Annotated in this window: 101 protein-coding genes, 1 tRNA gene and 2 pseudogenes (1 of these 104 cut by a window edge); 60 read left to right on the forward strand and 44 right to left on the reverse strand. The window is 46.3% G+C overall.

Annotated features, from left to right (window positions below):
- Both BUB37_RS10410 and BUB37_RS10415 read left to right on the forward strand, forming a co-directional pair.
- A protein-coding gene (locus BUB37_RS10410) for a SusC/RagA family TonB-linked outer membrane protein (protein WP_072993971.1) crosses the window boundary here: on the forward strand, window positions 1-2,195 show its 3' portion. 817 nt of this gene lie to the left of the window's left edge; the window shows 2,195 of its 3,012 coding nt (coding positions 818-3,012); its start codon lies off the left edge, out of view; the stop codon is at window positions 2,193-2,195.
- A gap of 10 nt (window positions 2,196-2,205) precedes the next feature.
- Window positions 2,206-3,789, forward strand: a complete 1,584-nt coding sequence (locus tag BUB37_RS10415; RefSeq protein WP_072993141.1) for a RagB/SusD family nutrient uptake outer membrane protein — start codon at window positions 2,206-2,208, stop codon at window positions 3,787-3,789.
- Between the two features lie 74 nt (window positions 3,790-3,863).
- Here the strand turns inward: BUB37_RS10415 and BUB37_RS21890 are convergent, their stop codons facing one another.
- Entirely contained in the window at window positions 3,864-4,124 is a 261-nt protein-coding gene (locus tag BUB37_RS21890; protein WP_244526810.1) for a potassium transporter TrkG, read from the reverse strand.
- Window positions 4,125-5,523: 1,399 nt separating this feature from the next.
- Here BUB37_RS21890 and BUB37_RS10425 point away from each other — a divergent pair.
- From BUB37_RS10425 to BUB37_RS10455, 7 genes are all read left to right on the forward strand, one after another.
- The gene (locus tag BUB37_RS10425) at window positions 5,524-8,610 is read left to right on the forward strand and encodes a SusC/RagA family TonB-linked outer membrane protein (protein ID WP_094766680.1); all 3,087 of its coding nucleotides are present in this window, start codon (window positions 5,524-5,526) and stop codon (window positions 8,608-8,610) included.
- Window positions 8,611-8,620: 10 nt separating this feature from the next.
- Entirely contained in the window at window positions 8,621-10,207 is a 1,587-nt protein-coding gene (locus tag BUB37_RS10430; RefSeq protein ID WP_072993146.1) for a RagB/SusD family nutrient uptake outer membrane protein, read from the forward strand.
- A gap of 16 nt (window positions 10,208-10,223) precedes the next feature.
- Window positions 10,224-10,955, forward strand: coding sequence for a hypothetical protein (locus BUB37_RS10435; protein ID WP_072993149.1), 732 nt, complete (start codon window positions 10,224-10,226; stop codon window positions 10,953-10,955).
- 202 nt (window positions 10,956-11,157) lie between these two features.
- Window positions 11,158-14,700 (forward strand): sulfatase-like hydrolase/transferase, encoded by a 3,543-nt coding sequence (locus BUB37_RS10440; RefSeq protein WP_094766681.1) that lies wholly within the window; start codon window positions 11,158-11,160, stop codon window positions 14,698-14,700.
- 12 nt (window positions 14,701-14,712) lie between these two features.
- Window positions 14,713-16,266 carry a hypothetical protein gene (locus BUB37_RS21785; RefSeq protein WP_212635284.1) on the forward strand — a complete coding sequence of 518 codons (1,554 nt, stop codon included), beginning with the start codon at window positions 14,713-14,715 and terminating at the stop codon, window positions 16,264-16,266.
- 76 nt (window positions 16,267-16,342) lie between these two features.
- Window positions 16,343-17,725 (forward strand): 3-keto-disaccharide hydrolase, encoded by a 1,383-nt coding sequence (locus tag BUB37_RS10450; RefSeq protein WP_072993980.1) that lies wholly within the window; start codon window positions 16,343-16,345, stop codon window positions 17,723-17,725.
- Entirely contained in the window at window positions 17,725-19,062 is a 1,338-nt protein-coding gene (locus BUB37_RS10455) for a Gfo/Idh/MocA family protein (RefSeq protein ID WP_072993152.1), read from the forward strand. Before BUB37_RS10450 ends, BUB37_RS10455 begins: the two co-directional genes overlap by 1 nt.
- 102 nt (window positions 19,063-19,164) lie before the next feature.
- On the opposite strand, the gene BUB37_RS10460 is transcribed toward BUB37_RS10455, so the two are convergent.
- The 3 genes and pseudogenes from BUB37_RS10460 to BUB37_RS22005 all read right to left on the reverse strand — a co-directional run bounded on the left by BUB37_RS10460 (window position 19,165) and on the right by BUB37_RS22005 (window position 23,766).
- The gene (locus tag BUB37_RS10460; RefSeq protein ID WP_072993156.1) at window positions 19,165-20,688 is read right to left on the reverse strand and encodes a sulfatase; all 1,524 of its coding nucleotides are present in this window, start codon (window positions 20,686-20,688) and stop codon (window positions 19,165-19,167) included.
- 23 nt (window positions 20,689-20,711) lie between these two features.
- Window positions 20,712-22,628, reverse strand: a complete 1,917-nt coding sequence (locus tag BUB37_RS10465) for an ulvan lysase-like protein (RefSeq protein WP_072993159.1) — start codon at window positions 22,626-22,628, stop codon at window positions 20,712-20,714.
- A gap of 26 nt (window positions 22,629-22,654) precedes the next feature.
- Window positions 22,655-23,766, reverse strand: a pseudogene (locus BUB37_RS22005) (glycoside hydrolase family 88/105 protein).
- 527 nt (window positions 23,767-24,293) lie between these two features.
- On the opposite strand from BUB37_RS22005, the pseudogene BUB37_RS22010 reads away from it, so the two are divergent.
- Both BUB37_RS22010 and BUB37_RS10485 read left to right on the forward strand, forming a co-directional pair.
- Window positions 24,294-24,551 (forward strand): annotated as a pseudogene (locus BUB37_RS22010) (CoA transferase); the annotation flags it as partial.
- Between the two features lie 90 nt (window positions 24,552-24,641).
- Entirely contained in the window at window positions 24,642-25,109 is a 468-nt protein-coding gene (locus BUB37_RS10485) for a mannonate dehydratase (RefSeq protein ID WP_244526811.1), read from the forward strand.
- Between the two features lie 323 nt (window positions 25,110-25,432).
- Here the strand turns inward: BUB37_RS10485 and BUB37_RS10490 are convergent.
- The 3 genes from BUB37_RS10490 to BUB37_RS10500 form a co-directional block, all read right to left on the reverse strand.
- Window positions 25,433-25,506 (reverse strand) — tRNA-Arg (locus BUB37_RS10490).
- The gene (locus tag BUB37_RS10495) at window positions 25,484-25,741 is read right to left on the reverse strand and encodes a GIY-YIG nuclease family protein (protein ID WP_072993167.1); all 258 of its coding nucleotides are present in this window, start codon (window positions 25,739-25,741) and stop codon (window positions 25,484-25,486) included. Before BUB37_RS10495 ends, BUB37_RS10490 begins: the two co-directional genes overlap by 23 nt.
- 5 nt (window positions 25,742-25,746) lie before the next feature.
- Window positions 25,747-26,007 carry a GIY-YIG nuclease family protein gene (locus tag BUB37_RS10500; RefSeq protein WP_072993170.1) on the reverse strand — a complete coding sequence of 87 codons (261 nt, stop codon included), beginning with the start codon at window positions 26,005-26,007 and terminating at the stop codon, window positions 25,747-25,749.
- Between the two features lie 135 nt (window positions 26,008-26,142).
- On the opposite strand from BUB37_RS10500, the gene BUB37_RS10505 reads away from it, so the two are divergent.
- Window positions 26,143-26,655 carry an adenine phosphoribosyltransferase gene (locus tag BUB37_RS10505; RefSeq protein ID WP_072993987.1) on the forward strand — a complete coding sequence of 171 codons (513 nt, stop codon included), beginning with the start codon at window positions 26,143-26,145 and terminating at the stop codon, window positions 26,653-26,655.
- Between the two features lie 22 nt (window positions 26,656-26,677).
- Here the strand turns inward: BUB37_RS10505 and BUB37_RS10510 are convergent, their stop codons facing one another.
- Window positions 26,678-26,833: an SsrA-binding protein gene (locus tag BUB37_RS10510; RefSeq protein ID WP_072993990.1), complete on the reverse strand. Its 156-nt coding sequence runs from the start codon at window positions 26,831-26,833 to the stop codon at window positions 26,678-26,680.
- A gap of 577 nt (window positions 26,834-27,410) precedes the next feature.
- Here BUB37_RS10510 and BUB37_RS10515 point away from each other — a divergent pair.
- A complete protein-coding gene (locus BUB37_RS10515) occupies window positions 27,411-28,349 on the forward strand; it encodes a calcium/sodium antiporter (RefSeq protein WP_072993173.1) in 939 nt (312 codons plus the stop codon).
- A 103-nt stretch (window positions 28,350-28,452) separates the two neighbouring features.
- Here the strand turns inward: BUB37_RS10515 and BUB37_RS10520 are convergent, their stop codons facing one another.
- A complete protein-coding gene (locus BUB37_RS10520; RefSeq protein WP_072993176.1) occupies window positions 28,453-29,469 on the reverse strand; it encodes a glutamine synthetase beta-grasp domain-containing protein in 1,017 nt (338 codons plus the stop codon).
- Between the two features lie 214 nt (window positions 29,470-29,683).
- On the opposite strand from BUB37_RS10520, the gene BUB37_RS10525 reads away from it, so the two are divergent.
- The 7 genes from BUB37_RS10525 to pyrF all read left to right on the forward strand — a co-directional run bounded on the left by BUB37_RS10525 (window position 29,684) and on the right by pyrF (window position 37,200).
- On the forward strand, window positions 29,684-31,870 hold the full coding sequence (locus tag BUB37_RS10525) for a glutamine synthetase III family protein (RefSeq protein ID WP_072993180.1): 2,187 nt from the start codon (window positions 29,684-29,686) through the stop codon (window positions 31,868-31,870).
- Window positions 31,871-31,979: 109 nt separating this feature from the next.
- On the forward strand, window positions 31,980-33,161 hold the full coding sequence (locus tag BUB37_RS10530) for an AIR synthase related protein (protein WP_072993183.1): 1,182 nt from the start codon (window positions 31,980-31,982) through the stop codon (window positions 33,159-33,161).
- Window positions 33,162-33,215: 54 nt separating this feature from the next.
- Complete coding sequence (locus BUB37_RS10535; protein WP_072993186.1) at window positions 33,216-33,662, forward strand: QcrA and Rieske domain-containing protein; 447 nt, start codon at window positions 33,216-33,218, stop codon at window positions 33,660-33,662.
- A 28-nt stretch (window positions 33,663-33,690) separates the two neighbouring features.
- On the forward strand, window positions 33,691-34,125 hold the full coding sequence (locus BUB37_RS10540) for a thioredoxin family protein (RefSeq protein WP_072993188.1): 435 nt from the start codon (window positions 33,691-33,693) through the stop codon (window positions 34,123-34,125).
- Window positions 34,122-35,120: an FAD:protein FMN transferase gene (locus BUB37_RS10545; RefSeq protein WP_072993190.1), complete on the forward strand. Its 999-nt coding sequence runs from the start codon at window positions 34,122-34,124 to the stop codon at window positions 35,118-35,120. The genes BUB37_RS10540 and BUB37_RS10545 overlap by 4 nt, the downstream gene beginning before the upstream one ends.
- Window positions 35,121-35,238: 118 nt before the next feature.
- On the forward strand, window positions 35,239-36,315 hold the full coding sequence (prfA, locus tag BUB37_RS10550; protein ID WP_072993193.1) for a peptide chain release factor 1: 1,077 nt from the start codon (window positions 35,239-35,241) through the stop codon (window positions 36,313-36,315).
- Window positions 36,316-36,381: 66 nt separating this feature from the next.
- Entirely contained in the window at window positions 36,382-37,200 is an 819-nt protein-coding gene (gene pyrF, locus BUB37_RS10555) for an orotidine-5'-phosphate decarboxylase (RefSeq protein WP_072993196.1), read from the forward strand.
- Between the two features lie 2 nt (window positions 37,201-37,202).
- On the opposite strand, the gene BUB37_RS10560 is transcribed toward pyrF, so the two are convergent.
- Window positions 37,203-37,400, reverse strand: coding sequence for a hypothetical protein (locus BUB37_RS10560; protein WP_072993199.1), 198 nt, complete (start codon window positions 37,398-37,400; stop codon window positions 37,203-37,205).
- 357 nt (window positions 37,401-37,757) lie between these two features.
- Here BUB37_RS10560 and BUB37_RS10565 point away from each other — a divergent pair, with 357 nt between their 5' ends.
- Window positions 37,758-38,543: an alpha/beta fold hydrolase gene (locus BUB37_RS10565; RefSeq protein WP_072993202.1), complete on the forward strand. Its 786-nt coding sequence runs from the start codon at window positions 37,758-37,760 to the stop codon at window positions 38,541-38,543.
- Between the two features lie 328 nt (window positions 38,544-38,871).
- Here BUB37_RS10565 and BUB37_RS10570 read toward each other — a convergent pair whose 3' ends face one another.
- The 8 genes from BUB37_RS10570 to BUB37_RS10605 form a co-directional block, all read right to left on the reverse strand.
- The gene (locus BUB37_RS10570) at window positions 38,872-39,360 is read right to left on the reverse strand and encodes a lipid-binding protein (RefSeq protein WP_072993205.1); all 489 of its coding nucleotides are present in this window, start codon (window positions 39,358-39,360) and stop codon (window positions 38,872-38,874) included.
- A 16-nt stretch (window positions 39,361-39,376) separates the two neighbouring features.
- Window positions 39,377-40,009, reverse strand: a complete 633-nt coding sequence (locus BUB37_RS10575) for a DUF5011 domain-containing protein (protein ID WP_170863151.1) — start codon at window positions 40,007-40,009, stop codon at window positions 39,377-39,379.
- Window positions 40,010-40,029: 20 nt separating this feature from the next.
- Window positions 40,030-41,559 (reverse strand): SusD/RagB family nutrient-binding outer membrane lipoprotein, encoded by a 1,530-nt coding sequence (locus tag BUB37_RS10580; RefSeq protein WP_072993211.1) that lies wholly within the window; start codon window positions 41,557-41,559, stop codon window positions 40,030-40,032.
- A 19-nt stretch (window positions 41,560-41,578) separates the two neighbouring features.
- Window positions 41,579-44,764: a SusC/RagA family TonB-linked outer membrane protein gene (locus BUB37_RS10585; RefSeq protein WP_072993214.1), complete on the reverse strand. Its 3,186-nt coding sequence runs from the start codon at window positions 44,762-44,764 to the stop codon at window positions 41,579-41,581.
- 538 nt (window positions 44,765-45,302) lie between these two features.
- Entirely contained in the window at window positions 45,303-46,823 is a 1,521-nt protein-coding gene (locus BUB37_RS10590) for a helix-turn-helix domain-containing protein (protein ID WP_072993216.1), read from the reverse strand.
- A 648-nt stretch (window positions 46,824-47,471) separates the two neighbouring features.
- Window positions 47,472-48,179 carry a DUF4197 domain-containing protein gene (locus tag BUB37_RS10595; protein ID WP_072993219.1) on the reverse strand — a complete coding sequence of 236 codons (708 nt, stop codon included), beginning with the start codon at window positions 48,177-48,179 and terminating at the stop codon, window positions 47,472-47,474.
- Window positions 48,180-48,282: 103 nt separating this feature from the next.
- On the reverse strand, window positions 48,283-49,134 hold the full coding sequence (gene purU, locus BUB37_RS10600; protein WP_072993993.1) for a formyltetrahydrofolate deformylase: 852 nt from the start codon (window positions 49,132-49,134) through the stop codon (window positions 48,283-48,285).
- A gap of 104 nt (window positions 49,135-49,238) precedes the next feature.
- Window positions 49,239-49,637 carry a hypothetical protein gene (locus BUB37_RS10605; RefSeq protein WP_072993221.1) on the reverse strand — a complete coding sequence of 133 codons (399 nt, stop codon included), beginning with the start codon at window positions 49,635-49,637 and terminating at the stop codon, window positions 49,239-49,241.
- A gap of 120 nt (window positions 49,638-49,757) precedes the next feature.
- Between BUB37_RS10605 and BUB37_RS10610 the strand changes: the two genes are divergently transcribed.
- From BUB37_RS10610 to BUB37_RS10620, 3 genes are all read left to right on the forward strand, one after another.
- The gene (locus BUB37_RS10610) at window positions 49,758-50,207 is read left to right on the forward strand and encodes an Lrp/AsnC family transcriptional regulator (RefSeq protein ID WP_072993224.1); all 450 of its coding nucleotides are present in this window, start codon (window positions 49,758-49,760) and stop codon (window positions 50,205-50,207) included.
- A gap of 87 nt (window positions 50,208-50,294) precedes the next feature.
- Window positions 50,295-51,119 (forward strand): mechanosensitive ion channel family protein, encoded by an 825-nt coding sequence (locus BUB37_RS10615; protein WP_072993227.1) that lies wholly within the window; start codon window positions 50,295-50,297, stop codon window positions 51,117-51,119.
- A gap of 85 nt (window positions 51,120-51,204) precedes the next feature.
- Window positions 51,205-52,617, forward strand: coding sequence for an alpha/beta hydrolase (locus BUB37_RS10620; RefSeq protein WP_072993229.1), 1,413 nt, complete (start codon window positions 51,205-51,207; stop codon window positions 52,615-52,617).
- 18 nt (window positions 52,618-52,635) lie between these two features.
- Here BUB37_RS10620 and BUB37_RS10625 read toward each other — a convergent pair whose 3' ends face one another.
- Window positions 52,636-53,841 (reverse strand): MDR family MFS transporter, encoded by a 1,206-nt coding sequence (locus BUB37_RS10625; protein ID WP_072993995.1) that lies wholly within the window; start codon window positions 53,839-53,841, stop codon window positions 52,636-52,638.
- A 224-nt stretch (window positions 53,842-54,065) separates the two neighbouring features.
- On the opposite strand from BUB37_RS10625, the gene BUB37_RS10630 reads away from it, so the two are divergent.
- Complete coding sequence (locus tag BUB37_RS10630) at window positions 54,066-54,716, forward strand: DUF1684 domain-containing protein (RefSeq protein WP_072993997.1); 651 nt, start codon at window positions 54,066-54,068, stop codon at window positions 54,714-54,716.
- A 74-nt stretch (window positions 54,717-54,790) separates the two neighbouring features.
- On the opposite strand, the gene BUB37_RS10635 is transcribed toward BUB37_RS10630, so the two are convergent.
- The 5 genes from BUB37_RS10635 to BUB37_RS10655 form a co-directional block, all read right to left on the reverse strand.
- Window positions 54,791-55,867, reverse strand: a complete 1,077-nt coding sequence (locus BUB37_RS10635; protein ID WP_072993232.1) for an outer membrane beta-barrel protein — start codon at window positions 55,865-55,867, stop codon at window positions 54,791-54,793.
- 131 nt (window positions 55,868-55,998) lie between these two features.
- On the reverse strand, window positions 55,999-57,231 hold the full coding sequence (locus tag BUB37_RS10640) for an ammonium transporter (RefSeq protein WP_072993234.1): 1,233 nt from the start codon (window positions 57,229-57,231) through the stop codon (window positions 55,999-56,001).
- 26 nt (window positions 57,232-57,257) lie between these two features.
- Window positions 57,258-57,596, reverse strand: coding sequence for a P-II family nitrogen regulator (locus BUB37_RS10645; protein WP_072993237.1), 339 nt, complete (start codon window positions 57,594-57,596; stop codon window positions 57,258-57,260).
- Between the two features lie 292 nt (window positions 57,597-57,888).
- On the reverse strand, window positions 57,889-58,260 hold the full coding sequence (gene crcB, locus BUB37_RS10650; protein ID WP_072993239.1) for a fluoride efflux transporter CrcB: 372 nt from the start codon (window positions 58,258-58,260) through the stop codon (window positions 57,889-57,891).
- A gap of 180 nt (window positions 58,261-58,440) precedes the next feature.
- Window positions 58,441-58,620, reverse strand: a complete 180-nt coding sequence (locus tag BUB37_RS10655) for a hypothetical protein (RefSeq protein WP_072993242.1) — start codon at window positions 58,618-58,620, stop codon at window positions 58,441-58,443.
- Between the two features lie 373 nt (window positions 58,621-58,993).
- Between BUB37_RS10655 and BUB37_RS10665 the strand changes: the two genes are divergently transcribed.
- Window positions 58,994-59,380: a pyrophosphohydrolase domain-containing protein gene (locus tag BUB37_RS10665; protein ID WP_072993248.1), complete on the forward strand. Its 387-nt coding sequence runs from the start codon at window positions 58,994-58,996 to the stop codon at window positions 59,378-59,380.
- A 79-nt stretch (window positions 59,381-59,459) separates the two neighbouring features.
- On the opposite strand, the gene BUB37_RS10670 is transcribed toward BUB37_RS10665, so the two are convergent.
- Window positions 59,460-60,524, reverse strand: coding sequence for a branched-chain amino acid aminotransferase (locus BUB37_RS10670; RefSeq protein ID WP_072993251.1), 1,065 nt, complete (start codon window positions 60,522-60,524; stop codon window positions 59,460-59,462).
- Window positions 60,525-60,630: 106 nt separating this feature from the next.
- Between BUB37_RS10670 and BUB37_RS10675 the strand changes: the two genes are divergently transcribed.
- The 10 genes from BUB37_RS10675 to BUB37_RS10720 all read left to right on the forward strand — a co-directional run bounded on the left by BUB37_RS10675 (window position 60,631) and on the right by BUB37_RS10720 (window position 70,446).
- On the forward strand, window positions 60,631-61,134 hold the full coding sequence (locus tag BUB37_RS10675) for a DUF4920 domain-containing protein (RefSeq protein ID WP_072993254.1): 504 nt from the start codon (window positions 60,631-60,633) through the stop codon (window positions 61,132-61,134).
- 47 nt (window positions 61,135-61,181) lie between these two features.
- Complete coding sequence (mnmD, locus tag BUB37_RS10680) at window positions 61,182-61,841, forward strand: tRNA (5-methylaminomethyl-2-thiouridine)(34)-methyltransferase MnmC2 (protein WP_072993257.1); 660 nt, start codon at window positions 61,182-61,184, stop codon at window positions 61,839-61,841.
- Between the two features lie 128 nt (window positions 61,842-61,969).
- Window positions 61,970-62,932: a TIGR01777 family oxidoreductase gene (locus tag BUB37_RS10685; protein ID WP_072993260.1), complete on the forward strand. Its 963-nt coding sequence runs from the start codon at window positions 61,970-61,972 to the stop codon at window positions 62,930-62,932.
- Between the two features lie 189 nt (window positions 62,933-63,121).
- Window positions 63,122-63,700 (forward strand): nucleotide exchange factor GrpE, encoded by a 579-nt coding sequence (locus BUB37_RS10690; RefSeq protein ID WP_072993263.1) that lies wholly within the window; start codon window positions 63,122-63,124, stop codon window positions 63,698-63,700.
- 9 nt (window positions 63,701-63,709) lie between these two features.
- On the forward strand, window positions 63,710-64,831 hold the full coding sequence (gene dnaJ / locus BUB37_RS10695; RefSeq protein WP_072993266.1) for a molecular chaperone DnaJ: 1,122 nt from the start codon (window positions 63,710-63,712) through the stop codon (window positions 64,829-64,831).
- Between the two features lie 233 nt (window positions 64,832-65,064).
- Window positions 65,065-66,000: an ABC transporter ATP-binding protein gene (locus BUB37_RS10700; RefSeq protein ID WP_072993269.1), complete on the forward strand. Its 936-nt coding sequence runs from the start codon at window positions 65,065-65,067 to the stop codon at window positions 65,998-66,000.
- Entirely contained in the window at window positions 65,993-67,333 is a 1,341-nt protein-coding gene (locus tag BUB37_RS10705) for an ABC transporter permease (RefSeq protein ID WP_072993272.1), read from the forward strand. Before BUB37_RS10700 ends, BUB37_RS10705 begins: the two co-directional genes overlap by 8 nt.
- A 4-nt stretch (window positions 67,334-67,337) precedes the next feature.
- Window positions 67,338-68,267 (forward strand): mechanosensitive ion channel family protein, encoded by a 930-nt coding sequence (locus tag BUB37_RS10710; protein ID WP_072993275.1) that lies wholly within the window; start codon window positions 67,338-67,340, stop codon window positions 68,265-68,267.
- Complete coding sequence (locus tag BUB37_RS10715; protein WP_072993998.1) at window positions 68,257-69,144, forward strand: DUF6268 family outer membrane beta-barrel protein; 888 nt, start codon at window positions 68,257-68,259, stop codon at window positions 69,142-69,144. The genes BUB37_RS10710 and BUB37_RS10715 overlap by 11 nt, the downstream gene beginning before the upstream one ends.
- A 138-nt stretch (window positions 69,145-69,282) precedes the next feature.
- Entirely contained in the window at window positions 69,283-70,446 is a 1,164-nt protein-coding gene (locus tag BUB37_RS10720) for a sigma-54-dependent transcriptional regulator (protein WP_072993278.1), read from the forward strand.
- 35 nt (window positions 70,447-70,481) lie between these two features.
- On the opposite strand, the gene BUB37_RS10725 is transcribed toward BUB37_RS10720, so the two are convergent.
- Window positions 70,482-71,180: a hypothetical protein gene (locus BUB37_RS10725; protein WP_072993281.1), complete on the reverse strand. Its 699-nt coding sequence runs from the start codon at window positions 71,178-71,180 to the stop codon at window positions 70,482-70,484.
- 196 nt (window positions 71,181-71,376) lie between these two features.
- Between BUB37_RS10725 and BUB37_RS10730 the strand changes: the two genes are divergently transcribed.
- The 3 genes from BUB37_RS10730 to BUB37_RS10740 all read left to right on the forward strand — a co-directional run bounded on the left by BUB37_RS10730 (window position 71,377) and on the right by BUB37_RS10740 (window position 74,680).
- Window positions 71,377-72,261: a PPK2 family polyphosphate kinase gene (locus tag BUB37_RS10730; RefSeq protein WP_072993284.1), complete on the forward strand. Its 885-nt coding sequence runs from the start codon at window positions 71,377-71,379 to the stop codon at window positions 72,259-72,261.
- Window positions 72,258-73,655: a M28 family peptidase gene (locus BUB37_RS10735; protein ID WP_072993287.1), complete on the forward strand. Its 1,398-nt coding sequence runs from the start codon at window positions 72,258-72,260 to the stop codon at window positions 73,653-73,655. Before BUB37_RS10730 ends, BUB37_RS10735 begins: the two co-directional genes overlap by 4 nt.
- Window positions 73,656-73,747: 92 nt before the next feature.
- Complete coding sequence (locus BUB37_RS10740; protein WP_072993290.1) at window positions 73,748-74,680, forward strand: peptidylprolyl isomerase; 933 nt, start codon at window positions 73,748-73,750, stop codon at window positions 74,678-74,680.
- Between the two features lie 427 nt (window positions 74,681-75,107).
- Here BUB37_RS10740 and BUB37_RS10745 read toward each other — a convergent pair whose 3' ends face one another.
- The 4 genes from BUB37_RS10745 to BUB37_RS10760 all read right to left on the reverse strand — a co-directional run bounded on the left by BUB37_RS10745 (window position 75,108) and on the right by BUB37_RS10760 (window position 77,483).
- A complete protein-coding gene (locus tag BUB37_RS10745) occupies window positions 75,108-75,302 on the reverse strand; it encodes a cold-shock protein (RefSeq protein ID WP_013994176.1) in 195 nt (64 codons plus the stop codon).
- Window positions 75,303-75,431: 129 nt separating this feature from the next.
- Window positions 75,432-75,812 carry a hypothetical protein gene (locus BUB37_RS10750; protein ID WP_139278099.1) on the reverse strand — a complete coding sequence of 127 codons (381 nt, stop codon included), beginning with the start codon at window positions 75,810-75,812 and terminating at the stop codon, window positions 75,432-75,434.
- 5 nt (window positions 75,813-75,817) lie between these two features.
- Complete coding sequence (locus BUB37_RS10755; protein WP_072993296.1) at window positions 75,818-76,663, reverse strand: hypothetical protein; 846 nt, start codon at window positions 76,661-76,663, stop codon at window positions 75,818-75,820.
- A 181-nt stretch (window positions 76,664-76,844) separates the two neighbouring features.
- Window positions 76,845-77,483 (reverse strand): peroxiredoxin, encoded by a 639-nt coding sequence (locus tag BUB37_RS10760; protein ID WP_072993299.1) that lies wholly within the window; start codon window positions 77,481-77,483, stop codon window positions 76,845-76,847.
- 109 nt (window positions 77,484-77,592) lie between these two features.
- Between BUB37_RS10760 and BUB37_RS10765 the strand changes: the two genes are divergently transcribed.
- Window positions 77,593-78,147, forward strand: coding sequence for a YfiT family bacillithiol transferase (locus BUB37_RS10765; RefSeq protein ID WP_072993303.1), 555 nt, complete (start codon window positions 77,593-77,595; stop codon window positions 78,145-78,147).
- Window positions 78,148-78,153: 6 nt separating this feature from the next.
- On the opposite strand, the gene BUB37_RS10770 is transcribed toward BUB37_RS10765, so the two are convergent.
- The gene (locus tag BUB37_RS10770; protein ID WP_072993306.1) at window positions 78,154-78,714 is read right to left on the reverse strand and encodes a thioredoxin family protein; all 561 of its coding nucleotides are present in this window, start codon (window positions 78,712-78,714) and stop codon (window positions 78,154-78,156) included.
- Between the two features lie 107 nt (window positions 78,715-78,821).
- Between BUB37_RS10770 and BUB37_RS10775 the strand changes: the two genes are divergently transcribed.
- From BUB37_RS10775 to BUB37_RS10785, 3 genes are read left to right on the forward strand one after another with little or no spacing between them, the layout of a single operon-like run.
- Window positions 78,822-79,160: a tRNA-binding protein gene (locus BUB37_RS10775; RefSeq protein ID WP_072994000.1), complete on the forward strand. Its 339-nt coding sequence runs from the start codon at window positions 78,822-78,824 to the stop codon at window positions 79,158-79,160.
- 4 nt (window positions 79,161-79,164) lie between these two features.
- The gene (locus BUB37_RS10780) at window positions 79,165-80,085 is read left to right on the forward strand and encodes a bile acid:sodium symporter family protein (RefSeq protein ID WP_072993309.1); all 921 of its coding nucleotides are present in this window, start codon (window positions 79,165-79,167) and stop codon (window positions 80,083-80,085) included.
- Window positions 80,082-81,125, forward strand: a complete 1,044-nt coding sequence (locus BUB37_RS10785) for a lysophospholipid acyltransferase family protein (RefSeq protein ID WP_094766686.1) — start codon at window positions 80,082-80,084, stop codon at window positions 81,123-81,125. Before BUB37_RS10780 ends, BUB37_RS10785 begins: the two co-directional genes overlap by 4 nt.
- Window positions 81,126-81,127: 2 nt before the next feature.
- Here the strand turns inward: BUB37_RS10785 and BUB37_RS10790 are convergent, their stop codons facing one another.
- From BUB37_RS10790 to BUB37_RS10800, 3 genes are all read right to left on the reverse strand, one after another.
- Entirely contained in the window at window positions 81,128-83,650 is a 2,523-nt protein-coding gene (locus BUB37_RS10790; RefSeq protein WP_072993315.1) for a M14 family metallopeptidase, read from the reverse strand.
- A 132-nt stretch (window positions 83,651-83,782) separates the two neighbouring features.
- Complete coding sequence (locus BUB37_RS10795; protein ID WP_072993318.1) at window positions 83,783-84,163, reverse strand: PUR family DNA/RNA-binding protein; 381 nt, start codon at window positions 84,161-84,163, stop codon at window positions 83,783-83,785.
- A 73-nt stretch (window positions 84,164-84,236) separates the two neighbouring features.
- Window positions 84,237-85,991: an ABC transporter ATP-binding protein gene (locus tag BUB37_RS10800; protein ID WP_072993321.1), complete on the reverse strand. Its 1,755-nt coding sequence runs from the start codon at window positions 85,989-85,991 to the stop codon at window positions 84,237-84,239.
- 297 nt (window positions 85,992-86,288) lie between these two features.
- Between BUB37_RS10800 and nusB the strand changes: the two genes are divergently transcribed.
- The 4 genes from nusB (at window position 86,289) to BUB37_RS10820 (ending at window position 89,622) form a co-directional block, all read left to right on the forward strand.
- Window positions 86,289-87,236, forward strand: a complete 948-nt coding sequence (gene nusB / locus BUB37_RS10805) for a transcription antitermination factor NusB (protein WP_072993323.1) — start codon at window positions 86,289-86,291, stop codon at window positions 87,234-87,236.
- 139 nt (window positions 87,237-87,375) lie between these two features.
- Window positions 87,376-87,849 carry a DUF1573 domain-containing protein gene (locus BUB37_RS10810; protein ID WP_072993326.1) on the forward strand — a complete coding sequence of 158 codons (474 nt, stop codon included), beginning with the start codon at window positions 87,376-87,378 and terminating at the stop codon, window positions 87,847-87,849.
- Window positions 87,850-87,872: 23 nt separating this feature from the next.
- A complete protein-coding gene (yajC, locus tag BUB37_RS10815; RefSeq protein ID WP_072993328.1) occupies window positions 87,873-88,160 on the forward strand; it encodes a preprotein translocase subunit YajC in 288 nt (95 codons plus the stop codon).
- Between the two features lie 112 nt (window positions 88,161-88,272).
- Entirely contained in the window at window positions 88,273-89,622 is a 1,350-nt protein-coding gene (locus BUB37_RS10820; protein ID WP_072993331.1) for a Gfo/Idh/MocA family protein, read from the forward strand.
- Window positions 89,623-89,681: 59 nt separating this feature from the next.
- Here BUB37_RS10820 and BUB37_RS10825 read toward each other — a convergent pair whose 3' ends face one another.
- Window positions 89,682-90,281 (reverse strand): YdeI/OmpD-associated family protein, encoded by a 600-nt coding sequence (locus BUB37_RS10825; protein WP_072993334.1) that lies wholly within the window; start codon window positions 90,279-90,281, stop codon window positions 89,682-89,684.
- Between the two features lie 26 nt (window positions 90,282-90,307).
- Window positions 90,308-91,546: a peptidase T gene (gene pepT / locus BUB37_RS10830; RefSeq protein ID WP_072993337.1), complete on the reverse strand. Its 1,239-nt coding sequence runs from the start codon at window positions 91,544-91,546 to the stop codon at window positions 90,308-90,310.
- A gap of 145 nt (window positions 91,547-91,691) precedes the next feature.
- On the opposite strand from pepT, the gene BUB37_RS10835 reads away from it, so the two are divergent.
- The 3 genes from BUB37_RS10835 (at window position 91,692) to BUB37_RS10845 (ending at window position 96,267) form a co-directional block, all read left to right on the forward strand.
- Complete coding sequence (locus BUB37_RS10835) at window positions 91,692-94,550, forward strand: TonB-dependent receptor (protein ID WP_072993340.1); 2,859 nt, start codon at window positions 91,692-91,694, stop codon at window positions 94,548-94,550.
- Window positions 94,551-94,689: 139 nt separating this feature from the next.
- Window positions 94,690-95,124, forward strand: coding sequence for a hypothetical protein (locus tag BUB37_RS10840; RefSeq protein ID WP_072993343.1), 435 nt, complete (start codon window positions 94,690-94,692; stop codon window positions 95,122-95,124).
- A gap of 99 nt (window positions 95,125-95,223) precedes the next feature.
- The gene (locus BUB37_RS10845; protein ID WP_072993345.1) at window positions 95,224-96,267 is read left to right on the forward strand and encodes a quinone-dependent dihydroorotate dehydrogenase; all 1,044 of its coding nucleotides are present in this window, start codon (window positions 95,224-95,226) and stop codon (window positions 96,265-96,267) included.
- Window positions 96,268-96,553: 286 nt separating this feature from the next.
- Here BUB37_RS10845 and BUB37_RS10850 read toward each other — a convergent pair whose 3' ends face one another.
- On the reverse strand, window positions 96,554-96,967 hold the full coding sequence (locus tag BUB37_RS10850) for a Dabb family protein (RefSeq protein ID WP_094766687.1): 414 nt from the start codon (window positions 96,965-96,967) through the stop codon (window positions 96,554-96,556).
- A 71-nt stretch (window positions 96,968-97,038) separates the two neighbouring features.
- On the opposite strand from BUB37_RS10850, the gene BUB37_RS10855 reads away from it, so the two are divergent.
- On the forward strand, window positions 97,039-97,665 hold the full coding sequence (locus BUB37_RS10855) for a LysE family translocator (RefSeq protein WP_072993351.1): 627 nt from the start codon (window positions 97,039-97,041) through the stop codon (window positions 97,663-97,665).
- A 28-nt stretch (window positions 97,666-97,693) separates the two neighbouring features.
- The gene (locus BUB37_RS10860) at window positions 97,694-98,560 is read left to right on the forward strand and encodes a hydroxymethylglutaryl-CoA lyase (protein WP_072993354.1); all 867 of its coding nucleotides are present in this window, start codon (window positions 97,694-97,696) and stop codon (window positions 98,558-98,560) included.
- A gap of 13 nt (window positions 98,561-98,573) precedes the next feature.
- Here BUB37_RS10860 and BUB37_RS10865 read toward each other — a convergent pair whose 3' ends face one another.
- Complete coding sequence (locus tag BUB37_RS10865) at window positions 98,574-98,963, reverse strand: hypothetical protein (RefSeq protein ID WP_244526806.1); 390 nt, start codon at window positions 98,961-98,963, stop codon at window positions 98,574-98,576.
- A gap of 176 nt (window positions 98,964-99,139) precedes the next feature.
- Here BUB37_RS10865 and BUB37_RS10870 point away from each other — a divergent pair, with 176 nt between their 5' ends.
- The 4 genes from BUB37_RS10870 (at window position 99,140) to guaB (ending at window position 103,367) form a co-directional block, all read left to right on the forward strand.
- The gene (locus tag BUB37_RS10870) at window positions 99,140-99,478 is read left to right on the forward strand and encodes a hypothetical protein (RefSeq protein ID WP_072993359.1); all 339 of its coding nucleotides are present in this window, start codon (window positions 99,140-99,142) and stop codon (window positions 99,476-99,478) included.
- Between the two features lie 395 nt (window positions 99,479-99,873).
- Window positions 99,874-101,040, forward strand: a complete 1,167-nt coding sequence (locus BUB37_RS10875; protein ID WP_072993362.1) for a PepSY-associated TM helix domain-containing protein — start codon at window positions 99,874-99,876, stop codon at window positions 101,038-101,040.
- Window positions 101,041-101,163: 123 nt separating this feature from the next.
- The gene (locus BUB37_RS10880) at window positions 101,164-101,412 is read left to right on the forward strand and encodes a hypothetical protein (protein WP_072993364.1); all 249 of its coding nucleotides are present in this window, start codon (window positions 101,164-101,166) and stop codon (window positions 101,410-101,412) included.
- A gap of 482 nt (window positions 101,413-101,894) precedes the next feature.
- Window positions 101,895-103,367: an IMP dehydrogenase gene (guaB, locus tag BUB37_RS10885; protein ID WP_072994002.1), complete on the forward strand. Its 1,473-nt coding sequence runs from the start codon at window positions 101,895-101,897 to the stop codon at window positions 103,365-103,367.
- A 167-nt stretch (window positions 103,368-103,534) separates the two neighbouring features.
- Here guaB and BUB37_RS10890 read toward each other — a convergent pair whose 3' ends face one another.
- Together BUB37_RS10890 and lysA are read right to left on the reverse strand one after the other, a co-directional pair.
- A complete protein-coding gene (locus BUB37_RS10890) occupies window positions 103,535-104,053 on the reverse strand; it encodes a thioredoxin family protein (RefSeq protein WP_072993367.1) in 519 nt (172 codons plus the stop codon).
- 67 nt (window positions 104,054-104,120) lie between these two features.
- Window positions 104,121-105,362 (reverse strand): diaminopimelate decarboxylase, encoded by a 1,242-nt coding sequence (gene lysA / locus BUB37_RS10895; RefSeq protein WP_072993370.1) that lies wholly within the window; start codon window positions 105,360-105,362, stop codon window positions 104,121-104,123.
- A 169-nt stretch (window positions 105,363-105,531) separates the two neighbouring features.
- Here lysA and BUB37_RS10900 point away from each other — a divergent pair, with 169 nt between their 5' ends.
- From BUB37_RS10900 to BUB37_RS10910, 3 genes are all read left to right on the forward strand, one after another.
- Entirely contained in the window at window positions 105,532-106,170 is a 639-nt protein-coding gene (locus BUB37_RS10900; protein ID WP_072993373.1) for an LON peptidase substrate-binding domain-containing protein, read from the forward strand.
- 186 nt (window positions 106,171-106,356) lie between these two features.
- The gene (sucC, locus tag BUB37_RS10905; RefSeq protein ID WP_072993376.1) at window positions 106,357-107,550 is read left to right on the forward strand and encodes an ADP-forming succinate--CoA ligase subunit beta; all 1,194 of its coding nucleotides are present in this window, start codon (window positions 106,357-106,359) and stop codon (window positions 107,548-107,550) included.
- Between the two features lie 257 nt (window positions 107,551-107,807).
- Window positions 107,808-108,149 carry a hypothetical protein gene (locus tag BUB37_RS10910; protein ID WP_072993379.1) on the forward strand — a complete coding sequence of 114 codons (342 nt, stop codon included), beginning with the start codon at window positions 107,808-107,810 and terminating at the stop codon, window positions 108,147-108,149.
- A gap of 75 nt (window positions 108,150-108,224) precedes the next feature.
- On the opposite strand, the gene BUB37_RS10915 is transcribed toward BUB37_RS10910, so the two are convergent.
- The 4 genes from BUB37_RS10915 to BUB37_RS10930 form a co-directional block, all read right to left on the reverse strand.
- A complete protein-coding gene (locus BUB37_RS10915; protein WP_072993382.1) occupies window positions 108,225-109,379 on the reverse strand; it encodes an AEC family transporter in 1,155 nt (384 codons plus the stop codon).
- A 126-nt stretch (window positions 109,380-109,505) separates the two neighbouring features.
- Window positions 109,506-110,693 (reverse strand): pyridoxal phosphate-dependent aminotransferase, encoded by a 1,188-nt coding sequence (locus BUB37_RS10920; protein ID WP_072993398.1) that lies wholly within the window; start codon window positions 110,691-110,693, stop codon window positions 109,506-109,508.
- A 33-nt stretch (window positions 110,694-110,726) separates the two neighbouring features.
- Window positions 110,727-111,227, reverse strand: coding sequence for a hypothetical protein (locus BUB37_RS10925; protein ID WP_072993401.1), 501 nt, complete (start codon window positions 111,225-111,227; stop codon window positions 110,727-110,729).
- A 31-nt stretch (window positions 111,228-111,258) separates the two neighbouring features.
- Window positions 111,259-114,207 carry a TonB-dependent receptor gene (locus BUB37_RS10930; RefSeq protein ID WP_170863152.1) on the reverse strand — a complete coding sequence of 983 codons (2,949 nt, stop codon included), beginning with the start codon at window positions 114,205-114,207 and terminating at the stop codon, window positions 111,259-111,261.
- 544 nt (window positions 114,208-114,751) lie between these two features.
- Here BUB37_RS10930 and BUB37_RS10935 point away from each other — a divergent pair.
- Window positions 114,752-115,216, forward strand: coding sequence for an Lrp/AsnC family transcriptional regulator (locus BUB37_RS10935; RefSeq protein WP_072993407.1), 465 nt, complete (start codon window positions 114,752-114,754; stop codon window positions 115,214-115,216).
- The last annotated feature ends 127 nt before the right edge of the window (window positions 115,217-115,343 follow it).

Here is a 115,343-nt window from a genome sequence, read left to right on the forward strand (position 1 = left end):
CCGTTCCCTTTCCCAATGACCCCTCTACTTATCCCAATAACGATTGGTATGACCTTTTAATGGGAGCTTCGCCGATTTACAATGCTGATATTTCCATTGCAGGCTCTTCTGAAAACGGAAATGTAAATTATTACAATTCATTGAACTATTTTAACCAAGATGGTCTAATAATCAGCTCGGGCATAGAAAAATACATATTTAGGTCGAATATCGATATCAAGCTTAACGACAAGTTAAAAACTGGTTTTCGGTTCAACTATTCCAGAATCAATCAAGATAACGGGGTTGTAGGTTTCGGTAATGTATTCGCCAATTTACCAACTCAACCCATTTATAATGAAGATGGTACTTATAACGGTTTTGATGAGGTAATAGGCTCACCGTGGTCGAACCCCATAGCCAATGCAAAATTAAATACCAATGAAACCTTTACAAACAACTTATTGGCCACGGTTTATTTGGAATACAGTCCTTGGCCCCAATGGAACATTAGGTCGACATTCAGCCCTGAGTTCAATAATATAAAACAGAATAGGTTCATTTCAAGCCAAAGTCCCGATTTATTGGTCGTGGGCGATTTGGGAAGGGCAAGTGTACGAACTGTTTCGGGCACCAGTTGGAACAATGAGAATACGATTCAGTACAATGGCGATTTTGGTGAAAACCATAGTTTGACCTTGCTGGCGGGCGCTTCTTTTCAGAAGGTGGCCAACGAAATCGTAGAATCGGAGGCCTTTGGTATTACGAGCGATGCAACGGGCTTTGATAATTTGGGTTTTTCAGATCCCACACGGTCGGTAGTATCAAGTGATTTTAATGGCTTTCAAATCGCTTCTTTTTTTGGAAGGATAAATTATAGTTACAAGGATAAATACCTGCTTACCCTGGTAGGTAGAACAGATGGAAGCTCTGTTTTTTCAGAAGGTAACAAGTACGAGTTCTACCCTTCAATAGCAGGTGCATGGAAGATTAGTGAAGAATCTTTTATGCAGGATCAAAACCTGTTTAAGGAATTGAAACTAAGGGCCAGTTACGGTAAGTCAGGCAACCAGGCCATCGATCCATACAGAACTCTGGGTTTATTGACAGAGGCAAATACTACACTCAATGGTGTTGAGGTACCTGGTTTAACCCTGGGTAGGCCTGCAAACCCGAATTTGAAGTGGGAAACTACCACATCGCTCGATATTGCCTTGGAGGCGTCTATGTTTAACGGAAGGCTTTTTACCGAATTCAACTATTATCATAAAGAAACGAACGACTTGTTGCTAGATGTGACCATACCAAGGCAATCCGGCTTTACCAGTCAATTACAGAATGTAGGTTCATTGGAGAATAAAGGTTGGGAGTTTTTACTTAATTCTACCAATATTGTTAATGACAACTTCAGTTGGAAGTCGACGCTTACCTTATCATCGAACAATAACAAAATCCTTGATCTTGGTGGGGTGGATTTTATCGATGTAACCGTAGACGCCATTTTGGGATCGGGCAATACCCGGCTTATAGTTGGCGAACCGGTACCTGTATTCACTGGGGTTCGCTATTTGGGTACATGGAAAAGCCAAGAAGAAATAGATGCTTCGGGCCTTACCGATCCCCAAGTGGTCGGAGGGGCGCGATTTGAGGACTTAAATGGCGACGGAATTATTTCTACGGAAGATAATGTGGTTTTGGGAGACCCGACACCCGATTTAATTTTTGGTCTTGAAAATACGTTTTCGTACAAGAACCTGGATTTCTCCTTTTATTTTCAAGGTACTGAAGGTAATGAGGTATATAACCTAAGAACGCGTAATCACTATTTTAACAGGGGTGAAACCACAAAATTTGGTGATATCAGAAACCGATGGACGGTGGACAACCAAAATTCGGACATTCCAAGGGCCGGTGGCGATTCGGTAACCAATACCCCAAGTAATTCGGAATATGTTGAAGATGGATCGCACATCCGTTTGAAAACAGCTCGAATCGGGTACAACTTTCCCGTTGAGAAAATAGGTTGGGATGGTGTAAGGAATATGAATATTTACGTGTCGGGTAGTAACCTGCTTCTATTCTCAAACTTCAGGTTGATCGATCCCGAGACTAGTAGTTTCGGTAGAAACGGATTAGGTAATATAGCCCAAGGGTACTCTAATGGTGAGTACCCCAATCCACGTACGATTACCCTAGGTCTAAATGTAACTTTTTAATTTAATTAAGATGAGAACAACACATAAAATTTTTAGCTTCTTATTAATTTTTTCGCTTTTTGGCTGTGAAAAATTCTTAGAGGAGGAACCACGGTCCTTAATTGCACCAGAGAACTTTTTTAAGTCGGAGAATGATGTTAGGCAGGCGGTAAATGGTATTTATGCCATTCTCAAGAACAATTCAATTTACGGGCAAGTAGGTCTTGATCACTTTTACGATAATGGAGCTGATATTATTGAGCCCAACCGATCCGCAAATTTTGTTGAACCCATTGGCAACTATTCAATGAATGAGGCCTTGGCCGATGTATCCGTACAGAAAATGAGTGTTTCCGACACATGGAAAGATTTGTATAGGATCATTTATAATGCGAACATCATTATTGACCAGGTATCGGACAATTCGGCCATAGGTAATGAAGTGCAAACTGAAATTATAGCAGAAACCAGGTTCATAAGGGCACTGTGTTATTGGCATATAACCAACTTATGGGGAGATGCCCCCTATTATGTGGATCCTTTGTCGATTGATGAGGTAAACGTGCTTCCAAGAACTGATAAAGAAACCATTATTGCCGGTGTTTTAAGTGATTTACAGTTTGCCCAGCAACATTTGAAAAGTTCTTATGAAGAAGCTCAACGAGGGCGGGCCACAAAATGGGCAGCTGCCGTGGTTGAGGCTAAAATCCATATGCAAATGCAAAATTGGCGTGAAGGACTTAATAAATGCTTGGAAATAATCGATACTTCCCCTCACACTTTAATGCCAACTTATGCTGAGGTGTTTGATCCCCAAAACGAATACAATGCAGAGATAATTTGGTCATTGGATTTTGCCAAGGACATTCGTGGCCAGTTTGAAGAAGGTACGGTAAGGGCCGATGGTTCACTACCTTCTGTTTTTGGCAATGGCAACTGGAGACCAAGTATGTTCAGTCCTCGTTTGCGGGATGAACCAAAGAATTCCGACGAAAGAAGTGCCCTGGCAGCGGCCTTAAGCGAAAGGGGAGAGGCCTTTAACGGTACCGGTTTACAAGTGGCGTCTAAAGATTTTGCGGAAAAATTCCCTGAGAACGACTTAAGAAGACAATTGAACATTGTAGACAATTATTTGGGCTTCGATTTGAATTTTCCCTATATGGCCAAAATTTGGAATTTGGATGTGGAAAACTCTCCACGCTTCAATCACTCGGATAATCGGATAGTATTCCGGCTGGCGGATGTTTACTTAATGGCCGCAGAATGTGAAAATGAGCTGAACGGTCCTGGTAATGCTTACCGGTATATTCACCCTATTCGTCAACGGGCCTATGAAACACAGGTAGAATGGGAGCTTACCGGTCTTAGTCAGCAAGAGTTTAGGGAAGCAATTTACGACGAAAGAAAATGGGAATTGGCCGGGGAGGCCCATAGAAGATATGATTTGATCAGATGGGGTATTCTTATGGATGTTGTTCAAAACCTTGAATATCGCTTTTGGACACCCAATGAAAATATAAAACCATACCACGTACTGTTGCCAATACCATTGCAAGAGTTGGAATTAAACCCCAATTTGTTGGAGTCCGATCCCACAAATAATGGTTATCGTTAAAAATGTAGTAGTAGTTTAGTTAGATTGGCAAATGGGGTGATTATTATATTCGCCCCATTTTATTTGGGCAGGTCTTACTTTTCTTGGCGAATTAGTAGACTCTCCCTTTCCAAAATTAAAAACGATTGACAATTGTCGGGAATAGTTCTTATACCGCCAAATCGTCTACCTCCATTTTGGACGTGGTATTTTTTTCTTTCAAGTTGGGCAAAGCCAAAGGTCAAAACACCCACGCGACCAACAAACATTAAAAGTATGATCACGGTCTTTCCAAAGAGCGACAGGTTTGCTGTGATTCCCGTACTTAATCCCATAGTGCCAAGTGCCGATGCCACTTCGAACAAAAGAGATTCAAGTTCGAATTCTTCTGAACATGTAAGTAAAAAAGTGGCTAGAAGAATAAACTGGTATAGAGTATGAACGTTGAGGTGCCTACATACATTAAAAACGTAATCAATAACAGGACGAATGGTTTAGTTGCCCAATAGGTATTGTGTTGAAACCTACCGTCGTCATCGATGACATGGTTTGAAAGAAGGCTTCCGTTAACCTAGAACCTTAATTTTTGATACTCGATTCATTGAAATACAGAAAAGTAGTACCAATCAATAACAGGAGGGTGAAGCCAGAAACCACAATTTTTGTAGTAAATGAAATTTCTTTTGACCGGTTCGTAAATCTATACCATAACTCGGTAATCACGATAAATCCGGGAGAAACGGCAATCGCAAGAATGGAAATGATGGTATTGATGAAATCTTTGATTTTTTATCGTTTTTGGCAATGTAATTTCAGTACCGATAACTTTGTGGTGCCAGTGGGTAATCCTATGCGCGGTAAACAAAATATAATAAGTGGTTAAGATCATATATCCGATTCCACTGATTTGAAATAAGGCAATTATGATCAGTTGACCGCCAAAAGTATAGTGGTCGAATATATCAATTGTCACTAGTCCGGTCGTAGATATAGCCGATGTGGCAACGAAAAGGTTGTTGATTAGTTCGATTTCCAATTTATGGAGAAAGGGCATGGTCAAAAGAAACAATCCGATAATGGTATAAAGAAAGAAGCCCCAGACTAAATTCATTTGTGGAGATTTACCCACTTGAAATTTCTTGTACCGAAGAGGTAACTATTTTAATTTTTTAATAATCTATTCATAAGCTATGTTTAAGACGGTCTTCAATGGCGTGTTAAGAATAGTATTATGCCATCGTTTTTCTACTTTCCATAAAAAAGACCTCAGGTATAATTTCGAACGAGATTGGTAGCCAGATGAATACGCAGACCGCATCCAAATCAGTGAATGTTGGCACGCGTGCTTAAACACTCTTGCGGGATGTGAAGGATATTTTCCTTAAAATGGCTTTACCTGTACTTCCCCGGTTCTCTCCGTTATAATCTGGAAATATCCTATCGGCAAAAGTTGTTTAAAGGCAGTTTGTCCAGAATCTTCCTTGAAAAAGTCAAAATTGGAGGTTTGTTTCCGTCCGTTTCAGTTTCCTAAAGTGAAAAATAATCCAACATAGGTACAAAAAAGTACAAAACCCTTTAGTAACAGGACAGTACAGGCAAGTGAATTTTACTTGAATTGGTAATATTGGGCAGTTGTTTTTACCGATGACCTCAATATTTTCCCAATATTTTGCGGTTTCCTAAAAAGGTAGCGGAACAACATTGTAATGCTGCCTTCTACTTCAAAAAAAAATCAACCAATATAAATCTAGCAAAATGAAGAAAAACAGTCATGAACATTTTAAACGTCTTTTGGTGTTCTCATCGTTTCTACTGGTGGGTTATTTGGGCTGGGGACAGCAAGGTCCAACCATTACGGGAACGATCATAGCAGCCGATGGAATGCCGATTCCCGGTGTGAATATTTTGGAAAAGGGAACGGCCAATGGTGTTGTTTCCGACTTTGACGGAAATTATTCCATCACTTTGAGGGGAAACAACAAAACTCTTGTTTTCTCCTATATCGGATATAAAACCGTTGAAAGATCTATTGGCAGTACCAACCTTGTGAACATTACCCTTGAAGAAGATTCACAGAATTTAGACGAAGTTGTGGTTATCGGTTACGCCCCGGTCGAGAGAAAAAAGGTGCTGGGGTCTATCTCTACGGTAAAGGCCGAATCAATTGAACAGGCAACCCCGGTTCAAGCCTTTGATGCCGTTCAGGGTAAACTGGCCGGGGTCCAGATTTTAAGTAACAACGGTCCCGGTCAAGGGTTTGATATTCGCATACGTGGTGTTTCTACCTTTGGAAGCGGCACTTCGCCCTTATATGTGGTTGATGGGCAACAGTTGGATAATATTGATAATATCGATCCGAACGACATTGCATCCTTGGAAGTTTTAAAAGATGGTGCTACGGCGGCCATATACGGTTCAAAAGCTGCCAATGGGGTGGTGCTTATTACCACTAAATCAGGTAAGTCTGGTGGCCTTACAATCGAGCTTTCGCAAACAACCGGTTTTAACACTTTGGTAGGCGATCTTCCAGTGGTCAATACCGAAGAGCGTTTTTTACTGGAAAAGAAAAGGTCGGGAGATTTGGAAAGCTTGCCGCGCCTGGAAAGGGATTCCCTAAGTTTGCTAAGAAGAAACGATTACGACCTGCAAGACCTGCTTACCAGGCCGGGTGTGCGAAATCAAACGAATATTTCGGTAAGTGGGGGCAATGAGAAGGTCACTTTCTTTTGGAATACCGGTTACCTGAACGAGGAGGGAGTAGTTATCAATAGTAATTATAAGCGTATCAATACCCAATTAAAGCTAGATGCAAAGGTATCTAACAAACTAAAATTGGGCACTAGGGTATCGCTGACGCATCAAGACAAATCAGGATTGACTGAGGGGGGTGTTTTTACACATTTGGTGGAGCGCCTTCCATATCTACCCCTTTATCAACCTGACGGAACTTTCACCCCGACCATAGGAGGTCGTAAGAACCCTTTGGCGTTCGCAAATCTCCAGGTACGGGATGATCGCGATTATAGAATACAAACTTTTAATTACGCCCAATTGCAGTTGTTTCCAAACCTGACCCTAAAATCTACCTTGGGTATCAATTGGAGGTTCAGAAAGCAGGATGATTTTGATACAAGACTTATTGCGAACCGATACGATACCGGTTCCAACCAGGCTAGGGTGCGTCAAGATATGACCTACGACATTCAACAAGAAAATTTTATTAATTATAAAAAGAATTGGGGCGATCATGACCTGGGCGCCTTTGCCGGGATGCAAATTCAAAAATACTTTATTGAGAACACCGATTTTAGGTCTAGAATACTTAATAACGAGTATGTACAAACCTTGAACAATGCGTCGCCTGGCTCCATAACCGGAGATAACAATCAAAATGAAAGGCACAATCTTTTTTCTCTTTTTGCCGGGTTTAACTACGATTTTTTAGATAAATACCTGATAGGGGGTACCATTCGTCGTGACGGTTCATCGCGTTTTGGGGATGAAAATGAATACGGAATCTTCCCTTCCGCAACTTTAGGTTGGCGAATAAGCAACGAAAACTTCCTGAAGGGCAGCACATTTTTGAACAACCTTTTGGTTAGGGGAAGTTGGGGTGTTGTTGGAAATGAAAGAATAGGCAATTACCTCTTTACCGGAGCTTTGGAACCTGGGTACGCCTACGATGGTATATCGGGTATTGCAGCCACCCGTTTGGGAAATCCCGAACTTTCTTGGGAAGAAACCGAATCTGTCAACCTGGGTGTTGATATGTCTTTCTTCAAAAACAGATTGGAGATAAATCTTGATTTTTGGGAAAAGAATACCACGGGGCTTTTGGCAACTACCCCATTGCCAGAGGAGTCTGGTTTTACCGGAATTGTAAGAAACGTCGGGGCGGTGGACAACAAGGGTATTGATTTTAACATTTCTGGCACCATAATCGACTCAAAAAACTTTACCTGGAGCAGTAACTTTAATATCGGTTTCCTAGAAAATGAGGTAACCAAATTGGATGGAGGCACCGAGTTTTATCCGCAAGGGAGATATTTGGTCAGGGAAGGAGAACCCATTGGCAATATCTTCGGATACAAAAATCTGGGTGTGTACCAGTATAATGAATCCAATGCCTATTCAGATGACGGTGCCCGATTGACTCCAAACTTCGATTCAGGGGGTAATTTCACCAATTATACCTTAAACGGTTCTGAATATAACGGAAATGTTAATCGGTTAACGGTAGGGGGTAGAACACCCGAAGGGGGTGATATCATCTGGGAAGATGTCGATGGTGATTTCAATATCACAGCCGATGACCGACAAATAATCGGTAATGGTTTGGCGACGACCTACGGTGGCTTTTCCCACGACATTCGCTACAAAAGCCTAAGCCTTAATTTCTTGTTCGACTTTAGCTTGAACCATGACATCTATAGCAGATGGGATGAAGATCGTAACGATTTGGCGGCAGGAGCTGAAAGTCCGGGCCCCGAAAGAGTCTATGGGGCATGGTTTGAACCTGGGGACGAAACCATCTACCCTAGGTTGGACAGGGTGCCACAAAACCGTCTAAAACCAAATAGTTTCTTCGTGTCTGACGGTAGCTTTATTAAATGGCGTTATGTTCGGTTCAATTATAAGTTCGATAAACAAGTGATTGACAAGATTCCGGGGGTTAAGGGAGCATCCTTGAATCTTGCCGTCAACAATTTACTTACTTGGACAAACTATAATGGATATAACCCGGAACTAGGAAACAGGGGGAGTGCCCTAACCCCCAACATGGACCAGCTTCGGTATCCTAATGATAGAGAAATAATTATGGGCGTTAAACTTCAATTTTAAAAGTACTATTATGTTGATATTTAAAAACTTGAATAAGATAAAGGGTTTTGGAATTCTTTTTTATTCCGTGGCCATATCGATAGCGGCCTGGTCATGTGATGATCTGGTCGACGAAGAACCCATCAGTGAAATTGGCCCTGCTTCGTTTTATGAAACCAATGATGACCTGTTAGCCGCGCTCATTGCCGTCTATGATGGAATGCAATCGTTCTACAAGGACCAATATTTTTATTGGGGTGAATTTCGATCGGACAACCACTTGCCTACAGGAGCCAATTCATTTAACGACGAGATTGCCAATAATGTCATATCGGAGGGGAACGGGGCCGCTAGGTGGACAAACCTTTACCTGACCATAAGTAGGGCCAACGAAGTGATCGTAAGCGCCCCCAACATAGCCGGACTTAATAAAAACTACCTGGCGGAAGCACTGGCGATTAGGGCCAAATCATACTTCGATGCCATTAGGGTTTGGGGAGATGTGCCAGTATTCACCGAGCCGGTCAAGGATTTGGACGATGTGACCAGGCCGGTAACCGATGTGAACACCATTGTCAATAATGTAATAATTCCAGATATGCTAAAGGCCCAAGAACTTAGTACGGTTTCATCAGATGAGTTCAGGTTTTCGAAATCGAGTATCTACGCCCTGCAGGCCGAGGTTTACATGTATTTGAAAGAATATGCGAAGGCCAAAACCGCAATTGAAAATTTGATTGTGCTCGGTACCCATGGTTTGGTGACCACGCCTGAGGCATGGAGGGATCTATTCTATAACAGTAATACCGATACCGAACCTTTTGGTAAAGTACAAAAGGGGCCGGAGTTGATTTTTTCCATTCGTTACGATGCGGTCGGAGAGGAAGCAGGAACGGGTAACCCGAACCGTTCGGGAATATCGCAGTTGTTCCGTGGTGGTATACCTTCTTATCTAATGTCTCCAGAAATGGAAATTAAATGGAAGGAAAAGTTTCCTACCGATTCCATTTCATGGGTAGAAAAATACCCTGATACAAATCCCGCCACCACCCGAACGGTAGTTGTGGATAATGGAATGGGGGGTACCTTGGAAGAAGAACGCTTTAACTATGGCGATTGGAGGTTTTTCTATTCTAGGCAAAACGGATACAATGGATTGAGTAGTATTGAACCGGGCGAGGCGAAAACGGGTAAATGGGGAGATACGGTTTACCCTGCAAATGAAGACGAGACCGACGTAGTGGTCTATAGATATGCCGATATGATTCTGTTATTGGCCGAAATTGAAAATGAGTTGAACGCAGATGGTACCAGGGCACTTGAACTGGTAAATCAGATAAGGGCGGCAAGACTTTTGCCCCTTGTGGACGAAGTGGAATTTGGCGCTACCAAAGCCGAAAGACTTGATTTTATTTTAGATGAACGCCATTTTGAACTCTATGGCGAGGCCAAAAGATGGTGGGATTTGGTTAGAAACGACAAGGCTATTGAGGTTATGTCGCCCATTATACAATCCCGAGGTGTTACCACACCCTTGACTGAAGAACGTTTGTTATGGCCGATACATAACGATCATTTATTGGAAAACCCGCTGTTAAGTCAAAATGCAGGCTATTAATTTAAAAAGAACAAGAATGAAAAACATTATAAAAAGTACGGTTCTCTTGTGTTTAGGTATTTTTCTTAGTTCATGCGAACTAGAATTACAAGACACCTTTAATTTTAAAAGTGGAGCGGTATTTTCCGACCCTTATGAAAACAATACAGCATGGGAATTTATTCGCTCCCTAAACGGTGTCAACGAAGATGGTACATTAGACGGTGAACACTTTCAGTATATGGAAGCAGCTATTCGAAAGGCTGATATGATTGACGTTTTCAATCAAACAAAAGATACGCTAAGGACCTATTTATTGCTTAACAATAATGCTTTCACAGGTGAAGGTGATGTTATTGAAATTGTGACTGGACTTACCGGGACCGATAGGGAAGAGGCCGAGCTGAATTTATCGCCTGAAGAGGTAATGGATCTGGTCGATACCCCGGAAAAAATGGAAAGTTTAAGAACACTGCTTAAATATCATATCACACTGGATTATATCCAACAGGTCCCTACCTTGGCCGTATCAGGAACCTTTTACGTGTACCAAACGCTGGTTCCCGGAGATGATGGGTTGATTGCCTATAGAAGGGACGATGATTGGGATATTTCCATTAATGCCAACGGTGCTCCCCTGCCAAAAACGGCAATTGCCAATGATTGGAATGAAAATGTAAGAAATCATAATTATGTCTTTAGTAACGGCATTGGCCATATACTTAACGACCCCGTGAGAAACAAACCTTATCCATCCGTGAATAACTAAACACTAATTTTAACTGTTATGAATACACGGTATCCTCTGGTCTGTTCTATGCGCATCGGAGGATACTATATTCAACCCGAGTGCCTATTATCTTATCAGTTAACAAACGAAATTTCTTCACGGAATATAATCGGATCGCAATTTATAACCTTGCACATCTTAAACGGGCCGGCCTCCAAATCAGACAAAAACCGAAAATGAAATGAAAATAAACTCTAAAGTCAATCTTGCATTCTTCCTGGGTTGCCTCACCTCGCTTAACCTCTTGGCTCAAAATGCAAAGCCTGACCAATCGAAAAAGCCCAATATTATTTTTATTCTAACCGACGACCAACGATTTGATGCTATTGGTTATGCCGGCAACAAATATGTGGAAACACCACAAATGGATATGCTTGCCCAAGAGGGGAGTTATTTTCATTCTGCCATTGTTACCACGCCTATATGTGCGGCGAGTAGGGCGAGTATTTTGACAGGCTTACACGAGCGAGCGCACAACTTTAATTTTCAAACCGGAAACGTACGCGAAGCGTATATGTCTGAGTCGTACCCCAAACTTTTAAAAGATAATGGGTATTACACTGGTTTTTTTGGTAAATATGGCGTTCGCTATGATAATCTGGACAAACAGTTCGACGAGTATGATAGTTATGATCGTAACAACCGATACAACGACAGAAGGGGCTACTATTACAAGACAATCGGCAAAGATACGGTTCATTTAACGCGATACACCGGGCAACAAGCATTGGATTTTATTGAGAAAAATGCTGGGAACGACAAGCCATTTTGCCTGTCATTGAGCTTTAGCGCTCCTCATGCCCACGATGGGGCACCCGATCAGTACTTCTGGCAAAATACTACGGATAGCCTGCTACGGAACACTACAATACCCAATCCGAAGTTGGGAGCGGACAAATATTTCGAAGCACAACCGAAGGCGGTCAGGGATGGATTCAATCGACTGCGTTGGACTTGGCGCTATGACACTCCAGAAAAATACCAACACAGTTTAAAAGGTTACTACAGAATGATTTCCGGAATCGATTTGGAAATCAAAAAAATCAGGGAAAAATTAAAGGAAAAGGGTATAGATGACAATACCGTGATTATTTTGATGGGCGATAACGGTTATTTCTTGGGCGAACGCCAATTGGCGGGTAAGTGGTTGATGTACGATAACTCCATACGCGTACCGCTCATCGTTTTCGACCCCCGAGTAAATAAACACCAAGATATTAAAGACATGGTATTAAATATTGATGTGCCACCGACCATTGCCGATTTGGCGGGTGTTGAGGCTCCTGAATCTTGGCAGGGCAAGAGTTTAATGCCGATTGTGAGGCAAGAAACCGATACCATGGCTAGGGATACCATTCTTATAGAGCATTTATGGGATTTCGAAAATATTCCACCTAGTGAAGGTGTGCGCACCGAAGAGTGGAAGTACTTCCGTTATGTAAACGATAAAACGATGGAAGAACTTTACAATCTTAAGAAAGACCCTCAAGAAATCAATAACTTGATCGGTAAAAAGAAGTATCAGAAGGTAGCCGATAAATTACGTGCGAAATTAGAAGAACTCATCGCAAAAAATAGCAACGCGTTTAGGATGGGTCCGACCGATTTAACGGTCGAGCTGATCAGGGAACCCGAAACAGGAGTTGAAATTTTTGATCTAAAACCAGAATTCGGTTGGACGGTTCCCTTAGGGGCCCAATATCAAACCGCCTATCAAATATTGGTCGCCTCAAACGAAACCAGTATCGATGCCAATAATGGTAATGTCTGGGATAGCGGGCGTGTTGCATCGACAGAGTCTACGAATGTGGAATACGCCGGTGAACCTCTTGACATTGGCAAAACCTACTATTGGAAGGTGCGCATTTGGGATGAGGATAATCGTTTGGTAGATTACTCCCGGACCCAAAAATTCACGACTGGCGAAAGTGATAGCTATATCATTTCAACAGAAAATAAATATCAGGTAGAAAAGGTACATCCCGTTCAATTTGAAAAACGGGGCGATATTTATTTTATCGATTTTGGCAAGGCCGCCTTTGCTACGGTAGACTTTGACTACATGGCCGAAGACCCCCATACACTGACCGTGCGGATAGGAGAAATGCTGGATGAAAATGGCCATGTGAACAGAACGCCACCAAAACATAGTAATATTCGCTTTCAAGAAATAAAGGTTGATGTAAAACCGGGTAAATCGAGATACCGGATTGAAATTGATCCGGTGCCTGATAAGCGCTTTAAAGGACCAAGCAAGGCAATTCCTTTACCTGAGGGCTTTCCGGTCTTATTACCTTTTAGGTATATGGAGGTCGAAGGGGCAAGATTGCCCTTAAAAGCCGAAGATTTTCAGCAGTTAAGACATACCGGTTATTGGGATGATGAGGCAAGTGATTTTGATAGCGACAACGATATCTTGAACCAGGTATGGGAGTTGTGTAAATATTCGATTAAGGCAACGACCTTTACCGGTTTATATGTTGACGGCGATAGGGAACGTATTCCGTACGAGGCCGACGCCTATTTAAATCAGTTGAGCCACTATACGACCGATAGGGAATACGCCATAGCTAGACGCACCATAGAATATTTTATGGAACATCCAACATGGCCGACCGAATGGCAGCAACACGTGGCCCTTTTGATATATGCCGACTATATGTATACCGGCAATACCGAACTTATAGAACGGTATTATGAAGACTTAAGGCACAAGACGCTCTATGAACTGTCCAATGAAGAGGGGTTGATAACATCGACGAAGGTAACCGAGGAGTTTATGTACAAACTGGGCTTTAAACCCGGTTACCGCAAAGCCTTGACCGATATAGTAGATTGGCCTAACGCCAATTTTATGAAAAGCGGAAATAAAGGGGAACGTGATGGATTTGTTTTTAAGCCCTACAACACGGTGATAAATTCATTTTTCTATGAAAACATGAAAATTATGGCGGAATTTGCCCGTATCTTGGGGAAGACCGGAGATGCCCTGGATTTTCAGTATCGCGCCGCAAAGGTCAAAAAGGCGGTTAACGAAAGAATGTTCGACAAGAAAAGAGGTGTTTATGTAGATGGAATTGGTGCCGACCATGCATCGTTGCATGCCAATATGATGCCTCTGGCTTTTGGTCTGGTACCTGAGGAACACCTTGAATCCGTGGTGGAATTTGTAAAATCGCGAGGTATGGCCTGTAGCGTATATGGGGCACAATTTTTAATGAACGGGCTTTACAATGCGGGTGAAGCGGACTATGCCTTGGAATTATTGGCCAGTAAAGCGAAAAGGAGTTGGTACAATATGATACGGTCAGGCTCTACCATTACAATGGAAGCTTGGGATTATGAGTATAAAGTCAATTTAGACTGGAACCATGCATGGGGAGCGGTGCCGGCCAATGTAATTCCTAGGGGATTGTGGGGTATTAAGCCTAAAACCCCAGGGTTTGGTATAGCGAGCATCAGGCCCCAAATGGGCCAATTAAAATCCAGCGAAATTAAGGTGCCTACCGTGCGTGGGGCAATAAAGGGAAAATATGTTTTTAATAGCCCGCGCCTGCAGACTTACAAAATCGAAATTCCGGGGAATATGGTCGCCGAATTTAGTTTAAATGATGTGCAAGGTAAAGATTTGATTCACAACGGAAAGAAGGTTCATACGGCATTTGGGAGTATTAGGCTGACACCAGGCAAACACACCCTTCAATTGAAGGTGAACTCATTCTAAATATAGGGCGCAATGGCAATAAGGAGGTATCGATTTATAAGAACCGACAAGTACTTATTGGTAGGGATAATTATAATTCTTTGCCATATTTCGGTTATTGCCCAAATATCAAAAATCGACAAAGCCAATAGTCCCGGTAAGGAAGTTTTTCAGGAAATTGACGGGTATGTGGCCGTGGAAGCGGAAGACTTCTACAAACAGAGTCATACCGGGATACGTCAATGGTACCGGACAACAGAGGGCTATGCACCTCATATCGAAAAAGATAAAGACGAAAACCACAGCCTGACCGCCAGCGGAAGAACCTATATAGAGCTGTTGCCCGATACGCGCATTACCCATGACGACCCACTGATAAAGGGCGAAAATTTTTCCAATGAACCGGGAAAAATGGCCATTGTACATTATAAGGTGAACATAAACAACCCTGGTCGCTATTATGTTTGGGTCAGGGCGTTCAGCACTGGTACCGAAGATAACGGTCTGCATGTAGGCCTAAACGGAACATGGCCGGAGCATGGTCGACGGATGCAATGGTGCGATGGAAAAAAACAATGGACTTGGGCCAGTCGGCAACGAACAAAGGAAGAACATTGTGGTGTACCTAAGGAAATCTATTTGGACATACCCCGAAGTGGTCTCCATGAAATTCAGTTTAGCATGCGGGAGGATGGCTTTGAGTTTGACCGGTTTATTTTAACGAAGGATATTGATTTTATCCCACAAGACACCGTGGTTGCCGCTATTTTGGAGTTGCCCGGTGACAGCGCGTCTTTCAAGCCAAAAATAGCTCCTCCGCTAGGGCGCATGGCCATCGTAGCCGACGGAAATTCACCAGACCCGGACGATTTGGGAGGTACGGCCGTTTCTATTGCCTTATTGCGAGCTGCTGGAGTAGCGGATAGGCTAGTACATTATTCCCATAGTTGTGATTTGGTGAGAGACGAAAGAATTTCCGGGCTAGCCGAAAAGGAAAGGCACGCACTTATGCAGAGCGCTTGTGATGTTACGGCCCGAAGATGGGGTGGCTTTGGGAACCTTACCTTTTATGACGCCAAATGGCAGCGAGATGAAACCATCCAAGATTTGAGCAGGGCCATCAATGAATCCGATGAAGGGAATCCGCTTTGGATTATTGAAGCGGGGGAACCTGATATCATAGGTTTTGCCCTTGAGGCCAGTTCAAAAGCCAAACATCGGTTTGTAAAGATTATTACCCATCACCCGGCAAACGATGATGCCGGCGATTTTTTTACTTGGCAACAGATTTTGGATTTTGGAGTGAAAGAAGTGCGGATTCCGGATCAGAACGCAAAGTTAAAAGTAGATTTGGCACAGTGGGATTGGGCCAAAGACCATCCCGACCCAAGAATACAGTGGGTATGGCTTCAAGGAAAAATAGCTGAACTTGACGATGTGGTAAGGTTTCAAAAGGGGAAATGGGACTGTTCCGATGCAGGGATGGTACTTTACTGGATTACCGGAGCTACCAAAGACGGCCTTAAGCAGGGTACCGTAGATACTATTAGGGAAATCTTAACGGACTTTGTTGATGCCAACCCTTAAAACAGTATGCGCCTTGTTCGTTTAGGTTGGTATTGGAATAGCGATGATTAAGCAAATACAGATAATTATCCATATTATGAAGAACACCTTTTTAGGCTTACTGTGCCTGACCTTCGTTTTTCTTTCCTGTGCGGAAAAAAAAGAAGATTTTAAACCCTTGTTCAACGGTATAAACCTTGAGGGGTGGGAAATAAAAAATGGCACCGCCCCATTTACGGTAGAAGATGGGGCAATCATAGGAACGTACACTTCGGGTACCCCAAATACTTTTCTGTGTACTAAGGAGACCTACGATGATTTTATTCTCACTTTTGAATCGTATTTGGGAGAAGAGACCAATTCAGGAGTTATGTTCAGGGCCCAAAGTACTCCCGAATATAGAGCAGGCAGGGTCCACGGTTACCAAATGGAGATGGATCCCTCGCCTAGAAAGTGGACCGGAGGAATTTTTGACGAAGCACGTAGGGGGTGGATCTATAACCTAGAGCGAAACCCTGAGGCAAAAGATGCCTTTAAATTAAATGAATGGAATTCTTTTCGAATTGAATCCATCGGTAACAGTCTAAAGGTCTGGGTCAACGGCATACAATCAGCGGATGTTATCGACGATATGGATGCTTCCGGTTTTATAGGTTTACAAGTACATTCGTGCCCGGAAAGACTGAACGGCCGCCAGGTAAAGTTCAAGAACATTCAAATCTGCACTACCAACTTGGAGAAGCATAGAAAGGTTTCGGACCAAAAAATCGTTCAATACAGTTACCTGAAAAATACACTTACGGAAAGGGAACAAGCGGAAGGTTGGAAATTACTTTGGGATGGTAAAACCACCAACGGTTGGCGTGGGGCCAAGCTTACCGATTTCCCCACAGAAGGCTGGTCTATAGAAAATGGAGAACTGGTGGTTGCAGATGCCGGAGGGGCCGAATCTGAAAATGGCGGAGATATAGTTACAATAGAAAAATACGGCGATTTTGAATTGGAGGTTGATTTTAAAATTACCAAGGGCGCCAACAGCGGAATCAAATATTTTGTCGATACCGATTTGAACAAGGGTAAGGGTTCTTCCATTGGGTGTGAATACCAAATTCTAGACGACAAATTTCATCCAGATGCCAAAAAGGGTGAAAATGGCAACCGCACCTTGGCTTCGCTTTACGATTTGATTCCCGCCAATGCCCATAATTTTAATCCTTATGAGTCTACCCCAAAAAGAGTTAATAAATACGAATGGAACCGTGCCCGTATTGTGGTCAACGGAGATGATGTTGAGCACTACCTTAACGGTATTTTGGTGGTTAAGTACAAGAGGGGAAATCAACAATGGAGAGACCTAGTGGCATCTAGTAAATATAAAGACTGGCCAAATTTCGGAGAGGTTAAAGAAGGCAATATCCTACTACAGGATCATGGAGATAAAGTATATTTTAAGAATATAAAAATCAAAGAATTACAATAATGAAACAATCTAGGAGAGCTTTTATTCAAAAAACGGCCTTAGGTACTACGGGAGCTATGTTGGGAACAACGGGCCTGTCTGCCAAAAGTTATAGAAAAATATTGGGGGCCAATGATAGGATACAGGTAGCCATTGCCGGCCTAGGGCGGCGTGTGAATGCCATATATAGCCCAGTGGAGTTGAAGGACAACAACGTAGAACTGGTATATCTCTGCGATGTGATGAAAAGTCAACGCGAGAAGGCCGCCAAAGAAATGACCACACGCCTCGGATACACCCCTAAACTGGAAAACGACATTCGAAAGGTTATTGATGACAAGAAGGTAGATGCCCTGTTCAACTTAACGCCCGATCACTGGCATGCCCCCGGGTCTATAATGGCTCTCAAAGAAGGCAAGCATGTGTATGTTGAAAAACCTTGTAGCCACAACATGGCCGAAAACGAGCTGTTGGTCGCCGCACAAAAGAAATACGGTAAAGTTGTACAAATGGGCAATCAACAGCGCTCTGCAGAACATACAATTGAAATCGTAAAAGAAATTCATAATGGTGTCATTGGTACGCCCTATAAGGCCGTCGCCTTTTTCAACAATAAAAGGGGAGAAGTTCCACTTCAAAAAGACGCACCCGTTCCTGAAGGTTTGGATTGGGACCTGTTCCAAGGTCCTGCGGTGCGACGAAATTATACCTCTGAAACATGGAACTATAACTGGCATTGGTACGGTTGGAACTATGGCACGGCAGAGCTTGGCAATAACGGTACCCATGAACTTGATGTTGCACGATGGGCCTTGCAGGTAGATTTTCCCAATCACGTGGAAGCCGATGGTATAAAATCAGCTTTCGTAAATGACGGATGGGAAATGTATGACACCATGGAAGCTACTTTTAAGTTCGACAATAATACCACCATTAAATGGGACGGAAAGAGTAGAAACGGTTACAGTACCTATGGTGGCGGCCGTGGTACGGTCATCTACGGAAGTGAAGGCAGCGTTTTTGTTAACCGTGACCTTTATAAGCTGTATGACCGCGATGGTGATTTGGTAAGGGAGGTAAAATCCAAATCCAAAGAAGGAGGCATAGAACTCGGCGGTGGCGGAGGAATGACCACTATACATGTTGGTAATTTTTTCAATGCCATTAGGGGCAAGGAAGAGTTACAGGCGCCCATAGACGATGCTTCCAAAAGTATGGCTTTGGTTCATTTTGGCAATGTAGCCTACCGAATCGGTAATGGTTTTGATATAGATGTAAAAACCGGGAGAATGTTGGATAGAAAAGCCTTGGCCTTATGGGGAAGGGAATATGCCAAAGGTTGGGAGCCCAAGCTTTAGGTATTTAGTTTTTAACAAGATGAACGGGGCGGTGTGCCATGGGAAAGCTGCCCTGTTTTTTTATGCCTATTGTTTCCATGAACAATTTTAGGGGGAGAGGAGTTATTGTGGGGCCCCTATTACCTTAACATTGTTTTCAGCACCATTGACCCGTGCTTTTTGTTGAACAAAATAGGGCTGAAAAGTATAGGACGAATTGGTATCCCAATGGGCATTCTTGGCCGGGAGATGTTGTTTTAACCTTGTTATCTCATCCTTGTAGTTAGGGTCGTTTGCAAGGTTGATAAATTCGTTGGGGTCGGATTTATGGTCGTAGAATTCTTCCGTACCGTCTTCATATCGGGTGTATCTGTACCGTTCCGATTTAACCGAATGATTGTTCATTCCGTAGGTTGTAAGAGCAATTTGTGGAGCATCGGTATGCTTGTTGAGCATTAAGCTGACAAGGCTTCTTCCCTCGTTTCTCGTATAGGCCGGCAATCCGCATAATTCCAACAGGGTAGGGTATATCGATAAAAGTTCTACCGGTTTATTAATGATTTTTCCCTTAGGTATATTGGGGCCGGTAAAGATAAGGGGAGCGTTGGTGGCCGAGTTCCAAAGTGCGTGCTTGGCAAAGGTGCTCTTTTCTCCAAGGCGATAGCCATGATCGGACCAAAGGACGACGACGGTATTATCTGCATGTTCACTCTCGTCAAGGGCTTTTAAAAGTCTTCCTACTTCATGGTCTACAAAACTAACACATGCCAAGTAGGCTTGAATGATTTTTGGCCACTCTCCACTTTCAATGGCCCAGTCTGTGCTGGGCATCATCGGCAAATCGTTAATTTGTAGGGCAACGGGTGGAACATCCTCTAAATCGTCCGCTAGATAAGGCATGGTTTTTATACTATCTATTGGATGCAGATCAAACCATTTTTGAGGCACGTAAAGGGGCACGTGAGGCCTTAAAAAGCCTATTCCCAAAAAAAAGGGTTTGTCATAGGTCTTTCTTAAACGTTTGTTGGCCCAATCGACCGATTGATGGTCGGGCATCAGGGAATCCACTTCAGGGAAAGCGCCCCAATCCGTACTGGTTCGGCCGTAATTTTTGCGATCGGAAGTGCCAAAACCATCCCAGACAAAACGGTTTTCAGGTAGGGGGCCGAAACCTTTGGACCTACCTCCCGATTCGTGAAAAACACCTTCAGGAGCGTGATTGTGGAAAAGTTTACCAACGCCCATGGTGCGATAACCGTACTTTTTAAAGTATTCCGGTAATAGTATGATGTCTTTGGTGGCAGGATTTTTTTCCGACCTTATGCTATCATCGGGAATCATTCCATAAATACCCGTTGTTGATGGCCGTAGGCCCGTCATCAGTGAAGCCCTGGAAGGACCGCACAAGGGCGTTTGACAATGCGCATCGGGGAATATCACCCCTCTTGCCGCCAAACGGTCAATGTTCGGTGTTTTGGCAGCTGGGTAGTTGTCGAGTATGCTCAGCATATTGTTCAGGTCGTCTACAGCAATAAACAATACGTTAGGGTGTTCTGTAGTGCCGATCTCTACTTGTTTTTTTTCCTCTTTACAAGAGGGTAGCAATAAGGGAAAAAGAACGAAAAGTAAAGAAATTCTGTTATTCATGCGCTGGCTTTAAGGAGACCGTGTTATTCAATTGTAATTACCAGTTCAACTTCATTGGTTTTGTTAAGATAGGCTAGTATGGGTATGGCTTCCGCACCGGGTACCATGTTAAAAATTCTTTCCTTTGGGGTTTCTTTTATGGTTAGCGGCACACTAGATGTAATTTTGACTAGACCATCCGGTTTACGCACACTGATCTCATTTTCCCGTATATGGTAGACCTGCTCTCCTGTAGGGGAAATGATCGGTAAAATAAATGCGGTTTTGGATTTTATTTTTTCACCGGTTTTTGCAGTTATTTTTAAGGAGCCGTCCGTGCAATGGTAAGCAATGGAAAAAGATGAAGCCGTGTCTTTGGCTACTTCGTTGTCCTCGTTTTTTAATTGGCATTGGGCCTTTACCAAGATTTGACCATTGGTATCTTCGGAGGAAATGGTTGCTGCGCGATCAAAAATATTGGAGTATTGTTTTTCGTTGAGCCAGGTTTCTATCCTTGGTGTAAAGGGGAAATCCTCCCCTGGGTTGGGCTGCTGGTTCAGAGACTCCACCAGTTTGTATTGGGCCATACTTGCCGCCAGCAATAGGCCCACTTTGGTATGGTATAGCAAAGATAAAGCGCCTCCCGTGGCTTGGCGATATTCTCCATCTTTATAAATGGCGTCATAGGCGGTTACCGTTCCCCTCCAGTTTCCCCTGGCCATTAACAGCGTATCAATTTCTTTATAGTGTTTGACGCCATCGGCTGTGTACCTGGGCAATGGGGCAGACGTATTTATTTCAGGTAACTTGTTCCAATTGTCCAAAAGATGGGCCAAGGGTTTTGTATGGGCAAAGGTGTGGTGAATACAAGGCTTGATACCGTGAGAGGTATAATGGATTCCGCCATGAAGCAATCCGTTATCAGTACAGCGCTTCAATAACTCGGTATATTTTACGGCTGCTGTACCAAGGGCCGGATTACGGTTGGCCAGCAATGCCAAAGTGGGTTGACTACCGTCACAGGTGCGGCTTCCCCAATAGGTCCATTTGAACATTCGGGTACCCCAGCTGTTATCCCAACCGCCGTCAGGAAGCATAAATTCTAAATGGGTACGTAAAGAACGATCTAAGAGCTCCAAAAGATCTGTATCTTTTTCGTGAACCGCATACAAGGTAATGTTATTCAATGATTCTTCGACATTATATCCCAAATCGATACCCGGTAGGCCTTTGGCACTTTTTTTATGGGCACTTGGTTTAATTTCTCCGTATAAAAAATGGTTGGGTTCGGTGAAATACGATTTGATTGCCGTGGCCAATTCTTTACTGCGTGATAGGTACTCTGGCTTCTTGAGCATTTTGCCTATTAGATTAAGGGCGTATATAGTCGTGGCCCCGTAGTTGACATTGGTCACATCCATAGTGGGGAATTTCTTGTAGACGAAATCGGCGGCTTTAGTCAACCTTTCCGTCCATCGTTTACGCCGCTGCTCTTCTAACAAATCTCCGTGGTAATGCAATGCTTCTGCCAATGAGATGGCGCCAAAAACCGTAATACCGTTCCAAGATTTTGGATTAAGGTCGTTGGACCAGCCCCCATCGGGCAAGGTCACGTTATCTGCCCATTCCATCACTGCAATCCCTGATTTGAGGTACTTTTCCTCGCCCGTATATTTGGCCATGGCCAGGAGAGGATAAACGGCATCCATCATTCGGCCGTGCACTTTATTGCACGCAGGACACTTGAACATTCCATGGGTTTTAGGGTTGCTTTCATCAAATATCTGGGTTCGAATAAGACCATCGCACCAGTCTTTTAAAAGCCCGTAAACCAAATTTTTAAAATCTTTTGAATGTTCAATAGTGCTTTGCTCGGAACATGAATGCAACCAAGGCACCATTGGAAGTAAAAGACCGGCACTGGTAAGGCCTGAAAGTTGTAAAAATTCTTTTCTTTTCATGAATGATCAATTTGAGGTCTAAAAGGTTAATTGCCCTTCACCATTTTGTAGATTTCAAAACCCGCACTTAAGAATGCTCCCAAACCATATACTTCGGTTTTATCCGCACTTGCGTTACCGGGGGCCGCACCAATAGGCTGGACATAACCCAACATTCCATTTTCATGAACATAGCCCGTTATGGTATTCCATCCTTTTACTACCGCCTTTTTATATTTGCTTCCTTTTAAAATTCTGTTGTTGATACCCCACGCCAGTCCGTAAACATATAAGGAAGACCCACTGGTTTCCGGAGTGGGATAAAATTCCTGTCCCAATAAACTCATCGACTAGTGCCCTTTTGGGGTTTGGACTCCAATAAGTTTTTCGGACATCTTCGGGTAAACCTACAAAAAGTAGTCGTACGCTTTACTGTAGGGTTTTGAATTCGATAGAATATCGTCAAGACCTGCGTAAACCCAGCCATTACCTAGGCCCCAGAATATTTTGGTGCCGTTGTCCAATTTATCCTTAAAAAGTTCATCGCGATAATATAGATTTTCGCTTTATCGAATAAAAACTCCGCGGTCGCCTTATATTCTTCAAACATAAAGTCTAAACATTTTTGATCACCGGTAATTTGATAAAGATCGGCCCACACCGGGGGAGACATAAAAAGGGCATTACACCAGTTACTTCTGTCTTGATGATGAGGCGTGCCCCAGTTCAATTGGGTTTTGGCCGGTTGGAGCATAATATAATTGAATTGATCGATGGTCGGTTGCGGCATTTCTTCTTGCCCGTATTTTAGGTACAAGGCTGTGTACATACGGTCAACGGCATGATCGCCTGCATGATACTTCCGTTCGTGAAGCTGCCAATTGTTTTGAACACCGATTCCTTTCAACCAGTTGTAGAACGTCTCGTCTTCTGTAATTTCCGCCCATTTCGCCATGCCGGCATAGAGGGCCGCGTTGGTCCAATATAAAGGGTGATGCGGCTTTTTATTGCTATAACTATCATTGATATTGATATGGTCCATTTGCCAGTCCGCAACTTTCTTCATTACTTTCTTTACATCATCGCCATTTATTTCTTGCGTGTTGGAAATTGGAGAGGAGGCTAGTATAAGAAGGAGTATCAGTTGTATTTTTCCCATGATGATGGTAAATGTATCTCAGCTTACTTTGGTTTCCCTTTGTCGATAAGGTATAACAATGTTAAAGCGTTAATCTTTAAATCGTGTCCTGTTCTATCCTGTAAACGAAGCGAATTATTCGAATAAAACTTATACCGTAGTGTTTCGATTGAGAAGGTGTTTTGACCTAGTACTCCCTTAGCTTATAGCTATGGAATCACGATTTGATCAAAGCGTGTTGGTGCCGGGGGAGCCGTAAGATTGATTATAACTATGTATATGTTATTTGACTATTTATTGCACCCAAAATACTTCATAACAAGGTCCAATTGTATTTTGGAGGTAAATTGTTAATTCGATAAAAAAACAATAATTATTTATTTTATATAAAAATAATAGCCATGCCAATGGAAAGCAAATGACCGTTCCTCATTGTGGGAATATTTTTTAAAAGAGTAAGTAAATCGGTTTAATTATGGGGCAGATAAAAATAATCACGGACCTTTAAAAGGTCTTGTTGTCGCTGATTTTATTGGGCCCAAGGCCCGTGGGCTACCCAAATGTTAGGCGATATGGGTGCGGATATCATTAAAAATGAACATGAAAAGGGCGATTGAATGAGACATTATGCCTACGAAAACCTTTATCCGCATGGAAAAAGTATCTCCTTTCCCAGTCTCAATAGAAATAAGCGAAGTATAGCACTTAACTCAAAAGATCCAGAAGGTATTGAGGTTGCCAAAAGTATAATTGTAAAATCCTTACGCTCGGGGTGGAGCTGTTTCGGTGGGAATGGAAAAGGTTAATAACACCCCGATCCCGATGGTATCTTACCTGAAATCTCTCATGAAGAACTTTGGAAACGTCTTCAATTCTTTCTCGATGAGCTTATACCGATAGCAGAGGAAGCAGGGGTAAAATTGGCAGCCCATCCCGATGACCCGCCAATGCCCTATGTTAGAAATACACCAAGATTGGTTTATCAGCCAGACATGTATCAAAAGTTGATAGATTTGAAGCCAATTCCTTCGAACAATTTGGAATTTTGTTTGGGTTCCATTGCGGAAATGATCGAGGGAGACGTATATGAACCTACCGATACCTATAGTAAACAGGGAAAAATTAATTATATACATTTTAGGAATATCGTTGATAAGGTGCCCAATTATAAAGAGGTTTTTGTTGACGAAGGAGATATGGACATGTTTAATATCCTTGAGATTTTAAAGAAGAATAATTTTGATGGTGTTTTAATACCCGATCATACACCACAAATGATCTGCGATGCTCCTTGGTATGCAGGTATGGCCTATGCCATGGGTTATATGAAAACGGCTTTGTCTTTTTTAAAATCTTTAACGTAAAAGAGATAAGAAGAACAATTTTGTTATCAAAGATGTACTATTCTTTTCAAAAGGAGGCTAAGATGAGGGTTTTGACAAAAAGTTCGTTTAGGTGATATGGGGTATTTTGGGTATTTGGAAGGTCGGTAGATAGGTAAATCTTTCAGCCTGTTCAGTTTTTAACATTTTGCCTCTATATTCGCAGCCTTGGAATGGGGCACTTGGCTTCATGTCCTCGGTGCTGGGCGATGAAAATCGACAAAGAAAAACTTCACTCCCTAAAAAAACAAAAACAAGCTATGTTTTTAGCTTGCTTTTGTTTTTAACCTTTAGTTGGTTTCTTGTGACCTCGGCAGGATTCAAACCTGCAACCTTCTGAGCCGTAATCAGATGCGCTATTCAGTTGCGCCACGAGGCCTTATATTTTGTTTTCTCCAACGTCTTCCGGCAGCCGATTTCAAGTATTTCTCTCTTTTTCTGGCTTCCGGCCGCGTTTCAAAAACTTCACTATGTACAACCTTCCAAGGTACTCCTTTTTTGGTTGAAACGTTTTTTTTCTCGTTGTGTTCCTTAAGCCTTCTTTCCAGATTGCTGGTCAATCCGACATAGAAAGCATCTGCTATAGTGCTGTAAAGAACATAAACATAGAACATTGCCACTATGTTTTTTGCGCCCCGCCCGAACGTGCCGTCCGGTACGGGCGGGCACGAGGCCTTATATTTTGTTTTCTCCAACGTCTTCCGGCAGCCGATTTCAAGTATTTCTCTCTTTTTCTGGCTTCCGGCCGCGTTTCAAAAACTTCACTATGTACAACCTTCCAAGGTACTCCTTTTTTGGTTGAAACGTTTTTTCTCCCGTTGTGTTCCTTAAGCCTTCTTTCCAGATCGCTGGTCAATCCGACATAGGCTGTAAAGAACATAAACCTAGAACATTGCGACTATGTTTTTTGCGCCCCGCCCGATCGTGCCGTCCGGTACGGGCGGGCACCAGGCCTTGCAAATGGGGTGCAAATATATTTCTTTTTACATTTACTGCAAAACCGATGGCTAAAAATATGGATTTTAAATTGTATGTGAGGGATATCGAGGATTTTCCTTCCAAGGGTATTACCTTCAAGGACATTACGCCCCTGTTAAAGGATGCAGGGGCATTGCAGCAAACGACCAAGGCCCTTTTGGAGCTTGTAGGCGATGCCAAGGTCGATAAAGTGGTGGGTATGGAAAGTCGCGGGTTTTTCTTCGCTTCCCTGTTGGCAAGCCAGTTAAATGCCGGTTTCGTTCCGGTCAGAAAGCAGGGAAAGCTTCCGGGCGATACGATCGGGCAGACTTATGCCCTGGAGTACGGTTCGGATACGCTCGAAGTACACAAGGATGCCATACTCGAAGGTGAACGGGTGTTGGTTCACGACGATGTACTGGCCACGGGCGGTACGGCCAAGGCAACATGTGAATTGGTCGAGCGCTTGGGCGGGGTGGTCGTACAATGCAATTTTTTGATCGAGCTCGACTTTTTAAGGGGGAGGGAAAAAATTTCGAACTACCAGGTGAGGTCTTTGTTGAATTATTAGTTCTTTTAAAAAAAAAGGCCCTTTACCGGTCCAAAGCCCTAAGGGTCACAAAATAACGCCAAGCTATGATGGCCAGTTGCCATTTTGATGCCTTGGCAAGATCTAAGCGCCTTTTCGAGAACGAAGGCAATAGCCGCTTGTTTAAGGTGGCCAAAAATTTAAAGAATCCTTTTTTCATTTTTTCGCGTTTAAACAAATATAACTACTTCAAGGTAAGAAAGAAAAAGACCGCCTTGGGGCGGTCTTTTGTAAATAGGCCTATATAATCGATTTAAAATACTATTATGATCAGGGTTATCATAAATAGTAGAAGTATTTTGGCAATTGTGATCATTTAAAAAATTGTTTTTGGGTTAGCCTTCGTGTGAAGGATGAGTAAATAGTACTCTTCAATCGATTGTCTTTTCAAGATATATAAATGACCGGCTATTTACCTAATCTTTTCATATAAATTAATGAAATTGAATGCGCTATTGTAAGTTTAAAAACACTTTTTGTTTGTAATAGTAAATAATAGCCTATGTTATTATTTTGATATGTAACTATAAATATAAATTATTGTTTTAAAATGTAATATTTGTAGGCTGGTTTTTAGGTCTTTTTAAAGTTTGTAGGGGTATAACGTTTTAAAAAGTGTCCTTTTGTTGGGGTTGCGTTCTCTCTCGCCGGATGTAGGTGTTGGAAACTTGTGGCCGAATTGCAAGTGGAAGTTCTAAATCTTGATATATCTTTGCGTAACATCCATTAACCATTTCATGCAAAACCTTCTCTTTATTATCCTTGGCCTCGCACTTTTGATCGCTGGGGGTAATTGGCTTCTAAAGTCGGCCGTGGCCCTTTCCCTTCGTTTGCATATTCCCAAGATCGTGATAGGTATGACCGTGGTCTCCTTTGCGACTTCGGCACCGGAGCTTATCGTGAGCATTAAATCGGCCCTCGATGGTTTTCCCGATTTGGCCTTGGGCAACGTTGTAGGCTCGAATATCGCCAATTTAGGCTTGGTTTTGGGGGTTACCGTCATATTGGGCAGCATCGATGTAAACAAGAGCTTCTATACCACCGATTGGCCCGTGATGATGCTGGCTTCGTTTTTGTTTTTCGGCTTTGTTTATTTCGACGGGGTCATAGAATCGTACGAAGGTATAGTCATGGTGGTTTTCCTGTTTCTCTTCCTGGTCTATCTCCTGCGCTTCCAGAAACCGGCGGTGGTCGATGAAATGCCCGAAGACGATGTGCCCTTGCCCTTGTACAAGACCGTACTGTTTTTAGGGTTGGGGGGCACGGCCTTGTGGGGCGGTTCGGAGCTCTTGATCGATGGTGCGGTCGGCTTTGCGAAAAGCTATGGGGTGAGTGAAAGGGTGGTCGGTGTAACGGTTATATCGGTAGGTACGAGTATACCTGAACTGGCGGCCTCGATAATCGCGGTCATAAAAAAGGAAAAGGCCATATCGTTGGGCAACCTGATCGGGTCGAATATCTTTAATATCTTGGCCGTACTTGGCATTACTTCGATCATAACCCCGATTACCGTGGTGGATCAGGGCTTGGTGGAGAACGATATTTTTTGGATGCTGGGTATTTCCTTCCTCTTGCTGCCCTTGGTGTTTTTTCCAAAAGGCTTACGGCTTGGGTGGCGCGATGGATTGATCCTGGTTGCCGTTTATGCGGCCTTTATATATGTCACCATCGGTTGATGGTCTTAGGGAAAAACCTCTCTATTGGCCTTTAAACATAAAAAAAGCCCCGATCAACATCGGGGCTTTTTAATTGGGTCAACAATTAATTGTTACGATTTAATTACAATTCGGCAGACTTTACGGTCTTGATGATTCTACCTGCAATTTTATAGGGGTCGCCGTTTGAGGCAGGTCTTCTGTCTTCCAGCCAACCTTTCCAACCGCTTTCTACGGTAGCGATGGGAATACGTATCGACGCACCACGGTCGGAGATTCCGTAAGAGAAATCGTTGATCGAGGCCGTTTCATGAAGTCCGGTCAAACGCTGGTCGTTGAACTCACCGTAGACTTCGATGTGCTCTTTGACAACGGGTCTAAAGGCTTCACAGATTTTCTCGTAAACTTCTTTTGAGCCGGCATTTCTTAAGGTGGAGTTCGAGAAGTTGGCGTGCATACCCGAACCGTTCCAGTCCATATCTTTTCCTAGTGGTTTTGGATGGTATTCGATATAGTATCCGTATTGTTCGGTCAATCGGTCCAAAAGGTATCTGGCGACCCACAATTCGTCACCGGCCAATTTGGCTCCCTTGGCGAACAATTGGAATTCCCACTGGCCACAGGCCACTTCTTGGTTGATGCCTTCAAAGTTAAGTCCGGCGGCGATACAAAGGTCGGCGTGCTCTTCTACCAACTGGCGGCCATGGGTGTTCTTACCTCCGACCGAACAGTAGTAAAGGCCTTGTGGGGCCGGGTAGCCACCGACAGGGAAGCCCAAGGGTAGTTGGGTGTGGGTATCCATTATAAAGTACTCCTGCTCAAAACCAAACCAGAAATCATTGTCATCATCGTCAATGGTAGCTCTACCGTTGGAGGGGTGGGGTGTGCCGTCGGCATTCAATACCTCGGTCATGACCAAGTATCCGTCCTTTCTTGCCGGGTCGGGAAAAATTGCTACGGGTTTTAATATGCAATCCGAATCACCACCTTCAGCTTGTCGTGTTGAACTTCCATCAAAAGACCACATTGGGCAATCTTCCAATTTACCGCTAAAGTCGTTTACGACCTTAGTTTTGCTACGCATGTTCTGCGTTGGGAAATATCCGTCCAACCAGATGTATTCTAATTTTGTTTTGCTCATAATTTAAAGAAAGTTAAAAATTTAATTCTCAGACGAACAAAAATATGTTTTTTGATGATATATCCTATTTTTTAGGGGGGTAAATCTCAAAAAAATACATAAAATTCAGGATACCCCTTTTTTTGGAGGGGTATTTTAAAGTATGTGGAAATTATCTTCTTTTTATTATTAAATCCTTAATTGCTATTTTAGCGGCCAAATTAAACACCGTCACATGTCAATACAACGATTTGATGCCATCTCCGAAAGTCAGAAAAGAACCCCTGTCGTAGTAACCGAAACAGGAAGAAGGTCAGAGCTTTACGCCGCGAATGTCTTTAACGATGAGCGCATGCTCCAGTACCTTACCAAAGATGCCTTGGAGAGTGTTCGCAATGCCATTTTTTCAGGTACGAAGATCAATCGTAAAATCGCCGACCAGGTGGCCGAGGCGATGAAGGGCTGGGCCATTTCCATGGGGGCTACGCACTATACCCATTGGTTTCAACCATTGACGGGTGCCACCGCCGAAAAACACGATGCCTTTTTTGACTTGCTGTCCGATGGCAAGGCCCTTGAAAAATTCGGGGGCGCGCAATTGGTGCAGCAAGAACCGGATGCTTCGAGCTTCCCGAGCGGGGGTATCAGGAATACCTTCGAGGCTAGGGGATATACGGCCTGGGATCCGACAAGTCCAGCTTTTGTTTACGGTACCACCCTCTGTATCCCCACCATTTTCGTGTCCTATACGGGCGAGGCCCTTGATAACAAGACTCCCTTGTTGCGTTCCTTGAACGCCTTGGACGAAGCGGCAACGGGCGTGGCCAAATATTTTGATAAGAATGTGGTAAAGGTCAACGCGACCCTTGGTTGGGAGCAGGAGTACTTTTTGGTGGACAGGGCATTGGCCAACTCGCGTACCGATATAAGTCTTACCGGCCGAACCCTGATAGGCAATGCCGCGGCCAAGGGCCAGCAATTGGATGATCATTATTTTGGCGTGATCCCGGGCAGGGCCATCGCTTTTATGAAAGAATTGGAAAAGGAATGCCTTCTAGTGGGAATTCCCGTAAAGACGCGACATAACGAAGTGGCGCCCAATCAGTTCGAAATAGCCCCGGTCTTTGAAGAGGCCAATTTGGCGGTCGACCACAACCTGCTCCTTATGGACGTAATGGACAAAGTGGCCACAAAACACAATTTTAAGGTGCTCTTCCACGAAAAGCCCTTTGCCGGGATCAACGGTTCGGGCAAGCATAACAACTGGTCGCTTACGACCGACACCGGGGTGAACCTCTTGAGTCCCGGTTCCACACCGATGAAGAACCTGCAGTTCCTGACCTTTTTTATCAATACGATCAAGGCCGTCGACAATTATGAGGAACTTTTGCGTTCTTCGATAGCCTCGGCCAGTAACGACCACAGATTGGGTTCGAACGAGGCTCCTCCCACCGTTTTTTCGATATTTATAGGAAGTCAGTTGAACAACGTGCTCGACGAGCTGGAAGGGGTTACCAAAGGCAGGCTTTCCCCCGAGGAAAAAACCGAGCTCAAACTGAACGTTGTCGGTAAGATTCCCGAAATCTTGCTCGACAATACGGATCGCAACCGAACATCCCCCTTCGCCTTTACCGGAAATAAGTTCGAAATGCGGGGCGTGGGGGCAAAGACCAATTGTGCAAAGCCGATGACGATATTGAACACCATCGTCGCCAAGCAGTTGCAGGATTTTAAAAAGGAGGTCGACACCCTTATCGATAAGAAAAACCTTAAAAAGGACGAGGCGGTATTCAATGTACTGCGCGAGTATATAAAGACCTCAAAGCGGATACGCTTCGATGGCGATGGCTATAGCGACGATTGGGAAAAGGAAGCCAAGCGCAGAAAGCTGAGCAACAACAAGAATACGCCCCAGGCCCTGCAGGTGCTCACCTCAAAAGAGAGTATGGAGCTCTTTAGAAGCATGGGCGTGCTGAGCGAAACCGAGGTCAAGGCCCGACAGGAGGTGGAATTGGAGTCGTATGTCATGCACCTTCAGATCGAGGCCAGGGTATTAAAGGAAATGGTGTACAACCAAGTGATCCCCGCTTCGGTAGACTACCAAAGTTCATTGATCAAAAACGTTCTCGGACTTAAGGAAATTTACGGGGCGGCACATAAGAGCCTGTCCGATGCTACCTCAAGCATCATAGAACAGATCGGCGAAAATATTACCGAGCTCAAAAAAAAGACCGATGCCATGGTTATTGCCGGTGCCAAGGCCGAGAAGATTTCGGATACCCATAAAAAGGCATTTGCCTTTTGCGACAACGTAAAGCCTTATTTTGATGGAATAAGGGAGCATTGCGACAAACTCGAGGAGTTGGTCGACGACCGTTTGTGGCCCTTGACCAAGTATCGCGAGATCTTGTTCATAAAATAATGGGCCTTTCTTGGGCTGAAAGCACCTAACCTGAACTTTTACAAAGTTTGTGGGCCAAGGATAGCATTATAAACGGAATACCTTATTTTTGCGCCAAACCGTCAAAGAAATGAGTTCGTCAACCAGCGAAAGATACAGTAAGCGAGGTGTCAGCGCTTCCAAAGAGGATGTCCACAACGCCATTAAAAACATCGACAAGGGGCTTTATCCCAAGGCCTTTTGTAAAATTGTTCCCGATTATTTGACCAACGATCCCGAGTATTGCTTGGTCATGCATGCCGATGGGGCGGGCACCAAGTCTTCCCTGGCCTATATGTACTGGAAGGAGACCGGCGATATTTCCGTTTGGAAGGGAATTGCCCAAGATGCCCTGGTCATGAACATCGACGATTTGATCTGCGTAGGGGCCACGGACGGGATTATGCTTTCCTCGACCATAGGAAGAAACAAAAATTTGATTCCCGGAGAGGTGATTTCGGCCATTATCAACGGTACCGAGGAACTGATCGCCGACTTGGCCGAACACGGTATAACCATACACTCCACCGGGGGTGAAACGGCCGATGTAGGCGATTTGGTACGTACCATAATCGTCGACTCAACGGTTACGGCCCGCATGAGGAAAAGCCAAGTGATCGACAACGCCAATATACGTCCGGGCGATGTTATCGTCGGGCTGGCCTCCTATGGGCAGGCGACCTATGAAAAGGAATACAACGGCGGGATGGGAAGTAACGGACTCACTTCGGCCAGGCACGATGTGTTCGCCAAATACCTGGCCAAAAAGTATCCTGAAAGTTACGATCCCTCCGTACCCGGGGATCTCGTATACTCGGGTGCCGTAAAGTTGACCGATACCGTCGAAGGGGTGCCCTTGGATGCCGGCAAACTGGTGCTGTCGCCTACGCGTACCTATGCGCCCATCGTTAAGAGGATGCTTGAAAAATACTCCTCCGAAGAAATTCATGGTATGGTGCATTGCAGCGGAGGGGCCCAGACCAAGATCTTACACTTTATAGATAAGGGACTCCATGTGATAAAGGATAATCTTTTCGATGTGCCTCCTTTGTTCCGTATGATCCAAGAACAGTCCCACACCGATTGGAAGGAAATGTACCAGGTCTTTAACTGCGGACATCGATTGGAGGTCTATACCGATCGGACGACCGCCGACGATTTGATCGCGATTGCCGCCGGATTTGGGGTAGAGGCTCAAATAATCGGGCGTGTCGAGGCCTGCGGTGAAAAGAAACTCACAATTGCAAGTGAGTACGGTACCTTTGAATATTAAGGCATACGATTACCATAAATACTGCGTTTTTATTGTATAACGTATTGCTTTTTTATGGAAAGAAAACAATTTTTAAAAAGTATGGGGGCGGCCGCGGCCTTTGCGGTTTCCTTTCCTTGCCTCCACGGTTGCTCCAAGGATGGGGATGGCGGTGAAGGAGGGGATCACGAAGTGCCGACCGGGGTCGATTTTACCTTGGACCTAAATGCTCCTGAGAATGCCGCCTTGGCCAATAATGGGGGCTATGTGCTCAAAAATCTGGTCGTGGTGGCCAAAAACCTTGAAGGGGAGTATGTAGCGGCAAGCCAGGTATGTAGCCACGAAGGGTATGATGAGGTGCGCTTTGTTTCCCAAAACGATGGAATATTCTATTGCGACGTCCACGGATCCCGCTTCGAACAGGACGGAAGCCCGATCAATCAGGTAGATGGGGCGGAAGCCAAGCCCTTGAAAATATTCAAGACCGAACTTTCTGAAAATTTACTCCGCGTTTTTGAATAAATGGCACGGTTTTGAATGTAGGCAGGTAATGCGAGGTTTTCTAATTCTATTGGCCGTATTGTTTACGTCTTCCGGTTTTGCACAAAATTGGGAGGCCGGGTTTGACAGTGCCTTACAGAAGGCCAAGAGTGCCGACAGGCCCTTGGTACTCGTTTTTGCCGGTTCCGACTGGTGCGGCCCCTGTATTAAGCTGGATAGGAACATATGGCAGTCGGAGGCATTTAAGGCTTATGCACGGGAAAACTACGTACTCTACAAGGCCGATTTCCCTAGAAAAAAGGCCAATCGCCTTCCGGACGATTTGCAGGAAGAAAATGACAGGTTGGCCGAAAAGTACAACCCCAAGGGATATTTTCCCTTGGTAGTGGTGTTGAACGGCGAAGGTCGGGTTTTGGGTAAGACCGGGTTCGCCAATGTTTCACCGGAGGAATATATATCAACTTTAAATGCTTTTGTCAAGTGAGGTCCTGGTTGTCCATACTGTGTGTCTTCTTGGTTTGTAGCTTATGGGCGCAAGATCGGCCCTTGGTTACGGTGCACAAGGCTTTGGAGCTGATGGGAAGCCGGTTCGATATAACGGTGGTGGCCCATAATGAGGATGTGGGGTACATCAATATTGATGAGGCGACCGCCGAGATACAGCGTATAGAAAAACTGATATCGGCCTGGGATCCCGATTCGGAGACTTCCCTGATTAACAAAAATGCGGGCATCAGGCCCGTGGTGGTCAGTGCTGAGCTTTTCGCCTTGATCGAACGTTCGAAACAGATTTCCGAATTGACCGATGGGGCCTTTGATATAAGCTATGCCTCGATGGACGGTATTTGGAAGTTCGATGGTTCAATGACCTCGATGCCAAGCCAATCGGAAATCAAAAATTCCATTGCCAAAGTGGGATATAGGAACATTGTCTTAAACCACAAGGAACAAAGCGTATTCTTGGCCAAGAAAGGGATGAAAATTTCGTTCGGCGCCATTGGTAAGGGTTATGCCGCCGATAAGGCGAAAGAATTACTGGTCTCCAAACAAGTGGTCGGGGGCATTATCAATGCCGCGGGCGACCTTACGACATGGGGCACCAAGGCCAATGGGGAAAAATGGTTGATCGGTATCGCCAACCCCTTGAGCGAAGACCGTATTTTTTCTTGGCTGCCCATAGTTGAATCGTCCGTAGCGACATCGGGCAATTACGAAAAACACGTCGTATTGGATGGTGTGAAGTATTCGCATATCATCGATCCGAGAACGGGTTACCCGGCTACCGGGGTCAATAGCGTATCTATTTTCGCCAAAAGTGCCGAAACTTGCGATGCACTGGCCACCGCGGTTTTTATATTGGGCAAGGAAGACGGACTGGCCTTGGTCAACCAACTTGGAGGTATTGAAGTCGTTCTTGTCGATGACCGCAATAAGATACACAAGAGCAGCGGTATTCTGTTGGATGAGGCATCGGAGTAAAGGCCCCCCGTTTTCGAGTGGCCCTTGTTTTTTCCTTTCCTTCTCCTTGGATCGCGGAATACTTGCCGAGAGATGTTCAAATTTGTCGTAAATTCGCAATCCAACCGAGGGTAAGGATATGATAGATAAATTAAATATAGTCAAGCAACGTTTCGATGAGGTTTCCGACCTGATCATACAACCCGATGTCATATCGGACCAAAAGCGCTATGTAGAGCTGACAAAGGAGTATTCCGACCTTAAGGAACTCGTGGCGAAGCGCGATGAATATTTGCGATTGACGGACAATATAAACGAGGCCGAGGAGATTATTGGTGACGGTAGTGATGCCGAAATGGTCGAAATGGCCAAGATGCAGCTCGAAGAGGCCAAGGAGCGGTTGCCCCAATTGGAAGAGGAAATCAAGTTGATGTTGATTCCCAAAGATCCCGAGGATGCCAAGGATGTCGTGGTCGAAATCAGGGCCGGTACCGGGGGTGACGAGGCCAGTATATTTGCCGGCGACCTGTTCAGGATGTACACCAAGTATTGCGAATCGAAAGGCTGGAAGACCAACGTTATCGATTTGAGCGAAGGTACCAGCGGCGGCTATAAGGAAATACAGTTCGAAGTCAACGGAAAGGATGTGTATGGCACCTTAAAGTTCGAGGCCGGTGTGCATCGCGTACAGCGCGTACCGCAGACCGAGACCCAGGGCAGGGTCCATACCAGTGCCGCAACGGTCATGGTGCTTCCCGAGGCCGAGGATTTTGACGTCCAGATCGACCCCAAGGATGTCCGGATCGACTATTTCTGTTCGTCGGGCCCCGGTGGTCAGTCGGTCAACACGACCTATTCCGCCGTGCGCTTAACGCATATTCCTACCGGTCTGGTGGCCCAATGCCAAGACCAAAAATCACAGCACAAGAACAAGGAAAAGGCATTTAAGGTCTTGCGTTCGAGGCTATACGACCTGGAGTTGGCCAAAAAACAGGAGGAAGATGCGGCGAAACGAAACTCGCAGGTGAGCAGCGGCGACCGTTCGGCGAAGATCAGGACCTATAATTATCCGCAGGGAAGGGTGACGGACCATCGTATCGGTCTGACCCTCTACGACCTACAGAACATTATTGACGGCGATATACAAAAAATTATTGATGAGCTTAGCCTGGTAGAGAACACCGAAAAATTGCGGGAGGCCTCGGAAACTTTCTGACGGCCGGCCATTTACAAAAAGGTGCCGATTCGCTGCCCGAACAAGCCAAACTTTTAAACGACTACAGTGACTACCCAACAACTCGTTGACCAAATCCATAAAAAACAATCGTTTCTGTGCATCGGTTTGGATACCGATCTGGAAAAAATACCGGCCCATCTTCTGCAGGAGGAGGATCCCATTTTTGCCTTCAACAAGGCAATTATCGACGCAACGCACCATCTGTGCGTGGCCTATAAGCCCAATACGGCTTTTTACGAGGCCTATGGCTTAAAGGGATGGAAGTCGCTCGAGAAGACCATCGAATACCTTAATTCGAGCTATCCGGAGCTGTTCACGATCGCCGACGCCAAACGTGGCGATATTGGAAATACCTCTACCCGCTACGCCAAGGCCTTTTTTGAGGAGCTGAACTTCGATTCGCTGACCATTGCGCCCTATATGGGAAGGGATTCGGTGGAACCGTTTTTGGAATTTAAGGACAAACACACCATTTTGTTGGCACTGACATCCAATGCAGGGGCCTTTGATTTTCAGACGCAATCGGTCGATGGACAGGAGCTCTATAAAAAAGTGTTGGAAACTTCGAAAACCTATAAAAATTCCGAAAACCTGATGTATGTGGTAGGAGCTACAAAAGCGGAGTTCTTAAAGGAAATCAGGCAAATAATCCCTGAACGTTTTTTGTTGGTGCCCGGAGTGGGGGCCCAAGGAGGAAGCTTGGAAGAGGTATGCCGCTATGGAATGAACGAAAAGGTAGGTCTGCTTATCAATTCTTCAAGGGGAATCATATATGCCTCCGATACCCGCGATTTTGCCGAGAGTGCCGCACAGGAAGCGCAAAAGCTGAAAAACCAAATGGAATTGCTGTTGAAAAACAGATGAGGTTAATGCATCATATTTTCCAATATTTTTTTGATCTTTTGGGCTTTCTGCTCGAAGAACTCTACGAGTCTTGCATCGGTGTATTCCAAACTGCTGGCCTTTTCCAAAAACGATTGGTATTGGTGCTCCAATAGGTTGATAGCGTTTCTATCGGCCGCAATTGAGGTAACTTGTCCAACTTTACAATATTGATTTTCCATAGTACATAAATGATTCTCTCAAATATACGCAGCAATTCTAGTTTTGGATTTTGTTATTCGCCCTATTGGGCCAAATATCGGTTCAATTGATATTAATTTAACATTTAGGCTGTTAAGATCGTAAAATAAGACCCAGTTCGGGTATAATGGGCTTTTCTGGCGAAAAGGTAGCCGTGGGCCTTAAAAGCGTCTTTCGCCCCGGGAAAATGCAAGGTGTTCGATGTGTATCGGGGCTTTTAGGGTCGGTCAGGTTTCGTTTTGAAAAAAAAATGGATAAAAAAAACATGCTAATGTGCTATGGATCAAAAGTTTTAATACATTGCAAAGTTTCCTAACCGGAAATCTAGAGAGAACACTTTGCTTAATTACATTACATATCCACATCGGCAATCGACAGTTTGGGTGACCTTCGTACATGGTGCGGGGGGAAGTTCGTCCATATGGTACAAACAGGTTCGGGAGTTTAGAAAGCATTTTAATGTTCTCCTGTTGGACCTTAGGGGGCATGGCAACTCGAAGCCCGCCCTAAAGGATGCCTTCGACGACAAGTATACCTTCGATTACGTAACCGAGGATATCGTAGAGGTATTGGATTTCCTTAAGATCGAAAAATCACATTTTATAGGTATCTCCTTGGGAACCGTCCTGATCAGGAACCTTGCCGAGACCTACCCCGATAGGGTCGTGAGCATGGTTATGGGCGGGGCCATTATCCGCCTCGACATGCGGTTTCGAATGCTGATGGTTTTTGGTGATATGTTCAAGTCTTTTGTGCCCTATATCTGGTTGTACCGCCTGTTTACCTTTGCCATTATGCCCGATGGCAACCACAAGGAATCGCGAAACCTTTTTGTTCGTGAGGCCAGAAAACTCTATCAAAAGGAATTTATCAGATGGTATAGGATGGGGTCGCAGATCAGTACGCTCTTGCGCCTGTTCAGGGCTACGGATATTAAAATACCTACCTTGTACGTAATGGGAGGGGAAGACTATCTTTTTCTGCCCTCGGTAAAAAAAATGGTGAAAAAGCAAAGCGCGGCCAGTTTGCTGACCATTGAAAATTGCGGCCACGTGGTGAACGTAGAGGAGCCCAAGCTCTTCAACTCCTTTGTGGTTTCCTATATCGCCGACTTCGGCCACTGATTTTTCTTCCCTTGGACAATGACGGGACTTTTCGAACCTTGGTTTATAGCTCAATTACGGAAAGGGAGAATGGCACATGCCCAAAGGGCATAAAATGTAAGGTGCAACCCCGAATTTATATTGATAGCTAATTCAAATAATAAACTCTAAAAAATGAGACCGAAGTATTTTTTTAGATGTGTTCTTCGGAGTTGCCTTACATTGGTTTTAAGATTTATTGGTTTTATGTTGTCCAAATTAATGCATATCGCTACAAAAACGGGGAAGGGCTTATAAACCTTTACCTATCCGACATATATTTACCCGATTTTTTCTACTCTTGGGCGGGTTAGTGTTCGTCTTCCAGTAGACCGTTCCGCTTGTAGCCGATCATGGTATAAATGGTTCCGGGGTCATCTGAAAACTCGACATCGAATGAAATTTGATCGGCGGTATTGCCACCTGTCGTCGTGGCACCGTCCTTGGTTATGGTACCGTTCGATATGCTTACCGTAATGTTGTAATCTTCCACGACACTGGTCAGGTCGCTGCCCGAAAAGGTCAATTGTTGTAGGTCCACGGGCGATTTCACCTTAAAATCCCAAATGTTGCCATGGTCATCCACCCAAATTTCGGTGCCATCGTCGGCAGCGGTATTGTAGGTCGATATTTGTGAATAATCCAACACCAGTACATCACCTACAAAGGTTTGGACGAACCAATCGCCGGACATTTCGACAACCTGGGTTGCTCCGGGATCGAAATCCCCTCCTTCATCACAACTCGAAAGGGCGATCAGGGCGATGGCAACGGTCAATGTCTTAAATAAATCTCTCATAGTGGGTATCGTTTAATTATTGTCTTTCAAAAACTCGGGTAAACGTGCCGTAAAACGCACTTGCATTTAGGTTCCAGGTAAAATTGTCGTTGTCTTGGATGGCCCCGTCCAAACTTTCAACCGTGATTCCCGTTGAAGAAGCATTCTCTTGGTAGGGTATGTACAACAGATCGTCATCAACGTTGTAGAAGGTTACCATAAGTTGGTTTTCGCCCTCAACGCCACCTGCATTGTCGTGGGTGTATACACGGTCGGACAGGCGAACCACGGTTGCGGGACTTCCGTTGTTTCGGGCCCAACTTCCGCTGAGGTCGTATATACTCGGTTCGGTAGACAAGACCACCACCACCCTTCGGGCCGAGGCGGCAAAGCCATCGTCGTTAATGGTCTCGTAGGTAAGGGTGTAGACGCCGGGGGTCGACGTGTCTACGCTTCCCGAAGTGGAATATTCCGCACTGCTTCCGGCAATTTCCGAGGTCGCTCCCGGGTCGACATAGGTGTCGCCGACGTTGATCACGGTAGTGCGTTCGCCAATTATCTCTACTGTGGCATAATTTGTCACGAGGCTGACGTCGTTGGTCTCTTCGCCATCACAGGAGGCAAACAGGGCCAGGCCTACCAATAATAGGGTTCTATATAACTTTTTCATCATCTCTTTGTTTACGATTTTTATTTGTTCCACCAAATGGGGACAGTTATGTCAATAATGGCCGGTGCGTTCGAGTTTCTCGATATTTCCGAGTTGGGGTAGACCAGGCGCTGCGGAAAAATACCTCCGGTCAGGCCTTCTACCGAATAGGCCCATTGGCCGGCGACGTAAGCTTCATTGGATTGGGGTATGGGTGAAATTTCGGGGAAACCCGTTCTGTGCTGTTCGAAAAACGATTCGTAGCCCTGATCGGGGTAACACGATATCCATTTTTGAACGATGATGCTTTTTAGCTTGTCGTCAAAAGTACCTGCCACAGGGTATTCGTAAGGGCCGCCTTCGGCGATAAAGGGAGTGCCGTCATAGGGTTCTGAAAAGATCCAGGTTTGATCGGCCTCCGATTTGGTATTGTCGTAAAAGTTCGGGCTTTTTTCAAATGCCGCCAATACCCCTGCATCGTATAGTTCCTTGGCGCCGGCTCCGCCATTGTACCTTTCCATGGCCTCGGCCTGCATAAAATAACTTTGGGCCGCACTGATAAAATAAACCGGTGATAGGGGGCTGATGTCTGCCAACGAGATCGTCGCGGGCGGGGCCTGACTGTTGTAATCGCCTTGGTCAAGGGGCCCTAGGGGGTCGCCCGATGTATCGACCGTTTGGTAAAAGGCTTCCAGTCTGGGATCCGCATTGGCCGAAAGGAAAGACCACATGGTCGTACTTGCCCTTAGGTTGTTCTGGGTATTCAACTGTCGCCTATCGCTTTCGTACAAGGGGTTGCTAAGACTGGCTTCGTCTTCGAACACATCGCCTCCAAGGCCTATTCCTGCGTTTATGGTCAAGAAAGGGGCCCCCGAATCGAGCATGGCCCTAATGCCCGTTTCGGCAACAGTTGGCCGAGCTTCGGTCTGTCTTAGAAAAATCTTAAGCTTCAAGGTATTGGCGAAGGCTGTCCAATTGTCCATATTGCCGCCAAAGACAAAGTCGTCGCTTCCCGGTGCGGGTAGGGAAGAAGCTTCCAGGTCGCGTCCGAGGGCATCGTCCAAATCGCGGATCATGAAGTCGTATACCTCTTCGCCCGTATTAAAGTTCGGTGTAAAATTGGATGGGTCGTTGGCTTCCTCGTACGGGATATCGCCGTAGAAGTCGGTCAGAATTTGAAAGGCGTATGCCTCAAGACAGGTAGCGATAAGGTAATAGTTCCAGTTTTCGCGTTCAAGGGCAATTTTTTTTGCGTTTCTAATATCGCTCAACGCATCATAGGTATTCGACCAGGCCCTCTCGTAATCATTTGTTCCGATGGTGTAGTTGTCTTCCGTCCTATATTGGCTCGATGAGAGGCTTTGGGACCAAAATTGCGACCAAATTCCCCCTACAAATGATATGGAAGAGGCATGGGCACCCCCGATGCCGATAATTCCGGCGGCAATTTCAGAGGAAATGGCGACTCCCTCGGGGTCCAATAGATCGGGATCCTTATTTATATCAAGTTGTTGGTCGCACGAAACCGCAAGGGCCGTAATGACCATAACACCAATTATCAGTTTTTTCATTTCGCTTAATTTTTATCGGTTAAAAAGAAACTTTTAGTGCAAAGCCATAGGTTCTCTGGGTAGGGTTCCCTGCAAATTCACCAAATTCACTGGCCAGGTCATCCCCGAAAGTGGAAACCTCCGGATCGACGTAGGGGTTGCTGTCCGGTGTCCACAACGCGAGGTTTTTGCCATAAACACTAAAAGCGGCCGTAGTTAGTCCCAGTTTTTCGACAAATGCCAGGGGAAGATTATAGGTCAGACTCATATCCCTGAGCCGTACAAAGGTCTTGTCGATAACATGTGTTTCTTCAATGCTCCCATTATTCGAAGAACTATAAAAACCCGTAACGTCGATATAATTGATGGGTGTGGTATTCTCCGAATAGGTCCCGTCCGCGTTTTCATTGACCGAGTTGGGCACGATAAAGGGCGAACGGTCGTTGTACAAGGTCGGTAGGGAATTGCCCGTAAATCCTAATAACCTGGCCGTATACGAATACATTTCGCCTCCTTCCTTCCAATCGAGGCTGGCGGCCAGGGTGAAATTTTTATAGCTGAATGAGTTTTTCAGGCCCATCACGAAATCTCTTTGCGACGTACCGATTTCTTCTTCATTGTCGACCTGTAAGGGAATGCCCGAAGAAGGGTCGACGATGGTCCGGCCGTCATCCGTGGTTGCGGCGACCCGGGTTTTGTACACGCCCAAGGGCCTTCCCTTTTCGGCATAAAAATTGACAGCAAAGGCACTGTTGATCAATATTTCGGAAAGCCCTTCGGCAATATCGGTTACCTCGTTTTCATTTTTGGTAAAGGTGTAGTTGACGTTCCACCTAAAATTGTCGGTTTGAACGGGTACGATACCCAAGCTAAGTTCGAAGCCCTTGTTATTGAGATCGATAAAATTACCAGTGGTCGAAAGGTATCCCGTACTTCGGGCCAACGGCCGGTTGATGATGACCCCTTCGGTATCTTTGTTGTAGTAGGCGGCGTCTATATTGAGCCTTCTGTTAAAAAGGTTCACTTCGGCGCCAAATTCATATTCCCGGGTGATTTCGGGCTTGAGGTTCGGATTGCCCAATATGCCACTGAGCTCAAAGGCATTTTGCCCGGCGATGGGAAAATTAATCTGCCCGAAATCAAATGTTACCCCTGCTTGGATCAAGGTATTGGCCGTGGCATAGGGGCCCGTGTCCTTGGCAACCTTGGCATAGGAGGCCCTTACCTTGGCAAAAGTATTGTCGTTTTCGATAACGACCCCACTTAGGGCTACCGAGGGGTAAAAATAGGAATTGGCACCAATGGGTAGGGTCGAAGACCAATCGTTACGCCCCGTGAAGGTGAGGAAGACCCTGTCTTTATATCCCAGTTCCGCGGAACCGAAGATACCGTAAATCCTGCGTTTGGAATCGGCCTGGGTAGCTATCTGCCTGCCCGCCGTATTGGTGAGTTCATAAAAATCGGGTACACTTAGGTCGGTAATGGAAACACTCAGGAAATTGGTTGAAATTTCGTTGTACGCCCCCCCGAGTGTTGCGTTAAACGTAAGGTCGGTAGAGAAATCGGTACTGTAATCGAGGGTGATGAAGGAATCGTATTCCTTTCTATCGTTCTTTCCTTCGGTAACCCCACCTGCATTATTGGTCGCGCCGTCGAGGGCGTTGGGCGATCCGGGGGTATAACTGACGATGGCCCCGTAGCTCTTAAGGGTATTGTTGCTGATATCCGCTCCTACTTGGGCGGTAAGTACCAAATTGGGTAAAAGGTCATAGGCCAGGTTGACGTTGCCGAAAAAGCGATTTGTACCATAAAAGGTTTTGTTCTCGTTAATGGTCCACCATGGGTTACGCGAATAAGGGGTATAGAAATTATCATTGTTGTTGAAAGGATTGTTCTCGTAATCCCTTAAATCCAGGACACTGATGTCACGGGGAATTTGAATGATCTCTTGAATAAGGCTTTCTCCCTCCCCGGCGTTATCGCTTTGTCCCGTATTTACAATGTTTTGGTCGCGGGTTATGTAATTGGCTACGGTGCGGGCCCTGAACCTCTTGCCCCGAAGTCCTGCCGATAGGTTGAACACCTTTCGGTCGAGGGCATCGGCCTCGGTAGGTATGACCCCATCGCTATTGGTATCGGTAAAGATGAACGAGAAGTTGGTGGTTTCGCCTCCCCCGCTTAGCCTGACGGAGTTGGTGAACGAAGTTCCCGCTTGAAAAAAATCCTTGATATTGTCCTCAAGGGCTACATAGGGCTTGATTTGTTGCGAATTGTCGACAATATTGCCCCATGTGCGTATTTCACCGTCGAAAGGTGCTCCCCAAGATCCGTTTTCGTTACTGGCATCGGTTCCTCTCGAATAGCTCTGTCCCGCCCATCCCTGGCCAAAGCTGTTTTGGTAATGGGGCAGTCTTCCCACCTCCGAAAAGTCGGTGGCCGTAGAAAGGTCGACCCTAAGTTTTTGTCCTTCAAGTGCCCTCTTGGTTGTGATTATTATCGCGCCGTTTGACGCCCTGGACCCGTAAATGGCGGCAGCGGCCGCCCCTTTGAGTACGTTTATGTTCGCAATGTTGTTCGGGTCGATATCGTTAAGGCCGTTACCCGCATCGTAGGTGCGCGTGGCATCCGTACTTAGGTTGTTTGGATCGCTACCGCGATTGTTTGCGTTGCTGATAGGGGATCCGTCTACAATGTACAATGGCGAATTCGATCCCAAGGAGCTAAAGCCCCTGAGAATGACTTTGGCAGAGGCCCCTGGCTGGGCTGGAACTGTAATGTCTACCCCCGCCACTTTTCCCGAAAGGGATTCGAAGGGGTTGGTGTTGTTTACTTCGGTCAGGTCTTTGGCCGATACGGAAACCGTGGCATAGCCCAGGGATTTTTTCTGTTTCGTTTTGCCAAAGGCGGTCACGACGACCTCTTCGAGGGCCTGTGCATCCTGTTCCATCTGAATATTGATGGTGTTGGCGCCTTCGACCGTACGTTCTACGGTTTTTTGTCCTATGTACGAAAAAACCAGTACTTGCCCTTCGCTTACCTGAATGGAATAATTGCCGTCGAAATCACTTTGTACACCGGTCGTAGTGCCCTTAATTAAGATGCTTACCCCGGGCAGCGGTATGTCGTCTTGGTCGATTACATATCCTGTAACCGTCTTTTCTTGTGAATATGCAAAGTAAATTCCTACAATAAAAAGCATAAACACGTGGATACAGTGTTTTTTCATACGTTGTTTTTAATGAGTTAGATTTTGAATGGCGAAAGCATCAAGCAATTCTGAAATTAGCTTGGTAATAAATGGTAATAGGACCCCCTATGTTCCAATGGGATGGTTTTACTTCGAGTTTAGTAGCCGTCTCAGAGCTGCCGTGCATTTCAATTAGCTGATATGGACAAAATAACAGGCTTTTAACATGGGTTAGGGAAAGGCTTATAAACATTTACTTTGCCGACAAATCTTTCCTTTGCGTTTACTTATTCCTTCAAAAGGATGCACGGGCATTTGACCCAATGTATTGGGGGCTGAGGCTTGATCGGAGGTTGTAACAGGAAAGTGGGTGAAACTGGAAACATAGTGCTCTTGGGCTTTTCGATAAAGCTTGGGGCGGAGCGTAAGGCAATATCCATTATCGGATAGGCCCGTGGGGCATCCCGTTCCCGACACTTGTAGGTAAGGCCGCCCGCCCGATACCCGGTAATGGCAGTAGGGCTCGTTGCCTTATGGAACCTGTTTGTCTTCCTTGTTTATCATGGGAATGTAAGGTTCAAACAGGTATTTCCTGGGGCTTGACCGCTGTTTTTTGGTATTGACTGGGAGTCAGGTTGGTGTCTTTTTTAAAGGCTTTGTTAAAGGTAACCTTATTGTTGTAGCCAACTTCATAGGCTATGTCGATTATATTGAGGTTTTTCCTTATATCGGTCTTAAGCATCGATTTGGCTTCCTGTATGCGGTATTTGTTCACTAATTCATGGAAACTCATATTAAAATGCTCGTTTATGACTTGCGAGGCGTTATGTCGGGTAGTGTCGAGACGTTGGGCCAGTTTGTCGAGGCAGATATCGTTCTCTTTATAGATCTTTTCAATATCGAACAGGCGTCTTAGGTTCTGCATGAGCTCAAGCGATAAGTCTTTGGTCAACCCCGATTTTTCGTATTTGAAGAGTAATTTGCCGGTATTGCGGTAGAAGCCACTGAAAACATCGGGTTGTACACTCGCGAAATACCCCACATAGAGAACCATTAGGGCCATGCACATAATTTGAAAATGAAAGAGATAGAGTCCGTTGCTTATAAAAATGCAATAGAGCAGGTAGGTACCTATATAAAGAAAGTGTATTCTGTATAGGTTTCTCTGCCAAGTCTCGGTATGTCTCTGAAGTTCCTTTTTCCTTTTGCTTTCGAGGTACAATTTTCTAATAAAATACCCATAGGCAAGCAGGGAGGTCAGTTTTAATGACACGAGGGTAAAGTCGGCCAAGGTAAAACCGTCTTCCGCATCCTGAAAAAGCAGCTCCAATTTTTCATCGCCTGAAAGGGAATAAATAGGAACCAGGTAGATGAGAAGCAGCAGGGTGGGGACAAGATGAAATAGGTCCGATGGCCGAAACGAATAGTGTTGTGTGGTCCTTTTAAAATAAAAGTAGAGCAAAGGGCCATATAGGAAGGAAAAGGAGGTGGACATCAAGTAGGAGTGGGGGTAAACGTATTCGTACTTGGTAATCGACAGGCAAATGTGGAATATAAAGAGCGAATGTATGAATATGAAGAGACTTATAAGCAACCTTGCTACCGAATCGATCTTTTTATTGAAATTGATCATTACCGAGATATAAAAACCAATGAGGGCCACGTACAGATAGATCGACGACCAGATGTTGAAAGATGGCGTGTATTTGTCGTCCAGTTGATCAAAAAGAGGGGTATCCCTAATAATGTCGAAACCGTCGTCCGTTAGAACTGTCGGGTCGAAATCGGCACGCAGGGATTCCTCTATGTAGTCCACACACTCGTCCACATGGTCAAGGGCGGCATGGCTAAGTGCCATTTTTTTGAGGATGGGAGCTTTTATAGAGGGCGTCGTTTCCAATGCCAAGGCATATTCGTAATTGTGAAGGGCCGCCTTATAATCGTGCTCATAATAAAGACTGTCGGCCAGGGCAATATAGCTTTGGCCGGTATCGGGTCCGAATGCTGGTTTTAGGGCGTTATGGGGTTCTGGGGGAGGTCCGGCAAAGATAGGGGTTAGCCAGAAGTAACCTAAGGCAATGACTATAGACCATCTCATGATCGATGATTGATGATTGATGATTGATGATTGATGATTGATGAATTAACTCCGTATAAATTACGAAATTAACTTCCCGAAGGTCATAAAAATATCTTAAAAAAAGTAAGCCCCGATAATAATTTACCTTTGGAATTGGTTGAAAGAACCGGGTCTTTGGCCGGTGGTTCGACGATATACCGGGGGTTCCCCGCTATCTTTTTTAATGCTTCCTATTAAGATAGGCGGTTGTGTCGCGAGGGAGGGGAAATTCAATATCGGGCGTCGACATGACCCCTCACGATCGGTCTTGTTTTATGGGAGTGGGGTAAACTAGAACGCTGCAATGCGGTATGGTGATGCCAGGTCCCCGCCACTTTTTACCCTGAACGGCACTGCTTTTTTGCTGCACAAGGTCGTGAATAGGGGGGCATATACCTGCCCCTTTCCATTATAAACGGTAGGATAGGAGTAAGTGGACGAAGTGGCCGGTATTTCGCGGGCAGTTAACATGGGAGCATAAAAAAACCGGCGCTCCCACCGGTTTCTAAACTAACTAACTCAAAAAAAATTCACCAACTCGAAATACATCAATATTCTGCTTGATGACCTACTATTTTTAACGCCCAATAGGTTTTGTTATTGCATGGGGCCGACAATTTTTCGAGGTCAATCCTGAAGGCTGAACACTTTTTTCAAGAGGTCTGACGTTCTCGCCGATATGTTGGTCCTAATTTCCTTTTCTTCTACCGAAATCATGGTGAAGACCCCGTTAAGGGCTTCTTCGGTTACGTAATCGGTCAAATCGGGATTGACCTTATTGGTCAATGGAATGCTATTGTATTTGTTGATGAGGTTGGCCCATATCTTATCGGCCCCGACCTTCCCAAACGAGCTTTTGATAACGGGATTGAATTTACTGTAGAGCTGGCTTCGCGTTGCCGTACTAAGATATTGGGTGGCGGCATCGTCGCTGCCCAACAAAATGCTTTTTGCATCGCTGAAGGTAATGCCCTTGACCGCATCGACAAAAATTGGGGTGGCTTCCCCCACGGCGTCTTCCGCGGCTCTATTCAAAATTTTCAGGCCTTCGTCCGCAAGGTTTCCCAGGCCAACGTCCCGAAGGGTTTTGTCTACTTTTTGCAATTCTTCCGGCAGCATAATTTTTACCAGTTCGTTTTTGAAAAAACCATCCTCCTGGGTCAGTTTGCTTACCTGTTTGTCTATGCCCTTGTCGAGGGCTTCGCGCAATCCTTCCGCAATTTGGGCCGTTCCTATCGAGGTTTCGCCCTGTGGCAGTTGGTTGACGACCTGTTGTAGCTCGGTACATGCCGATAGCTGAAGGGCCAAAAGGCAGAGGCCTATTTTCTTTAACATCTAAATGGTGTTTATGGGTTGTGATAAAAAAACGGGGTGTTCAATACCCTTCCGATTTAGGGAAAACGCATATTTGTTTTAAATCTTGTGCGTCGGTTCCTTTTTAAGAAAAAATTACCGTTTTGTTGTTGTAGACCATGGTTTTGCGTTGCACGTGCAATTTCACGGCCCGGGCCAGTACTATTTTTTCCAAGTCCCTTCCCTTGGCAATAAAATCTTTGATACTATGCGTGTGCGAGACCGTCGTTACATCCTGTTCAATGATCGGGCCGGCGTCAAGTTCCTCGGTTACATAATGACTGGTCGCCCCAATTATCTTTACGCCGCGTTTATAGGCGGCATGGTAAGGTTTGGCACCCGCAAACGCCGGTAGGAAGGAGTGGTGTATGTTGATTATCTTATTGGGGAAGTTATCAATAATCTTAGGGCTTACGATTTGCATGTACCTTGCCAGGACGATGAAATCGATTTGGTGCTCCCGCAAAAGCTCCAACTGGGCATCCTCGGCCTCGGCCTTGGATTGCTTGGTAACGGGAATGTGGTGGAACGGAATACCGAATTGTTGGGCTATAGGCTGCAAGTCGATATGGTTGCTTATGATAAATGGGATATCGACCTCCAGTTCCCCGGAATTAAAACGGCTGAGCAAATCGTACAGACAGTGGTTGTACTTTGATACGAACAAGGCCATTTTCGGTTTGGGGACGGCCTGATGAATGCTCCACACCATGTTATACCTATCGGCCAACTCTTTTTGAAAGCCCTTCTTAAAACTTTCGATGGAGAACTCCTCGTTTTCGAAATCGCTCTCGATCCGCATAAAAAAAACATCCGTTTCTTTGTCGACATGTTGGTCGAGGTATACGACGTTGCCCCGGTTCTTATGAATGTAGCCGGTGACCGCATTGATAATACCGGATTGGTCGTTGCAATGTATGAGTATGGTCGTTTTCAAGGTCAATAGTTTTAAAACGCCAAAATTAGGACATTATCGCCGACCAATTCAATAAATATTTGTGATATGATGACAACGGGCCATAAAACCCGATGAATTGTCGCTTATTCTCCATCCCTAAAGGAAGTACGCCACGATTTGAAGGTTTTTCTAAAACTCCTGATTTCCTGTCTCAAGAGGTTCAGGTATTCTTTTTCCTTTACCCCGTCTTTTTCAAGGCCGTTGCAGTACGACATGAGATTGCGAATCATAATACTGATGTACACGGCACTCTTCTGTCTCTCGGAATGGGTACCCTTGCTTTCGGCCAGGGCGATTTTCTTTGGGATTAGAATCGTATCCGTCAAGAGGGAATCGGCAATAATATCGCGTAGGCTGTTCGACTGGTACAGTTTTAGAAGGTCCTTGTTAAAGGTAACGTAAGATGCTATTTCCCTGCTTATTTTGCAGAGTTCCAGGGCTTTTCTATATACGGGAAGCGCACTTAGGTCCTTGTAAGACATGTTTCTTTTTATAGCAATTGTTACCCATAAAATTACTACCAGATCCGCATATTTGTCTTTGCATTCGATAGTAAATGATTATATTAGCTTTCGAAAGCTAAAAAAAAATAGAAAGTGCCTTTGAAAGTTAATATTGATGAGTTGAATTGGAAAATACTCAAATGCCTACAGGATAATGCACGGGAAAGCTTTGCCAATATAGGGCGTACCGTCGGGCTTACCCCACCGGCCGTGGCGGAGCGTGTCAAGAAGATGGAAGACTTGGGAATCATCGAGGGGTATAGGACCCAGGTCTCCCATGTAATGACCGGCCACCAGCTTAAGGCCATTATTACCCTAAGGGCCTTTATGGGCAAACTCAAGCCTTTTTTGGAGATTGTAAAGACCTTTAAGGAAGTGGTCAATTGTTACCGGATCACGGGCAACGAAAATATTGTTATGGAGGTGGTTTTGTTGGATCAGTTCCATTTGGAAAAGTTTATCGATAAATTGATCCAGTATGGGGAGACCCGGACACATATTGTTCTTTCGAATGTCGTTTCCAATGCCCCTATCGGAAAAAATTTTTGATAGGCCTAACGGCACTTGGGGGCCGGGGGACGATAAAAGATTCATGCCGCCTATCTTTGGGCGCGGGGTATTTAGTAAATTTGTTTTATGGATTGGGACAAACTAGACGAGTATGCACAGATAGCGATCGATAAGGCGGTTTTTTATTTACCGCGGATACTTCTGGCACTACTCATTTTTTGGGTGGGCTTCAAAGTGGTTCACAAGCTGGTCGATCTCTTGAGGAAGGCGCTCGAACGGACCGGGTTTTCAGAAACTTTGCGTCCGTTTATGGCATCGACCGTAGGGGTGCTTTTAAAAGGGGCCGTGCTGTTCGTCATTGCCACGGTATTGGGCGCCGACCTAACTGGTTTGTTCGCTATTTTGGCTGCCGCCGCCTTCGCCATCGGGATGGCCCTGCAGGGGAGTTTGGGCAATTTCGCCTCCGGAATTTTGATTTTGACCTTGAAACCTTTCAAGGTGGGCGATTGGATCGATGTGGACGAGCGATTTGGACGGGTGGTTGAAATCGGTATTTTCAGTACCGATGTACTTACCCCCGGCAATAAGATCTTGATCATACCCAATTCCCTGATTACCGATTCGGTGGTGACCAATTTTACGGAAAAGGGGATGATCCGATTGGAACTGGAGGTAACCATGCCTTACGAAGAGAGTTTTCCCAAGGTTAGGGAGATACTCTACGAGGCCCTCGGGCAGGTCGACCATATATTGCCGGAGCCCAAGCCCGAGGTGGGGATTCTCAATTTCGACTCGCATAACGTACAACTGATTGTTAGGCCCTATGTGAAACCCGATAATTTTTGGGAGGTTACCTTTAAGGCCCATGAGGCCATTAAAAAGGCCTATAACAGAAACGACATAAAGGTTGCTTACTCCGAGGGTGTGGAAATCGGAAAAATTGGGGAGTAGGTCTACCTGGGTTTTGTTAATTTGCATTGATGTCTGGTCTTTGGTTAGGTATAACTTTGGCCAGGTTTTTGATTAATTCCTTTCTATGAAACGATTGTTGACCTTACTTGCCCTGGGCTTTGTAATTACATGTACCGCGCAAGAGATGATATTGAAAAAAGGGGTGATCGTCGACTCCCTTGTGGTAAGGGATACCGTGGCTGAGACTTTCTCGCTCTACCTCCCTACCCGTTTTGAGATGGAGAAAACTTGGCCGATTCTTTTTGTCTTTGATATGGAGGGCAGGTCGAAAAATGCCTTGGGAATGTTCAGGCAGGTCGCCGAGGAACAGGGGTATGTACTGGCGGCCTCCAACCATACATCCGATACCCTGTCCATTTCAAAGAACATTCTCATCGTAAGCCGGATGTTCAATACCGTAGTGTCCATGTTGCCCATTCATCGGGAGCGGGTATACGTAGGGGGCTTTTCCAGTGGAGGTGAGTTTTCCACATTGGTACCCAGCTTTGTCAAGGGGGTAAAGGGGGTGCTGTCCTGTGGGGCGCCCGTGGCCAATACCCAAGTGCTTACGAGCAAAAATCCGTACCATTTTGTAGGCCTAGTGGGCAATTCGGACCATAATTATATCGATATGCTCTCCACCGAAGCGGCCTTAAATAGACTTAAATTTCCGAATCAGCTTTTGGTTTTTGAAGGGGGGCACGAGTGGCCGCCCATCGAGTTTCTTTCAAGGGCGCTCAAAATTTTCACCATGGCTGCCATGGCCCGGGGAGAGGTGACAAGGGATACCGCTTTTGTCGAAGGCAATTACCAAGAGGATTTGGCGCATGTTGGAAGGCTTTACACCGGGGGCAAACCCTTGCTGGCCGATAATCTTTTGGGTGAAATGTTAGAGGTTTTCGGTCCGCTCCGACCTACCGACTCCCTAAAGGAAAATCGAAAGACCCTGAGAAAGGGCACTGCCTTCAGAACCTACAGAAGAAGCCAGAACAACAATTTGTTAAAGGAGCGGTTTCTTAGGGAAGACTATGCCTTTGCCATGGAGGAGGATGTGAATACCTATAACTACAACAACCTGGGCTGGTGGAAATACCAAATGGAGGAACTGGATAAATTTCAGAAAGACTCCGATGTCCTGGTCCGTCAAATGGGCAACAGGCTTGAGGCATACATCGACACCTTGGTCGCCGATAACCTGTATTTGATTCAAGACCAAGACCCCATCGATATCGAAGCCCTTAATTTTCTTTGGATGCTAAAAACCATAATCACCCCGAAAGACTATGGGGCCTATCTCAATGTTATCTCCTTTAGTACCCGGTTAGACGATTACGGAACCGCCCTGTTCTATTTGGAGGAGTTGTTGAAACAAGGGTATACCGATAGGGAAAGGCTGTATTCCATACCGCATACGGCCCTGCTCAGAATTACCCCCGAATTCAATAAAATAGTCGAGCAATACCTGAAGAAGGCCCGGTACAACGTAATTATCGAATAAGGCGATGGGATGTGCGGCCTAAGAGGGCTCCTTTTTCAATGTGCGATTGAGGTAGGCGAGAAGCAATATACCCAACAGGCACACAAAACCTATTCCGTACCAAGTCATTTCAAACCCCACTTTTGCCACCGATTTCATTCCGATATTATGGGCGAATACATGTGAAATGGAAAAGGCAATGGTATATAGGGCCATATATTCGCCTTGGTTTCCCTTCTTTGCCCTATCCATGGCAAATGCATTGGAAAAGGGAAAAGCGATCATCTCCCCGATGGTCATCAACAGCATACCGATTACCAGAATACCTGTCCATTGAAAAAAAACGAGTACCAGAAAACTGGATGCGATCAATACAAGGCCCAGCAGTACATGGGTCAACTTGGACCAAGGCCTGCCTTCCATATATTTGATCAGGGGCATTTCCAAGGCAAAAATGGTAAAGCCGTTCAAGGCCAGGAGCAGGCCGATTTCAAATTCGTTCATGGCATGGGCATCCTTATAAAATAGGGGAATGGTCGAAAAGTATTGAACAAAGGCGAAGCTGAACAATACCATGCTCAGGATGAAGACCAGGTAATGCAGGTCTTTATAGGCCGATTGGGGGCTGTTTTGTTCGATGTTGTCGGTAACCTTGGCCCGCTTTGGGTTCAAGGTCAACAACAATAGGGCACTGGCAATCATGCACGTGCTCCCATCGGCCCAGAAGAGCCCTTTGTACCCCACCGAGGCTATCAGTATTCCTCCCAGGGCGGGGCCTGCGCTAAAGCCCAGGTTGATGGCCAATCGGATCAAGGTCACCGATCGGGTCTTGTTCTCGGGCTTGCTATAGGCGCTTAAGGCAACGAAAGAGGCCGGTCTAAAGGCATCGGCCACGACCATGAGCACGAAGATGCCGATACAGATCGGCCAGAATCGATGTAAAAATTGAACGCCGATAAACAATATTCCGGTCAAAAACAGACTTGTTAGCATTACTTTGTAGTAGCCATAACGGTCGGTGAGTTTACCGCCCAGCCAAGCACCGAGCAAGGAGCCCAGGCCGAAACTGGTCATGATGCTTCCTACGTTTTCCAGGGTAAAACCCAGGTCTTGGGTCAGGTAGAGCGATAAAAAGGGGATGACCATGGTGCCGGCCCTGTTGATGAGGGTGATCAGTGCGAGCCACCAGACCTCTTTCGAGAGGCCCCCAAAGGAAGCTAGGTAGTTAAGGTAAAGTCTCTTCATATTGTTGGCGGGTTTCTGCAAAAAAAAAGCCCGGCGGGTCGGCCAGGCTTTTTCTATGGTTTAAACACTTTTGATTTAGAAATAGGAGGGCCTTGACCGTTTCGGAAAGCGGGTATACACGTAGCTATAAATCGAACGTAAAGGCATGGTTTTTTTCTTGTTTTAACAAAGCTAATTAAAAATATGATATGTTGTATTTTTGGGATGGTTCTAAAATGGTTGCTATGAAAAAATGGATCTTTGTTGTCGTTTGTATTGCCTTGGCCTGCAAACAGGAAAAAAAATATCACGATGTTGTCCAAAAGGAAACCCTTGTCGTGCCTACCGATGCCCTGCAAGGGGTATTGGATTTTCAAAGGGAGCTCAACGAAGAGTTTAAAAATCCAGAGACCTCACCTTTGCCCGATCGGTATCGGAAGAATTTCGAGGGGCTTGACTTCTTCGCTCCCGATACCTCATACGTGGTAAGGGCGAAATTGGTTCGAACACCCGACGCGCTTCCGTTTCTGATGCCCACGACCACCGATAGAAAATCAAGGGAGGTGGTTTATGGAATAGCCCACTTTACCCTTAACGGAGAAGATTGGCAACTTGAGATCTATCGAAATGAGGAGCTGGCACAGCAAGAGGAATATCGCGATTATCTTTTTTTGCCGTTTACGGACGAAACCAACGGAAGGGAAACGTATACGGGAGGCCGGTACATCGACCTGAGCATTCCCCAAGGGGATTCCATTACCATCGACTTTAATAGGGCCTACAACCCCTATTGTGCCTATAACAAAAAGTACTCGTGCCCCATTGTGCCCAGCGTCAATAACCTCGGAACCAAGGTGATGGCCGGTGTAAAGGCCTTTAGGCCCAAAAAGGATTAAAAAAAAAGGCCCCATCTGTGCGATGGGGCCTTGGAACAACTTAAAACTATAAACACTGAATAATTAGGACGGGCTTAGAAAGAATAGATAGCCGCGAGTACGAAAGAGGAAAGGCTCTTTTGTGCCATTAGGTCGCTATCCAAAAAGTTGACGGACTCGTCGGAGGCCGTGTCCAATCTAAGTTCGGGTTTGATCATTAAATTTCCAATGGTCGCACTGCCTGTCAAGGTTACGGCAAACACACTGGCATCGCCTTCCGCATCCGATGCCCCGATCGCTCCGAAAGAATCCGTTTCCGCAAAATATTCGGCCCTTAGGCCAATGGCGAAGTTTTCAGAAGTCGTCAGTTGGGGGTAAATGGCCGCACCGGCAAAGCTTCCAGCCCCGTCGCCATCAAAATAGGCGGCGTTCAAGCCAAGGAAGAAGGTATCGGATAGGTCGAAACCACCTGTGTAGTCGATTTCGAATGGGCCGTTGTCTACCAAAACGTTCAAGTACTGTCCGCTATACCCGAGTTGAAGTCCGTATGCATATTTACCGGTAACGTTGAGCTCGGTAATGTCGGTTTGGTTCATTACCGCCAACATCAGGCTAAAATCATCGGAAAGGGCAAAGTCGGCCTTTAGACCCGTGTGGGAGAAGGGACCGTAAGAGAACAGGTAGGAGGTACTGTAGTTAAAGTTGGCTACAGGGGAAATCACCTCGTAACCTAAAAAGGTGTTGAAGTTACCAAAGGTCAAGGTAACGGCATCGGAAACATTCCAATAGGCATACAACTGGTTGACGATATTTCCTGTTGCCGAGTATATCGGTGAGGCGAAAATGGCGTCGGTTCCCCTGGGTCCGAATACCAAGTCGGCCACGAAACCGGCCTTTTCGCCTTCATATCCGGCAACAAAGTTGGCCATGCCCAAGGCAAATCCGGGTAGGTTGGCAAATGATGATCCGGGTGCCGCGTTGGGCAAGCCCGACGCTTCGTCAAAACTATTGTCCCCGTTTAGGTTGGCCCGGTAGTAGGCATCGATGGAGCCGCTAAATGAGAATTTTGGTGCTTCCTCTTCATCTTCCTGGGCAAAAGTGGCCACTGCGGTAAAGAGTAATGCCGATAAAAAAATATTTTTTATGTATTTTGTGTTTGTAATCGCTTTCATCTGTTTGAATTTTAGTTATCCCCTTGGGGATGAGTTAAGTGAGACCTGATCAAAACCTGTAGGTCTTTGGTTGAAAGTGTTTTTAAACGGAGCGTTCTGCCAAACGCTCCGTTTTCTTTATTTGAGTAAGCTTAGTCGTTTATAAAATCGGGATAGGCATCCATACCGTGCTCGTGAATATCGAGTCCCTCGATTTCTTCTTCCTTGCTCACCCTTAGGCCCATAACGGCTTTGAGTACGCTAAGAATAATAAAGGAACAGATCACGCAGAAGGCGCCGACGATCAGAACGCCGTACAATTGGGTCATGAACTGACCTGCGCCCGCCTTGTCGCCGAAGATACCTACGGCCAATGTTCCCCAGATACCGCAGATCAAGTGAACGGCTACGGCGCCTACGGGGTCATCGAGTTTCAGTTTGTCTACGAGGGCTACGCCAAGGACAATGATCAGACCGGCCAAGAAGCCGATAACCACCGCCTCGTTGGGAGACATCAGGTCGGCACCGGCGGTAATACCTACCAAGCCACCTAGGATACCGTTCAAGAACATGGTAAGGTCAAGGTTTTTGTAAAGGATGCTGGATAGGAGAAAGGCCCCTATTCCCCCTGCTGCGGCCGCCAAGCTTGTGGTCACCAATACCAGGGAGGTCAGTTCGGGGTCGGCCGAAAGAACCGATCCGCCGTTAAAGCCGAACCAGCCCAACCATAGGATCAAGACCCCGGCGGTAGCCATAGGTATGCTGTGTCCGGGAATGGCCTTGGGTTTGCCGGCATCGTCGAACTTTCCGATACGGGATCCCAATAGGAAGATAGCGACCAAGGCGGCCCATCCCCCTACGGAGTGAACAAGTGTAGAACCTGCAAAATCGTAGAAGCCCCATGAATCCAAGAAACCGCCGCCCCATTTCCAAGCGCCCACAATGGGGTATACAAGGCCTACGTAGACCACGGTGAATATCATGAACGAACCTATTTTAATTCGTTCGGCCACGGCCCCGGATACAATGGTGGCCGCCGTTGCGGCGAACATCCCCTGAAACAAAAAGTCGGTCCACCACGTATATCCGCCATCGGCATAATCGGGGGTCATCCCGCCTTCCGGTGCCGCGATACCGAATCCGGCAAAGCCGAAAATTCCCGAAGAACCTTCCTCGAAGCCCGGGTACATCATATTAAAGCCCCATGCGTAGTAAAGCAAAAGGCCTACCGTTATGATAAAAATGTTCTTAAATAAGATGTTGATCGTATTCTTTTGTCTGGTCAAACCAATTTCCAAAAAGGCGAAACCGGTATGCATGAAGAATACCAAGGCCGTAGCCAACATCATCCATACGTTATTTGCTGTAAATAATCCTGCGTCCATTTCTTAAATTTTTAATTATTGGTGGTTTAGTTGATTCCGGCCTGTCCCGATTCCTTGGTCCTTATACGGTATGCCTCTACTATTTCGGAGACGAAGATCTTACCATCACCTACATTCCCGGTATATGCGGTCTCCAAAATCGTATTGACCGTTTTTTCTACAAACTCGTCCGATACCACTATCGAAAGGTATCTGCGCTGGATATCACTGGTACTATAGGAAATACCGCGATAAACGTGGCCCTGTTTTTCATTTCCAACTCCCGTTACATCCCAGTAACTAAAGAAATTGACCTCAATTTCATGAAGTGCTTTTTTGACCTCATCAAATTTGGATTTTCTGATAATTGCCTCGATTTGTTTCATAATTTGATTATTGAATTCGATCCAAATATATGTTAATAAATTTAACACCCTAAAAAAATAGGGGGTGATTTGATAATTTTTATATTTATAGTAAATATACCCCCTAAAATTTTGGGGGTGTTTAATTTAAAAGGTGTATTTATGATTTTTCTTGTTGTAGGATTTCAATAAAAATGGAAGAAAATTGAAAATAGTGCTGTCTGCAACAGGTAACCTTGACGAAAAAGAAAGGTTATGTTGATTTTATTGAATTTTTGTTAAATAAATGGAAAACGCCAGGGTATTGTTGTATTTATAACAATCTGGACACCCATAGCCCGATAGCTATGGCGAGTATCCCGGCGGCGATGCTGCCAAAGGTGTAGATAAAGAAGTGGAGAAGGTCTCCCGATGTCAAAAGGGAATGCTTTTCAAAGGCGAAGGTAGAGAATGTCGTAAAGCCCCCGCAGAAGCCGGTGGCCAATAGCAGTGTTTGGTTTTCCGATAGGTAGTTGCCCTTGGCCGAGAGCCCCAAAACCATTCCGATCAGTAAACAGCCCAATATGTTGGCCAGAAAGGTGCCCAGAAAAAAATGCTGGAAATACCCGTTGAAGGTCTTTGACAAAAGAAACCGGAATAGGCTGCCGATGCCGCCGCCCAAGAAAACAAGTAGAAATTGTTTCATTGGTGCAAAATAAGCAATACACTGGTTTTACACCCTCCCTAAGGGGGTAAAATTTTGAAGTTCGATGTAGGTTTTTCCGGTGGGGATGCGTTCGGGGGCGATTTGAACCGCAACCATTAAAAAAACAACCCGGTCATACCCTATATTATATAAGGTATATATACAAGCTCTCTTAAAAGATTAACCGGCCTTCTTAAATTTGGACGAACTGTCCTGTAATGGGTAGATGTTGGAAGACTTTTGTTCGACCGGGTTCCCGTTCCCTTTTCTTTCTTCGGTGGAAAGCCCGTTCAAGCTCAATACCATTACTACGGCATTGGCTCCGATCAAGATCAATAATATGGTAAAGAATGTCATCATTTGTTTGCCCCTTTTCTTTACAACGTAAAAATACGCCGTTTGGTATGTATACGCTTTAAAATCGTTTTTGGCCCTTGAATGAAACCACTTTTGAGAGCTACGGAATTTAAGTGTTAATTTTTTAGGTAATACTTAAGAAGAAGTAAGATTGCAATGAATAATGCAAAGCCCAGGCCGACCCATGTAACCCCCTTATAGTTTTTTGCATGAAGCTTTTTGTCTTTTTTGTAGGAAACGATAATGACAATAACGAAGGCGATGGCAAAGAGCAAGGCAAAAATGATTTGTCCGGTCGAGAACATATTGTGTATTTTTAGGCGAAATTAAGCTTTAGATCATTTAAAGCAATAACTTCTGAAAATATTATCTATACATGAAAAACAAGATTAGTGCTGTCGAACAGTTTCATAGGTCTTTTGGATTGGGGGTCTCCGATAAAATGCGGGCCGATCTTGGTGCGGCCAAAAACCAGCTTCGTTACAACCTGATGGATGAAGAGAACAAAGAGTATTTGGAGGCGGCCAATAACAACGACCTGGTCGAGGTGGCCGATGCACTTGGCGATATGCTGTATATTTTATGCGGTACCATATTGGAACATGGGATGCAGTACAAGATTGAGGAGGTTTTTAACGAAATCCAACGAAGCAATATGAGTAAATTGGGAGCGGACGGCAAGCCCATTTACCGTGAGGATGGCAAGGTACTCAAGGGGCCTAATTATTTCAAGCCCGATATTTCGGGGGTTTTGGGAAAATAACCTTTTGGCTGCCTAAAATTATACGAAAAGGCCGGGCTGTTGAACAGTCCGGCCTTTTTCTTGATGCGAAAGGCTTCGTTTATAATCCGTACCTCCAACCGAAAGGGTCTTCCGCGCGGTTGAACTGAATGTCGGTAATGCGCTTTTTCAATCGGGTAGCGTAGCTTTCGGCAAGTTCGGGCAAGTCGTAATCCACGTCCCTGAACCCAAAAGTCGAAATGGGCGATACCACCGCGGCGGTACCGGCGCCGAACATTTCTTTGAGGCTGCCATTTTTGGCGGCCTCCACCACTTCGCTTACCGTAATCTTTCTTACTTCGGTCGGGATGCCCTCGTCTTCCGCTATCTGAAGGATGCTTTTCCGGGTAATCCCGTCAAGGATACGGTCGCTGGTAGGGCCGGTGATCAATGTGTCGCCGATGCGGACAAATATGTTCATGGCACCGGCTTCCTCGATATATTCATGGTTGTTGTCGTCCGTCCATATCACTTGGCTATAGCCCTTTTGGGCCGCCAATTGGGTCGGGTAAAACTGGCCGGCATAATTGCCGCCCGCCTTGGCATAGCCCACGCCCCCGTTGGCCGATCGCGAGTATTTTTCCTCGATCAGTACCTTTACTTTTCCCGAGAAGTAGGAGCCCGATGGTGCGAGGCAGATAATAAACTTGTATTCGTCCGCCGGCGAGGCGTGAAATCCTTTGCCCGAGGCAAAAATGAAGGGCCGTATGTATAGCGAGCTTCCGTCTTTTTGCGGAATCCATTTTTCATCGAGTTTCACAAGGGCCTTTAATCCTTCCATAAAAAAGGCTTCCGGTATTTCGGGAATGGCCATACGTTTGGCGGAGATGTTCAGGCGTCGGTGATTGTCCAAGGGCCTAAAGAACCAAATCTTGTTTTCCGTATCCTTATAGGCCTTCATTCCTTCGAAAATCGACTGCCCATAGTGGAATATCTTGGCCGAGGGTTCAAGGCTAATGGGTTGGTACGGTATGATCTTGGGAGTTTCCCATGCCCCGTTCTTATAATCGCACACCAGCATATGGTCGGTAAACACGCTGCCAAAATCCAAGTTGTCAAAATCAACTTGGTCTATTTTTGAGGTCTTAACCTTTTCAATGCTAATTTTTTGCATGGTCGTATTCATAGTTTCGTAATTTAAAGGATTAAAAATACCAATTTATCGCCATGTGTTCTTTATTTTTCCCTCAAAAATGACCAGTTTTGCACGGTTCTCATAAATTTTAGCGGATATGAAACGATTTAACATATTACTTGTGTTTTTAATTGTGTTTTCGGCATGTTCGAACCGGGACAACAAAAAGCAGGCGAACGATAGGGAAACATTGTCCGTTCCATACAGGAGCTATGGTAAGGAGTTCTCCCCGTCCGGGGTTAAATCGCATACCGAAATGGCCCAAATCTATCGCGACATGGAGGTCGCCGATACCCTTGCGGTGCGTTTCAAGGCCACCGTTGCCGATGTATGCCAGGCAAAGGGCTGTTGGATGAAGCTTCAATTGGGGAATGGGCAGGAAACCATGGTGCGTTTTAAGGATTATGGTTTCTTCGTTCCGAAAAACAGCACGGGCAAGGAGGTGGTGGTAAACGGACTTGCCTTTGTCGAGACCATGGGCGTTGAGGATCAAAGGCATTACGCCATGGATGCCGGCCAGTCCGAAGAAGAGGTGGCAAGGATAACGGCGCCCAAACAAATTCCCGGTTTTGAGGCCGATGGCGTTTTGCTGCTTGAATAGCCGGTTTTTTCAGGATGCTTTATTGCCGAAACCTTTAATTTATACAAGTGGAACGAAAAGTCATTACTACGGCCGATGGTTCGCGAACCATTCAAATACCCGATTGGGACGAGCAGTACCATTCGAAGCACGGGGCCATTCAAGAAGCCTATCACGTTTTCGTAAAGAACGGCCTGGCCCTGTTCGAAGAGGGTGGGGTAGCGGTTCTTGAAATCGGTTTCGGTACGGGCCTCAATGCCTTCATTACGTTTTTGGAGGCTCGGAAACGAAACCTGAAAGTCGATTATACCGGCGTGGAAAAGTATCCCGTTTCCCCAGGGGAGATCGAGCAGCTGAACTACGTGTCGCGGTTGAAGGCCGAACGGTTTGAAGAGGTATTCGGCAAAATGCACCGTGTGCCTTGGGACCGGCCCGACGAGGTAGGGGAGGGTTTTAAACTGACCAAGCGGCAAATGGATTTTGCGGAAATAGGGGATCAGGAGGCCTTCGATTTGATCTATTTCGATGCCTTCGGTGCCCGGGTGCAGCCCGAGCTATGGACGGAGGAAATTTTCTCCAAGATGTACCAGGCGCTCAAAAAAGGAGGCGTTTTGGTTACCTACTCGGCAAAGGGGAGCGTGCGAAGGGCCATGCAGTCGGTAGGATTCGGGGTGGAACGCTTGCCCGGCCCTCCAGGTAAACGGGAAATGCTTCGGGCCCGTAAATAGGAAGGCTTCCTTCCAAAAAGTTAATTTTGGACCCTTCGGTGTTCTAAAATTAACAGAGCCTTAGTCTTTTGTGTTAAATCGGAATTAAATACGTACCCCTTGACGGGCCAATACGCTATATTTGATGCATGAAAATACTGATTACAGGTGCAACAGGGCTTGTGGGAAGGGAGATAGTGAAACAGTGCCATAGTCGTGACATTTCAATAAATTATTTGACTACAAGCAGGGATAAGATCGTCTCCCGTACTGGATATCAGGGTTTTTATTGGAACCCCGATTCTGGAGAGATGGATATGGATTGTTTTAAGGATGTTTCGGCCATTGTCAATTTGGCGGGGGCCTCGATATCGAAACGTTGGACCCCGAAATACAAAAAGACCATCCTGTCCAGTAGGATCAATACCCTGCGAACCCTCTACTCAGGCCTTAGAAAGTATAAAGACCACAAGGTTACCTCCTTCGTTTCCGCATCGGCCATCGGTATCTACCCCAATTCGTTGACCCATTACTATACGGAAGATGAAAAGGAGGTCGACGACAGCTTTTTGGGCGAGGTGGTAAAAGCCTGGGAAAAGGAGGCCGATACCTTTAACGATTTTTCTTTTAGCGTGGCCAAGATAAGGATCGGTCTTGTGATGTCCGATAAGGGAGGCGCTTTGCCCGAAATGGCCAAGCCTATTAAAAACTATGTGGGCGCGGCCTTTGGCAGCGGAAACCAATGGCAATCCTGGGTCCATATTTCAGACTTGGCGCGGGTATTTGTCTTCGCCGTCGAAAACCAACTTCAAGGGGTGTACAACGCCGTGGCGCCCAACCCGGTCAACAACAATAAATTGGTCAAGGAAATCGCGGGCGTCCTGAAAAAACCTTTGTTTTTGCCCAATATACCGAAATCCGTCCTACGCCTGGTTTTAGGGCAAATGTCCTACCTTCTTTTTGCCAGTCAGCGGGTGAGCAGTAAAAAAATCGAAAATGAAGGCTTTCAGTTCGGTTTTACCAACGTTTGTGTCGCCCTACGTGAAATTTACGGGACGGGGCATACCGAAAAGGTCCCCGGGGAGGCCTATAAAAATGGTTACATTTCGTAGTTTTTCCTAAAATTTCTTTCCACCATCTTGCTACCATCGTGGCTTTTGCCCCGATCGATCGCATCAAAATTATCGCTTAGAGCCTAGGGCTTTGCCCATCTTCCTTATTTTAATGACATTTTGACATTTTTAAAGAATTGGCAGTACTTTTGCCAACTCAAATGAGGTGAAAACAAAATAGAAGCATTTATGAGCGATAAAGATATAACCGAAGACTTTGAAGAGGTATTGAAGGAAGAACAGGGGCCCGATGTCACTGGCGAAAGCGAAAACGATAAGGAAGAAGAAGGGACGAATGAATCTGGTAAAGAGGAGCTTAGCGAGGAAGACAGGCTAAGGGAAGACCTCGCCAAGGAAAAGGATAAATTTCTTCGTTTGTTCGCCGAATTCGAAAATTTTAAGAAGAGAACGTCCAAGGAACGTATGGAAATGTTCAAGACCGCAGGCCAGGAAATTATGGTCTCGATGCTCCCGGTATTGGATGATTTTGACCGTGCCTTGAAGGAATTGGCCAAATCGGAGGACAAGGAAATGTTCAAGGGCGTGGAGCTTATCAGGGTTAAATTTCGAGAAACCTTGAAGTCCAAAGGCCTGGAAGAAGTGGAGGTAAAGCAGGGGGATGCATTCGATGCCGAGGTGCACGATGCCATTACCCAAATACCGGCACCCAATAAAAAACTCAAGGGCAAGGTCGTTGATGTTGTCGAGAAAGGATACAAATTGGGAGATAGAATCATACGTCACCCCAAGGTGGTCGTTGGAAACTAAAAAAATGGAATGAAGGAAGATTATTACGAAATATTGGGTATTGGTAAAAATGCCAGTGCCGCCGAGATAAAAAAGGCCTACCGCAAGATGGCCCTGAAGTATCATCCGGATAAAAACCCCGGGGATGCGAAGGCCGAGGAGATGTTCAAGAAATCGGCCGAGGCATACGAGGTTTTGAGCGATCCCGATAAAAGGGCCCGGTACGATCAGTTCGGCCATGCCGCTTTCGACGGATCGGGAGGTTTTGGCGGTGGAGGTATGAATATGGACGACATATTCAGCCAGTTTGGTGATATCTTCGGGGGAGCCTTTGGCGGAAGCGGCGGCTTTGGAGGATTTGGTGGTTTTGGCGGAGGCCAGAGAAGGGCCAAGGGCAGTAACCTGCGTATCCGTGTAAAGCTAACCTTGGAAGAGGTGGCCAATGGCGTGGAAAAGAAAGTTAAGGTACGTAGAAAGCTGCAGGCCGATGGCGTTACCTATACCACCTGTGCCACCTGTGGGGGCCGGGGTCAGGTAACCAAGGTGACCAATACCATATTGGGCCGTATGCAAACCGCGACCACCTGTTCTACCTGTGGGGGCAGCGGCCAGGTAATCGGCAAAAAACCGAGCGATGCCGACGCCCAAGGACTCAAGGTCGTCGAAGAGACGGTTTCCATCAAGATACCGGCAGGGGTAGAGGAAGGCATGCAGCTGAAAGTGCCCGGTAAGGGCAACGATGCCCCCGGAAACGGTGTGGCGGGCGATCTTTTGGTGGCCATAGAGACCGAAGACCACGACACCCTCAAACGCGAAGGCGATAACCTGCACTACGACCTGTATATCAGTATTTCAGATGCGGTGTTGGGAACTTCCAAGGAAATTGACGCCGTAGGCGGAAAGGTCCGTATAAAGCTAGAACCGGGTATCCAGTCGGGAAAGATTCTCAGGCTTAGGGGCAAGGGTATTGCCAACCTTAACGGTTATGGAAGCGGGGACCTGCTGGTACACGTAAATGTCTGGACCCCCAAAGAACTCAATAAAGAACAAAAGGAATTTTTTCAGCGTATGCAGGGCAACGAAAATTTTGAGCCCAAACCTGAGAAATCCGACAAATCTTTCTTTGAAAAAGTGAAGGATATGTTCTCCTGATCCAAAAACTTTGGGATTTAAATAAAAAACGTATATTTGGTTTAATATTGGATTTCCAATATAAATTTTCTTTTTCATAGCAATTTTTTTCCCATCCTTAGACATACTTAAGGGTGGGTTTTGTTTTTGGGGAATACCCTCTTCGGGCCATGGTTCCCACCTTTTTAAAAACACTTGTAAACTAGGTAAGGTAACTGAGCGCTCTTTTCTATATCTTTGACAAAATTGCGTACATGAATAACATTTTGGTCGCTAAGGAAGTCACCAAAAAATTTGGAGAGCACACCGCTTTGGACAGGGTTTCCTTGGAAATTCCCAGAAACAGTATATACGGACTTTTAGGCCCCAACGGGGCCGGCAAGACGACGCTCATAAGAATTGTCAACCAAATTACCTATCCCGACCAAGGGGAGGTCTTCTTTGACGGGGAGGCCCTCCAGCCCCACCATATTGCCCAAATTGGCTACCTACCCGAAGAAAGGGGCTTGTACAAGAGCATGAAGGTAGGGGAGCAGGCACTGTACCTGGCCCAATTAAAGGGCTTGGGAAAGTCAGAGGCCAAAAAACGCCTGAAGTACTGGTTCGACCGGCTTGAGATAGGCGATTGGTGGAACAAGAAGATACAGGAACTCTCAAAGGGCATGGCCCAAAAGATACAGTTTATCGTAACGGTGCTTCACGAGCCGAAACTCTTGATCTTTGACGAACCCTTTAGCGGGTTCGATCCCATAAACGCCAATATTATCAAAGACGAAATACTACAGTTGAAAGAACAGGGTACTTCGATTATTTTCTCTACGCACCGCATGGAATCGGTCGAAGAGCTCTGCGAGTACATAGCCCTTATCAATCGTTCCGAAAAGGTGCTCGATGGTAAGCTGTCCGACATAAAAAAAGCCTATAAGAACAATGTTTTTGATGTTGGGGTGGTTACTTCCGATGCCGAATCGATCTTAAGGGAATTGACCGAAAGATTCCATATTAGGTCGTCAAAATACGATGCCGGGGAAAACCAACTCGATTTTACCCTGCAATTGCCCGACAATGATTCGAGCGGTGTATTGGCCTATCTTTCCACCAAGGCCCGGGTAAACCATTTTGTCGAGACCATACCTTCGACCAGTGAAATTTTTATACGTACCGTACAAAGCAAAAGTGTCCATGAATAAATTAGGACTGATCATTAAGCGCGAATACTTGGCAAAGGTCAGGAACAAGTCTTTTGTCGTCATGACCTTTTTGAGTCCGATCCTCATGGTGGGCATGGTTGTTCTGATAGCCTATTTGACCAAGATCAACGACAACGAACAGCGTGTGATCGGTATTCTGAACAATAGCGACTATTTTTCCAACGAGTTTGTCATTACCGAAAATACCTCCTATATCCAGTTTAGGGACATACCCCTGGAGGCCGCCAAGGATTCGGCCGCCCAGATGGGGTTTTATGGGTTGTTGTACATACCGGACGAAGCCAGCCTCGAAAAGGTGTGTGAACGGGCCTTTCTCTACACAAAGGAAGCCCCCAGCACGGCCGTGACCGAAAAGATCGAGGCGGTTTTTCAACAACGACTGCGGCAACAGCGCCTTTTGGATCTTGGCCTTTCCGCTTCCGATTTTGAGGCCTTGGATACCGATTTTGATATTAAGACGGCTACTTTTCAGGGCGAAACGAACGTAAAGGGCATAGCCGAGATAAAGGCTTTTATAGGGGGGGGCTTCGGTTATTTGATCATGATGTTCATTATCATTTACGGAGGCTTTGTTATGCGTAGTGTCATTGAGGAAAAGACCAGCCGGATCATTGAGGTGATCATCTCCTCGGTAAAACCTTTTCAGTTGATGCTCGGAAAAATTTTGGGTACTTCCTTGGCCGGTATTACCCAGTTCGCCATATGGCTGGTTTCTGCATCCTTGCTCCTGTTGGTCGTCTTCGCATTCTTTGACATCGACCCCTCGGCCCTGGGTGCCGGTAGTCGAATACAGACCGAAATGGGGGGGGATATGGTGTCGCCGGTGCCCAATGTCGATCAGACCATGCTGCTCTATGCCCAAGAATTGGTCGATATTCCGTGGGGTATGCTGATTTTTTTCTTTTTGGTCTACTTTTTATTGGGTTACCTCATTTACAGTTCGATCTACGCCGCCATAGGGGCAGCGGTAGACAATGAAACCGATACGCAGCAATTTATATTTCCGGTGATCTTGCCTTTGATGTTGGCCATATACGTCGGTTTCTTTTCGGTTTTTAGCAATCCGCACGGACCAATAGCCGTTGGGTTCTCATTGTTTCCACTGACATCGCCCATTGTTATGCTGATGCGCCTCCCCGGTGGAATCGGTGAGGGGGGCGTTCCGGTCTGGGAACTGGTGGTGTCCATATTACTTTTATTGGGTACCTTTATAGGCATAGTATGGCTGGCCGCAAAAATCTATAGGGTAGGCATTTTGATGTATGGGAAAAAGCCTACTTATAAAGAATTGTACAGGTGGTTAAAATATTAAGGTGATGCAGGAAGAACCGAATAGGGTTGTTGAGATCATTGAAAACGATATTTGGGGTTCTATCAAGGATTTTCTTGAATTGGGTATTTCGTACGGGCAGGGAGAGCAACGTATCGAGATAACCATCGGACTGCTCATAATCCTTACCCTTGCCCTTTTCGGCACTACCTTTGTTTTGGGTTGGTTGCGCAATCTTTTTACCCGTCGCATGAATACTGATGACAAGCTCAAGTTCATCAGTTTTTTCAAGTTTATACGATATGTGGTCTACCTGATCGTGATTTTGATCACCATGAGTGCGGCCGGTATCGATATTACCCTTTTGCTTACGGCTTCGGCGGCCTTGTTTGTCGGGTTGGGATTGGCCTTGCAAGAGCTCTTTCAAGACATTATCGGCGGAATATTGATCATCGTGGACAAGTCCATTCAAGTAGGCGATATTATCAATGTTGATGGCAAGGTGGGGAAAGTCTTTGAAATAAAACTGAGGACGACCAGGGCCATCACCCGCGATGATAAGGTAATCATTATCCCGAACCACCAATTTATTAGCAATATCATTTACAATTATACCCAAAACCATAAGACCACCAGGGAAAAGGTAATAGTGGGCGTGGCCTATGGGAGCGACGTGCAATTGGTGACCAAGATACTTGAGGAGACCGCCGACCTTCACGAAGGGATTTTGAAGAAACCCAAGCCCTTTGTTACGTTCGATGATTTTGGCGATTCGGCATTGATGTTCTCCATCAACTTTTATATTGCCGATAGTTTTAGCGATCCGAAGATCAAGAGCGACATGCGTTACACTATAGACGCCAAGTTCAGGGAAAACAACATATCCATACCCTTCCCGCAACGCGACGTGCACCTTTTTCGACATGGGGGGGCTCAAGACGGGGGCGGTAAACTTGGTGAGGCAGATGACAGGTAGGAATAGGAAAAAGACAGCCTTGGTCTGTGCAATGGGTATGCTGTACGGCATATGCACAGGCTTTTCACAAACGCCCGACGTCGTACGGGCAGAATACATGTTGATGCCCAAGAACAAGTCCGATGCACAGTTGTCGAGGTTCAAGCTCCTGGTTAATTTTCCCATTGGTGTAGGCGACTCGAACAATCTGGTTTTTGGCAGTGAATACAATCGCCTTGCCTATGACCTGCAAAAGGAGCTGCCCTTTAGCAGTGCGGGTTTGAAACAGTTTCATATCCTCGACGTCAACATGGCCTACGTATGGAAGTTTTCACGGCGTTGGCGTTTTATAGGGGTGCTTACGCCACGTTTGGCCTCTACCCTGACGGCTCCCCTTGAAAACGGCGATTTCTCCATCAATGCCACCATAGGTTTTCTTAAGGAGAAAAAGAACGTCGATAAGCCCGAAATGCTCGTCCTCGGTATCGCCTACAATTCTACCGTGGCACTGCGTATCCCCCTGCCCATTGTTTACTATGAAAAGCGTTTTAGACCGGATTGGAGTTTTGTGGTCGGTATACCCAAGACCGGAATCAAGTACCATTTTAAAAAGAAACATCAATTTCAGAGTGAGTTTATTTTCGATGGCTATTATGTCAATCTGCAAAGTAACATAGTGCTGCCCAATACGGTAACGGCCTCTTCGGTCTCGTCTTCCGCCGCTTTGGTAACCTTGGGCTATCAATATAAACTCGCAAAGAACACCTTTTTCTACGGGTATGTTGGCCATACCGTATTTCAGGACGGGGTGTTGAGGGATAGCGATAGAAACGGTATTTTTACCCTTAACGACGACCTCGGCCTTTATTTTAGGACGGGTTTTAGGGTGGGACTATGACCGGGGCATGTTCATATGGGCTGTTGGCAAGACGTAAAAAAAATCAAAGCCCTAAAAACAAGTTAAAACTTTCTTCGTTTTGGTATGTACTTGTAACTTACCCTTGGTTTTATCATTAATAGTAGAAATTCAAAGCATATGTCTAAAATTTTGGTAGTTGAAGATGAGGCGGCTATAAGAAGGGTCTTGGTTAAGATCCTGTCGGAAGAAAACGATTCGTATCAATTGGAGGAGGCCGAAGACGGGATCAAAGGTATGGAGGCCATAAAGAACAACGATTACGATTTGGTGCTCTGCGACATTAAAATGCCCAAAATGGATGGGGTAGAGGTATTGGAAGCGGCCAAAAAGATAAAACCAGAGGTTCCGTTTATCATGATTTCCGGCCACGGCGACCTGGATACGGCCGTGAATACCATGCGGTTGGGTGCCTTCGACTACATTTCAAAACCGCCCGATTTGAATAGGCTTTTGACCACGGTCCGCAATGCACTTGATCGAAAGGAACTTGTCGTTGAAAATAAGATCCTAAAGAAAAAAGTCAGCAAAAATTATGAGATGGTGGGCGAAAGCAAGGAGATAATGGCCGTTAAGGACATTATCGAGAAAGTGGCCCCTACCGATGCCCGTGTGTTGATAACGGGATCGAACGGTACAGGAAAGGAGTTGGTGGCCCACTGGATCCACGAAAAAAGCCAAAGAAGCGCAGCGCCCTTTGTCGAGGTTAACTGTGCGGCCATACCGTCGGAATTGATCGAAAGCGAGCTTTTCGGACATGTAAAGGGGGCCTTTACCTCCGCCGTACGCGATCGGGCGGGTAAATTCGAGGCGGCCAATAAGGGCACGATCTTTCTCGATGAAATCGGGGACATGAGCCTGTCGGCCCAGGCCAAGGTCTTACGCGCCTTGCAGGAAAACAAGATTTCACGGGTGGGGTCCGATAAGGACATCAAGGTAGATGTCAGGGTCATTGCGGCCACGAACAAAGACCTCAAAAAGGAAATTGAGGAGAACAGGTTTCGCGAAGACCTCTACCACAGGTTGGCGGTCATTCTGATCAAGGTGCCGGCCCTGAACGACAGACGGGAGGATATTCCCTTGCTGATCGAACATTTTGCCAAAAAGATCACCGAAGAACAAGGCATCGGCAACAAAACATTTTCCGACAAGGCGGTCAAACTTTTAAAAGGCTACGATTGGACGGGCAACATACGCGAACTTCGCAATGTCGTGGAACGCCTGATCATTCTTGGAGGCAAGGAGGTAACCGAAGAGGATGTAAAGCTTTTTGCCAGTAAATGACCCCGGTCGGGGCGGACTGGTCAAAGGACAAAATACTACCGGCCACACTCCCCGAGCATTTCGAGGGCCTCGGCGGTAATTTCCTTGGTCCTTAAATTGTAATATTTCCTACCCTCGGACAGATGGGGCTTTAACAGTTGTTGTTCGCAATCTTCGTAAATCCGGTCGGCATAGGCCTTGGCCTCCCGGCAATCTACCGTTGATATCACGTGTTCCAGCGATTTTCGGTAGGCGACCAAGGCCGAATCTACCTTTTGCTTCAACGCCTTTTCCCTGTAGGGCGTATAGGTTTGGTGTGCTTTTTTGTCCTTTAAATTTACGGTGTTGAGCACCAGAACATCGTTTCCGTAGGGACTGACGTGTTTGTCGTGGTTTTTCAGGGCCCCTATGGTTTCCGAAGCTTCATTGAGCGCCTTTTTGAGAAAGATGGCCGTACTGGCCAGGTTCGACGTTTTGGTGGCCAATTTTAAATGTTCCGTACCTTCATTTATATTTTCGATTGCATATTCGCAACCGCAGTTTTTCAATTCCTTTTTAGACTTTTCTATGGCATTGATGGCTTTGTAGGTGTGAAAGCGCGCCAATTGTAAATCGGTCATTGACAAGGCCTTTTCAATCTCCGTCTTTACATAACCGATGTTCGAGTTGGCGTATTCACAGGAAGGATCGGGCCTAAAGGAGGTAAACAGCCCTAGGCAAAAGAGAAATATAGGTATGTAGGGTAACTGCTTCATAGCAAGTTGGTCTTCGTAAAATTTGGGATATTCTTACGATGTAAAGTTAGGGCGGGCAGGGCATTGCCTCCCATTCTTTTCGATGGAACACATGGTCTTGTCCGTTTTTTGGACAAAACGGATATTTCTTGGGATGAAAGGCTATTTTTATTAACATTTTTTACCTTTCAACGGGTAAATCTTTTATATTCCAGCTATGGATACATCGAAAATAGATTCATTTAAGGTAACCGAAAAGGTAAAATTGGCCGAATGTCCGACATATGAGGATTTCGGGCTTTCGGATAAGAAGCTGAAAAAGGAACTTGAAAAGGTGCGGGAAGAACTGGGCGACTTTCAAGACACACTTTATGCCCACGGCAAATATGGGGTGTTGGTCTGCCTGCAAGGCATGGATACGGCCGGCAAGGACAGCCTGATCCGCGAGGTCTTCAAAGACTTTAATGCACGGGGCGTAGTGGTGCACAGTTTTAAGGTACCTACCGAACTTGAAAGAAAGCACGATTACCTCTGGCGGCATTATATCGCATTGCCGGCCAGGGGAAAGTTCGGTGTTTTTAACCGGACGCACTACGAGAACGTGTTGGTGACCCGGGTTCACCCCGAATACATTCTAGGCGAACACCTACCCGGGGTGCATTCGGTGGACGATATCGACGAAGCCTTCTGGGACCGGCGCTTCGATCAGATCAACGCCTTTGAAAGACATATTGCCCAAAACGGGACCATCATCTTTAAATTTTTCCTCCACCTTTCCAAGGAGGAACAACGGCAGCGGCTTCTTAGAAGGTTGGCCCTACAACGAAAGAACTGGAAATTTTCTCCCGGTGACCTCGAAGAGCGAAAGTTGTGGGACAATTACCAGGCTTGTTATGAAGATGCCCTGAACCGAACGTCGAAACCACATGCCCCCTGGTACATCATACCTGCGGACAACAAAAAAGCGGCACGGTTGGGCGTGGCGGGTATTTTGCTAAAAGAGTTAAAAAAATACAAAGACATAAAGGAACCTGGCCTTGAAGCAAAAATTAAGGCTAATTTAGAAGCTTACAAGATCCAACTTGAAAACGAAAAGGAATGAAAAAACAGGTATTGTTCATTTTACTGCTGTTGGCTACCTATGTACATGCCCAGACCGACGATGCGAAACAGATAGAAAAAATCTACAGGATGGCCCTGACCGAGGGTAAGGCCTATGATTGGTTGAACCACCTTTCGAACCAGATCGGGGGGCGCCTCTCGGGATCGGTGCAGGCCCAACAGGCCGTCGAGTATACCAAGGCCCAATTGGACTCCCTGGGCCTGGACCGCGTATGGCTACAGCCCGTGATGGTTCCCAAATGGGTTCGTGGAACCCCCGAATTTGCCTATTTCGAGACTAGTCCGGGGCTTTCGACCAATGTTCCTGTCTGTGCCTTGGGAGGTTCGGTGGCCACTCCTTTGGGCGGCCTTAAGGCGGGTTTGATCGAAGTGAAGGGAATCGAGGAGCTCGAAAAATTGGGTACGGAAAAGATCAAGGGGAAAATCGTGTTCTTCAACCGCCCGATGGATCCTACCCTGATCAGCACTTTTCAAGCCTATTCGGGCTGTGTCGACCAACGGTATTCCGGGGCAGCGGAAGCGGCCAAGTACGGGGCGGTAGGGGTAATCGTCCGTTCGATGAACCTGCGTTTGGACGATTATCCGCATACGGGATCTATGGGTTATGGCGATACCCCTGTCGATAAAAGAATACCGGCAGCGGCCATCAGTACCAACGGAGCGGAACTTTTAAGCGCTACGCTCAAACTCAATCCAAACACCCAATTTTACCTAAAACAGAACTGCAAACAGTTTGACGATGTCGAATCGTATAATGTGATCGGCGAGATCAAGGGGAGCGAGTTCCCGGACGAAATAATCGTCGTCGGGGCACATCTCGATTCGTGGGACCTCGGCGACGGTTCGCATGACGATGGCGCAGGGTGCGTGCAAAGCATGGATGTTTTAAGATTGTTGAGGAAAACCGGCTATCGACCTAAACGCACCATTAGGGTCGTACTTTTTATGAACGAGGAAAACGGACTTCGGGGCGGTAACAAATACGCCGACATGGCCAACAACAAAAAGGAAAACCATATTTTCGCCCTGGAGAGCGATGCCGGCGGGTTTACGCCCAGGGGCTTCTCCTTTGATTGCTCGGATGCCAATTTTGAAAGGATACAGGGATGGAAGAAACTTTTTGAACCCTATCTGATCCACCTTTTTGTCAAGGGCTATAGCGGGGCCGACATCAGGCCGTTGAAAAACGACGGAATGGTTTTGGCGGGACTCAGGCCCGATTCGCAAAGGTACTTTGATCACCATCATGCCGAAAACGATACCTTCGAACACGTCAACAAAAGGGAGCTCGAACTAGGGGCCGCCAGTATGGCGAGCTTGGTCTACCTCTTTGACAAATACGGTATCGTACCGCCACAAAAGATCAAGGGGTAGGCCGGGTAGTTTCGATGCTTGGCCGGGCCTCCTTGGGCTTACGTACCCAAAACTAATTCACTACCTTTGCCGCTCATTAATAAAAGTACAAGATGCAAGACGGAATCTACGCAAAATTCAATACCTCCAAAGGGGAGATCCTTGTGAAACTTACACACGATAAAACCCCGGGTACGGTCGGTAACTTCGTTGCCCTGGCCGAGGGAAAACAGGAAAACAAGGTTAAGCCCAAAGGAGAGCCCTACTACGACGGACTAAAATTCCATAGGGTTATTCCCGATTTTATGATACAGGGCGGTTGCCCCCTGGGAACAGGTACCGGAGACGCGGGCTATAAGTTCGACGATGAATTCCATCCGGATCTAAAACACTCCGGACCGGGTGTTCTTTCCATGGCCAATGCGGGGCCCGGCACCAATGGAAGCCAATTCTTCATAACCCATGTACCCACCCCATGGCTCGACAACAAACATACCGTTTTCGGCCATGTTGAAAGTGGCCAGGAAGTGGTCGATAGCGTTGCCCAGGGCGATGTTATCGAAAGCCTAGAGATCCTACGGGTAGGCGAGGAAGCCGAAAATTGGGATGCCGTTGCGGCCTTCAATACCTTCAAAAGTTCAAAAGAACAACGATTGGCCGAAGAAAAGGCCCGACAAGCGGCGGAGCTTGATAAGGTTTCGGCCGGATTCGATCAAACCGAAAGCGGCCTGCGCTACAAATTGATACAAAAAGGCGAGGGTAAAAAGGCCCAGAAGGGCGATAAGGTATCGGTACATTATGAAGGCTCCTTGTTGAACGGCCAAGTATTCGATTCGTCGTACAAGCGCAACCAACCCATAGAGTTTCAACTGGGAGTGGGACAGGTAATTTCGGGATGGGACGAGGGTATCGGCCTATTGCATGTGGGTGACAAGGCCCGTTTTGTCATTCCCTCCGATTTGGCCTACGGAAGTGCCGGCGCCGGAGGTGTTATCCCACCAAACGCCCCTTTGTTGTTCGACGTTGAGCTGATGGACGTTAAATAACGAGAATACGCATTATATTTCTGAAGCCCTGGCCTTGGTCGGGGCTTTTTTTGTGATACCGACTTGCCAATAAATGGATAACATGGGGTGTAGGAGTCCTTTCAAGCCAAAGAATGGCATAGGTAGGGGGGAGAAGCGAATCAAGGATTTGCCCCTCCCGATTACGATTTTTTTGCCCTATCCGTACTTACCAAGAACAGTACGATGTTTACGATGAGCAAAAGAAAAAGGATACCAAAAAAACTAGTCATAATTGGTCATTTTTGATAATGAGGAAATTCATAGTCTAGCCTCTAGATGCAGGGAACGTAAAAAGGTTGCGTTTAAAAAATGCAAATGTATGAAAAATATGACAATTGTTTTGTAGGAATAAAAAAAGGCCCCAACAATTGTCGGGGCCTTGCCTGTATAAAAAGAGTTTATGCGTTTAGTCTACTACTTTCACATTTACCGCGTTCAGTCCTTTTTTACCTTGTTGTAGTTCAAATTCTACAACATCACCTTCACGAATTTCATCGATAAGACCTGAAATGTGTACAAAGTGATCTTCGCTTGAACCATCTTCAGTGATAAAGCCATAGCCTTTAGAATCATTGAAGAATTTTACTGTTCCTTTACTCATAATAAAAAATTAAATTAATTAAAGCGCAAATGTACAGTTTATAATTTTAAATCAGTGACTTTTTGGAAGTTATCTTTGTAGGTTTTTCAAAAAAACCGAGTATCAATCGACAAATTAAAAATAAATCGCCTAGCCGATCATTTTTTTTATCGATGCGGAGATTTGGGTCGTATCCAGGCTTAGGATTGCGGCAGCGATCTTAAGCACCCCTGTGGCCTGGTCTATAACGTTTTGCACTCCTGTTAGGCTCTTGTAGAGCTGTCGGGTTTTGGCGCTGATGGTGTCTATTTGCGCAAGACTGCTTTCAATATCCTCCATGGTCAGGAGGGCGGACTTCGTATAAAGCTCCGTGGTATAGTTTAACATCTGGCCGTGTATTTCCTTTATCTTCTTGTTCTCGTCCTCGGTGAGTTTGTCAAAGTTTTCATACCTATAGTCGCCAAGGGCATTGGTCATATGAAGCATGTTGTCCGCCAATTGTTTAACCTGTTCCGATGTGAGCTTGGGCATTTGTGTCATTTTTGTGATGAAAGAAAGCTTGCTGCTTGGTCAAGACGGTATCTCAGCCGGGCCAGCCTGCCCTTTACTTCGTTGTCGTCCAATCCGTCTAAGTTCGCATATAAGGTTTGGTGGCCTTTGGCAATCTCGTCGAGTACCTCGTCGAAGCGCTGGAGTTGCCTTTGGTTTTCATCGATTTGCGAGATGCGCTTAAAATAATCCTCGGCAAATTTGGTGCGCTCGTAGGTCGAGAGCGATTTGTCGTTTACAAGATCAAAGTACAGGTTTTGGGCCTTGCCCTTCTGTACTTCCAACTTTCCGTTCAGGTTTCCGTTGAGGTTCAGTCGTAGAAAATGGATCAATACCTGAAGGGGGGCATCGGCCTCTTTTATATACTGTTTGATCCTGTTTCTGCGGTATCCATCGCTAAAGGCCCTTAAAACCAAGGTCGCTATTTTTGAATGGGCCTTGACATCCTCTTCCTGTAATTGGACAGGACCAAAATTTCCGGAACCCAGGATGCCCGAAAGATCCGAGGTCTCGTAATAGGTCAGTGTATTGTCGCTGATCTGCATCAGGCCTTCAAAATACTGCATCGAGGTGGTATATATCAAACGGGTGATGCTATCGGCCTTTTCATCCGACGAACAGTCGCACTCGGTACGGTACACGTTAAAATTGGCTATGTGTTCTTGACGGCAATTTTCCCTGCAGGCTTGGGCAAAGGATGTGGGAAGGGTTTCGTAATTGGCCAAGGCCGAAATGGAGCTGTCCGAAAATTCGGAAACATGCTTTAGGTTCACACAACCTATTGCAAATGAGCAGAGTATGACTAAGGTCAATTTTTTTTCCAACGGCGGCATTTGAACGAATTTTCTCCATACAAGGTAAAAAGAAACGGAGGTTTAAACCGAATTTTTATAAAAAAAATGGTTTTTGACTCCCTTTTTTTCTTAAAAACGGGCTCGAAGGTGCGCCTAGGTCATAAAAAAACCTTGCGGTCGCTCCGCAAGGTTCTCCACAACTTAATGGATAGGAAATGTTTTATGCCGTTGGATCGGGGGTCATTCGAAGGTAGGGTTTTACTTCCTTAACGCCTTTGGAGAACATTTCCTTGGCTTCCTCGGTCGGGATGGCAGGGCTTACAACGACTTCTTCCCCTTGCTTCCAGTTGGCAGGGGTGGCCACTTTATGGTAAGCGGTCAACTGCAACGAATCTATAACGCGAAGCAATTCGTAAAAGTTTCTGCCGGTAGACGCGGGATAGGTAAGAATTAATTTTATCGTTTTGTCAGGTCCGATTATAAAGACCGAGCGTACCGTAAGGTTGCTGTCGGCATTGGGGTGGATCATATCGTAAAGCCCCGAAACCTTTTTGTCTTCATCGGCAATGATGGGAAAGTTGACCGTGGTGTTCTCTACCTCGTTGATATCCTTTATCCATTCGATATGCGAATCGGCACCATCGACACTAAGGGCCAGCATCTTTACATTGCGCTTGTCAAATTCATCCTTAAACTTTGCGGCCGTACCGAGTTCGGTGGTACATACGGGAGTAAAGTCGGCAGGATGCGAAAAGAGAATTCCCCATCCGTCTCCCAAATAATCATAGAGATTGATAGTTCCCATTGAGCTATCAGCTGTAAAATCAGGGGCTTTATCGCCCAATCTTAGAGTTGCCATATTCGTAAATTTTTAGGTTTAAAATTGTTATCCTATAAAATTAGTAGATTAAGGCGGTATTGAGGTGGTTTTGGGGTTAAAAATGTATTAAAGTTTTTATTTTTAGCAGATGAAAGATTCCCATTTGGAGCGGTTAAAATACCCCATCGGACATTTCCAGGCCCCGCAGAGCATTACGGAAACCCATATTTCGGAATGGATCGACGTTCTTGCAAGCCTGCCCGATACATTGACCGCTTTGGTCAAACACCTGGACGACGAACAGTTGGATACGCCCTATCGCCCCGGAGGATGGACGCTTAGGCAGACCATACACCATATGGCCGACAGCCATCACAATAGCTACATGCGCTTTAAATGGGCCCTTACCGAAGACGGGCCCTTGATCAAGGCTTATGATGAAAAGGCCTGGGCGGAGCTTTTCGATTCGCAGACCGCCCCGATAGAATTGTCATTGTTGCACCTAAGGGCGGTACATGCCAAGCTGGTGTTCTTGCTTAGGGGCTTACACCGCGATCAGCTTAAACGTATCTTTATACATCCCGAAGACCGTAGCAAGACCCCATTGGATGAAAATATAGGTCGGTATGCCTGGCACAGCCGCCACCATTTGGCCCATATCGGGGGCCTTATGAAAAGAAAGGGCTGGGCCAAGGTTCAATAAGCCATCTTATCGGGCGAACCATTTGATGTTGCAACCGATACTGGGCTTTTGATCGGGACTTATGGCCTTGCCTTCGAGAAGGGCGTTCATGGCATTTTCCAGGTCCTTTCCGGTGACCGGGATGCCGTTTCCCGGGCGCGAATCGTCCAATTGCCCCCTGTAGACCAGGTTGAGACGGGCGTCGAAGAGATAAAAGTCGGGCGTACAGGCGGCGTCATAGGCCCTTGCCACCGTTTGGTCTTCGTCGTACAGATAAGGAAAGCTGTATCCCTCCTTTTTTGCCGTCGCCCTCATGAGGTGTGGCGCATCTTGGGGATAGTTAACTACATCGTTACTGGAAATGGCAATGAAGCCTATGCCCTTTTTTTGATAGGTTTTTCCAAGACTTGCAATGGTAGGGTTCACGTGTTTGACAAAGGGGCAGTGGTTGCATATAAACATGATAAGGGTGCCCTTTTCCCCTCTAAGGTCCTCGAGTTTGAACTTTTTCCCCGAAACGGTGTCCGTTAACTCAAAATCCGGGGCTTTTGTGCCGAGAGGCAGCATGTTGCTGGGTGTATTTGCCATGGTAAACCAATTTTGTGTATAAAATTAAAAAACTAATCGGTGGAACCTTTGCCATCTTCGATACAATTTTTACCTTAACGGTTCTTGTAAAGAGCTTGGGCAAACTTATGAAGGAGCAGATTTCATGGTCCGATTTTGAAAAAATCGATATGCGGGTAGGAACGATCATCGCAGTAGAGGATTTTCCCAAGGCCCGGAATCCGGCGTATCGCGTACAGATTGATTTTGGGCCCGAAATAGGGGTGAAGAAATCATCGGCCCAGATAACCGTAAGGTACGACAAAGGTGATTTGATCGGCAAGCAGGTCGTCGCGGTGGTCAACTTTCCCAAAAAGCAAATTGCCGACTTTATGAGCGAATGTCTTGTTTTGGGGGCCGTTGAAGGGAAAGATGTGACACTCCTGCAACCCGGCTTCACTGTAAGGAACGGCCTTAAAATCTCATGATTCCTTGAATGAACATCTCCTAGATAACGTCATACTCAACTTCGACTCACAGTCCCAGTGGATTTTGAACATCGCCTTGGCCTTGGTCATGTTCGGTATTGCCCTAGAGATTTCCATTAACGATTTTAGGCGGCTTTTTAAAAGTCCGAAGGCCATATACACAGGTATTTTGTGCCAGTTCTTTCTGTTGCCGGCCCTGACCTTTGTCCTCGTCTTTTTTATCGAACCCTTGCCGAGCATTGCCATGGGCATGTTCATGGTGGCGGCATGTCCCGGGGGAAATGTATCCAATTTTATCACCCATTTGGCCGGGGGCAATACGGCACTTTCGATCAGTTTAACGGCCGTATCCACTTTACTGGCCGTATTGATGACTCCCCTGAACCTGCAGTTTTGGGGCGAACTTTACGAACCGACTTCCATTATTCTCAGGGAGGTGGCCGTTTCGCCTTGGGAGATGTTGAAATTGGTTTTGTTGCTATTGGGCATTCCCTTGGTATTGGGGGTTTGGCTCAACCATTTCAATGCGCCCCTGTCGGTCAAGGTGGGTAGGGTGCTAAAGTTGGTTTCCCTGCTCTTTTTCATCGTGTTGATCGTCGTGGCCCTGTACAACAATCGGGCTATTTTCGCCGACTATATCCTTTACGTTTTTTGGCTGGTGGTGTTGCACAATGTTTTGGCCTTTTTTACCGGTTTTTCGGTAGCTAAAATGATAGGTCTGTCTTCCCGCGACGTGCGTTCGATTACCATTGAGACCGGAATTCAAAACTCGGGATTGGGGCTATTGTTGATCTTTACCTTTTTTGACGGTCTGGGGGGCATGGCCCTTTTGGCGGCTTTCTGGGGTGTTTGGCACTTGATTTCAGGCCTGTTACTGGCGGCATTCTGGGGCTATAGGCCCGTTAAAATAGAACGGTTGACTTGAAAAATTTTGGGTATCGCTTATTGAAGGTCTCCATAAAGACCGCCTTACATCTCTACTTCGGCAAGATCCAGGTCCGCGGTCTGGAGCAGGTGCCCAAAAAGGGGCCGGTGCTTTTTTTGCCCAATCATCAGAATGCCTTGATGGATGTATTACTGATAGCCGTAGCCTGTAATCGAAAGCCTTTTTTTCTGACCCGGTCCGATGTTTTTAAGATAACCGTCTTCAAGCGGTTTTTTTCCTTTCTGTTGATGATTCCCATTTATAGGATCCGCGATGGAAGGGCAACCTTAAGGAACAATCAAGCCGTTTTTGATCATTGTGCCGATCTTTTTGGGCAAGGAAATGCCATTGTCATGTTTCCCGAGGCCAACCACAACCTTAAACGCAGGGTCAGGAACTTGAGCAAGGGGTTTACCCGTGTTCTCTTCAATGCCATGGCCAAAGCGCCCGATCGGGATATCTATATGGTTCCTGTCGGACTGAACTACAGGCAGGCCGAGACCTTTCCCGATGAGGCGACGGTGTATTACGGCAGCCCCATTCTGGCAAACGACTTCCTTAAAGACAACGATATACCAGGTTCGGTCATGGCGGCGAAAAAGGTAGTGTCGAATGCCTTAAAGACCTTGACGACCCATATTGAGGATGAAGAAAACTATGGGGCCATTGTCGATGCGTTGCAAAAGGATGGAATCGATTTTATTGACCCGATGGCGGCCAACGCGGCCCAGAAAAATTTGGACATCCATAGAAAAAGAAGCACTGTGCCCAAAAAATCTTCGAAATTGATGAAGTGGGTGTTCTATCTGTTAAATTTTCCGGTACTTATGCTGTGGCGGCTTTGGGCAAAACCCAAGGTTTGGGAAATCGAGTTTATGTCGACACTTCGGTTTGCCTTTGCCATGGCCGTTTATCCCATATACTATACCGTGCTTGCCGGTGTTGCATACCTTTTGTTTGGTTTGATGGGTGCCGTGATATGGGTGTTGGCGACCTTTCTTTTCAATTTGGCCTATGTGAAGTTTTATAGGGGCGGATAGGTTTACATCATTTCCCCAAAAAATATGGCGTTCATCAACAGCTTGTTGGTTCCGTACCAAAAGGCCCTAAAATTCGTATTGTCGGTAAAGACCATCACCCGTCCCTTGCCCAGGCCCTGTACTTGAAACGGAACGCTGTTGTTGAGCATTTTTAGGTTTTCTTCGGATATATAGCCGCTTAACAAGGCATTCGAAGTGTATTGGATGGGGTTGTTGTAACTGTTGGCATGGGGTTCGATGTAGATGTTGGTATTCCTGAAAAGCGGGAGTAGCTCGTGGGAGTAGCCAAAATTGATGGGGTGTGAAAGGTCGATCTTGGCTTCGAAAATGGCCCCTCCGGTCTGCTGGGCTCCCTTAAAATCGTTCTTTTCGCCGAATGAAACGTTCTTGGCCACCAAACTGTCCTTTCTCAATTTGAGGTCGATTAAACCGTTTCTGGTGAAAACCTCGGTGGCCGATCGGTAACCGATCAAAGTGCCTCCTGCCTTGACCCAATTTTTTAATTTGTTGATTCCGGCCTTCGTCAATGCCCTGGGATTGATACTGGGCACGATGATGTCGGTGTATTTGCCCAGGTCTACCGACTCTAAATAAGCAAGGTCCAATTTGGTCAGTTTCATGTGGTACCGGGTATCGAACAAATGCCAAATTTCACCGGCATCATAAGGTCGTGTTCCCTTACCGACCAATAAGGCTGTTTTTTGTCGTTTTACGGGGTCGAAATCGCTGCTTCCCAGGTCGATGCCCTTGGCCAGCCCCGTTTCAACGGCCTTGATGTGTATCTTACATTCCCGGGCGACGGTTTTAAGAAGGCGGTGGATTTCCTCTGGGGGGTGGACTTGGTTTTGTACGGGGATCATTAGGGTGCCGTACCCATAGCTGTGTCCTTCTACGGTGAAACGATCCTTGGCCACCTTGACCCGCAGGTTCCTTTCAAGAATCATGTTGAGGGCCTTGGGAGCGTAATACCCGTTCCATTCGAAGAGATAGGCATATGTACTCGGGTTGTCGATACTGCCTTGGGGCGGGTCAAGTTCGGCAAGTTCATTGCCCAGATAGTGTAAAGAACGCAATTCGCTATAATCCATATTGAAGGCCAGGGGAAAGGTCCACGCCGAAATGTCATAGAATATGCTATCGGTAAACGAGGTGCGTTTTTCGAACATCGCCTTGATCAAGCGGTGGTTTTTTTGGCCAAGGGGAACGATATAGCTATAGCCTTTTTTGTAGTCTTTTCCGTTGTATTTAAAATCGGCCTTGGGCTCGTAGAGTTTTATTTTGTGCCGGTACAGTATTTCGGCAAGGTGCCAGGTTCTCGCGGCATCTTTTGGGTCTCCGAACACTATGGCCTTTGTCCTGCCTATGGCCGATTCGAGTCCGACCTCCTCAAAAAAGCGTTGTTGGTACTTTAAGATCTTTACGCGCATCCCTTCCGCCGCCTTTAAGGTCGAAAGGGCGGCGACCATTTGGTTCTTGATGGTGAACGGAAAGGTGAGGAGTCCGTTTTCCGATTCTTGGGCATGGCCGCGCGAACTGGCCTGTTCGAACAGAATTCCAATCCCTCCGTTGATGTCGGGAAAAGTGGAACCCTTGCCGTAGTAGTAATCGTCGTATTGTTCTTCCGAGAAATAAAGGGATCCGATTTTGTCAAAGGCCTCTGCGTGATAGCTGCCTATTTCGGCCGTTAGTACCTGGTTGGCCTTTGGCGTTAGCGGGTGTACCCTGGAGGGAATACCCGGTTGAAAAAAGAAAGTGGAGTTGGTGCCCATTTCGTGGTGGTCGGTAAGTATGTTGGGCATCCAGGAATGAAAAGTTTCGATACGGGCCCTGCTTTCGGGCAACTGGGCCGGAAGCCAGTCGCGGTTCATGTCGAACCAATAATGGTTGGTGCGGCCCCCGGGCCATACTTCGTGGTATTCCCTGTCATTGCTGTCAGGATTGCGCAGGATGCCTTTATGGGTGTTCGCCCAATGGGCAAAACGTTGGAGTCCGTCGGGGTTCAACGAGGGGTCAAGCAAGATGACCACCTCGTCCAACAATTTTTCAATTTCCGGTCCCTGGGCGGCGGCCAAGTAGTAGGCATAGGCCAGGGCAGCGTTCGAGCCACTGGGTTCGTTGCCGTGAATGGAGAACCCCTGGTATACCACTATGGGCATGTTCGCTACATTTTTTGATGTACCGTCACCTTCGCTGAGCGCAAGGTGGTCCGACCTGATCTGATCGATATTTTGATGGTTCTTTTCCGAGGTGATGGTCAGCAGCAAAAGGGGCCTTCCTTCAGCGGTTTCGCCCCGGTTCGCAAGGTGAATGCGATTGCTGGCCTTTGCGAGCGAGCGCATATAAAAAACCAGCTTGTCGTGTGTTATGTGCCATTCGCCTATTTCATGCCCGATGACTTGCCCAGGGGTAGGGGTCCGAGGATCGTATGTGGTATTGTCGGGTAGATAATAGGCCAGGCCCACAGCTTCTTGGGCAGGCAAATTTTGTAGAACGGCAAGGGTGAAGACCAAGAGTAAGGCTCGCATAGGGTGTGGATTTGCTTATAAATGTAATAAATCCGACCCAATGAAGGCTTGGGAGGGGCACAGATCGACCCGAAGGGGCCTAAAAACAAAAACGGCCCTGGGCGGGCCGTTTTATAAATAGGAGCTTTTTCCCTAAATATCGTCGAAGCTTACATCGGTAAAGCTGTCCGTGGTTTTTACTTCCCCGTTCTGTACGGGTAGTGCCTCTTCCTCTTTCTTAAAGTCTTTTTGATGGCGCTCTGAGATGACTTCGGTACCTTTTTCTGCTATAATGTAGTCCATCATCTCTTCGACATTTTCCCTAAAAGCGGTAAAATCTTCTTTGTAAAGGTAGATCTTGTGCTTTTTATAATGGAAGGAACCATCCTCGTGCGTGAATTTTTTGCTCTCGGTTATGGTTAAATAATAATCACCGGCCTTGGTACTTCTAACATCAAAAAAATAGGTTCTTCTTCCCGCTCGTAAAACTTTGGAATAAATCTCCTCTTGTTCCATTGAATCTTTTTCGCTCATCTCTTATTTTCGTGTATAGTTAATAGTTAATCTACCAAAAATGTAAAAAAAATGGGAATACGGCAACTATTTTCTAATTTTCTTTCTCAGAGAGTTGGGTAGCGTAAAGATTTTTGTAATAGCCGTTTTGGGCATTCAATTGTTCGTGGGTACCTTCTTGTAGAAGCCTGCCATCTTCAAGGACCAAAACCTTGTCGGCATTTTTGGCCGAAGAGACCCGATGGCTTACGATCAAGGTGGTCTTTTGTTGCGAAGCCTTTTTGAGGTTGTTGAGTATTTCTTCCTCGGTTTCGGTATCCACGGCCGATAGGCAGTCGTCGAACAGATAGATTTCGGGGTCTTTCAACAGGGCGCGGGCGATGGAGATCCGTTGCTTTTGGCCACCGCTCAAGGTAATGCCGCGTTCGCCCAAGACCGTGTCGTAGCCTTTGGAAAAGCCCTTGATGTTTTCGTGGACTACGGCATTCGTGGCCGCCTCTACCACTTCTTCGTCGGTAGCGTCTTCCTTGCCGAACTTGATGTTGTTCTTTATGGTGTCGGAAAACAAAAATGCATCTTGGGGGACCGCCCCTATCGCCTTGCGAAGGCTGTTGACGTTGAGTTCCTTGATGGGAACGTCGTCTATCAAAATCTCGCCGGAGCTTACGTCGTAAAGACGGGCCACCAAATCGAGTATCGTTGATTTTCCGGAGCCGGTCTTGCCCAGAATGGCAACCGTTTCACCGGCATTGATGGTAAACGATATGTTTTTCAGGGCCGTTATGTTGGTGTCTTCATAGGTAAAGCTCACGTTCTTGAACTCTATTTTTCCGACTATGGGGGTGTCTTTGTCGACACTGTTCCGTATGTCGGCACTTTCCTGTAAAAACTCATTGATGCGTTTTTGCGAGGCCTCGGCCCGTTGAACGATCGATGTCAGCCATCCGATAATGGCCACGGGCCAGGTGAGCATGTTCACATAGATGATGAATTCGGCAATTACGCCATACGATTCTATTTCGCCGTTCAGATACTGGCGGCCGCCGATATAGATGACAAAAATATTACTGACCCCGATAAGCAGGATCATTAGGGGAAAGAACCAGGCGTTGACCTTGGCCAGGGCCATACTCTTGTTCTTGCCCTCGATCGCCAATTGGGTCAGGTCGCTGTTGGTCTGGGGTTCGAGGGCATAGGCCTTTATGACCGAAACTCCCGAAAAAACCTCTTGGGTAAAGGTCGATAGGGTCGAGAGGTATTGCTGAACGACCGTACTGCGCTGGTGGATTACCTTGCTGATCTTATAAATGAGGACCGATAGGATGGGCAAGGGAATAAGGGTATAGGCCGCCAAGGTAGGGGCCGTCAGAAACATAATGGGTATGATACAGGCAAAAAGGGTGAGCGTATTGATGCCGTACATCAATGCGGGACCGGCATACATACGTACTTGGCTCACATCCTCGCTTATCCGGTTCATCAGGTCGCCGGTGCGGTTTCTCTTGTAGAAATTTAGGCTCAACAGTTGGTAATGGTCGAAAATTTCGTTCTTCAGGTCGTACTCGATATAGCGCGATACATTGATAATCGTCTGTCGCATCAAAAAGGTGAAGACACCCGATAAAAGGGCCGCGCCCACTATGATCAAGATATACTCCATCAACAGTTCCTTGGCCGTCGATTCGGCTATTTTGGAGGCCATAAAATCTTCGATGACCCCTATCGACTGTTTTACGTACGAGGGCATTACCAATTGAAGTATCCGGGCGACTATGGTGATGAATAGACCGATGACAAGTTTCCGCCAGTATTTTTTGAAATATTTGTTGAGGTGCTTGAGTTCCTTCATCTAAATGGGTTGGCTAATGCACAGGGCTGTTTCAGCAATGTGCCAAAGATAGGGCTTTGTACCAAAAGTGAATGTTATAAAATACATAAGGTATCCTATTAAACCGGCAATGGGGATGGGGGCTATACTTACGACCGATGAACAAAGGGGGGCAGGGAAGGGGAATCTTCGTACGCCACCTGGCCCATGGCCAAAAGTTTTCTTTTTTTAAGGAAGATATGCCCGTCGCTTTGTCCTTTTATTGTTATTTTTGCGGCGTGAAAGCCCATACTAACACCAATACAAAAGTTCTTTAACATGCTAACACGTAGGCACATCAGGGTAAAGGTAATGCAGTGTATATATGCCCTGACCCAGTCAAAAGACGATTCCTTGGAAAAGCAGGAGAAATTCTTGCGCTACAGCATCGATAGCATGTACACCCTTTATTTATTGATTTTAAGCTTGTTTATTGAACTCCATCAACGGGCTTCGGAACAGCTTACGCTCTCGTCAAAAAAATATTTGGCCTCCGACTCCGACCAATTTCCGGACCAGGAAAAATTCGTGAACAATAAGGTGCTGCTTCAAATCGCGAACAACGAGGCCCTGAAGGCGGAACTGAAAAAGCGAAAGTTGAATAACTGGTATTTGAACGATGAGTATGTCCGCTTGGTTTATAAGGATATGGTAGAAAGTCCCCAATATAAGTCCTATATGAAAGCCACTTCCCATGACTATGACGGGGACAGGGAGTTTATGATTACCTTGTTCAAGGATATTATCGCCCCCAACGAGAAAATCTACGATTATTTTGAAGACGACAAACTTACTTGGGTAGACGATTTTCCAATAGTCAACACCTTTATCCTTAAGCGCTTAAAAAAGGTAAAGGAAAGCCATCCGTCCAGTTTTTTCCTTCCGCGGTTGCTCAAGGACGACGACGATATGCAATTCGCCCAAAAACTCTTGGGTAAAACCTTGTTGAACGATGCCCAACTGACCAAGGAAATAGAGGGCAAGACCCCGAATTGGGACAAGGACCGTATTGCCGATATCGATGCCATATTGCTGAAGATGGCCATCTGCGAGCTTTTGAATTTTCCTTCCATACCCGAGAAGGTGACCATCAACGAGGCACTCGAAATAGCCAAGGAGTATTCAACCCCTAAAAGCAGCATTTTTATCAACGGTATATTGGATAAACTGGTCAAGGAGTATAAGGCTACCGGCAAGCTTAACAAAATTGGTAGGGGACTAATGTAATTTTTGGCCGAAATCGACGTTGGCATTAAATAAGTCGGAAAAACGTTTTCCCCAGTGTAAAACGTCTTTTCTTTGGCCGTATTGGCCAATGGGATATTAATTAATTCATTAATTTTGCAGGTAAAATAAAATTTCAACCATGAAAAAAGCACTTTTGACTTTAAGTGTATTTTCCATCTTGGCCTTTGTGTCATGTAAAGAAAATGCATCTAGCAAAGTAAAATCCGATAATGTAGCCGAGGCGGCCCAAAGGGACGAGGCCGGCAAACAGGTACCCGTTATGACCTTCGAAAAGGAAGAGCACGACTTTGGTACCATAGAACAGGGCACTCCACAAGAGACCATTTTCAAGTTTACCAATACCGGTAACGCTCCCTTGATCATAACCAGTGCCACAAGCTCATGTGGTTGTACGGTTCCCGACCCTCCAAAAGATCCCATCGCCCCGGGCGAAGAGGGAGAACTATTGGTCAAGTTCAACGGATCGGGCCAAAATCAGGTCACCAAGACCATTACCGTTAACGCCAATACCGAGAAAGGTTCTGAAATATTGCGTATAAAGGCTTTTGTAAATCCTAAAGGAGCCGCTCCCGTAGGGCCGGTATCCAAATAATAAAAGTTAAATAAGATAAAACTATGGGCGATATTGGCCAGTTTCTTCCGATGATATTGATTTTTGTGGTGGCGTATTTTTTTATGATACGCCCCCAAATGAAACGTCAGAAGGACGAAAAGAAATTCATAGCGGAATTAAAACGCGGAGATAGGGTAGTAACGAAAAGCGGACTTCATGGCAAGATAATGGACCTCAATGATAAGGATGCCACCTGCGTCTTGGAGACCATGGCCGGAAAATTGAAGTTTGACCGCTCCGCCATTTCCATGGAAATGAGCAAAAAACTCAATACTCCCGAAAAAAAATAAGCCCTATTCCGATAGGCGAAAAAAGCACCGCTAAAGTTAGCGGTGCTTTTTTTATGCCCCTGTTTTACTTGGGAAATCACTATCTTGTTGGTTCAACTTAAACGAGAAAGGAATGAACCATAATCGACGGAACTTTATTAAAAAAAGCTCGCTGGCATTGGCCGGATCGGGCGCGGCATTTTTATTTCCCATGGAGCTGCTTGCCAGCATCAGAAAGCGGGTGGGCGCGAACGATAGGATCAACGTAGGGCTCATCGGCTGCAAGGGAATGGGGTTCAGCGACCTCAGTTCGATGTTAAAACTCAGTGAAATAGATGTAATAGCCCTTTGCGATGTGGATGAAAACGTCCTTAAGGCCAGGACGGCCGATTTGGGGAAGGCCGGTATTAAAAGGCCAAAATGGTATCGCGATTACAGAAGGCTTCTTGAAAACCAGGACATAGATGTGGTCATTATCGGTACGCCTGACCATTGGCATTGCCTTCAGTTGACCGATGCCCTGCAGGCCGGGAAGGACGTTTATTGTGAAAAGCCGATCGCGAACTCGGTAGAGGAGGCCGATATTATGTTGAATTATGTCGGAGCGAGCGATCGCATGGTCCAAATAGGGCAGTGGCAGAGGAGCCAACCCCATTTCGTCGATGCCATAGATTATGTACATTCGGGTAAGTTGGGGCAGATCAGGCTGGCCAAGGCCTGGGCCTATCAGGGTTGGATGAAGCCTGTACCCGTGGTCCCCGATTCGGCGGTTCCGGAAGGGGTCGACTATAAAATGTGGCTGGGCCCGGCGCCCGAGAGGCCCTTTAACGCCAACCGCTTCCATTTCAACTTTAGGTGGTTTTGGGATTATGCAGGGGGATTGATGACGGATTGGGGCGTGCACTTGATCGATTACGCCCTTTACGGTATGAAGGCCTCCACGCCCAAGTCGGTCATGGCATTGGGGGGTAAGTTCGCCTATCCCGATGATGCCTCCGAAACCCCCGATACGCTCCAGACGGTTTACGAATATGACGGATTTTCAATCCTTTGGGAACACGCCACGGGAATCGACGGGGGCAATTACGGAAGAAACCACGGTATTGCCTTTATCGGCAATAACGGTACCTTGGTGGTCGATCGCAATGGATGGGAGGTAATTCCCGAGGAAGAGTTTCAAGGCTGGGGCAAGGAAGGCAAGCCCAAGTTGGAGGCGCTATCCAAGGGCAAGGGCAACGCTAGCGGACTCGATTTGCATACGGCCAATTTCATCGAAGCGGTAAAAAGTCGCGACGCCTCAAAACTCCATGCGCCGATCAAGGTGGGCTACGATGCCGCATTGGTATCGCATATGGGCAACGTTGCCTTTAAGACCGGGAATCGTATTTACTGGGACGGGGCTTCGAACAAATTCAAGCAAGAAGAGGCCAATCAATATTTAAGGGCCGACTATCGCAATGGTTGGAAATTGCCCATGTTGTAAATCCATTCTTAAAAGATCATAAAGCCCCCGATTTTCTGCGGTGAAAACAGGGGGCTCTTTTAGCGATAGGCATCGTTGAGCCCTTTTCCGGATAGAATCATCGGTGTTATTTTGACCAATCGCGCGCTTTGGGTGCCTGCCCTTTTGGCCTGGGCGATATATTCGGCATATTGCCTCCGCCTGTACGGCGTAAGACGGTCAAAGGCCACTTTTAGTTCTTGGTTTTTCGATAGTGCCTCCTTCAACGGCCCAGGTATGGGCAGGGCCATCGTCTTTTTTCTCTTTTCAGGGGCTGGCTTCATTCCTTTTTTTCCGTTTTCCACGGCTTCGTGCATATAGGCGGAGACCTCTTTGGCGTTTATTTCATCCGCGGAAAAAAACTTCCATTGGCGCATGGCCTTCGTTTTTCCTTCTTGTGCGTTTATGAGCCGGCCCTGCCTATCTTCTAGAAACACCCCGTTGAAGAACCATATGCAAAAGTGGTTCTTGAATTTACAAATGGCCAATATGTTACTGTTGTTAAGGGTGTAGGTAGGAAAGTTCCATTTAAAGGTTTCCCTTAGTTCCGTTTGTAAGGCCAATTTGCGAAGTATTGCTATGGCATGCTTAAACCGGTGTTCTTCATTATAGTACTTTGCGATCTTTTCGGTCTTCTCCATCACACCTAGGCTTGGTTTATAAATGATCAACGCCACTGGTAATTGCCGCTGGCCACCAATTCACAAATCTTTACGATGACCTCCACGGCTTTTTGCATGCTTTGCACGGGTACGTACTCGTACTTACCGTGAAAATTGTGTCCGCCGGCGAATATATTCGGACAGGGCAGGCCCATATAGCTCAATTGGGATCCGTCGGTTCCGCCGCGGATGGGCTTTATGATAGGGGTCACCCCTACGGCTTCCATGGCGTTTTTCGCTATCTCGACAATATGGAAAAGGGGTTCTACTTTTTCCCTCATGTTAAAATATTGGTCCTTGACCTCGATGGTGATGCAATCGCCATAAATACTGTTGAGTTGGGTGGCAATATCGCGGATCAACCGCTTTCTTTTTTCAAAGAGGTTTTTGTCGTGGTCTCGAATGATCAGTTCAAATTCGGCATGTTCGATTTCGCCCTTAAGATGGTGAACGTGAAAAAAACCTTCGCGGCCCTCGGTGTTTTGTGGGGTTTCTTCAGGAGGAAGGATGTTGATAAACTCCGTAGCGATACTTATGGCATTGACCATTTTGTTCTTGGCGTAGCCGGGGTGCACACTTTTTCCCTTAATACTGACCTTGGCACTTGCGGCGTTAAAGTTTTCGTATTCCAATTCACCGATCTGGCTGCCATCCATGGTATAGGCCCAATCGGCACCGAATTTCTTCACATCGAAAAGATGGGCCCCGCGACCAATTTCCTCGTCGGGGGTAAAGCCGACACGTATTTTTCCGTGTTTTATTTCCGGGTGGTCGATCAGGTATTCCATGGCCGTCACGATTTCGGCGATGCCCGCCTTGTCATCGGCCCCCAATAAGGTGGTGCCGTCCGTGGTGATCAGGGTTTGCCCTACATACTGCCTTAAGTCTTCAAAATAGTCGGGGGAAAGGACGATGTTGTCAAGGGCGTTGAGTACAATATCTTTTCCGTCATAGTTTTCTATGATCTGTGGATTGACATTGGCCCCTGAAAAATCGGGAGAAGTATCGAAGTGGGAGATAAATCCAACGGTCGGTACCTCTTTGTCGACCGTACTGGGCAGGGTCGCCATGATATAGGCGTTTTCGTCGATGGTGACCTCCTCCATACCTATTTCTTCGAGTTCCTCGGCCAACAAATCGGCTAAATACCACTGTTTTTCAGTACTCGGCGTAGTCTTGGAACGGGGGTCGCTCTGGGTGTCGATCTTTACATAACCAAGAAAACGGTTAATTATGTTCTGCATTGAAGGTGTTTTTGAAAATTAAAAGTACGAAATACTTGTGTATGCGCGCACGATTCGATATGTCTGATACTGACAGGTATATTTTCTTACAATTTTAGCAAAAATTTAACTATATTGCCTATATCATAACTTAAACAACAACTATATGAAAAATTTATTTTTAACATTTTACTTGCTCGTTTTGGGAGGCCTTGGTTTGGCCAGCGCCCAGATAACGGGGACTGTTTTGGATGAAGACGGGGCTCCTTTGCCAGGGGCTTCTGTAGTGGTCAAGGGTACGACCACCGGCTCTACGACAGATTTTGACGGTAACTTTTCCATCAATGCCGAGGTGGGCGATACCTTGGTGGTATCCTATATCGGCTTTGAATCGAAGGAGGTAGCGGCCGAGGGCGGGGAAATGCGCATAACGCTTACCTCGGGGGTAGCGCTGTCCGAAGTAATCATTGTCGGATCTCGTAACCCCAACCGAACGGCTACCGAGAGTACGGTGCCGGTCGATGTAATCGATATGAAGGAATTGAACAATGTGGCGCCACAGGTCAACCTTAACCAGATCTTGAATTATGTGGCCCCTTCCTTTACCTCAAATACCCAGACCATTTCCGATGGTACGGACCATATCGACCCGGCTTCGTTAAGGGGGTTGGGCCCCGATCAGGTATTGGTATTGATCAATGGCAAACGGCGGCATACCTCTTCCCTGATCAATGTAAACGGAACCTTTGGCCGTGGTAGCGTGGGTACCGATTTAAATGCCATTCCCGCCTCTGCGATCCAGCGCATCGAGGTGCTCCGCGACGGTGCGGCCGCACAATATGGTTCCGATGCCATCGCCGGGGTTATCAATATCGTTTTGAACAAGAGTGTGAACGAATTGAACGCTACGGTGACCACTGGGGCCAATTTTACCAAGAATGCCAATGACCAGACCGGTGGTGTCGATGGGGAAACCACCAATATAGCCGCCAGTTACGGGGTCGCCTTGGGCGAAAAAGGGGGCTTTTTGAACTTCTCGGGCGATTTTGACGTTCGTGAAGACTACAGTAGAATGAAGGAATGGGAAGGTGAGGTTTTCAACCAATACAATGTGGTGGAGCGCGTGGCCTTCAACGATGGTTACGACATTTCCAATTTATTGGACGATGATGTGTCCGATGTCATTCAATATGCCAACCAAGCGGGGATCGACTTGAACGGCGCGACTACCAAAGAGGAGCTTCAACCTATCTTGTCGGCCGATGCCACGGAATCGGAACTTGCCGCCAGAGACCAGGAACGCAGCGATTACAACATGCGCGTAGGACAATCGGCCTTGCGTGGCGGGCGTTTGTTCGCGAATTTTTCCTTGCCCTTGGACGACAACGGAACAGAGGTTTACTCTTTTGCCGGAATTAGCTCGCGAACGGGAAACTCGGCCGGATTTTACCGATTGCCCAACCAAAGCCGTACCTATACCCCGGCCTATATCAACGGCTTTTTGCCCGAGATCAATTCAAATATTAAGGACAAATCGTTATCAGTCGGGATTAAGGGAAAAATCAATGAGTGGGACGTAGATTTAAGCAATACCTACGGAAAAAACTCCTTTTTGTATACCATAGGCAATACCTTCAATGCCTCCATGCAAAATGCATCGCCCACACTTTTTGATGCCGGGGGCTTTTCCTTTGCCCAAAATACCTCGAACTTGGACGTAACCCGCTTTTTCGAAGACGTGATGTCGGGCCTGAACGTGGCCTTTGGTGCCGAGTACCGGGTCGAGAACTACGACATCATAGCCGGGGAAGAGGCCTCTTATGCACAGTATACGGCCGATGGGCAGCGCATTACCCTGGCAACCCAAGAACCGGCACAAGACTTTTTTGGAAACGCACGTCCTGGGGGGTCGCAGGTCTTTCCGGGCTTTAGTCCCAATAACGAGTTGTCGCGCGGAAGAAGCAGTGTTGCGGGCTATGTAGATGTAGAGGCCGATTTTTCGGAAAGGTTTTTGGCCAGTTTTGCCACCCGATTCGAAAATTACAGCGATTTTGGTTCTACCATAAACTTTAAGTTGGCCACCCGTTACAAGGTTTCCGATAATTTGAATCTTCGGGGTGCCGCCAATACGGGGTTTAGGGCTCCTTCTTTGCATCAGATCAACTTTAACTCCACATCGACTATTTTTGATCAGAACGGCGACCCTCAAGAGGTAGGTACCTTTGCCAATGACAGTCGTGCAGCCGAGCTTTTGGGCATACCCAAACTCAAGGAGGAGACTTCCAGTAGTGTCAGCTTGGGGCTAACGGCCAAGATTCCCGATGCCAATTTGACGATTACCGTCGATGGGTACTATGTAGAGATCAACGATAGGGTGGTCTATACGGGGCAATTTCAAGGGCCCGGTACGGGTACGGAATTGGACAATTTGTTGCGGCAGGCCAATGCCACGGCGGCTTCCTTCTTTGCCAATGCGATCAATACCGAATCGCGGGGGTTGGACGTGGTTATTACCCATAATACTTCCCTAGGGGATAAGTGGCGTTTGAAATCGGACTTGGCGGGGACTTTCTCCAAGACCAACCAGATTGGCGATATCAATGCGTCGGAGGTGTTGAGAAATGCCGATGAGGTAGATACCTATTTCCCCGAAGATAGCAGGGTGTACCTCGAAGAGGCCGTGCCCCGTACCAAGATCAACCTCTCCAATAGCCTGACCTCCGACAAACTTGTCTTCTTTTTGAGGAATGTGTATTTTGGCGAGGTAACCGAAGCGACCACCGTAGTGGCGAACCAACAGGTTTTCGGTACCAAACTGGTGACCGACCTGTCCATCGGTTACAAGGCTACCGATGCCTTGACCTTTACCATAGGGGCCAACAATCTTTTCGATATTTATCCCGATAGGGCCGAGGAACAATACAATAACCGCAGTGACGGCCGCTTCGACTGGTCGCGCAGGGCACAGCAGTTCGGTATCGGGGGCAGGTTCCTTTTTGCACGTCTGAACTTGTCGTTGAAATAAAATCACAACCATTAACTATCAGAAAGACCGCCTCCTTTGGTGGTCTTTTTGGTTTCTATCCGCCTACAAATATGGCGAGCACATAATTTTTGGCTAATATTGGTGTTTAATAAAGAGTACATCGCTAACAAGAAATAACATGTTTGGTAAAATCTTTTTTTGGGCATTGGTCTTATTCGGTACGTCCCTCGTTCGCGCACAGGAATGTTTTTTGGGAATAGGGGGCGACGACACCGAGATGATCGTAAGTACATTTCAATTGAACGAATCGCAAATAGCCACCATGGAAACCTTGCGCGGTGAGTTGGAGGTTGGTAGCAAGGGCATTGAAGACCAGATAACAAAACTGCTTGCCGAGCACCCGCAGAGCAAGGAAGAAGATTTGATCACCATGGGCGAAAAGTATAAGGCCCTGCAAGACCAACTAGTGCAATTGGCCCTACAGGCCGACAAAAAGCTCTTGGAGACCTTTAACGCAAGGCAGTACGAACGCTACCTCGAACTTTGCAACGAGGCCGTCCGAAGGCCTATTTTCGTAACTCCAATGGTTTACGAAAAAGAAACGAAGGATTAGGGTGCTGATGGCGGCCTACGGGCTTGCCCATAAAAAATAAGCGGTTCGGGCCAAAACATGGGTTTAGTTCGTATTTTTGCCCAAACCATAGTACACTTCATGTATAAAGCACTTATCCGACCCTTATTGTTTTTAATGGATGCCGAAAAGGCGCATCATTTTACCTTCTCCTTAATACGATTATTGTCCAACATCGGCTTGTCCCCCGTTTTCAGGGCTATCTATACTTGCGAGGACAAAGGTCTTGAAACAGAGGTGTTCGGGATAAAGTTTAAGAATCCCGTGGGCTTGGCGGCCGGCTTCGATAAGGATGCCAAGCTTTTTAACGAACTTTCCAATTTTGGTTTCGGTTTTATCGAAATCGGTACCCTTACACCAAAACCCCAACCGGGAAACCCCAAAAAGAGGTTGTTTCGGTTAAAACAAGACCAGGCCATCGTCAACCGTATGGGGTTTAACAACATGGGGGTGGCCGATGCGGTAGAACGCTTAAAAAAAACGCACAAAGTGCTTGTCGGGGGGAATATCGGAAAGAACAAGGTCACGCCCAACAAAGATGCCGTTTCGGATTACCTGATCTGCTTCAATGCCCTTTTCGATTATGTCGACTATTTTGTGGTGAACGTAAGTTCGCCGAATACGCCCGGCCTTAGGGAACTTCAGGACAAGGAGCCCTTGACCGCCCTCTTGCTCGAACTTAAAAAGGAGAATGCCGATTTAGCCTCGCGAAAGCAACAAAGGGAGAAACCTATTCTCTTAAAAATTGCACCCGACCTTACCGACGACCAATTGATGGATATTATCGCCATTGTGGCCGATACCAAGATCGATGGTGTCATTGCCACCAATACGACCATCGAACGCAGAAACTTAAGGTCGGAAGAAGCGCTTACCAAGGAAACAGGTGGATTGAGCGGAAGACCCTTGACCCAAAGAAGTACCGAGGTCATTCGGTTCTTGGCCGAAAAAAGCAATAAGGCCTTTCCGATAATCGGTGTTGGGGGAATACATTCGGAAGAGGATGCCCTTGAAAAACTGGAGGCAGGTGCAGACTTGGTCCAACTGTACACGGGGTTTATTTACGAAGGGCCCGCCTTGGTCAAAAGAATCAACAAGGCGATTTTGGCGAAACGTAACAATTGAATCCGGTCCGCGAACCAAGGCCTGCTCTCGGGCCTTAATCATCCTTTTTTTTGCTCATCTTATAGGCCAGCCAGACCAGGCCGACGACAAAATGAAGGATAATGATCCCGGCGACTATATATATCAACGTGTTGGAATTGCCTCTCATCTTACATCCGTACGGATTAACACCTGTAAAATTACGCCATGCGGCCGCACGGAAATATGATATTGGTCAATAGCCCCTTTTATGGGAAAACTTTATGGTAAAGCCTCGCCATTGCGCTTTTAAAATCCGGATAAGAATTTATCTGGTCCAATAATCGACCACTAGAACATCGTCTAGGTGGGGGCCTAGGATGGCTCCAAATGCCTTATGGTCGGGATGTGGCAAGTAGATGGCCCGATCGGCCTCACTCTTAAAGGTTAAAAAGAAGCAGTGGGTAAAACCCTTGTCGTGGCCCTCTGGGCTGTTGTTGAGTCCCCATTCGTACGATACAATTTGCGGAATCTTAGAAGGAAGTTCGCTAAAGGCTTTTTCAACTTTTTCAATATCTTCCTTTGAGGTGTTCGGTTTGAATTTGAAAAGCACTACGTGGCGTAGCAAGCTGTCTTGAGGCATAATTATTTCTTGGATTGAATTTTCGATAGTATGGGGTTCATTGGCAAAAACGCTGGTGCAGCACAGTGCTAGAACAAGGGCAAGGTTGATTGGCTTCATCATTTAATTTTTTTCTAAGATATGAAAAAGAATATTTACAAATGGGAAATTGTATTTTGTAAGTTTGGTCCATGAGTTACGATACCCTCTATGCTTTTGTACTGGCTACGTCGGCCCTTGCCGTTTTTCCCGGTCCCGATAACATTTATGTTTTAATGCAAAGCCTGGTCAACGGCGTAAAATACGGACTGGCCACTACGGCTGGTCTAATGGCGGGCTGTTTGGTGCATACCACTTTGTTGGCTTTCGGGGTTTCGGCGATCATCAAACAGAGCGATGCCTTGTTTTTGGGAATCAAGTTGCTTGGGGCGGCCTATCTTTTGTATTTGGCTTTCCAAGTGTACAAAAGTAGTTCATCGGTGGCACTTTCCGATGAAAATGTGCCCAAGAAAGAGGGGTGGGAATTGTTTCGCCAGGGTTTTATCATGAACGTGCTCAACCCTAAAGTGGCCATTTTTTTTCTGGCTTTCTTCCCAGGCTTTCTGTTTAGCCAAACCTTGGATACGGTTGTCCAGTTCTACATCTTGGGCGGGGTGTTCGTGATCGTATCTTCAGTGGTTTTTGGGGCAATTGCCCTTCTGTCGGGGTCTATTTCGAAGTATCTCAACAACAATTCGAAGATCGGGTTTTATTTAAAATGGCTGCAAATTTTGGTGTTTGTGGGTATTGCCCTCTATCTGTTGATATCCGATAAATAATGGTAATTTTGGGAAGGTAACAAGTGGTATGCAGAATAAGGTTAAGATCATAGAATGCCCTAGGGATGCCATGCAAGGCATCAAGGCCTTTATTCCCACCGGGGAGAAGGTAAAGTACATTCAGTCTTTGCTCAACTGTGGTTTCGATACCATTGATTTTGGCAGTTTTGTGTCGCCCAAGGCGATACCGCAAATGGTCGATACGGCCGAAGTGCTGTCGCGATTGGACCTATCCGGGTCGAAGAGCAAACTCTTGTCCATCGTGGCCAATGTACGCGGGGCCAAAGATGCCTGCAGGCATCCCGAAATCGATTATTTGGGCTATCCTTTTTCCATTTCCGAAAACTTTCAAATGCGGAATACGCATAAAACGATCGCCGAATCGGTGCTCATCCTAAAAGAAATATTGGAAAACGCCCGCGATAGTGGAAAAGAGGTGGTTACCTACATATCCATGGGGTTTGGGAACCCCTATGGCGATCCTTGGAACGTGGAAATTGTCGGTGAGTGGACCGAAAAACTGGCGGCCATGGGGGTCAAGATCCTGTCCCTGTCCGATACCGTGGGCACTTCGACGCCCGAAAACATCGATTATCTTTTTTCCAATCTAATACCAAAGTATCCCGAGATCGAGTTTGGCGCACACTTGCATACCACGCCAACCAAATGGCACGAAAAGGTCGACGCCGCATTTAAGGCCGGTTGTCGCAGGTTTGATGGGGCCGTGCAGGGGTTCGGGGGATGCCCCATGGCCAAGGACGAACTTACCGGTAACATGCCCACCGAAAAGATGTTGTCTTACTTTACCGCCGCCAAGGCCGATTCGGGCGTCAATTGGATGGTGTTTGAGGCCGCTTACAACAAGGCTACGGAGCTCTTTTCCGTTTATCATTAAGGCCTTTAGGAAATCAATCTTTAAACAACGAATCGATATAGTTGTCCAAGTTGAGTTGAAACAAGGTGCCTTCGACAAGGTCTTGGACATTCCCCAATTCTTCCGTGTTCATGGCGAAGGTAATTTGTGGAACGGGCGATTCTACGAGAATGGATCGGCACGTTTCCTTTTTGGGGCATGAACCGCACATTTGGTAGTGTTTTATACTTCTTCTTATGTTTTTGGAAAATTGAAGTAGTTCTTCCTTGGTTACAAATAGTCCCGTATCCCTGAAGACCAATTGGACTTTGTTGTGGTTGTGGCCATTGTCCCTTTTCCATTGAAAGGCCAATCCGAAACTATTGTTGTATATGAGGTCGATGTCGTTCATAAGGCGTCGCTGAAAGTTGTAAACCGGTTTCAAAAATAATATTTTTATTTAGATTGATTAAAAATAACATTATATATTTGCATAGGGTGTTGGATGTGATTCCAAACAAAAAAGCATATGGTTTTCATCGAGTTAGTTTGAGTTAGTTTGGCCGGTACCCCTTCTTGATTGGGTTACCGGCTTTTTTGTATAATCTTATCGCAAATTTTATGGAGCTTATATACGGAAACAATTACGGGGCATTTTACAAGGTATTCGAAGCCCCTAATGTCGACTGTACCTTGCAATTGGTGGTAGATACGGTGGGCATCTTTATGTCGGAATCCGATTTGTCCCATTTTTTGGGCATTATTCAAGATTCCGACAAGCCCTGCCTTTGCGCCTCATGCAATGGCGGAAAGTGCAATAAAATCTGGTGCACCAATCCTTTGGTGGATATCTGCCTTAAGGTCGACGATCATATATTGGCGGAAATGGAAGACTTGGTGAAGGGGACCCAATTTGTGCTGGGTATGGACGAGACCTTAAAAAAATATCGAATCAATTGATAAGACCGATACATCATTTCGGACGTAAAGGGGGTTACAGGCAAACACGGGCGGTAGCCATGGGGCTTCGCCAAGGTTTGGTCGCCTTAAGCGATCGGTCGGCAAGGGGTAGTCTGGCCGCTAACGCCCACGGCTTTTTTCGGAATCGGGGTTGCGACCAAGGTCTCCCTTTTTTACCGGGCAATTAAATAGCGTATCGCCCCAAAGCTGTGCCATGCATTGAACGAAACCGAACAGGAAAGGGTCAGGCCCCAATTTGCAAATGCAAGGGCCTTTTATGTCAATTTTAACGGGCGTTTTAGGTTTCGACCATTAATGCTTATATATGCAAACGACCTGGGAGGGATGATGGATAAGGATGCAAAAATAATCGGACCAAAAACGGAAAAATAACTATGATAAAAGGGGAATTCAGAAGGAAATTGTTGATGCTGCACCGCATTTTGGGTATAGCTACAGGTCTGGTGGTCTTTGTCGTGAGTATAACGGGGTGTTGTTGGGTCTTTAGGGACGAAATCGAAGCGTTGTACGTCGACTACGACAAAGTGGAACCCAGGGAGGAAGCTTTCATAACCCCTACCGAAGCGCGTAAGCTGGCCGAAACGGTCTTTCCCGATAAACATGTGCATGGGGTACTCTATGGTAAGCCCGATGAGGCCGTCGAGGTTATTTTCTATGAACCCGAACCCGAGTTTTACCAAAGTGTCTTTCTCGACCCCTATTCGGGTGAAAGGCTACATGTCAAGGACCATTTTAGCGGTTTTTTTGCCTTTGTCCTAAAGGGGCATGTGCGTCTTTGGTTGCCCCCTCGGATTGGGGAGCAGGTCGTTTCGATCTCCGTACTCCTGTTTATGTTCGTTCTGGTTTCCGGACTTATCCTATGGTGGCCGAAAAGGAAATCAAACCTAAAACAACGGCTTTCCTTCCAATGGAAGCCCGGTACGCGTTGGAAACGCAAGAACTTCGATTTGCATTCCATAGTGGGCTTCTACGTCTATAGCCTGGCCTTGGTTCTGGCCTTCACCGGATCGGTCATGGCTTTCAACTGGTTTTACTATGGGGTGTATAAGGCCGTCGGCGGAGAAAAACGGGCCGAGTTCTTTGTTCCGGATAACATCGCCTTGCCCGGGGAAGCGGCCGATAGCGTAATGCCGATCGATAGGCTGCTGCCCTTGTTGAGGAAGGATTCGCCCGATGCCCTGAGTTATGAGATCCATTATCCGGCGACGGATTCTGCCAGCATTTATGTAGAGGTGGCCTATAGTGAGGGACTGTACTACGACAACGACTACCGGTTTTTCGATCGGTACACGCTGGAAGAAATAGAGACCACGGGTATCTATGGTAAATACGGGGATGCCGGGTTTGCCGATAAGTTGATCCGCATGAATTACGATATCCATGTGGGCTCGATAGGAGGCATCGTGGGAAAAATAATTGCTTTTTTGGCCAGCCTCGTCATTGCCAGCCTTCCGGTAACCGGAACCTTACTGTGGTACGGGCGCAAGTATAAAAAACGCAGGAATAGCCCTAAGTGGGCCTCCAGGACCGTGGCTCCATAACAGGGACGGTCAGGGCGTAATCTTAAATAAATCTAAATATAAATAATTGATTTTCAATTATTTATATTGTTTCTAAAGGTAGCTTTCCCTAATTTGATATACGTTTAATCTAAAACAAGGATTATGTCTATACGATTGGGAAACAGCTGTGTCAACTGCGAGAATTTGGTTGAGAACCATATATGCAAGGTACATGGGGTTGAAGTAGGTACCAGTTATACCTGTGACAGCTTTGAAATGAAGGCCATGTTAAAGGATAAGGAGAACTGTGTTAGTTGTGTGAGGTACGAGACCAGCGACTGCGCCAATCCCCAAAAGGCCGCGCCGGGGATGTCTTGTGCACATTGGGCCCCGCAGGGCGCCAGTGCCTAGGAGCAGAAAGCGAATAACATGTAGATGACCGACTTTTTGTAGGTGTATCTCCGTACGGGGACCATCTTTTGCGTCTTTCCTCGGATGGCGTTGGCCATACATGGGAACGGGGTTACGGATGATGGGGAGGCCGGGCCTTCTATTTCTTTGGTCCAGTCCGGTGCTGGTTGATCCAGGCGGACCCTTTCCCGGGGCGAAGGTTGAGACCATACCGTATTGTTTTTCCGAGTTTTTGCAAGGGTCGACCCAGGTGCTGCAACAACGGCCTTTTTGACCATGGGTCTTCCGCTATTTCCCGTTTATTGCCCATGGGTAAATTAGGGGTAAAATCGGGCGATGGCTTTTGGGGAGTGTCGATCTCATTTGTCGTAATAACCCCGGTGCTTATGGCATTTTCTATCTATGTCAAAAGCCTGAAGCCGATTCTATCGGATAACCAATTTATTTCACTACATTTGCACGCAATTAAATCCTTAATTGCCATGCAAGCCCACCAAAACAAAATTCTAGGAGAAGGTCTAACTTATGACGACGTACTCTTGGTGCCGGCATACTCCGAAGTATTGCCCAGGGAAGTAAATATCCAATCCAGGTTTACACGAAACATCACCATTAACGTCCCCATTATTTCGGCGGCCATGGATACCGTCACCGAATCGCGTATGGCCATTGCCATGGCCCAAGAGGGGGGGATCGGTGTGTTGCACAAGAATATGACCATAGAGCAACAGGCCCTAAAGGTTCGTAAGGTGAAGAGGGCGGAGAGCGGAATGATCCTTGATCCCGTCACAATGCCCCTGAACTCCAAGGTAAGGGATGCCAAGGCGAACATGAAAGAGCACAGCATCGGGGGTATTCCGATCGTTGACGAAGAGGGCAAGCTGATAGGTATCGTGACCAATAGGGACCTGCGTTTCGAGAAAAACAACGACAGGCCCATTGCCGAGGTCATGACCTCTGAAAATTTAGTGACCGCGGGTGAGGGCACTTCGCTCTCGGAGGCCGAAGACATTCTGCAGGAACATAAGATAGAAAAGCTTCCGGTTGTGAACGCCGAGAATAAACTGGTGGGACTTATAACTTTTAGGGATATTACCAAGCTTACACAAAAACCGATAGCCAATAAGGACCAATACGGTAGGTTGCGCGTAGCGGCCGCTATCGGTGTAACGGGAGATGCCGTGGATCGGGCCGAGGCCTTGGTCAATGCCGGGGTCGATGCCGTAGTTATCGACACGGCGCATGGCCATACCAAGGGAGTTGTGAACGTATTGAAGGAAGTAAAGAAAAAATTCCCCGGTCTAGATGTCATCGTAGGAAACATTGCCACCGCCGAAGCGGCCAAGTATTTGGTAGAGGCGGGGGCCGATGCGGTGAAAGTAGGGATTGGCCCGGGATCCATCTGTACGACAAGGGTGGTGGCCGGTGTCGGTTTTCCCCAGTTTTCGGCCGTTCTCGAGGTTGCCGCGGCCATAAAGGGATCCGGTGTACCCGTCATAGCCGATGGAGGTATCCGATATACGGGCGACATTCCCAAGGCCATAGCCGCAGGGGCCGATACGGTAATGCTGGGGTCTTTGTTGGCAGGTACCAAGGAGTCTCCGGGCGAAACCATCATCTATGAAGGTAGAAAGTTCAAAAGCTATCGCGGAATGGGATCTGTAGAGGCCATGAAGCAAGGTAGTAAGGACCGTTATTTTCAGGATGTTGAGGACGATATTAAAAAATTGGTTCCAGAAGGCATCGTGGGCCGTGTACCCTACAAAGGAAACTTGTTTGAAAGTATCCATCAATTTATAGGTGGTTTACGGGCAGGTATGGGGTATTGTGGGGCCAAGGATATCGATACCCTTAAAGAAAATGGACGTTTTGTAAAAATAACGGCCAGCGGTATCAACGAAAGCCATCCCCACGATGTGACCATAACCAAGGAATCTCCGAACTATAGCCGATAATTCCTCTTAACGCCTTCTTGGCGATTACCTCGTTTAATAAAACCTGCGGTTCAGGAAAAGGGTGCGGAAGGAAGCCCGTCCAAGGTTTGCCGATTGCCCTTGGTCCTATGCCCTGTCGGTTGTAATGGCGTATTCGAAAAATTCCGTAGGGATGAACGGCAATCGAATTATTTGCTGTCCCCTGCATAGGTGGCCCAATCCTTTTCCTTGTATATGTCATCGCCGAAATACTTGGCAATGTTCAAAAAGGGTTCCGGTTTTTGATATCCCGGAACGGGCGAGAGCATATTCATTTCCTCATCGAGGAAAATAGTAGTAGGGTAACTCAAACGGCCTTGGAGGAGTGCCGCCGCGAACTCGTGGTAGCCCTTTCTGCCCGAAGGTACATATTTATAGGTCTTTCCCCTAAATTCAATGGGTTCCTTTCCCTCGCCGTCCAACTTGACCATATAGAAGTTTTCGGCCATGTAGGCAGCTACCTCCGGGTGTTGAAAGGTGTCTTTGTCCATTTTTTTGCACCATCCGCACCAGTCGGTGTACACATCTACAAAGATTTTCTTAGGGTTTTTTTCGGTCGCGGCCAGTTGGGCGGCCTCGTCCCAGGTCAGCCATTCGACTTCTTGGGCATTGGCCGAAAGGCCCGATAGCAAAAAAAAGATGGCCATATAAAAAAATGAAGCTTTCATGTGGTTCAGGGTTTTTGTTCGAATTGGTCGAACAAGTCTATCAAAGCTAACGAAAAATTATGGCTTTTTATTTTGCCGATACCTTTTCCTTTTTTGCCGAAAAAAGATCGTTTACATCAATTTGATGTTTGATCAAGTCGTCAAAAGTTTCCCTTTCCCTGATCAGAATGGCCTTTCCTTCGTGCCAGAGTACTTCCGCCGGCCTAAATCTGGAGTTGTAATTGCTCGCCATTTGAAAGCAATAGGCACCCGCGTTTTTAAAGCATAGGATATCGCCCTCGGAGATTTCGTTGATCCTGCGGTTACTGGCAAAGGTGTCCGTCTCGCAGATGTATCCTACGACCGAATAGTAGCGCTCCCGGCCTTCGGGGTTCGATATGTTCAGAATGCGGTGCATGGCACCGTAGAACATAGGTCGTATCAAGTGGTTGAAACCGGTGTCGACGCTGGCGAATACGGTAGAGGTGGTCTGCTTGACCACGTTTACCTTGGCCAAAAAATTACCTGCCTCGCTCACCAAAAACTTGCCGGGCTCAAAGGCCAAGGTCAATTCTTTGCCGTATTCCTTGCAAAATTCGTTGAAGCGCGAGCCCAGTTTTTTACCGAGTTCCTCCACGTTGGTCTCGATATCCCCCTCTTTATAGGGTACTTTAAACCCACTTCCGAAATCGATAAATTCTAGGTTCTTGAAATTCTTGGCGGTCTCGAACAGGATCTCGGATGCGTATAAAAACACATCGATATCCAGAATATCGCTGCCGGTGTGCATGTGTATACCGTTGATGTTCATCTTGGTCAATTCCACAATGCGCAGCAAATGGGGTATTTGATGAATGCTGATGCCGAATTTCGAATCGATATGCCCTACGGATATTTTTGAGTTTCCGCCGGCCATTACGTGGGGGTTGATACGAATACAAACCGGAATGTCGGGATGTTTGCTGCCGAACTGCTCCAAAATGGACAGGTTGTCGATGTTGATGCGCACCCCGAGCTTGGCCGCCTCCTCGATTTCCTCCAAAGACACCCCGTTCGGGGTAAAGATGATCGATTCGGGCTTAAACCCTGCCAACAGGCCCAATTGCACCTCTTGTATCGAAACGGTATCGAGACCGCTGCCCAAGCTGTTCATCAACCGGAGTATGGCAAGGTTTGACAGGGCCTTTGCCGCATAGTTAAGCTTTAACTTGGGTACGCTGCTAAAGGCTTTGGTGAGGCGTGTAAACTGGGAAATTATTTTTTCAGAATCATAAACGTATACGGGGTCTCCAAAAGTTTTTGCTATCTTAAGCAAATCGGCATTGTTCATAGTGCTTTCCGGTTTTCGGCAAAGCTAACGTCTTCTTTCGATATGCACAAGAAAACCACTATAGCTTTTAAAAATAAAACAAAATGTTATATTTGAAACATCGTAGTTTTGCTCCTTTTGTTTGTCTGAGGTCGATTTGCGTTGTATTTTTAGATCAAAATCAAGCAAGATGAAGTTGCCCTTTTTTCCATTGCAATCCATATTTTTTCCAGGAGAGACCGTGCCGCTCCATATCTTTGAGGAACGCTATAAGCAGTTGATCAAAGATTGTAGGGACGAAGCCGTGACCTTTGGCATTCCGGTTTATATAAACGATACCATGGTCTACGGCACGGAGGTCCAATTGGTGGAAATAGTGAACACCTACGAAGACGGCGAGATGGACGTCACCTGCGTGGCCCGACAGGTGTTTCGCATTATCAGTTTCAATAGGAATATGGGTGGCAAACTCTATGCCGGGGGCGAGGTCGAGTTTTTGGATAATATCAACGATGGCGACGTCAAACTGAAACAAGAGGTGTTAGATCGCCTGCACGAACTTTATGAGTTGATGGACGTGCCGTTTACACCCTTGCCCGTGGAGAAATTCAACAGTTATGTTTTGGCACATAAAATGGGACTGTCGTTTGAGCAGGAATACCAATTGCTCCAAATGGCCAAGGAGAGTGAGCGTCTAAGCTTTATCAAACGCCATCTTTTGAACACCATTGCCGTTCTCTCTGAGGTGGACAGGACCAAGAAAACCATTAAAATGAACGGCGACTTTCGAAATTTCGATCCCTTGGATTTCAAGGATTTTACGGTGTGATTGCCTCTTGCGCTGCCGGATAGGGGGCGGAGCCTTGTAGGGAGGGGCATAGGGTCGATTCGTCTTGGCCAAAGCCTTGCTCGAAACCTTTCCCCTTGGTTTTTTTTTGAATTTGAGGCTTCTAAATTGGAAAATCAACGTACAGTTGCCTATTTTTGCTGCTGAACCTAAATACACCTTTAATATATGAATCTTCACGAGTACCAAGGAAAGGAAATTTTGGCCAGTTTTGGAGTGCGCATTCAGCGTGGAATTGTAGCCCACAATGCAAAGGAAGCAGTGGAGGCCGCTAAACAGTTAACCGCAGAGACCGGCACGGGATGGCATGTTATCAAGGCCCAAGTACACGCAGGGGGCAGAGGTAAGGGCGGCGGCGTAAAGTTGGCCAAAAACCTAAAGGAGGTAGAAGAGTTGGCGGGCAGTATCATCGGTATGCAACTGGTCACGCCACAAACTTCGGCCGAGGGTAAAAAGGTACATAAGGTGCTTGTGGCCGAAGATGTGTATTACCCGGGAGATAGCGAAACGAGCGAATTTTATATGTCCGTTCTCCTCAACAGGGGAACAGGGCGAAATATGATCATGTATTCTACCGAAGGAGGTATGGATATCGAAGAGGTGGCCGAAAAGACCCCGCATCTTATCTTTACCGAGGAAATCGACCCTGCTACGGGCCTATTGCCCTTTCAGGCTCGAAAAATTGCCTTTAACCTAGGTTTGTCGGGTACCGCCTTCAAGGAAATGACGAAATTCGTTATGTCCCTATACAAGGCTTATGTAGAGAGCGATTCGAGCATGTTCGAGATCAATCCGGTGCTAAAGACTTCCGACGACAAGATCATGGCCGTCGATGCCAAGGTGTCTATCGACGACAATGCCTTGTTCAGAAGAAAGCAATATGCCGAAATGCGCGATTTGCGCGAAGAAAACCCCATTGAGGTAGAAGCCCGTGAAGTGGGCCTTAATTACGTTGACCTCGATGGCAATGTTGGGTGTATGGTCAACGGTGCAGGCTTGGCCATGGCGACGATGGACCTTATCAAGATGGCCGGGGGAGAACCTGCCAACTTTTTGGATGTCGGTGGAACGGCAGATGCCAAAAGGGTAGAGGAAGCGTTCAGGATCATTCTTAAAGATCCGGCGGTAAAGGCTATCCTGATCAACATATTCGGAGGTATCGTACGTTGCGACCGCGTGGCGCAGGGCGTAGTCGATGCCTATAAGAATATGGGAGATGCGATCAAAGTGCCGATCATCGTACGCCTACAGGGTACTAATGCCGAATTGGCCAAGGAAATTATCGATAATTCCGGCTTGGCCGTACATTCAGCGGTACAGTTTCAGGAAGCCGCCGATAAGGTCAAGGAAGTATTGGCCTAGTTCGGTTCGATATAAAAAAAGAAGGGCATTCCATTTTTGGATGCCTTTTTTTATGCCCTGTCCGAAAATGGATGCCTAACGCGAAAACGTTTTAGTAGATACGGGGTGAAAATCTGCATTTTCGTTAGATTTTGACTATTAATTTAATTATTACCATTATAAGGTGTTAAATTTTGGTAAATACATAATTTGAAAGCCTTAAATTGTGTTATCTTTAAGGAAAAATTAGTCAGATAATAGTTTAAATAACCCTTACGATGAAAAAGATTATATTCATGTTGATTGCGACGGTGGCCTTTAACTCCGGTTACCTTATGGCTGCCGATTCAGAATGGAACTATCCCGGTCCTTCCAAGGCGGTAGCGACACAGGTCTACAAAATGTTGGAGGTGCCGAGCATACCGGATGAAATTCGAGGCCATAGGGCCGAGGTCAGGCTTGCGGTCGATAGGGGTAATTATTTGCGAATTCTTACCATCGAGACGGATAGCAAGCCCTTGGAGGATTTTATACGTAAGAACGTCGATTTTCAAAGATTGGCGAAAGGGACGTATGAGCAAGGTGTGGTCTATAGGATACCAGTTGAGGTAAAACAATAACCCCTCCCTGATAGTGGAAGTAAAAAAAACCTCTGAATTTTTCAGAGGTTTTTCTATTTCCATTTGTATCAGGGTTTAACTTTCCTCTCCCGTCTGCGGACCCGTATTGAGTCCGACATACTTTCCGTAGGCCGCCGGATCCAATTCGCCTTCCTTGGTTTTCTTCAACTTGGCCGAGATAAGGGGGATCAACGATATCCCTATCATAAAAATGCCTGATGCCAATATGACCATTGGGTTGACGAAAAACTCGCTGAACGAGAATACGGTAATGATCAATAAGGTGGAGAACGGCAAGGAAAAGGCCAGGATGTTTACTGCGAAATTAATGTCGAAAGTGGGCCTTTTTTGTCCGTCGTTTTCTTCCAGGGAGCTGACCGCGCTCATATGGGCGAACGGCCAAAAACTACAGGAACTTTGGGGAAAAACCACCAATAAGAGGATCAAGGAAGGGGCCAAGGACGGAAAAAGAAAGGCGAACAGGGCCGAAAGACAAAAGGTGATACCGGCCCTGCGGGCCAGCAACGATAGGATAAGGCCGAATTCTCCCGATTTGATGCGTACCGCCATACCGATAAAAAGCAATACCAGGGGCGTCATCAATATTTTGAGTTTCTGAATGGTGTTTTGAAGAAAAACAGGGATCGAATCCATGTTCCAGCCAAGGGCCAATAACAGCAAACCCACGATAATGACCATGTTGATAGGTTCTTTTAACAGGGCTAGGGCCAAGCTTTTTAATTTGCTTGAGGTAGAGGCCTTTAAATCCTTTAAGGATCGCATATGGTACCAATGCATGGCCAGCATATAGAGAAGGATAAGGCCGAATATCTTGTTGCCGACATCGGCCAATGCGGCCAGGGCAAGGGAGTCGTCCCCTAGGTAGACGACGATAAAAGGAAAGCAAGAAAGACCGGGGGCCAAAGAGGGAAGCAACATCATAATGGTCCTCCTTTTCGATTTTTCTTCCTTGGGCAAGGATGCTCCCAGGAGGTATTTTGATGCGAGCAACATGACAAGGTTGAAAGTGAGCGCCAATAGGGGAAATATCAAGAGTGAACTTTCAAGCTTGATCTTCAATAGGGCGACGAATATGACGGCCGGAAGGGCCACACTTAAAATTATAGTTTTTACGCCCTTAAGATCTTGTTTGGCGACCTTTTTTTGAAGCAGCAGGCCAAGACCGATGATCAGCACAAGTTCCAAAGTGTTTTGAAGTGCGAAGTTCATATAGTATCTGAATTTTGTTGTTTACAAGTGATTTCGGATGAGGGAAGGGTCTTAAACCCATACAGGGCCGGGTTTTAACATGTCAAGGCATTTTCACGTAAATCCGGCCCAATGGGCTAACTGAACTTAAACTAGCACTTTTTGAAGGGCGGAAGCAAAAATCTTCATCTCGTCCATGGTGCCCATGCTTACACGGCACCAATTTTTGTCCATAATATCGAATGCGCGAACGCCCACGCCTTGGGCCGTCATCTTTTCGAGAAAGGACTTGCCTTCCATTTCTATCGGGAACAGAATAAAGCTGGTCGACGAGGGAACGTAGGTATATCCCATCTTGTCCAAGGTGGCGTAGACGAATTCCCTACACTCGGCATTGAGCTTCCTCGATTTTTCCTGAAAGGCGATATCGTCCATACTGGCCGAAGCGGCATAGACCGAAGGGTAGGTAATGCCCATGCCTCCCCGGGTAATATCCTGTATCTTGTCCAAGGTGCTTTCCTGCGCAACGATATAGCCCACCCGTAGACCGGCCATACCATGTATTTTGGAGAAGGTACGGGCAATGATCACGTCTTTGCCCTGGGTGACCAATGAAACCATACTTTTTTTGGCGGCATCTTCCAGAAAGTCCAAATACGCTTCATCGACGAAGACGGGTACTTTTTCCGAAACGCGGGAGCAGAAGTCGACCAGCTCGGCGTGATCGGTCATGCTTCCGGTGGGGTTGTTGGGGTTGCATATATAGACCAGTTTGGTGTCTTTGTCAATGGCGGCTTCCATGCCCTTTAGGTCGTGCGACCAATCGTCCTTTAGGGGTACGGGCTTCCAAGAGGCACCCGTAGCTTGGGCCACCTTGATCAGCGACATGTACGATGGGTCGGCCGATACTACATTGCCGCCCTTGGCGAACATGACCATGGCCGTTTTTTCCAATAGGTCGGAAGAACCGGGCCCCATCATAATATTCTCGATTTTTACGCCCTCTTTTACCGCAATCTTGTCCATCAGGTCAAAAAGTTCCTTCCAAGCATAGCGGTTTCCCAGGGTAGTGGCACCTTTAAAGGCCTCGACGGCCATGGGAGAGGGGCCGTATGGGTTTTCGTTGGCGTTGAGTTTGGCCAATAGCTTGGCCGTGTCGGGAAAGGCCTCGGCATTGAACTCCTTAAAGAAAGGGCTGTAGATGGTCCTGCCCTGCGAGTCGAATTTGGGTTGGGCCATAGGTGTTTCCCCAAACGAGAGTTGGGGCAAGACCATTGCTCCTGCAGCGGTCAAAGCGCCCCGCTTCAACCATGCTCTTCTGTTTAATGTTTCCATAGTGCTGTGTATTTAAGTTAAAAAATCAGTTCTCTAGTTGCTTTCCACCGCTTCGGCGTTCGTTCCCAAGCCCCCGGTAGCGACGATGGTATTATCCGATGGGCCCAGGTATATGTTGATGTGGGCGTCCATTTCCAGGATGGAATCGTAAAAGGCGGTATCGCTGATTACGAAAAATTTGCTTGATCCAAATTCTCCCGTATCGCCCGAAACATCGTCCAGTTCCATCATGGTGGTCGTTTCGTCGCCAACGGGGCCGCTGAGGATTACGGCAGGATGCATCTCCCCCTCAATAGTGTTGTACAGGGCGATCTGTACCAAGGTCTGGTCGAGGTTGTTCTTCCAAAAGACAACTCTTCCGTTGACGTTGGCCCCGCCCGGATCGGTAGATTCGACGGAATAGGCAATGTACTGGGTAAGTGTGCCTCCTCCTTCGGCTGTGGTCAATATGGGTTCCAAACGCTCTTGTTCGCACGATAAGAGACCTACCGAGATCAATGCTACGAGTAAAATGTTAGTTATATGTTTTTCCATAATTTTCTTCTTTTAGTTTTGTCGTACCTTATTATAGGGTAAAGCTTAATCGTCCGAAATAGTAGGCTCCCGATGATCCTTGCTGATAGTTCGAATAGAGGTTGAAGGTCCTTAGTTCGTACCTGATGATTTCGGGGTATTCGTTAAAGATGTTGTTGCCTCCTACCGTAAAGCTGATGGAATCGGTAAAATTGTAGGTTATACCTATGTCGGTCGTGAATTCCGGAGTGAAGTACTGGTCGGCATAGCCCACACTTCCGTCGAGCAAGGTGCGTTCTATGCTGTCCCTGGTCTGGACGGAGCCGAACCTGGTTCCTCTCAACATGGCCGAAAACTTGCCTATGGAGTAGTTTAGGGTTCCTATTATCTTGCTACTTGGCGTACCGGTTTCGAACTGGCCGATCAGGCCCCTGTTCACGTAATTGTCCGCCAGCTCTTCGTCGGTCAGGTCGGTGTTGAGGTCGGGCAGGTTAATGTTTTCGAACTTGTTTTCCCTGAAGGTTCCGCTGAGAATGGCACCGAACCTACCTGCGCCGAGATTGGTGTTGTAGTTGACCACCGCTTCGATGCCCTTGGTGCTGATGTCCCCGCCATTGATCCTAAAGCTTGCCAGGCCGCTACCGATGATGGGGGCCAGAACGGGAGCTTGCCCGGCGTCGAATTCACCGGTTTCAAAAATGCGGTCAAAGATGTCGATTTTATAGGCGTCTACGGTTACATCGAACTTGCCGATTTTACTGGTAAAGCCCAAACTGTAGTTTCTTGATCTCTCTTCCTGTAGCTGTCCTATGCCCAGGGCCCTTGCGGCCGAACTGCTATTGGGGTACAAGGTACCGTCAAAGGGTTGGAGCCCCACAAAGAAGGTGTAGCTATGGGAGTAGTTGAGCTCTTGTAGGGAAGGTGCGCGAAAGCCACTGCTAAAAGATCCCCTAAAGGCAAAGTTTTCGCCGATGGAGTACCTTGCGGCAACCTTACCTGTAAGTACATTGCCGAAGTCGGAATAGTTTTCCATGCGCAAGGCCCCGGAGACCAAAAAATCCTCGGTCATATCCAATTCCATGTCCAAATAGGCGGCCATTACGGAACGATAGCTGTTGCTTTCGTTTTCAGGGGCAAAACCCCTAAAGCACTGACAGTTCAAGGCGTAGTTCTTGACCAGTTCTTGGCTGACGCCGGCATAGGGAAGTACGACGGGGGCCCCACTGCCGTCGACGATGGGGGAGCCGCTTAAATCCTCCAGGGGAAACCCGTCGGGACCGACCAACAATTGATTGTCCTCGGTGGCGGTTATAACCCCGGCATCGCCTGCGGTCCAGCTTTCTTCCTGTCCGGCGACGATGGCATAGTTTTCAACCCTTAACTCGCCACCGAAGGCAACGTTGAGGCCTGAAAGAATATCTTCGTAAAAATTAGTGAAATCCAAGTTCAAAGTGTTCTGAAAGAAACTGTGTGTTCCTAGGTCCATTTCTGTCGGGGAGCCGGTTCCGATACTTGCGTTCCATGTATTGAACATGCCGTATTTGGCCGAGTTCATACCGAAGTTGTTGCTGAAATCGAACTCATAGTCGCCGAATTCGCCGGTAATACCGGTTGCGAGGGCCAAGTTGTACTGGTTGGTGTAGATCTGGGGCCTGAAGCCGTTGGGGAAAAGGTCGAAGCTGGTCCTGTCGGCCTGTGCGGCCCTTCTGTAAAAGCAGCTATAGGCATCTGAATATTGATAGCCGAAATCGCCGAAAGCATAAAAATCGGAGGTTTCGGACAATGGATTTTCGAGGTTGAAACCAAAGCCCATGAGGGTCTTGGCCGGAAGGCCGGAGTAGGTGGCGACATCGACCTGCTCTATGCCTCTTGCCGCCATCAGGCCCTCAACGGTGGTCAGCGAGCTTATGGCCGCTGCATCCCCGCTGGCCTGGGCGGCAATCAGCTCTGGGTTGGTTATTATGGGGTTGCCGTTCACCGAGGTGGTCTGGTTGTTCAGGTAGTCCGAGCTGTACAAGGGTGCCCTGTCAATTTCCAAAACGGTCGGTCTAATGGTTCGTTCAGATTGGCTAATTAGGGCGGAAACGTTCAAAAATCCCCCGTTTTCGAAGGAAATTCCATAATTCCCATCGAATTGGAAATTGAACCCGTCCCAATCCCCCGAAGTTCTATTGAGGGCCCTTTCACCCTCCGTAAGGTCCGAATCGCTAAAATCGGGCGATTTGTTGGGGTAGCCTCCCACGGTAAGGGTACCGGTAAACTCGTCGGTACCTTTTTTTGTTACGACGTTTATTACCCCGGCAATCGCATCGGAACCATATTGGGCCGAGGCGCCGTCCCGTAAAATCTCAATATGGTCTATTCCTATGGAAGGAATGAATTTCATATCTACGGCATTGGAAGGTGTGCCCGTTTGCGAAGCGGCAAGAATTGCCGATGTGTGCCTTCTTTTCCCATTGACAAGGACCAACATTTGGTTGGGGGCAAGGCCCCGTAAGCTCGGCGGACTCACAAAAGACGACAGGTCACCGCCACCACTGGTGTAGGCGGTAAACGAAGGGGCCGAGGCGGCAAGCATTTGCGAAAGGTCTTGCTGCGGCATGTTGATGGCGTCCTTTTTGATATCGATGACATCGACGGGCACGGGGGTATTAAGTTTGGTCCTGGGCTGTCCCCGGGAGCCGATGACGATGGTTTCGAGCAATTGTTCGGCGGCAGGGACCAGAATGATATCAATCTCCTTTTTGCCCGCTACCGGTATTTCCTTGGTGGCAAATCCCAAGGAAGAAAATATTAGAACGGCATCGGCTGGCGCATCGATGGTATATTCCCCATCAAAATTGGTCGTAGTGCCCTTAGTGGTGCCCTTAATGATTACATCGGTTCCCGGTAGAACGACACCTTGGTCGTCGAGAACCTTTCCGGTAATCATGATCTCTTGCGCACTGCCTATAGCAACTCGAATCAGGCAAAAGAATAACAGTATTGGAACTTTCTTCATAAGTAAAAGGTTTTGGTTGATACTAGACATTGCATTTGCCCAACCATTTCTTATCCAATATTGAATTGAATGGGGGTCAAATTCAGTGTAAGAAAAGTTCCGGATACTTTACTTTGTTGACTGGTCTTAACTACAGAACAACAAGACAATATTAAGGGGAGTTTTTGATATATGAAAATTCGAAAAATCGGTAAAATGCTTCGATTTAAGGCTTTATTCTGTTGAAAAAATAATTTTTAGGCCATTTATTAACGAATCGGCAGATTATATTTTTTATACCCAATAAAATCTACCAAAACTTAAAAAAACGGGTAAAAAACATTTTTATGGGATTAAAAATTCAAACGTTTGAAAAAAATGCATTTTATATTAAAAACGTCTTTTTATTAGCATATTATTACAGTTTTTTTCAAAACCTTGAATTAATTTTACATAAATCATCTTTTTGATAGATTTAATTGAATATCAAATAGGATGTATGACTGTTAATGGGTGCTGCTTTTACGAGGTAAATGGTATGTCAACCCACCCTTAAATACCATATATGAGAGATAAGCTAGATGCTGTAGACCACACAATATTGACTATTCTTTCGGAAGATGCGCAAATGAACTATACCGATGTAGCGAAACGGGCGGGGGTATCCCCGGGTACGGTTCATATGCGCACAAGGAAGATGAAAAATATGGGGGTGATCAAAGGGGCCACCTTGTCTCTCGATTACAGTAAGTTAGGCTGGAAAATGACCGTTTTTTTGGGTATTTTTTTAAAACAGGCCTCGCTTTATAAGGATGTGATAGATGCCTTGTCAGAGGTTGAGGAGGTCGTTAAAATCCATCACAGTACGGGTAAGTACGATATTTTTGTCAAGATTCACGCAAAGGATAGCCTGCACTATCGCCGGCTTTACCAAGAATCGATATTGGTAATCGAAGGTATTCGCGATATCGAGTCGTTCATATCCCTTGAAGAAAGCATGAACCGGCATATCCACTTCGGGGAGAAATAAAAACAGCTTATTGGGGGCTTCTTTCTTCGATGTCCTTGTGAAAATTATGTTAAAACCATAGGAGTCCTGTAACGGACTCCCCCTTCTCTCGTCTTTTAGGTAATTCATCACATCATCAATCATTTAA

Source organism: Pseudozobellia thermophila, assembly GCF_900141855.1.
In the GTDB taxonomy this organism is placed as follows: Bacteria; Bacteroidota; Bacteroidia; order Flavobacteriales; family Flavobacteriaceae; genus Pseudozobellia; species Pseudozobellia thermophila.

Coding starts and splice junctions, on each gene's coding strand:
- BUB37_RS10435 (WP_072993149.1), top strand. CDS start 10,224: ATGAAAAACATTATAAAAAGTACGGTTCTCTTGTGTTTAGGTATTTTT.
- BUB37_RS10795 (WP_072993318.1), bottom strand. CDS start 84,163: ATGAGCGAAAAAGATTCAATGGAACAAGAGGAGATTTATTCCAAAGTT.
- BUB37_RS10855 (WP_072993351.1), top strand. CDS start 97,039: ATGAGTTACGATACCCTCTATGCTTTTGTACTGGCTACGTCGGCCCTT.
- BUB37_RS10655 (WP_072993242.1), bottom strand. CDS start 58,620: ATGATGACATTCTTTACCATATTATTGATCTTGATCGGAGCCAATGCC.
- BUB37_RS10525 (WP_072993180.1), top strand. CDS start 29,684: ATGTCAATACAACGATTTGATGCCATCTCCGAAAGTCAGAAAAGAACC.
- BUB37_RS10790 (WP_072993315.1), bottom strand. CDS start 83,650: ATGCGAGCCTTACTCTTGGTCTTCACCCTTGCCGTTCTACAAAATTTG.
- BUB37_RS10850 (WP_094766687.1), bottom strand. CDS start 96,967: ATGAAGCCAATCAACCTTGCCCTTGTTCTAGCACTGTGCTGCACCAGC.
- prfA (WP_072993193.1), top strand. CDS start 35,239: ATGATAGATAAATTAAATATAGTCAAGCAACGTTTCGATGAGGTTTCC.
- crcB (WP_072993239.1), bottom strand. CDS start 58,260: ATGAAACAATTTCTACTTGTTTTCTTGGGCGGCGGCATCGGCAGCCTA.
- BUB37_RS10900 (WP_072993373.1), top strand. CDS start 105,532: ATGAAGTTGCCCTTTTTTCCATTGCAATCCATATTTTTTCCAGGAGAG.
- BUB37_RS10710 (WP_072993275.1), top strand. CDS start 67,338: ATGCAGGAAGAACCGAATAGGGTTGTTGAGATCATTGAAAACGATATT.
- BUB37_RS10690 (WP_072993263.1), top strand. CDS start 63,122: ATGAGCGATAAAGATATAACCGAAGACTTTGAAGAGGTATTGAAGGAA.
- BUB37_RS10835 (WP_072993340.1), top strand. CDS start 91,692: ATGAAAAATTTATTTTTAACATTTTACTTGCTCGTTTTGGGAGGCCTT.
- BUB37_RS10760 (WP_072993299.1), bottom strand. CDS start 77,483: ATGGCAACTCTAAGATTGGGCGATAAAGCCCCTGATTTTACAGCTGAT.
- BUB37_RS10640 (WP_072993234.1), bottom strand. CDS start 57,231: ATGGACGCAGGATTATTTACAGCAAATAACGTATGGATGATGTTGGCT.
- BUB37_RS10615 (WP_072993227.1), top strand. CDS start 50,295: ATGGATTGGGACAAACTAGACGAGTATGCACAGATAGCGATCGATAAG.
- BUB37_RS10425 (WP_094766680.1), top strand. CDS start 5,524: ATGAAGAAAAACAGTCATGAACATTTTAAACGTCTTTTGGTGTTCTCA.
- BUB37_RS10500 (WP_072993170.1), bottom strand. CDS start 26,007: ATGTTCTTTACAGCCTATGTCGGATTGACCAGCGATCTGGAAAGAAGG.
- BUB37_RS10810 (WP_072993326.1), top strand. CDS start 87,376: ATGAAAAAAGCACTTTTGACTTTAAGTGTATTTTCCATCTTGGCCTTT.
- BUB37_RS10845 (WP_072993345.1), top strand. CDS start 95,224: ATGTATAAAGCACTTATCCGACCCTTATTGTTTTTAATGGATGCCGAA.
- BUB37_RS10590 (WP_072993216.1), bottom strand. CDS start 46,823: ATGAGATGGTCTATAGTCATTGCCTTAGGTTACTTCTGGCTAACCCCT.
- BUB37_RS10870 (WP_072993359.1), top strand. CDS start 99,140: ATGGAGCTTATATACGGAAACAATTACGGGGCATTTTACAAGGTATTC.
- BUB37_RS10820 (WP_072993331.1), top strand. CDS start 88,273: ATGAACCATAATCGACGGAACTTTATTAAAAAAAGCTCGCTGGCATTG.
- BUB37_RS10430 (WP_072993146.1), top strand. CDS start 8,621: ATGTTGATATTTAAAAACTTGAATAAGATAAAGGGTTTTGGAATTCTT.
- BUB37_RS10630 (WP_072993997.1), top strand. CDS start 54,066: ATGAAAAAATGGATCTTTGTTGTCGTTTGTATTGCCTTGGCCTGCAAA.
- BUB37_RS10890 (WP_072993367.1), bottom strand. CDS start 104,053: ATGAAAGCTTCATTTTTTTATATGGCCATCTTTTTTTTGCTATCGGGC.
- sucC (WP_072993376.1), top strand. CDS start 106,357: ATGAATCTTCACGAGTACCAAGGAAAGGAAATTTTGGCCAGTTTTGGA.
- BUB37_RS10515 (WP_072993173.1), top strand. CDS start 27,411: ATGCAAAACCTTCTCTTTATTATCCTTGGCCTCGCACTTTTGATCGCT.
- BUB37_RS10540 (WP_072993188.1), top strand. CDS start 33,691: ATGCGAGGTTTTCTAATTCTATTGGCCGTATTGTTTACGTCTTCCGGT.
- BUB37_RS10440 (WP_094766681.1), top strand. CDS start 11,158: ATGAAAATAAACTCTAAAGTCAATCTTGCATTCTTCCTGGGTTGCCTC.
- BUB37_RS10930 (WP_170863152.1), bottom strand. CDS start 114,207: ATGAAGAAAGTTCCAATACTGTTATTCTTTTGCCTGATTCGAGTTGCT.
- BUB37_RS10775 (WP_072994000.1), top strand. CDS start 78,822: ATGAAGGAGCAGATTTCATGGTCCGATTTTGAAAAAATCGATATGCGG.
- BUB37_RS10675 (WP_072993254.1), top strand. CDS start 60,631: ATGAAACGATTTAACATATTACTTGTGTTTTTAATTGTGTTTTCGGCA.
- BUB37_RS10745 (WP_013994176.1), bottom strand. CDS start 75,302: ATGAGTAAAGGAACAGTAAAATTCTTCAATGATTCTAAAGGCTATGGC.
- BUB37_RS10625 (WP_072993995.1), bottom strand. CDS start 53,841: ATGAAGAGACTTTACCTTAACTACCTAGCTTCCTTTGGGGGCCTCTCG.
- BUB37_RS10505 (WP_072993987.1), top strand. CDS start 26,143: ATGGATTTTAAATTGTATGTGAGGGATATCGAGGATTTTCCTTCCAAG.
- BUB37_RS10920 (WP_072993398.1), bottom strand. CDS start 110,693: ATGGAAACATTAAACAGAAGAGCATGGTTGAAGCGGGGCGCTTTGACC.
- BUB37_RS10840 (WP_072993343.1), top strand. CDS start 94,690: ATGTTTGGTAAAATCTTTTTTTGGGCATTGGTCTTATTCGGTACGTCC.
- BUB37_RS10535 (WP_072993186.1), top strand. CDS start 33,216: ATGGAAAGAAAACAATTTTTAAAAAGTATGGGGGCGGCCGCGGCCTTT.
- BUB37_RS10450 (WP_072993980.1), top strand. CDS start 16,343: ATGAAGAACACCTTTTTAGGCTTACTGTGCCTGACCTTCGTTTTTCTT.
- BUB37_RS10860 (WP_072993354.1), top strand. CDS start 97,694: ATGCAGAATAAGGTTAAGATCATAGAATGCCCTAGGGATGCCATGCAA.
- BUB37_RS10570 (WP_072993205.1), bottom strand. CDS start 39,360: ATGAGAGATTTATTTAAGACATTGACCGTTGCCATCGCCCTGATCGCC.
- yajC (WP_072993328.1), top strand. CDS start 87,873: ATGGGCGATATTGGCCAGTTTCTTCCGATGATATTGATTTTTGTGGTG.
- lysA (WP_072993370.1), bottom strand. CDS start 105,362: ATGAACAATGCCGATTTGCTTAAGATAGCAAAAACTTTTGGAGACCCC.
- BUB37_RS10560 (WP_072993199.1), bottom strand. CDS start 37,400: ATGGAAAATCAATATTGTAAAGTTGGACAAGTTACCTCAATTGCGGCC.
- BUB37_RS10575 (WP_170863151.1), bottom strand. CDS start 40,009: ATGAAAAAGTTATATAGAACCCTATTATTGGTAGGCCTGGCCCTGTTT.
- BUB37_RS10735 (WP_072993287.1), top strand. CDS start 72,258: ATGAAAAAACAGGTATTGTTCATTTTACTGCTGTTGGCTACCTATGTA.
- BUB37_RS10935 (WP_072993407.1), top strand. CDS start 114,752: ATGAGAGATAAGCTAGATGCTGTAGACCACACAATATTGACTATTCTT.
- BUB37_RS10685 (WP_072993260.1), top strand. CDS start 61,970: ATGAAAATACTGATTACAGGTGCAACAGGGCTTGTGGGAAGGGAGATA.
- BUB37_RS10750 (WP_139278099.1), bottom strand. CDS start 75,812: ATGCCCAAGCTCACATCGGAACAGGTTAAACAATTGGCGGACAACATG.
- BUB37_RS10465 (WP_072993159.1), bottom strand. CDS start 22,628: ATGAAAAGAAAAGAATTTTTACAACTTTCAGGCCTTACCAGTGCCGGT.
- BUB37_RS10585 (WP_072993214.1), bottom strand. CDS start 44,764: ATGAAAAAACACTGTATCCACGTGTTTATGCTTTTTATTGTAGGAATT.
- BUB37_RS21785 (WP_212635284.1), top strand. CDS start 14,713: ATGGCAATAAGGAGGTATCGATTTATAAGAACCGACAAGTACTTATTG.
- BUB37_RS10595 (WP_072993219.1), bottom strand. CDS start 48,179: ATGTTAAAGAAAATAGGCCTCTGCCTTTTGGCCCTTCAGCTATCGGCA.
- BUB37_RS10455 (WP_072993152.1), top strand. CDS start 17,725: ATGAAACAATCTAGGAGAGCTTTTATTCAAAAAACGGCCTTAGGTACT.
- BUB37_RS10725 (WP_072993281.1), bottom strand. CDS start 71,180: ATGAAGCAGTTACCCTACATACCTATATTTCTCTTTTGCCTAGGGCTG.
- BUB37_RS10580 (WP_072993211.1), bottom strand. CDS start 41,559: ATGAAAAAACTGATAATTGGTGTTATGGTCATTACGGCCCTTGCGGTT.
- BUB37_RS10925 (WP_072993401.1), bottom strand. CDS start 111,227: ATGGAAAAACATATAACTAACATTTTACTCGTAGCATTGATCTCGGTA.
- BUB37_RS10530 (WP_072993183.1), top strand. CDS start 31,980: ATGAGTTCGTCAACCAGCGAAAGATACAGTAAGCGAGGTGTCAGCGCT.
- nusB (WP_072993323.1), top strand. CDS start 86,289: ATGCTAACACGTAGGCACATCAGGGTAAAGGTAATGCAGTGTATATAT.
- BUB37_RS10635 (WP_072993232.1), bottom strand. CDS start 55,867: ATGAAAGCGATTACAAACACAAAATACATAAAAAATATTTTTTTATCG.
- guaB (WP_072994002.1), top strand. CDS start 101,895: ATGCAAGCCCACCAAAACAAAATTCTAGGAGAAGGTCTAACTTATGAC.
- BUB37_RS10665 (WP_072993248.1), top strand. CDS start 58,994: ATGAAAAACAAGATTAGTGCTGTCGAACAGTTTCATAGGTCTTTTGGA.
- dnaJ (WP_072993266.1), top strand. CDS start 63,710: ATGAAGGAAGATTATTACGAAATATTGGGTATTGGTAAAAATGCCAGT.
- BUB37_RS10700 (WP_072993269.1), top strand. CDS start 65,065: ATGAATAACATTTTGGTCGCTAAGGAAGTCACCAAAAAATTTGGAGAG.
- BUB37_RS10720 (WP_072993278.1), top strand. CDS start 69,283: ATGTCTAAAATTTTGGTAGTTGAAGATGAGGCGGCTATAAGAAGGGTC.
- BUB37_RS10880 (WP_072993364.1), top strand. CDS start 101,164: ATGTCTATACGATTGGGAAACAGCTGTGTCAACTGCGAGAATTTGGTT.
- BUB37_RS10510 (WP_072993990.1), bottom strand. CDS start 26,833: ATGAAAAAAGGATTCTTTAAATTTTTGGCCACCTTAAACAAGCGGCTA.
- BUB37_RS10875 (WP_072993362.1), top strand. CDS start 99,874: ATGATAAAAGGGGAATTCAGAAGGAAATTGTTGATGCTGCACCGCATT.
- BUB37_RS10765 (WP_072993303.1), top strand. CDS start 77,593: ATGAAAGATTCCCATTTGGAGCGGTTAAAATACCCCATCGGACATTTC.
- BUB37_RS10605 (WP_072993221.1), bottom strand. CDS start 49,637: ATGTCTTACAAGGACCTAAGTGCGCTTCCCGTATATAGAAAAGCCCTG.
- BUB37_RS10415 (WP_072993141.1), top strand. CDS start 2,206: ATGAGAACAACACATAAAATTTTTAGCTTCTTATTAATTTTTTCGCTT.
- BUB37_RS10520 (WP_072993176.1), bottom strand. CDS start 29,469: ATGAGCAAAACAAAATTAGAATACATCTGGTTGGACGGATATTTCCCA.
- BUB37_RS10915 (WP_072993382.1), bottom strand. CDS start 109,379: ATGAACTTCGCACTTCAAAACACTTTGGAACTTGTGCTGATCATCGGT.
- BUB37_RS10670 (WP_072993251.1), bottom strand. CDS start 60,524: ATGAATACGACCATGCAAAAAATTAGCATTGAAAAGGTTAAGACCTCA.
- BUB37_RS10495 (WP_072993167.1), bottom strand. CDS start 25,741: ATGTTCTATGTTTATGTTCTTTACAGCACTATAGCAGATGCTTTCTAT.
- BUB37_RS10620 (WP_072993229.1), top strand. CDS start 51,205: ATGAAACGATTGTTGACCTTACTTGCCCTGGGCTTTGTAATTACATGT.
- BUB37_RS10715 (WP_072993998.1), top strand. CDS start 68,257: ATGACAGGTAGGAATAGGAAAAAGACAGCCTTGGTCTGTGCAATGGGT.
- BUB37_RS10910 (WP_072993379.1), top strand. CDS start 107,808: ATGAAAAAGATTATATTCATGTTGATTGCGACGGTGGCCTTTAACTCC.
- BUB37_RS10460 (WP_072993156.1), bottom strand. CDS start 20,688: ATGAATAACAGAATTTCTTTACTTTTCGTTCTTTTTCCCTTATTGCTA.
- BUB37_RS10800 (WP_072993321.1), bottom strand. CDS start 85,991: ATGAAGGAACTCAAGCACCTCAACAAATATTTCAAAAAATACTGGCGG.
- BUB37_RS10645 (WP_072993237.1), bottom strand. CDS start 57,596: ATGAAACAAATCGAGGCAATTATCAGAAAATCCAAATTTGATGAGGTC.
- BUB37_RS10740 (WP_072993290.1), top strand. CDS start 73,748: ATGCAAGACGGAATCTACGCAAAATTCAATACCTCCAAAGGGGAGATC.
- BUB37_RS10705 (WP_072993272.1), top strand. CDS start 65,993: ATGAATAAATTAGGACTGATCATTAAGCGCGAATACTTGGCAAAGGTC.
- BUB37_RS10755 (WP_072993296.1), bottom strand. CDS start 76,663: ATGCCGCCGTTGGAAAAAAAATTGACCTTAGTCATACTCTGCTCATTT.
- BUB37_RS10730 (WP_072993284.1), top strand. CDS start 71,377: ATGGATACATCGAAAATAGATTCATTTAAGGTAACCGAAAAGGTAAAA.
- BUB37_RS10770 (WP_072993306.1), bottom strand. CDS start 78,714: ATGGCAAATACACCCAGCAACATGCTGCCTCTCGGCACAAAAGCCCCG.
- pepT (WP_072993337.1), bottom strand. CDS start 91,546: ATGCAGAACATAATTAACCGTTTTCTTGGTTATGTAAAGATCGACACC.
- BUB37_RS10825 (WP_072993334.1), bottom strand. CDS start 90,281: ATGGAGAAGACCGAAAAGATCGCAAAGTACTATAATGAAGAACACCGG.